The sequence below is a fragment of the Stenotrophomonas sp. YJH_SMC_6 genome, assembly GCF_059371335.1.
On sequence record NZ_JCAFUM010000001.1, the window covers coordinates 164990 to 276693 of the forward strand.

Sequence of the window (111704 nt, forward strand, 5' to 3'; positions counted from 1 at the left end):
ACCAGGAAGCGTGATGGGAGATGCTGCTTGAGGAACTCTCGCAGACTCGCTTCCCGATATGCTCCCAGCGTGCCCGGGTGGCTGGTGAAGAGGCTGATCCTCTTCCCGTCAGCAAGGAGTTTCTGGGCTTCCAGGCGGTAGGACGTTGAGACGCTCATTGTTCCGATGACTCCAAATGGGGCGTCCTCTCTGCCGGGGCGGGTTGAGGAGCTTGATGGACTACTGCAAAGGACGGCTTGCTCCCGCTTCCTCTCCATTGGAAGGAGAGGGGGCTGGCTCTCCAAGCTCCTTCAGCGAGGCCTGAAACGCCGCTATCGGCGTGAACAGCTTGAACTTTAGCCTCGGAGTTCAGAGAACGCGATCAGGATGCCCATGCCTGCCGCATCTTGGCCTCGGTGGCCGGCTCAGGTTTCGCATGATATGCGTTGGTTATCGGGCTGCATGCTTTTTATGAAGGCCTGCTTGCTCGTAACTTGATTTCTCGACCGTCTCGGACAATTCAAACTCGCCATTTATCGGGTACACCGCTGTTCTCAAGGGCTCTCAACTTGGAGAACTCGCAAGTAGCGAAGGATGAGTCAGGAGCTGCCGGATTCCCAGGTCAAAAAAAAGGAATGCGCACTGTTGTTCCACGGTATTTGCCATTGCTCCGGCGAGTTGGAGTCCTCCAGTATCTGGTGGCATCAAAGCTGGGTTGCTCGGATCGCCTGATAGTCCTCGAGCGGACATGTCGATATGACCTATGCGCAGAAGCAACTGATGCTTGAGATGAGAGGGCGCTGGGTCTGTGCGAATCCTTGGACCACCGTGGCGACTATTGATCGATGGCCCTAGAATTGGTTCCTAAAAGCCACTTTCAGGATGAGGACAAGGGATGTCTGCCATGCTTCAGTCGGATGAGTTCCCGTGGGAAGAGCTGATCGCGGACCAAGGACTGGCTCCGACGAACATCGTACTGACGGCTAACACTGGCCGCGCGGAGCGGGTGGCCAAACTGGTCAACCTGATGCTGATCTCCACGGTCGACTCGGGGGAGGCTGCATTCAGTCAGGTCTGTGTTCTATTGCCCCCTGATGTTCCGGATACGATCCATCAAGACGTGATGAATGACATGGCTCGGCGCCATGGTGGATCCGATGAGGTTCACGCACAAGCTGTGTCAGGGCGCCTCCATGTTCACCGCGTTACGTCCCTGAATGCCGCTGAGCTGGTCGCGTTAATTACAGACCTTCCTGATGGAAGCTTTGCCATTGTCCTCGACGCGTCAAGGTATCGTGCGCCAGACGCGGCCAGCATAAGCTCATCATTTGGGCTGCCGGAGGACCGCTGGATTCCATCCTTGATCTGGCTGGCGGATGCGTGTATCGAGCGTTCATCAGCTCCCAGATGTGTCCTGATCGATGCGGGTGCGTCACCGCCACAGTTGGAGCGTAACATTGATGCCTTCCGGGATCTTGACTGCCTGGTGTGGGCGGTTGGCGGTCAGGCCGCGGTAGCTGATGACGAGATCCTCAGATTCAAGCGATGGGTTGCCCGAGTCAAGCGAGGGGATGTCCTGACTGTCCTGGATGAAGTTGACGTTCTTGAAGCCACGTCCAACCAGTCAAAACTCATAATGAAGGCTGACCTTCTGCATAAGGGCGGAAGGTCGTCTCGTGCCGCGGAGCTTCTTCAACCCCTTTGGGCCTCTGCGGAACGTCTTGCTCCGTTTGTAGGAATTCGATTAGCTGCCATCGCAGTTGCTGGTGGGGACAGGGTAGGCGCAGCGGTGTTTCTAAACGGGTGCGCCGCCAAACTTGACGATCCTCAGATGATGGAGGATGCCCTTGACCTGGCACAAACGCTACAGTCCGAAACGGTGACGCGTCATTGTTTGTCCTGGTTGGCCCGGTACCAGCCTGATTCGGCGGCGCTACAAGAGCATCAGCTGCAGGCCATGCTTGTCGCCTGTCGTGACGGGGGCACGATCCAGTGCAATGACATTGCAGGTCTCCCCCTCACGGCCTATGTCGATCTCATTCTTGCCAGCGTTCATCGCCAAGAGGTTCCGGACTACTCTGCAACTATTTCAGGTCTTGGGACAGAGTGGGAGCATCTTCACAGTGAGACCGTACTTGCGTGCGCACTTGATGCGATGCGACGAGACCTGCCCGTTCAGGCGGCAATGCTTGTGGTCGGCCTGTCTCCGGTGGCGGGGCGCGTCAGTGCCTCGAGCCAGCTTCTACTCTGGACAATTGAGCGCTTGCTGATCGCTGGACAAGGGGATCATCGTGAACTCATCAGCGATGCCGTCCTGTGGGCGCTCAGGTACTTGGCTGCTCACCCTGCTGATACGCAGGTTCGTGAGCGGCTTGACGAGCTTCTTTCCATTGATAGTGCTGGCGTGAATGGCATCGCACTGCTGGCTCACGCGGTTCTCCGACTCATTGATATCCAGCAGGTGTCCGAAACCTCCCTCCACCGGCCTTCAGTGCCGGCGGGGGCGTGGCAGGATGAGGAGTGGCTGGGCTTCTACCGTTCGGCCACGGAATGGATCACCCAAGATGGGGTCGTGGACCTGGCGACGGTGCGCCTTCCGATAGAATTACTTACGCTGAGTGCTGATGAGGTACTGGCAAAGCTCAAGGTGCTGGCACAATATGTCGTCGAGCAAGAGCAGCCTGACGATTACGCCGTTCTGAATCAGATGTTGATGATCGCGTTCGCGGTAGTGCCGCATGCGGACAACTCGAGCGCGGATCTTGAGCTGCTCAGGTTGGTGGCTACACGGCTGGTCATTACCGGTCAGGCCCAGCTTGCCCGCGACCTGGTCGAGTCGGGTTTGTCTGCCACGCATGATGATCCTCATCGACTTCGTCTTGCGTGGCATGCCTATGGCGATGTGTTCCATCGGATGCAGGACCATCCAAGGGCACTGCTTTCCTTCGGTTGCGCGGTCGCGAGCGGTGGAGATATCGGGCTGGAGCAGGCGTACTATGAGAGCGTTGCCTTGGCAAGAGCCCTGCGCGACATCGGGCTGTTTGACGTCGCTCACGCGCTCTTGGCGCGCTGTGAGGGGCTGATTTCCCGAATGGGGGCTGGGGAGGACATGGCCCATCGATTGCAGACACTGCGGCTCGGTGTTCGCCTTGGCGAACTGCATTCTCTGAGAGCAGAGCTGGGGCATTGGATACCGCTACTGAGTGAACTATCAGCCAATCTTCGCGAGGTCATGCGCAGGGATGATGAGATCACCACGGTACTTCTACTTCTCGTCCAATCACGCGATCGCGTTCTGCTGCTTGGCGGGGAAGTGCCCTCGTCAGTTGATGAAATCATACAGCAGGCCAGCGCAATGGCCGGCGCGATCACTCAGGATCTATTGCTTCTGGCTGAGAACGCAGCCCCGGGGAGGGACCGACTCGTTTCCTATGCGCAGCTTGCTCAACGTGCACGGTATTCGGGCGATGTCGGCTTCGATGTGCAGCGTTTGGTTCGCGCGGCCCGAGCTCAACTTGCCCAGGAAGAGACGCTCGCCGACGCAGAGCTGGCTGCGTTCGCGGTGGAGGCTACCTCCGATCATGCCATTCTAGTGCCTGGCGCAGTTGGCCAGCGCTGGCTTCCGTCCACCCTCGACGAACCGGCTGAGACGATCAATCTCTTGTCCCAGCAGGGGCTTCAGGTGGAGTTGCTCGCCCTCGATAGCGCTGACCGCCTCATCCGCGTCAGCGGTGTGGACGGACGGATTCTGGTGAATCGTGAGGATGGGGTGTTCTCCGCCCGCGGACTCGATGCATGGTCCATCGTATATCCATATGCCTTTGGCATAGACAGTGATGATCCCAATCTGTTCCATACCAGTATGCGCGAGTTGGGCCTGTCCAGTAGCATCGGGGCTCGCACCGTTTTTGTAATGGACACCCGGCTGCAGAGCATTCCCCCGCAGCTATTGGTCGTTGAAGGAGAGTTCGTCGGTAATCAGGCCTCTATTGCGGTGGCCCCTTCCTTGGCGTGGCTGCGAGGTGCAACGACCTCAAGCCCGCTTCAGTACGGACCACCGGCAGCTTGGATATCAACCGCCGTATCCGACGGTGAGGACGGTACGCTGTGTAGGGTGGCTGATCGCCTGAACGAGACTTTTGTCCAGCATCAGATTCAGCTGGATACCGGCGCCGAGCCACCTCCCAGCCTGCGAGCTGCCCAATTGGCGATCGTCGCCGCTCACGGCGGGCTGGATCCCGGTGCACGCTTCTTCCAGGTTGTGTCGGACGAGTCGGCGCTGAGAATCAGCTCATTGGACCTTGCTCGAGCGCTTGAGAGGGTCGGGGTGGCGATTCTTTTTGTATGCAGCGGTGGGCGGCAGAACGCTCATCCGGCAGCGAACACCACCGTGGGACTACCGAAGCAGCTTCTCAGTCACGGAACACGTGCGGTCATCGCATCGCCTTGGCCTTTGGACTCTCGTGTGCCGTCGCACTGGCTCCCGGCGTTTCTTCATGCATGGAATGAGGGCGCCCGACTGATCGATGCAAACGCGGATGCAAACCGGGCGGTCGCCCGGCAAATGGGTCATGAGCCACGCGATGCGCTGGCAATGACGCTTTACGGCAACCCTCTTCTGTGCAAGGGTGACCTGCCGCTTTCTGAATAAAGGTGACGGCAAGTGCGGGGTAACTCCCTGGCTCGATGGGTAGGGCATGGACCGCAGTATTCTTGAACGTCTAGGGGGCAAAGAGACTTTGGCGATTGCCTCGACGTGCAAACGCACACCTGGACACTCGCTTAGCTCGACTCACGGCCTGAAGCGACCACTTGCATGCTCACTGCTGCAAACCTGCAGCAGATACGTTCTGGCCATTTCGGCAGGGTCGATAGTCAACGTTGGCTGACGGGGCCTTTGCTCCTGTCCAGAGCTCGCTCTCTTCAGGAGAGTCGCTTGGTCCATCTCTTGGTCAGTGACAGGATGCCCACTCCGACCGGATGCGCATTGAGTTAGGCCCAAGTGATGACAGATGCGATCATTGAGTCGGAGAGGACATAGTTTAGAGAGGCCCTGCGGCTTACCAATGGACGACGCTCACGCCGCCTTTGAGGCTCTTGAGAAATTGGATGGGGCACTATCGCCGGCCCTCGCCGCAGCAGTGGTTCGCTTGGTCCAGTCCAAGCATGCATACGACGCTTTGGCAAGAAGGGGCGACCCTTTGGCTGCGATTGCTGGGAGTCGCCTGGGGTTCTGGCAGAACGAGCACTCTGTACCTGGTGCTGTCAACTTCTTCCACGGAGTGGCGCTAGTGCCTGCGGTCCACATCATTTAGGGCATTTTTCCCTTTTATTTCATATAGATAGAAAAATTACTGCTCATTTAGAGTGGCCATGCAGCATGAGATGTCTGCCAGCATCGCTGATCAACTACCGCACAACAGATGCATCACCTCTACAGCTAACGTCATGTTGATCACGACGAACCAGCCATCTATCCAACGTTGCAGGCTAATGCCCAGCGTGGCGGTGCGGAGCTGCTCGGATCATTTGTGATGGATTTCCCCTTCCAAGCCCAATGGTGCCGTGAAATCCATCGCCGGCGCCTTCCCTATAAGGCCTATTGCGGCAGGGCATAGAGGCCCAGTAGTCACTGTTGTCCCCTTCAGTGTTTATAGGTCCTGAAGGGGTCACACCACGTTGTTCACTACCAGCCACCACGTGTCGTTGAAATAGAATGCAGACGTGCGGCCGGCAGGCAGTCGGCTGCCAGACCGTCGACCGAAGCGGGGCTGTTAGGCCTCCCTCGCACCGAACGGTCGAGATGACATGAGCATCGCCCGCCTATGTAGGCCAACTATTTATTCAATCGGCGCATCGCTGAGGGTGCGGTGAGTGAAACGGGAGTAGCATGACTCATCTGCTCCCCCAGGCCAGAGGGATGATCTACCCAATCGCCAGTGACGCCACCAGCCTGGAAGGACCTGCTCTGCGCGCGTTTACCAAGATGGCAGAAGTTTGGAAACTAAGCGCTCATGAGCAGTCGGCAATCCTGGGTAGGCCCATCGACGTTGCTTGTGCACAGCTAGAGGCGGGAGTGACTGACGGCCTTTGGCCAGAAACACTCGAGCGAATCAGCTATGCGCTCGGCATATACCAGGCACTGCACATCCTCTTCCCTGATCAGCAGCAAGCTGACAGCTGGCTACGACGCCCCAACAGCGCAGCACCATTCAAGGGGACCCCGGCCTTGGCCTTCATGTGCTCTGGTCAACTCAACGACCTTGCCACTGTTCGTGACTATCTAGAGGCCCAGGGAATCGCCGCCTCCCTGACAGCTCCGACGACGTCCAGCAGTCTGTGACCGAGCACCGCTAAGAAAGTCGGGACTATAACCACCACCTCGTCACAACCACCAAACCGCATAGCCGATACGTGAGACGAACGAAGACGATGGATCCTGTTCATTTAGCAGTCTTTGATGGCTTACCTTCTGTGCCCGCCAGGCCTGTCCAGAACAAATTCTTTCCAAATCCAGTCCAGTTGGCATCGTTCTTAAGAGCCGCGTAAAGTTCTGTAGAGACAGGATAGTCCACTGGGGGATGGAGCATGCCGATCGAACGTATTGTTATCGATAACTTCAAGTCTTTTCGTCACCTCAATCTGCAGCTCAATGCGCACATGAACCTTGTGGTTGGTGACAACGAGGTGGGAAAGTCCACCTTGCTGGAAGCGATCCACGCAGTAATAACTGGGCAGCTGTATGGTCGCAACCTCACCTACGAGCTCACACCCTATCTTTTTCACCAGCCAACGGTGAGGGAGTACTTAGCGGCTCTGCGCGCAGGAACGCCTGCGTCACCGCCCAGGATCTCCATTGAAGCCTATTTGGGGAACGATCCCGCGCTGGCGTCCTTGCGCGGCACCAACAACTCATTAGGTCTAGACAGTGCAGGCGTCCGATTGCTGGTCGAGCTTAGCGACGACTATCGCGAGGAATTCAACGCCTACCTGCAGCAACACCAGGGCGCGACCAGCCTCCCAGTGGAATACTACACGGTGCGCTGGTACTCCTTTGCCAACAACGGCGTCACCGCTCGTACCATCCCGTTCGATTCAACTATCATCGACACCCACGGTATCAAGACACTGTCCGGAGCCGATCGCTATATCGCCAGCATCATCGAACAGGCGCTTACCCCAGCGCAGCGCGTTTCGCTATCTTTGAGTTTTCGCCGCATGCGGCAAAGCTTCTCGGAAGAGGACGACGTGGCCGCCATTAATGCTTATCTCACTCAGCACACAGGAGACATCAGTCACAAAGCACTGACGGTTGGCGTGGACTCTTCACCGCGCTCAACGTGGGAAACAAGCTTGTCACCGTACCTGGATGAGCTTCCTTTCACCCAAGCTGGAAAGGGTGAGCAAAGCGCAGTAAAGATGAAGCTGGCTATGCATGCTGCAGGGTCGGCGCATGTACTGCTAATCGAAGAGCCGGAGAACCACCTCTCCTTCTCTGGCATGAGCCAGCTGATTGACAAGATTTCAGCGCTCTCCACGACGCAGCAGGTGGTCATCGCAACCCACAGCAGCTTCGTTCTGAACAAGCTGGGCGTGGACAACGTGATCCTGTTCAGCGCCCAAGGCCAGATGAAACTGGATCAGTTGCCGCATGATACGCACGATTACTTCATGAAGCTTCCTGGTCATGACACGTTGCGACTGATTCTGGCCAAGCAGGCAATTCTGGTGGAGGGCCCGTCCGACGAGCTGATCGTGCAACGTGCCTACTTTGATCACCACGGCGTAGCGCCATTGGCGCGCGGCGTGGACATCATCTCGGTCAAATCACTGGCGTTTAAACGCTTCTTGCAGATTGCGGAGCGCCTGCGTATTCAGGCCAGAGTCGTCACCGACAACGATGGTGATATCGCGCTGGTGCAAGAGCGATATGCCGACTTCCCCAATGCCATCTACTACGATTCTGACGAGAGCGCCCCATCGTTGGAAGAGCAACTCATTAAAGCCAACTCATTGGACGAGCTGAACACCGTGCTGGTCAAGTCATTCGCCGACGAGGTGGCGTTGCTCAAGTACATGAAAGGTCACAAGACCGATACGGCCCTAGCCATTTTCAACAGCCCCCATTCGATCACTTTCCCGGACTATGTCCAGCGTGCTATCGCCTAACCGAGTACTGCTTTCGGCAGCCGGCTCTGGCAAGACTACCTTGCTGGTTCGCCAGGCATTGGAGCGGCCACAGCGCCGCGTCGCTATGCTCACCTATACCTTGGAGAATCTCGAAGAGATCCGACGCTCATTCGAGGCCCAAGCCGGCGCGGTGCCTGCGAATGTCACGTTGTATAGCTGGTACGGATTTCTGTTACGCGAGTGCATTCGACCCTATCAGGCGGCATTGTGCCGCGAGCCAAGGGTCGAATCGATTCTGTTTGTTGAAGGACGGACGAACAACCGGGCACCCCGCTCGCATGTAGCCCGCCACTACCTGTCAGGCGACCGGATGTATTCGGATCGGGCTTCCGATTTCGCCGTTCGGTGCGATGAGCTCACTCAAGGTCAGGTCATCTCGCGCTTGGCGAACATGTACGACGAAGTGTACGTTGATGAAGTGCAGGACTTGGCTGGCTACGACCTAGATCTTATTGAGCGCCTGTTGAAGAGCCCGATCGGCGTTACGCTAGTGGGCGACACGCGCCAAGCGACCTACGCCACCAACTACGCGCCTCGGTACAGCCAGTTCCGCGGACCGAACTTGGCGACGTTATTCCAGCTTTGGGAGTCGCAAGGCCTGTGCCAGATCGATCACCGCCTCACGAGTTTGCGATGCGTGCAGGCCCTGTGTGATCTGGCCGACGCGCTCTATCCGCAGATGCCCCGGACCCAATCAGGCAATGATCAGTTGACCGGTCACGATGGCATCTACCTTGTCGCGCCCGGGCATGTCACTGCGTACATGCAGGAATTTGCCCCGACCGTGCTGCGGCATGACCGACGGCAGGCGTGCGACGGCCTACCAGCGATGAACTTCGGTCAGTCCAAGGGACGCACCTACAGCCGGGTCCTCATCTTCCCTAATGGGCCTTTGACGCAGTACCTGCGCACTGCAGATGCGTCACGCATAACGGCGCCACCTAAGTATTACGTGGCCTTTACCCGGGCGAGGCAGAGTGTGGCGTTTGTGTATAACGGCACGTGCGCGCTTCTGGGCCACCAGCTCTATACGCCTCAATCCTAAACGCCTTAGCGGAGCGGTAGCTCGCAGGACACGCAGCAGACCTCGATTCCGGACAGGTACGTCCGGAGATGGGATCGCCGGCCAGACACTTGCATCCTACAAGAATAGTTGTAGGATTTAGACATGAAAGATGATTCCGCCGTCCTCGCACTCTCTGCGCTCGCCCAGTCTGATCGCCTAGCTGCATTCAGGATGCTGGTTCGTGCTGGCCCGGATGGCATGCCCTCCGGCGAAATTGCGGAAGCTCTCGCGATCGCGCCACCACGCATGAGCTTTCACCTCTCGACCTTGGAGCGAGCTGGCCTGCTGCGCTCGTGGCGAGACGGGCGGCGCGTGCTGTACGCCGCTAGCTATGAGCACATGCGCCAACTGCTCGCGTTTCTGACTGAGGACTGCTGCTCCGGGACTCCCGAGATTTGCGGTGACCTCTTCAAACTCGCCCGCCCATGTACCTCGGAGACCTGCGGATGAGCCTTATTCAGCCCTTCAACGTCCTGTTCCTATGCACGGGCAATTCTGCGCGATCGATACTGGCGGAAAGCGCCCTGCGGAGTATTGGCGATGGCCGTTTCAACGCGTTCTCTGCCGGCAGTCACCCCAAGGGCGAGGTCCACCCGCTGGCGATTGAGACGCTGCACGAGGCCAACTACCCGGTCGAAGGCCTGCGGTCCAAAGCATGGGAGGAGTTTGCCGCGGCAAGTGCCCCCCGCATGGATTTTGTCTTCACTGTCTGCGACCACGCTGCTGGCGAGGCGTGCCCACTGTGGCCCGGGCGACCATTGACGGGGCATTGGGGTATCGAGGATCCCATCCGCGAAGCTCACGGGGAAATGTGGCAACGCGCCGCCTTCCGAAAGGCGCTGATGTACCTGGAAAACCGCATCCGAGCCTTCGTCGCGCTGCCACTCCATACGCTGTCTCGAGCAGCATTGACAGCGCAAATCTGCGCAATTGGCCAGCTCGAAGGCACTTCGTTCTCCCGACCAGACATTGCTTGAGGGATCCATCATGACACTAACGATCTATCATAATCCGGCCTGCGGCACGTCCAGAAACGTTCTGGAAATGATGCGCCAGTCGGGCGAAGACCCGCAGGTCATCGAGTACCTGCAGTCACCGCCGACGCGCGAGAGACTTGTCGAACTAATTGCCGCAATGGGCATCACGCCTCGCGACCTCCTGCGCAAGAAGGGAACGCCATACGAGGAGTTGGGCCTGGACAACCCTGGCCTCACCGACGACCAGCTGGTGGACGCGATGATGGCCCATCCCATTCTCATCAACCGTCCAATCGTGGTCTCCGACCGTGGCGTTGCATTGTGCCGACCGTCTGAGAAAGTGCTCGCACTGCTGGCGAACCCCGTGTCTTCCTTTACCAAGGAAGATGGCGAGATCGTTACAACCGGGACGTCACCGTGATTGATCGCATTGCGGCAGATCTGCCAAACATCGACCCCACACAACTTGCGCCGATCGACGTAGACGCCCTCATCGGGCTTGGCGACCCGATCCATCCACCGCGGATGCTCATCCTCTACGGCTCACTGCGTGAACGCTCCTTTTCCCGCCTGCTCGCAGAGGAGGTCGGTCGGCTTCTACGCTGGTACGGCTGCGATGTGCGTATCTTCGATCCGCACGACTTGCCATTGCCCGACGGCGCGTCTCCCGATCATCCTAAGGTGAGCGAACTTCGCGAGCTCGCGTACTGGTCCGAGGGCATGGTCTGGGTCAGCCCTGAGCGTCACGGCGCCATGACCGCCATTATGAAGGCTCAGATCGATTGGATACCTCTGGCCGACGGTGCCAAGCGACCGACACAGGGCAAGACTCTGGCCGTCATGCAGGTTTCCGGCGGCTCGCAGAGCTTCAATGCAGTAAACCAGCTACGTGTACTTGGCCGATGGATGCGAATGGTCACCATCCCGAACCAGTCATCCGTGGCCAAAGCCTTCCAGGAGTTCGATGAGGCCGGGCGCATGAAGCCATCGGCCTACTACCAGCGTGTCGTTGACGTATGCGAGGAGCTAGTGAAGTTCACCTGGCTCGTACGAGGACGCGCAGCCTACCTCGTTGATCGCTATTCCGAGCGCGTTGAGAGCGCCGATGAGCTTTCCAAGCGCGTCAATCAGCGCTCTATCTGACTTCCAACGGTGGGTTACGTGCTTGCTCTCGCGATTTTTATCGTCACTCTTGTTTTCGTGATCTGGCAACCTCGCGGGCTTGGCATAGGCTGGTCGGCACTCGCCGGTGCCGCCGTTGCTTTAGCCACTGGGGTTGTCGGGTGGAACGATATTGGAACGGTGTGGGGAATTGTCTGGGATGCAACGTTCACCTTCGTCGCTCTTATCATCATCTCTCTCATTCTCGACGCAGCCGGTTTCTTCGCGTGGGCCGCCCTGCATGTGGCCCGTTGGGGCGGCGGCAATGGTCGGAAGCTTTTTCCGCTCATTGTCCTGCTGGGAGCTGCAATTGCTGCAGTGTTTGCCAACGACGGCGCGGCTCTTCTGCTGACTCCGATTGTTCTTGCGATCCTGTTGCGCTTGAATTTCCCGCCTGCCGGCGCGCTGGCATTTACGGTCGCCTGCGGATTTATCGCCGATACCGCCAGCCTTCCGCTCATTGTCTCCAACTTGGTCAACATCGTTACAGCGAACTTCTTTGACGTGTCCTTTGGGCGCTACGCCGCGATCATGGTGCCGGTGAACCTGGTATCGGTCGGAGCTACTTTGATCGTCCTATGGCTCTGGTTCCGGCGCGACATCCCCAGTAGGTATCCAGTCCAGGATCTAGAAGCGCCCCGCGACGCGATACGCGACGTGGCAGTTTTTCGCGCAGCGCTGCCTCTTCTAGTACTGCTACTGATTGCGTACTTCGTAACCGGGCCGCTCGGCGTTCCTATTGCTTTGGTGACGGGTGCAGCTGCACTAGTGCTGATGGGTATTGCAGGCCGCTGGGCGACTGGAGGCCGGGGCGCCACAATGGCTGTGACCAAGATCCTGTGTGACGCACCCTGGCAGATCGTGCTGTTCTCGATCGGCATGTATCTAGTCGTCTACGGACTGGGTAATGCCTGGCTGACTGACGCGGCGAGTGCAATCCTAGAGTGGTTGGCAACGCAGGGTAGCTTCGTGGCAACGATTGGTACGGGCTTTGCGGTCGCTGCTCTCGCTTCCATTATGAACAATATGCCTGCGACACTGGTCGGTGCGCTTGCTATCGATGGGGCGAACGTATCGACGGCCACTCGCGAGCTGATGATCTACGCCAACGTCGTGGGCAACGACCTTGGTCCCAAGCTGACCCCAATTGGGTCGCTAGCGACCCTGCTGTGGTTGCATGTCCTTGCCGGAAAAGGCCAACGGATTACGTGGGGGCAGTACATGAAGGTAGGGCTCATCCTGACGCCCCCCGTCCTGCTGACCACGCTCATCGCGCTTTGGATTTGGCTGCCGTTTACACGATAACTGCGTAGGCACTCAGGAGAGTCGCAGCGATCACAATTTCTTCAATGGCGCCGTCGTGGGTGGCGGCGGCGCCGGCCCAGGGTCGTTGAAAGAAAGCACTGCCTGCTCGATGCCGAATTGATCGAAAAGTACCCGGGCGATCACAGCGTGGACCACGTCAAGGTCCGCCGAGGGGGCAGCGACAGTGATCGTGGCCACAATCGCGCGGCAAGTTGCCGGGCCTGGGACCAGCCGCAGGCCGTCTACTGCTTTCACGCTCGGGTCCGTGAACATCGCTGCCCGGACCTCTTCCAAATTGATCTCGTTCATGAGGTTGAGGGATCTTGGATGGCGCCATCGCCACGGCTGCCGCGGTCGCGATGTAGCCAGCGGTACAGCACCGGCAGGACCAACAGCGTCAGCGCGGTCGAGGACACGATACCGCCGATTACGACCGTGGCCAGCGGCCGCTGTACTTCAGAACCAGCGCCTACGTTCAAAGCCATCGGCAGGAAACCAAGGGAAGCCACCAGGGCAGTCATCAAGACCGGTCGTAGTCGCCCCAGGGCGCCATCCCGGACAGCATCTTCGAGGGCGTCGCCTTGCTCACGCAGTCGGCGGATGAAGGCAATCATGACCAAGCCATTGAGTACTGCCACGCCCGAAAGCGCAATGAAGCCTACGCCCGCAGAGATTGACAGCGGAATTCCGCGTAGAGCCAAGGCGATTACGCCACCAGTCAATGCCAAGGGAACGCCACTGAACACGATGGCGGCATCCTTGGCCGAGCCGAAGGCCATGAACAGCAGGGCGAAGATCAGCGCCAATGTGACCGGGACAACTACCGCCAAGCGCTGGCTGGCCGAGATCAGCTGCTCGAACGTGCCGCCATAATCGATCCAGTACCCCTCTGGAAGCGGTACATCCTGGCCGATGCGGGTACGCAGATCGCCAACGAATCCGCCAAGATCACGCTCACGCACGTTGGCGGTGATCACCACTCGACGCTTGCCGTTCTCACGATTGATCTGGTTGGGCCCGCGCTCTACCTGTATCTTCGCCACTTCTCGTAGTGGAACAGTGCGAGGCCCACCGTTGGCACCAGCGGCTACACGGCTGGACTCATCGATACTGGTGCTCTCTGGCAGTGGAATGGGCAGGTCCGCAAGCACAGCCGGGTCTTGCCGCAGCGATTCGGGCAAACGCACCACCAGGTCGAATCGGCGGTCGCCCTCGATCAGCTGGCCAGCGACGCTACCGCCGATGGCGGTTGCCACCGTGTCCTGCACGTCACCCGGATTCAATCCATACCGCGCCAATGCCGCTGGATCTGGCGTGATGGTGAGCAGCGGTAGGCCAGTAACCTGCTCGGCCTTGACGTCTTCGGCGCCGGGGACCCCGCGCAGGACGCGCTCGACCCGGCTGGCCAGGCGGGTCAGCTGGTCAAGATTGTCGCCGTAGACCTTGACCGCAACGTCCGAGCGAACGCCGGAGATCAATTCGTTGGTGCGCATCTGGATGGGCTGAGTGAACTCGTAGTTGCTACCCGGGATCTCCTTGGCCGCCGCCTCCAGCTCTTCCACCAGCTCGGCCTTGGGTTTGCGCGGGTCGGGCCATTGGTCGCGGGGCTTGAGCATCAGAAAGGTATCGGCCATGGAGGGGGGCATCGGGTCGGTGGCCACTTCGGCGGTGCCGATCTTGGAGAAGATGTTGGCCACCTCCGGGAACTGGGCCAAGCGCTTCTCCAGCGTTTCCTGCATGGCCACCGACTGCTCCAGACTGGTGCCGGGGATACGCATGGGCTGCAAGGTGATGTCGCCTTCATCCAAGCTCGGCACGAACTCCGAGCCCAAACGGGTGGCCAGCACGCCACACCCCACCACCAGCACGGCCGCGCCTGTCAGCACTACGACCCGCCGCCGCAGCGCCCACTCCAGCAGCGGCGTGTAGCGGGCACGTGACCAGCGCATCAAGCGGTTGTCGTGCTCGGCCACACGGCCGCGCAGGAAGGTGGCAATTGCCGCCGGTACGAAGGTCAGCGACAGCACCATGGCACCGGTCAGGGCCAAGACCACCGTGATCGCCATCGGGTGGAACATTTTTCCTTCCACCCCGGACAGCGAGAAGATCGGCAGGTAGACCGCCGCGATGATGCCTAGACCAAACAGACTGGGGCGAATCACCTCAGCCGTGGCCGAGGCGGTCAGATCAAAGCGCTCTTCGTCGTTGAGCTGGCGGCCCAGTGCATGCTGCGCCTCCCCAAACCGGCGCAGACAGTTCTCGATGATGATCACCGCCCCATCCACGATCAGGCCAAAGTCCAAGGCGCCCAAGCTCATCAGGTTACCCGACACGCCGCCACGCACCATGCCGATAATGGTGAACAGCATTGCCAACGGGATCACTGCCGCGGTGATCAACGAAGCGCGCACACTGCCCAGCAGCAGGAACAGCACCACCACCACCAGCAGCGCGCCTTCGATCAGGTTCTTGGACACCGTGCCAATGGTGCGATCCACCAGCGCGGTGCGGTCATAGACGGCCTTTGCATGCACGCCAGCGGGCAAGCTGGCGTTGGCGGTGTCCAGCTTGGCCGCGGCTGCCTGGGAGACTTCCCGGCTGTTTGCGCCGAACAGCATGAAGGCGGTACCGACCACGACCTCATGGCCATTCTGGGTCGCCGCACCCGTGCGCAGTTCCTTGCCTTCGCCTACGCTAGCGACGTCGCGGACGCGAATGGGCACGCCATCGCGCCGGTCCAGCACGATGTTCCCAATCGCGTCCAGATTGGCCAGCTGGCCGGGCACGCGGACCAGAAATTGCTGGCCGTTGCGCTCGATGTAGCCGGCACCGATGTTCTGGTTATTGCGCATGACCGCTGCGACCACATCGTTCAGCGTAAAGCCCAGTGCCACTAACTGGGCCGGATCCGGGGTGATGTGGATCTGCCGCTCAAAGCCACCGATTGTGTTGACCTCGGTCACTCCAGGCGTGGTGCGCAGCTGCGGCCGGATCACCCAGTCCTGCAGGGTGCGCAGGTCCGTGGCGGTATACGGGGTGCCGTCGGGCTTGCGGGCATTGGGCTCAGCCTCCACGGTGTACATGAAGATCTCGCCCAGGCCGGTAGAGATGGGACCCATCTCTGGGTCCAACCCTTCGGGCAACTGAGATGCGATCTGCTGTAGCCTTTCGGCGACCTGCTGGCGGGCAAAGTACAGGTCGGTGCCGTCTTTGAAGACGACAGTGACCTGGGAGAGTCCGTAGCGCGACAGCGAGCGGCTGTAGTCCAGCTTTGGTAGCCCGGCCATGGCCGTTTCAATGGCGAAGGTCACTCGCTGCTCGGCCTCCAGCGGCGAGTAACCCGGGGCCTGGGTGTTGATCTGGACCTGGACGTTGGTGATGTCGGGCGTGGCGTCAATGGACAGGTGACGGTAGCTCCACACGCCCAGCGCGACTAGCGCAGCGGTGAGCACCAGCGTCAGCCAGCGGTGGCGGATGGACAGACCAATGAGGCGTTCGAGCATGGCGGGCCTCATTCCTCTTCCACAGTGGATTTTTCGATGTCGGCCTTGATCAGGAAGCTTTGGGCCACCACCACTCGTTCACCCGCCTTGAGCCCTTCCAGCACTTCGGCGCGTTCGGCGTCACGGCGCCCCAGCTTGATCGGCCGGGTGTGGTACGTCTCGCCCTGCTGCACGTAGACAACGTCCTGGTCCTGTGCGGTCTGCAGGGCGGTGATCGGAACCACCAGCGACGCCGATTGGCGATCCACGGTGACCCGCGCCTTGACCGCTGAACCCGGCCGCCACAGCCCATCGGTGTTAGCCACGGTGGCGCGGGCAATAGTGCTTTGGCTGGCAGTAGCGGTGCCGGGCAGGACGCGCTCCAATGTGGTCTGCGCCCTGACGCCATCGCTCAAGCGGGTGACCGTCACTGGCACGCCGGCACCGATGTGCTGGGCGTCGGCGCCGAAGATGTGCAGGTCCACCCACAGCGTGGACAGGTCGGCTACCTCGAACAGCGGGGCGCCCTCAGGCGCCGACATGCCCACGGCGGCCGTACGCGCCATGACCACGCCATTGATCGGCGCGGTAACGGTGTAGGTGGTCAGGCTGAGGTTGCTCTCCACTGTCGCGAGCACCTGGCCGGTGCGTACCTGGTCACCCACGCCCACTCGCACGGAACGGACCGGTCCGGGGAAGCGTGCAGTGACCTGCGCGATGCGCCCATCGATTGGGGTCAACAGCCCTTGCACCTCATGCTCATCGGCAATCTCACCGGGTCCAGCCGGCGCGACCTGGATTCCCGCCGCCTGCGCAGCTTTGGCCGCGATCTCGGTTTCCAGCGGCGCTTCCTCGTGCTCGCCGTGCTCTTCGCCCTCAGCGGCTTGGCCTCCTTCGGATGCTTCGTTGGGGGTCGACGCGTTGCAGGCCGCCAGCATCAGGGCCATGCCCAGTGCGGTCCAGGAAAAGCGATTCATGGGCTCTCTCCAGTGGAAGCGGCAGCCGGCGGCGTGACAAGCGCCTGGCCGGTCAGTCGTTGAATTTCGATCAGGGCGCGCTGCGCATCCAAGGCGACGTCCAGCTGTTGCTGGGCCATGGCGGTGCGTTCGGACTGCAACTGTGCCCATTCCAGGTAACTTATCGCCCCAGCACGATAGGCACGCTCAGCGGCCTGCTCGGCTCGGGCCAGCTTCGGCAACACGTCGTCGTGCAGGCGCGCTACCTCGGCCTGTGCCACGGTGTAGCGGCCATGGGCTTCGACCAGCGTGGAGTACAACGACAGGCCCTTGGCCTCGCGCTCGATCGTCAGGACCTGCAGCTCGGCTTCGCCGGCTCGAATCTCTGGCTGTGCGCGGCTGCGGCTGCCCAGAGGCATGGATAAGCTGGCGACCAGCGCGGTGTCATCGGTCTCCTGTAGTCGGCGCACTCCGAGCTGCCAGGACAGGTCCGGTGAGGCCGCTGAACGCGCCAGCTGCAGTCGTGCCTGCGCGATCCGGCGGGCGTCGGCAAACTGCGCCAATTCCGGAGTCCGTTCCAACTCATCGGCCAGCGTCTGCATGGAGGCGATCGCCGGCAGGGCCATCGGATCGGCCGGGACCACTTCGAAGGTGGGAGTACGTTCGCCCCACAAAGCAGCCAGATGCTGACGAGCAGCGAGTCGCTGTTGCTCGGCCCGATCACGCTTCAGCTCGGCCCGCGCAAGCGCTGCCTGCGCGGTGAGCAGCACCGACTCGGGTGAGGCGCCGGCCTGCAGGCGCTGCCTGGCGGCGACCATGGTTCGCTGGCGCTGGCCAACATCGATGTCCGCTAGGCTTCGTTGCCGGCCGGCACCAACGACAGCCAAATAGCGCTGCGCCGTCTCGGCTAGCAAGTCCAGGCGCCCGGTCTCGCGCTGCACGGCCAGCGCATCAATCCGGCTTTGTGCCAAGGTACGGCGGGCTTCGAGCTTGCCGCCGCGCTCCAGCACCGAACTCAGGCTCAAGGTCAACTCGGCGCTGTCCAAGCCACCGGCCGCGCCGGTGCCCAGCGCGTTTTCGACCTCGGCACCGAGCGTCCACGGTGGACGCTGCATCGCCTTATCTCGCTCGGCAGCGAGGACAGTGGCTCGCGCATCGACCAGACGCAGCTCCGGATGGGTTTGGGCTACGCGTGCAAAGGCATCGTCCAAGGTCATCAATTCGGCCGCCACCGCAGGCACCGCTACTGCGCCCGTTAACAGCAACGCGGCCAAGGCCGCCCATCGCACAGACATGGAAGTACTCCGAAGGTTCTTGAGATCACAGGGATCGGCCTGCGCCTACATGCGTCACCCGGCAATTGGCGGTCGAAAGGGCGCGACCTGATGCTCATACGCATCTGCACGCGTTTCGGCCTCGACTTCAGGCAGATCCCGGCCTACAGCCAATTGCGCCAGCAGCAATCAGCGCAGGGAGAATCCCAGCTGGCCGCCCGCGGTCATGCAGGGGTCTTACGCGCGTCGGCGCGTGCCCGGCGCGCGTCGCCCAATATTTCAAAGGCTTCCTTCATCACGTAGAGGCCGATAAGGGCACCGATTACGAAATCTGGATATGGACTGGCTAGCCACCACACCAGTAGGCCAGCCAGGATCACGCCGACGTTGGCTACCACATCGGCTCGGGTGAAAAGCCACGTTGCCCGCAGATGTACTTCGCCAGCCTTCAGTGGCGCCAGCATGCGAAGGACCGCGAGATTGACCACTAGCGACAACAGGGCCGTACCGATCATCCACCCGCTCACCGGTTCAGCCCCGTGGAGTACGCGGCGGCCGACCTCGACCAGCACGCCAACGCCCAGAATCAGCAGCACGCTACCGCTGACCCAAGCAGCGTTGGCCTTGAAGCGCGCCGTCCGACCGATAGCGACCAACCCAATGGAGTAGGCCGTGGCGTCGGAGAGCATGTCCAGTGCGTCGGCAAGCAAGCCGGTGGAATGGGCGATCCAGCCGGCGATGCCGCCAATCACAGCCATTGCAGCGTTCAGGGCCAGAGCGATCCACAGCACGCGCCGTTCCTGCGCGTTCCTTGCCTCGTGGTGGCAGCCACAATCACTCATCGGATCTTCTCCATCGCAGGGGAGCCGGGCCGGCGCGGTCCGCTGGCATGGCAGGGTCCACGAGGGTAAAGTCCGTAGCTACTACGGAGTCAAGCCTACTAAGAATGAAAATCAGTGACGCCGCCGCCGCCAGTGGGTGCCATCTGGAGACGATTCGCTACTACGAGCGCATCGGCTTGCTCCCGAGGCCGGGACGATCAGGCAATGGTTACCGGGTCTACGGATTGCCGGACATTGAGCGCCTGCGCTTCATTGCCCGCGGTCGGGACTTGGGTTTCAGCCTGGAAGAGGTCCGTAGCCTGCTGCAGCTAGCCGGCGACGAGGGCCTGTCGTGCGTGGATGTGGATCGTCTGGCCCGCAGCCACTTGTCCGACATTCGCGCCCGAATGGCAGACTTGCAACGTATGGCCAACGAGCTGGAGCGGGTAATCGCCAGTTGTCACGGCGGACAGCGAGCTGAGTGCACCATCCTGTCGACGCTGCGCCGGCCGGCTTCCGAGGACTCCCTGCGTAAGGAATCGAGCAAGAGCGCTACCTAGGCGCCCGCGGTCCCAAACCTATGCCTCTCGCAGTCCGACCGGTCGACGGTGTCAGTTGCCTGTAGCTTGGTTGCCCGGACCTGGACTCCAGGCGCGTATGAAGTCCTCCTGCTCACGCGTCTCGATCGCACCCGTCCTGACCTGACGAACCATGCTCATGGCCTGCTCACCAGTGGCAGCCGTGCCTGTTTCTAAAAGCAACAAGCACGCTACGGTGCCAGCTCGTCCTAGCCCGCCCTTACAATGCACAACTGCGCGGCTTCCGCGCAGCAATTCACGACTGAGTGCTGGACCCAGCTCGCGCCATGCCTCCAAGAAAGAACTGTTCGGCGCTGCGCCGTCTACGATTGGAAGTCCGTACCATTTGATTCCCTGCGCCATCGCCCGCTTTGGCAGCGCGGCAATCCTAAGCTCATCGAACTCCCATGGCTCAATCAGGGAGATCAAGTACCCCGCACCCCACTGGCGAATCGCGCAAAGGTCCAAGTCAATGTCACGACTCCATGGCCCCGTCATCGCGGCCTTCTGAAACTTCCCTGGCGCGAAAGTTACACCTACTGCGCCGCCACTGACTCCGACAGCGATCGTGGCGATATGCAGAGGATGTGTGTGACTAGTTCTGAACATTGTCGATCCCTCATCGCGGCAACAAAGAGAGCCGCAGCGCAGCGGCGACCACCCATGGCTCCTATGCCGATCCTTGAGCTAAACATTCCAGCCGACCAAGTGGTGCCGCCCTGCCGAGCAGCACAGCAAAGGTGATCCTTTTGTCAGTTGCAGGCAACAAGTACCAGTAGGCTCACGCTGCATGCGTACCAGTAGGCTCACGCTGCATGTGCACCAGTAGGCTCACGTATTGGACAGCGAGAGTGTCCAGGAGCAAGGTGTACACACGCTCCTCGCTAGAGACAACACGTGAAGCCGAGCATTCTGGCATTGGACCTCGAAGGGACACTCATTTCCAATGCGATAAGCCAGATTCCAAGACCCGGCCTCTGTCGGTTCTTGGAGGACGTCCGATCGCACTTCAGTCAGCTCATGATGTTTACGACTGTGCCGGAAGAGCGCTTTCGCAGCATTGCCGATCTGTTGGTTCGTGAAGGAAGCGCGCCTCCGTGGTTCGCGAGCATTGAGTACATCCATTGGACGGGCAGCACGAAGGATCTACGGCTAGCCACACCAAAATTAGGCGCGGCCTTGCTGCTTGATGATCATCGCCCCTATGTACACCCAGGACAGGAGCATCTGTGGGTTCAGATACCTCTATTTGCGTCTCCCTACCCGTCAGAGGACGAGGGATTAGCGATCGCACTTCGACTCCTGCTTGATCGCATCCACGCAACGGGCAATTTCACTGAAGCACCTCTCCAAGAACAGCTAAAACCACAGGCAGAAGCAACGGGCGCACCACGGCGTTCCGACGCCTGCTCATCGGCCCAGAAGATCCTGTCCGACGCCGCCGTCAGGAGAGATGAACTTGCCGCACAGTGGCATAGCGCCGCCGAAGTCAGTTCACAGCTCGGTCCGTCATTGACCAGTGGTAGCGGCCTAGCAGGTCAGCTGCGAAGAGCCGGCCAGCTACTTGGGGTCTATGTAACGAAGCCTGTGCCCTGCTATCGCTACCCAGACTGGCAATTTGGTGAAAATGGCGAACCCGTTGAATATTTGGCAGAAATCCTGTCAGTACTGCGTGCACTCGATCATTTCGAGATCGAGCCGGACGGGCTATTTCGCAGCACCGGATGGAGTGAGGCAGAGTGGTTTCTCTCACCGCACGCTCTGCTCAACGGCATGCCACCTGCCGAAGCCCTGACCTCTGATCCAGCTCGCGTGCTGCGGGCAGCCCGTACCGAGTTCGGGCAAGAGGACTCATAGCGTCCCCGTCAATCGACTTCGCTCAATGCACCCAAATCGCAGCTTGGAGACCGATCAATGGCAAGCGTTACGCCGGAATCGTAATAGTGATCAACTGACCACCAGCAACAGAAGGAGCAGTTCGCCCCTGATAACCGGGCGTTGGCCATCGCGCCTTAGCGAATTGGAGGGACGCGCATCGCCCTCCACTCTGACATCAAAAGCGAGCTTGCCTCTGCAGCACTCATGCCAAGGGCCGAGGTGAGCCTGAGGTACTCGAGCAAGTCCAATCTCCGGGCACCGGCCTCAATGGAAGAGATAGTTTGCTGCGGCCAATCCAAGTGCGAGGCAAGCGATACTTGGCTAATTCCCATAGCCTCCCGTCTCGCCCGAAGCTGCTCTACGAGACGCCGGTATGCTTCTTGGTAGATCGTCTTGGTTGCCATTCCGCCCGCTCGAGGAAGCGGACAGCAATCTATGGCCCAGTGCCGCGTTACATGAAAAAGCATGTAGACAGTGCAACTGGCTGGTGGGTAAGATCGCTCACTGGTGGGAGCCCTTGGAACTGAGTGCGCCATGGACTTGATCAACTGACCCTATCGACTGCAAGGCCAGACTTGGCCTCACTGGTCGCGTCCCTTGGACCGTACTACTCGTGCCTGTGGTGTGCACTCGAAGACTCTGTTACAAGAAATGCCCCGGTCGCCTCAGATGACGGGCCTGTGTGGAGTTTGCTGCGAAACCTCCAGGCGGCGGGAGTACTGCTGACCGAGACCAGCGATTCACCATCCACTCGAAGGTCCCTTTACCACCCTTTCGCCTGGACATACTCTCCGGCGTGGGAGGCTCTCCCAAACCTTCGCAATGCGCTGGCAGTTGCACTAAATGGCTGGCAAGGGCCGGCGCATACAGAAGCTCGCGTCGCTCTGTGGGGGCGGCTTGTCAACGACGAGATATCCGCATACTTGGCGAACCTTCTTCGACGGCACCGAATAAGTCCTGAGCGAGCAAACGGAGTCATCGCAATGCAGGAGAGCCCGTGGTTCAACCTCAGCTCGGGCAGACGGCGATATGTCGCATGGTCGGGGATGCGTGTGGCAGCTAGTGTCATGTTGCAGACTGAGATGAACGAAGAGGCCGCCATGCAAGCACTTTGTAAAGAGATGCAGATCAGATCGCGATGGCTTCAGCGACGGGAGCAAGAAGCAAGACTCGGCCCGAGGGAGTTCTCCTTCTTGCCCAACGCCGACAGGCGCAGACCTATAGCTATTGAGGTCGCGCTAGGGAGCCTCTTGGGATCGGACAGTGACTACTGGACGCTTTGCCCTTCCGCGATACGTCTTACACATGCCGCAAGTTCTCGTCGCTAAAACGTTCCAGCATGCACCTGCTGGCTTGGCCTAGCGCACAGCCGAAGGCGGAGGCGGGTCGCGCGGCACCGAAGACCGCACACGTCGTGGGTCAGAGCTCCCGCCAGCCGATCAGCGCCTGGTTGAGAAGCAGCGATCTACCTCAGACGCTGAAGGGTAGAGACATCCTCGGATGAGAGCAGTTCCTCCCCAGTGGCGCTGTTGAAGACAGAGCGATCTAACCGAAGACCGAACCGACTGACATGGCGCTCGTTCAGTAACTTCTGTATCAACTCGGATACTTCGGTGTCGGATGGCCTCTCCTGCGCTCCAGCGACCAAGCCAAGGGAATCTCCTTCTCGCGTCCCGGAGATGAGCGCCTGCTGGAGCGAGACTGGCCTAAGGCCACGCAGTGTCTGTGAAAGACCAATCACCATCTGCTCGATCACGCTGAGCCTTTGCTCCAGCGACCGTACGTATGCGGCAACTCCCGTGTCGTCTGAACGCCAGGGATCAGCAGTAGCTGGCATCCGCAGATCTTGCCTAAGCTCCTCGGACCTTAGCTCAATGTAGATGGCTGAGCGGCTCCTTGGAACGGTTGCGAACGATCGACGCAACCCGATGCGGTCACCACCATTGGCCAGGTGGCATTGGCCTTCGAGCGCTACAGCGAGCACCATCGACATAGCGCTCTGCGCTTCCGCTCACCCCGGGAGTTTCGGCGCGCTATGCTAACCGGCGCGCAAGTAAGGAAACCTGTCCGCAGATACGGGGAGCATTCCACGGGATGAGTTAAAAAAATTATCCAAATTGTGCTGTGGCTCAATGCTATTTTCTTCGCTGCAATCTGGCTGTTCAGAATGTGGGTGGGGACAGCCCCGTGGCCGGCCGCAGCTCAGTCAATTTCCATAGCCATTGTCCTTTCTACGTTGACGCTGAGGCCTTCACGCCCTAGGTGTATTGGGACGACGCAGCTCTGCTACTAGGGTGCCTGCCTCGGCTTGCTTGAGCATGGCAATGATCTGGCTATCAAAAAATAGGGGCTTTCTCATGGAACCTCCTCGGGTCAGATTTCGAGGGAATTCCGATTTGAGGTCATCTGATTTGCGGGGATTGCCGGGACGCCGGTGAGTTGGAGCCTCTGCAGTGTTGAGAAAAATATAGGATTGAGGTCAGCGGGCACTCTTTCTCACCCAAATTTTCCATTTGGTAGAATAACTGGTGCTATCAATGGTGAATGAATTCCTAGAATGGCAGTGTTTTAGAGAGATTTCTAGTAATGAGGTATGCACAACATGTGTGCACAACCGTTCTGATCGAACGCTCCTTTGCAGCAGAAAAGAAAGCCCCGCTCATGCGGGGCTTTTCTTTTTGCGCGATGCCATCTGCGTTGTGCCTCGCACCATCAGTTTTTCGTGCACCGCGACTTGCAAACAGACAATTTCCTCCCCTATGGTGCAATCGATTGCATCGCTGTGAATCGTTGCGTTTGATACCGGTTGGGAGGCCGGAAGGTGGATGTCCATCCATTCGATCAGACCGGCTCCTGCGAGGGGGCTCACGCGGCGCGATGCGCTGCGCATCGCAGTTGCCGGCAGCATTGGCCTGGGGGCCGCGACAACCGCGGGCGCATTGCCCGCATTCGCCGCCACGGCGCCACTCAAGGGCAAACTGAAGCATTCCGTCGCACGCTGGACCTTCCCGCAGCTGTCCGTTGCCCAGCTCTGCACGACGGTGAAGGACATCGGCTTTGCCGCGATCGACCTGGTCGGCCCGGAGGACTGGCCCACGCTGCAGGCGCATGGCGTGTACAGCTCGATGTGCAACGGCGCAGAACTGGGCCTGACCAAGGGCTTTGCCGGCCGTGAGTTCCACGACCAGCTGGTGGAACGCTACACGCGGCACATCGATCTGGTCGCCGATGCCGGCTATCGAAACCTCATCTGCTTTTCCGGCAACCGCAACGGTATGGACCCGCAGGACGGCATGGCCAATGCCGAGGCCGGGCTCAAGCGCATCCTCGGGCATGCCGAGAAGCGCGGCGTGGTGCTGGTGATGGAGCTGCTCAACTCCAAGGTCGATCATCGCGACTACCTGTGCGACCACTCCGCGTGGGGTGTGGAGCTGTGCCAGCGGCTCGGCTCGGACAATTTCGGCCTGCTCTACGACATCTACCACATGCAGATCATGGAGGGCGACATCATCGCCACCATCGGCAAGCATCACGCCTGCTTCAAGCACTACCACACCGCAGGCGTGCCCGGCCGGAACGAGATCGGAGACCAGCAGGAGCTCCACTATCCAGCCATCTGTCGCGCGATCCGCGACACCGGTTTCAAGGGGTATCTGGCGCAGGAGTTCACGCCTGCAGCGCCCGATCCCGTTGCCTCATTGCGCGAGGCGATCCGCCTCTGCGACGTCTGAAACGATATCCACCCAGGTGAGAAACCCATGGCAGATAATCACTACGACGCCATTGTTGTTGGCTCGGGAATCAGTGGCGGTTGGGCGGCGAAGGAGCTGACCGAGAAGGGCCTGAAGGTCCTGATGCTGGAACGCGGGCGCAACATCGAGCACGTCAAGGACTACGTCAATGCGATGAAGGAGGCGTGGGATTTCCCGCACCGCAACCGGCCAACGCAGGCAATGAAGGCCGAGTTCCCGGTGCTGATGCGCGACTACGGCCTGGCCGAGAACCTGGAAGGGATGTGGGCCAACGAACAGGAATCGCCCTACATCGAGACCAAGCGCTTCGACTGGTTCCGTGGCTACCACGTCGGTGGTCGTTCCTTGATGTGGGGCCGGCAGAGCTATCGCTTCTCCGATCTGGATTTCGAGGCCAACCTCAAGGACGGCATCGCCACCGACTGGCCGATCCGCTACGCCGATATCGCGCCATGGTACGACCATGTAGAGAAGTTCGCCGGCATCGCCGGCACGCGTGAAGGACTGGACGTGCTGCCGGACGGCGAGTTCCTGCCGCCGATTCCCTTGAACATCGTCGAGAAGGATGTGGCCGCGCGCATCAAGAAGGCCTTCGGCGGAACGCGCCATATGATCCACTCGCGCACTGCCAACATCACCCAGCCGATGCCCGAGCAGGGGCGCGTGAACTGCCAGTACCGCAACAAGTGCATCCTGGGCTGTCCCTTCGGTGCCTACTTCTCGACCCAGGCGGCGACGCTGCCAGCGGCGATGAAGACCGGGAACCTGACCTTGCGGCCGTTCTCGATCGTCAAGGAAGTGCTCTACGACAAGGACCGCAAGCGCGCGCGCGGCGTGGAGGTCATCGATGCCGAGACCGGGCAGACCTACCAGTACACGGCCAAGGTCATTTTCCTCAACGCGTCGTCGTTCAACTCGACGTGGCTGCTGATGAATTCGGCCACCGATGTCTGGGAAGGGGGGCTGGGCTCTTCGTCCGGCGAGTTGGGGCACAACGTGATGGACCATCATTTCGGGGCCGGCGCCTCGGGCCGGGTCGAGGGTTACGAAGACAAGTACTACTTCGGCCGCCGTCCCTGCGGCTTCTACATTCCGCGGTTCCGCAACGTCGCGGCCGACAAGCGCGGCTACCTGCGCGGGTTCGGCTACCAGGGCGGTGCCAGCCGCACCGGATGGTCGCGCGAGATCGCCGAGCTCAATATCGGTGCCGATCTGAAGGAGGCACTGACCGTGCCGGGTGACTGGCGCATCGGCATGACCGGGTTCGGTGAAATGCTGCCGCACCACGACAACACGATCCGCCTGGACCACGACCGCAAGGACAAATGGGGACTGCCGGTGCTGGCGATGGACGTGTCCATGCGCGCCAATGAACTGGCGATGCGCAAGGACATGGCCGCCGATGCCGCCGAGATGCTGGAGGCGGCCGGGGTCAAGGAGGTGAAGATGCACGACAACGACTATGCCCCGGGCAAGGGCATCCACGAGATGGGGACCGCACGCATGGGACGTGATCGGAAAAGCTCGGTATTGAATGCGCACAATCAGGTCTGGGATGCCCCCAACGTCTATGTGACCGATGGTGCCTGCATGACCTCCAGCGCCTGCGTGAATCCCTCGCTGACCTATATGGCGCTGACCGCGCGCGCGGCCGACCATGCGGTACGCGAACTGAAAGCGGGGAACCTCTGATGGATCGCCGCGAACTGTTGAAGATGATCGTTGCCGCTACCGGTGCGGCCATGGTTGGCCTGCCTGCGCTGGTGCATGGCAAGGTGCCGGCTGCCGGGGCGATGCCCGCGTTCTCCGATGCCGACATCGGCATGCTGGACGAGATCGCCGAAACCATCCTGCCGCGGACAAGGACGCCCGGGGCCAAGGACGCGGGTGCCGGTGCGTTCATGGCGACGTTCGTCAGCGACTGTTACACCGCCCGGCAGCAGGCGACGTTCCGCGCCGGCCTGGCCGACATCGACACGCGCGCCGGTGGCCGTTTCGTATCGCTCACGCCGGAAGCCCGCACCGGGTTGCTGCGAACGCTGGACGCCGAAGCCAAGGCACGCAATGCCGACGTGACCGAGACCGGCACTCCCGAGGAAGGCGAGGCCATGCCGCATTACTTCACGATGATCAAGCAGCTGGCCATCTTCGGCTTCTTCACTTCAAAGGTCGGGGCGACCGGTGTGCTGCAGTACGTCGCCGTGCCGGGCCGCTACGACGGTGACCTGGCCTATGTCCCCGGTACGCCCGCGTGGGGGACCAGCTGATGGACACCATCCTGATGATCCGCCCTGCGTTGATCACGGCCGGCCTGCTGGCCGCTGCATCTGCATTCGCTCAGGACGGTACCGACGCTGCGCGTGACCCGAAGAAGACCGAAGTGTGGACGCCCGTGCCCGCAGTCGTGGCCACGCCGCCAGGCAAGGCCCCCTCCGATGCCATCGTGCTGTTCGATGGCAAGGATGTCTCGGCGTGGGAGGCAGAGCAGGGCGGGCGCGTGCCCTGGACGGTTGCCGATGGCGCCATGACCGTCGTTCCGGGCAGCAAGGGCATCCGCACCCGGCAACGCTTCTGCGATGTCCAGCTGCATGTCGAATGGCGTACCCCCACCGAGACGAAGGGCTTCGACGGCCAGAACCGGGGCAACAGCGGCATCTTCCTGCAGGAACTGTATGAGCTGCAGGTGCTGGACAGTTACAACAACCCGACGTATGCCAACGGCCAGGCGGGTTCGATCTACAAGCAGGCCATGCCACGGGTGAACGCCTCGCGCGCACCGGGCCAGTGGCAGGTCTACGACATCATCTGGAAGGCACCGCGCTTCTCGCAGGGCGGCGGCCTGACGTCGCCCGCGCGCATCACCGTGCTGCACAACGGCGTACTCGTGCAGGACGACACCGTGCTGGCAGGCAGGACCGAGTACATCGGTGCGCCTTCGTACGCACCCCATGCGTGCGCGCCGCTCTATCTGCAGGAGCATGACTCCAGGGTCAGCTACCGCAACATCTGGGTGCGCGAACTGTAGCGGCACGCGGCCGGCGTGGTCGCCGGCCGCCTACTTCGCCAGATAGCTGGCGAGGTCGTCGATCTCCTGCTGCGACAGCTGGGCAAAGGGCGGCATCAATCCTCCGCCCTTCCTGATCTTGTCCTTGACCTGGGCGGGCTGAAGCCGCTTGCCGACGTCGGTGAGCGCCGGGAAGGTAGGCGGTACGCCGGCGCGTTCAGCACCGTGGCAGGCAGTGCAGTGCTGGGCATAGAGTTTCGCGCCGGCGGCAGGATCGTCCTTGGCCCGGGCTGCCGTTGAAGTGCTCATGCCGCCCAGAGCCAGGGCCACTGCCAGGATCATCTTCATGTGGGGCTCCTTGATGCGTCAGCGCCGTGCACGGGTGGGCACGTTGGCGGGCAGGTGTTCACGCAGGTAGTCCGCGCCGGTCTGAATGACCTTGGCCGGGTCGCGTGGCTGGTCGTGCTCGACGATGTACCACTGCACCTTGGCCGCCGCAGCGGCGGGCAGGATCGCGTTCCAGTCCAGCACGCCCTGGCCCACGGCGGCGAATCCGTCTTCGTCCTGGGCCTGGCCCTTGGGCGCATTGTCCTTGGCGTGCACCGCGAACACGCGACCGCGGAATTTTCCCAGCATCACCGCCGGGTCCAGGCCCGCACGTGCGACCCAGGCCAGGTCCAGCTCGGTCTGCAGGTCGGGGCCGGCCGCTGCGAACAGCAGCTCCAGCCCGGTCTGGCCGTCGAAGTCGGCCAGCTCGAAGTCGTGGTTGTGATAGGCCAGGCGCATGCCCTTGCCGCGCACCTGCTTGGCGATGCGGCCCAGCTCCTTGCCCAATGCGGTCCAACCCGCGGCATCGGTTGGGCGGTCCTTCTGGTCCAGGTAAGGCACCACCAGCGTGCTGTTGCCGATCGACCGGTTGAACGTCACCACACCATCCAGGTTGCCCCGCAGCTCGGCCAGTGGCACGTGCGACGAAACCGCCTTGATCGAATACTGGTCCAGCAGCTGCTTGAGTTCGGTGGCGCTGGTGTTCTGCGTACCGACCGTTTCCACCGCACGGACGCCCGCGTTGTGGACGATCTTCAACTGCTGATCGAGCGAGCCTGCATTGCGCAGGGTGTACATCTGCACCGCGATCGGCTTCTGCGTGGTGGCGGCTTCGCTCGCGAAGGCGGGCAGGGCAGCGAGCAGCAGGACGAGACTTGCACTTCTACGGAAAAGAGCTTTCATCAACAGATCCTCCCGGAATTCAACCGATGGTGGTCCAGGTACGTGACCTGGCTGATGCAATGACGCGATCGACGATCCGTGCCGAGCGCAGGCCGTCTTCGAAGGTGGGCAAGCCCTGCGGCCGCTCGCCTTCAATGGCGCGATAGGTGTCGGCCACAAACGCCTCGAAACACTGGGCGTAGCCCTGTGCATGCCCGGCCGGCAGCATGGAAAGGCGGCGTTGTTCGGCGCTGCCGGCACCGGGGCCGCGCATGAAGGTTTCCTCGCGCTGATCGGGCAGGCCGATCCAGAGTCGTTCGGCATCCTCCTGGTTGAAGGCCACGCTGGCCTTGGCGCCATCGATCTCGAACCAGAGGCGGTTGTGGCGTCCGGCCGAGACCTGGCTGACCGTCAATGACGCCAGCGTGCCGGCGCCGGTCCTGAACATCGCTGCGGCCACGTCTTCGCTGGTGACAGCCTGCATCGCACTGGCGGCCGTTGGCGTGCTGAAGCTCTGCCCGCTGACGGCGCCACGCTCGGCGATTACCGTGGAGAACGCCGCGTTCACTTCGGCGAAGCCCTCGCCACTGACCCATTCGACCAGGTCGCACCAGTGCGAACCGATGTCGGCGAACACGCGCGACGTGCCTCCCAGCGCGGGGTCCACGCGCCAGTTGTTGCTGGCCGGATCCAGCAGCCAGTCCTGCAGGTAGCTGCCGTGGATCAGGTGCAACGGCCCCAGATCGCCCTGGGCGATGCGTGCGCGCGCCTCCCGGACCACTGGGTGGTAGCGGTAGACGAAGGGCACCGTGGCAACCAATCCGGTCGATGCGGCCAGCGCCGCTAGCGCCTGTGCATCGTTCAGCGTCGTCGCCAGCGGTTTCTCGCAGATCACGTGCTTGCCTGCTTCCAGCGCAGCCTGTGCCATGGCGCGGTGCAGATGGTTGGGCGTGCACACGTGCACGACCTGTACCTGCGGATCGGCGATCACCTCCTCGATATCGCGGTAGGCGCGTGGGACATTCCAGGACTGCGCGGCCTCATGCGCGCGCTGCGGTGACGAGGCGGCTACGCCGCGCACGTCGGCACCGGCCAGCAGTGCCGCACGACGATGCACTGCACCGATCATGCCGGCGCCGACGATGGCGATTCCAAGCTTGGGCATCGACGGGGATCCTCAGGGTGTGGAGGGCGCGGCCGTGACCGCCGGCCGGTCGCGGAACAGCAGCAGGAAGGCGATCAACACCACCAGTGCAACGCCGGCCGGGAACAGCCAGATCTGCTGCCAGTCGGGGCCGGCCTCGGTGGTGAAGTGCTCCACCACCGCGCCGGACAGGAAGGTGCCGATCAGCATTCCGACGCCGTAGGTAGCCAGGGTGATGAAGCCCTGCGCGCTGCTGCGCGCGGCGGGGCCGGCATGCGCATCGGTGTAGATCTGGCCGGTGACGAAGAAGAAGTCGTAGCAGATGCCATGCAGCACGATGCCGATCACCAGCAGCGAGAAGCCGCTGCCCGCATCGCCGAAGGCGAACATGGCGTAGCGCACCACCCAGGCGGCCATGCCGACCGCCAGCATGGTCTTCACTCCCAGCCGCACGAACAGGAACGGCATGGCCAGCATGAGCAGCACTTCGGAGACCTGGCCCAGCGACTGCAGGCCTGCTGCGCCGCGCACGCCCAGGTCGTTGAGATACGGATTGGTGAAGTTGTAGTAGAACGACAGCGGGATGCAGATGGCGATGGACGCCAGGAAAAACACCAGGTAGGCGCGCGACTTCAGCAGTCGCAACGAATCCAGCCCCAGGATCTGCCCCAGTCCGGCATCGCGCTGCTGCGCCAGCGGTGGCGTGTGCGGCAGGGTGAATGCATACAGGCCCAGCACCAGCGATGCCAGCGCGGCCATGCGGAAGGTGAGTTCAAGCCGGTGCGCCTGTTCCCAGCCCAGCCAGCCGATCAGCACGCCTGCGACGATCCAGCCGATGCTGCCGGCCACGCGTACCAGCGGGAACTGTTTCTCGGGCGACTGCATGTGCCGCATCGCCACGCTGTTGGCCAGTGCCAATGTCGGCATGAACAGCAGCATGTAGCCCATCACGCAGGCCGAGAACACGCTGAAGCTGGTGGCGGTGGACGCCAGCCACATCAGCACCGCGCCGGCCAGGTGCAGCACCGCGAGAATGCGCTGCGCCGCGAAGTAGCGGTCGGCGATCAGCCCGACCAGGAACGGCGCCACGATGGCGCCGATGGACTGGCTGAGGAAGGCGGTGGCCACCTGGCTCGCGCTGGCCTGCAGCGGGCCCTGCACCAGGTAGGTTCCGAGGGTGACGAACCACGCCCCCCAGATGAAGAACTGCAGAAACATCATCGCGCCCAGGCGCGACATGGCGTGCGTCATGGCTTGCCCTCCCGGGGCGGTCTTGGCTCAGATTCCCAGCATGCGGTGCAGTGATGCGGCGTCCGTGCCACTGTCGGCAAAGTCGTCGAAGGCGCGGTCGGTCACGCGGATGATGTGGTCGCGGATGAAGGCGGCACCCTCGCGTGCGCCGTCCTCGGGGTGCTTCAGGCAGCATTCCCATTCCAGTACCGCCCAGCCGGGGAAGTCGTACTGGGCGAACTTCGAGAAGATCGCCTTGAAGTCGATCTGGCCATCACCGAGCGAACGGAAGCGGCCCGGACGCTCGATCCAGTCCTGGTAGCCGCCATACACGCCGCTGCTTGCGCTGGGGCGATACTCCGCGTCCTTGACGTGGAAGATGCCGATGCGCGCGTGGTAGCGGTCGATGAAACCCAGGTAGTCCATCTGCTGCAGCAGCAGGTGGCTGGGGTCGTACAGGATCTTGGCGCGGGGGTGATGATCCACCACATCGAGGAAGCGTTCGAAGGTCGCGCCATCGTGCAGGTCCTCGCCCGGGTGGATCTCGAAGCAGAGATCCACGCCGCAGGCATCGAAGGCATCGAGGATCGGGCGCCAGCGGCGGCCGAGTTCGGCGAAGGCTTCTTCCACCAGTCCCGGTGGGCGCTGCGGCCAGGGATAGAAATAGGGCCAGGCCAATGCGCCGGAGAACGTGGCATGCGCGGTCAGCCCCAGCCGCTGGCTGGCTTTGGCGGCCAACAGAAGCTGCTCCACCGCCCAGGCCTGGCGGGCCGTGGGATCGCCACGTTTGTCCGCGGGTGCGAATCCGTCGAACAGGCTGTCGTAGGCCGGATGGACCGCGACCAGCTGCCCCTGCAGATGGGTGGACAGCTCGGTGATCTGCACGCCATGACCTGCCAGCATGCCGGCGAGGTCGTCGCAGTACGCCTGGCTGCGCGCGGCCTCGGCCAGATCGAACAGGTGGGGCGCCGTGGTGGGGACTTGTACGCCAGAATAGCCCAGACCCGCGGCCCATCCGGCCAGCGTGTCCAGCCGATCAGAAGGAGCCGTGTCGCCGATGAACTGCGCCAGGAACAGCGCTGGACCCTTGAGCGTCTTCAACGTGATTCGCCCTCGATGCAATCGATTGCATTATCCTAGCAGGGGCTTACGCAGGACCTGTTGTGCAGTGCACAGCGGGCGGGAGAACTAACGCCATGGCCACCATCTACGACATCGCAAAGCACGTCGGCGTCTCCGCCGGCACCGTGTCGCGTGCACTTTCGCGGCCGGACAAAGTGCTGCCGGCCACGCGCACGCGCATCGAGCAGGCCGCCGCGGCGTTGGGCTACGTGCCCAACACGGTCGCCCGCACGCTCAAGACCCAGCGCAGCGGCAAGATCCTGGTCACGGTGCCGGATATCGCCAACCCGTTCTTCGCGCAAATCCTGCAAGGGGCGGAAGACGCCGCGCAGGCTGTCGGCTATGCGGTGCTGCTGGGCGATACGCAGGACCAGCCCGACCGCGAGGAGCGCTACGCGCAGATGCTCCGGCGCAACGAGGCCGACGGCATGATCGTGCTTGGCCATCGCCTGCCACCGACGGCGCGCGAGATTGTCCAGCAGAGGGGGGCTGCCGCGCCGGTGGTCAACGGCTGCGAGTTCGATCCCGCGCTGGGCCTGCCCAGTGTTCACATCGACAATGCCGCCGCCGCACGTGCCGTCATGGAGCACTTGTACGCACTGGGCCATGAACGGATCGCTGTGGTCGGTGGGCCGCCGGACAATCCCCTGCACCAGCAGCGCCTGGAAGGGGTGCGGGCGGCCGGAAAGGCGCGCGGCCGCCTGCGCCAGCTGAGCATCGTGCCCGGGGATTTTTCAGTGGAATCCGGCCATGCGGCTGCCATGGCGCTGCTGGACGGCACGTCCGCACCAACCGCGATCTTCTGCTTCAGCGACCAGATGGCGCTGGGCACCCTGGCGGCCTGCCGGGAGCTGGGCATCCGCGTGCCGGAAGACCTGTCCATCGTCGGCTTTGATGACCTGGCGTCTTCCCGCTACCTCACGCCGCCATTGACGACCATCCGGCAGCCGATGCGGGAAATCGGCGCGCGCGCGGTCAACCTGCTGCTCGCCATCATCGAACAGGTGGATGTTCCGCTTCAACAGACGCTGGATTTCAGCCTGATGGTGCGGGGATCGACGGCTGCGCCCCGACGCAGGTGACCACGGGGTGGGGCCGCGGAGCGTGGCAGCCGGCCCGCGCGATATCGTGCAACCTTGATCCCGAATTGACGCAAAGCTGTCAGACTCATCGCAGGCAGCCCGGCAAGGGCCTTAGCAGCAGGTGCGATCGCGCAAGGGGGCGGCAACGCCATTCTTCACCGATTCGGCGGAAGGCGCGGTCGAAGGCATTGGCGCGGCACGTCGCATCGGCTGGATGCGTTTCGTCGGCAATGGACTGGGAGCGATCCCCATCGCCTCGATCATGCTTGAACGCCAGGATGGCGGGCTGGCGTGGGTCCTGCTGCTGCTCAACGCGCTGGCGTGGCCGGCACTGGCATTGCTGCTGACCCAGCGCTCCCGCCAGCCGGCGGTCGTCCAGTTCCGCTGCATGGTGGCCGACTCCTTCTTCGGCGGTGGCTGGATCGCCTTCATGGCGTTGAGCGCGGTGCCCAGCGCACTGTTCGCCGCGCTGCTGGTGGCCGACAAGATCGCCGCCGGTGGCGTGCGCCTGGCGATGCGCGCCACGCTGGCCCTGCTGCTGGGCTTCGCACTCACCTGGTGGCTGCTCGGCTTCCCTTACCAGCCGGTCACCTCGCAGCGCACGATCGTGCTGAGTGTCCCGTTCCTGTTCGTGTATGGCATCGGCCTCAGCATTCTCAGCTGGCAGCTGGCGCGCCGGGTCAAATCGCAGAACCGTCAGCTGCAGCGGCTCAGCCGGATGGACCCGCTGGTCGAGCTGGCCAACCGTGGCTTCCTTATCCTGCGTGCGCAGCAGGCGCTGGACAAGGCACAAGGGCAGGGCAGCTTTGCCTGCCTGCTGATGCTCGATGTGGATGATTTCAAGCGCATCAATGACTCGCATGGCCACCGCGCCGGTGATGAGGTGCTGCGGCATATCGCGGCGACATTGCGCACCTTTGCCCGGCCCGGTGATACGCCCGCGCGGCTGGGGGGCGATGAGTTCGTGGTGCTGCTGCGCGACTGCGCGCCCGTCGATGCGATGCACGTGGCCGAGCGGGTGCGCCTGCACCTGCTGGAGGCCGCGCGGCAGGCCACGCCGGGCGTGGAGTTCAGCGTGAGTATCGGCATTGCCGCGACGCCGCGTGGCGGTAGTGTCGAGGACTGGTTGGCACTGGCCGACCGCGCGCTCTACCACGCCAAGCGGCAGGGCAAGAACACAGCCAGCTACGGCGAGTGAGTGCGGCACGGCTGCCGCCGAACGAGGCCGAAACGCCCGTTCATCCTGCACGCGGAATCGGCACGCCAATCCTCTACCATGGGCCACCCCGCCCGGACGCGCCGCCCATGCAAGACGCCCTCGTTGCCCAGCCCAAGCCCCCCGTTGCGAGGATCGCGGCCTGGCTGATGATGCTGTTGGGCATGTGGCTGGCGCTGAAGCTCGGCCTGGTGGTAACGCTGCTGTCGGGCCTGCTGGTGTTCCAGCTGACCCATGTGCTGGCGTCCACCGTGGAAGGCAAGCTGCCGCCGGGACGGGCGCGGGCGATCGCGGTGATCGTGCTGTCGGCGATCATCATCAGCGCGCTGGTGCTGGCCGGGATCGGTGTGGCGTCGTTCTTCCGCAACGAGACCGGTGGGCCGGACGCGCTGCTGGCACGGCTGATGGATATCCTCAATTCGTCGCGCCACCAGGTACCGGCGCTGCTGCAGCCGTATATCCCCGAGGACATGCCGGCGCTGCGTGCGGCGCTGAATGACTGGGCCGCCGAGCACCAGCGCCAGCTGGGCGTGGCCGGTACCTCGGTGGTGCAGGTGGGTGTACGCGTACTGATCGGCATGGTGCTGGGCGCGATGATTGCGCTGTACGACGAACTGCCGCTGCCGACGATGGGGCCGCTGGCGCAGGAGCTGATCGGGCGCACCAGCCGCCTGGCCACCGCGTTCCGCCAGGTGGTGTTCGCGCAGGTGAAGATCTCCCTGCTCAACACTATTTTCACCGCCATCTTCCTGCTGGGCGTGCTGCCGTTGTTCGGCGTGCACCTGCCCCTTTCCAAGACGCTGGTGCTGATCACCTTCATCGCCGGCCTGCTGCCGGTGGTGGGCAACATCATCTCCAACACCATCATCAGCATCGTCGCGTTGTCGGTCTCGTTCTATGTGGCTGTGGCCGCGCTGTTGTACCTGATCGTGATCCACAAGCTGGAGTACTTCCTCAATGCGCGCATCGTCGGTGGCGAGATCCAGGCGCGTGCCTGGGAGCTGCTGCTGGCCATGCTGGTGATGGAGGCGGCCTTCGGCCTGCCGGGCCTGGTCGCCGCGCCGGTGTTCTATGCCTACGTGAAGCGCGAACTGGTCGACCAGCGCTGGATCTGACGCGGCTGGGCATGACGTATTTGTCCCGGTTCGAATGTTCGCGCGGCCTTGTCGGTGCGTTCGCGGTCGGCAGGGTATACCCACCGCCACGGTTGGCCCGCGAGTGGCTTGGCGCCTGTGTAGCCGGCCGTTACAGTGTTCGGCACTACAGGGGAAATGTGCATGGCCCGCAAGGCGTCGCCCATCGGATTGCGGACCTGGGTCTGGATCCTGGCTGGGCTGTTCGTAGTCTGTACGCTGCCGCTGATGGCCATCGCACTGGTGCAGGGCACGCTGCGCTTCACGGCCGCCGAGGACAACCTGGCCAGCCTGCGCCAGCTGCGGCAGACCTTCGACCTGGCCAACCTGGTGTCGGCCGAACGCGGCCCCGCCATCAGCCTGCTGGGGGCCGACCCGGCCGATGCGGCCGAGCAGGCACGGCTGGCCGCGCAGCTGGCGGCCGCGCGCAAGCGGATCGATGCTGCCCTGCTGCAGCTGGACACCGTGTTCAAGGCTGATCCGGGAGTGGTCGACGAGCATGGGCTGCTGGCCGACGCGCAACGTCGCCTGCAATCGGCGCGAGCTGCGGTCGACCGGGTCGTGGCGCAACCCCATGACGCACGCCGCGTGGAGGAGGTGGAGCGTGCGATCAGTGGCATGTTCGCCGTGGTCGATCGCCTGCACCTGCTGACCTCGGCACAGATCAACGTGCTGGTCAGCGCCGACCGTGAAGCAGCGATTCCGGCGATGCAGGGCCAGGTGCTGATCGATCTTCGCGAGCATGGTGGCCGTCTGGCCTCGAATGTGATGGCGCCGGTGGCGGTGCCAGGGGCATGGCGGGAGGAACAGGTACGCGCTGCACTGCAGACCGAGGGTCGCCTGTTGGAGCTGTGGCGGTTGGCGGGCAGCCACGAGTCGGTGTTCCGCAGTGACCCGGAATTGTCATGGCACTGGGACATGGCGCGTCGGCAGTTCTTCGGCGAATCGCTGCCGATGATCGAGCAGTTGATCGAAGATGGCCGCCGAGGCCTGCCGCCGCCATGGACCGCCGCCGAATTCACCACGCGCTACGTGCCGACCCTGCAGTCGCTTGAGGCGCTGCGTGATGGCTACCTGAGCGTGTCCATCGCCCGCTTTGAACGCACCCGCAATCGCGAGGCCATGCGCCTAGCCGTGCTGGTGGCGACCGCGCTGGGCACACTGGTGGTGCTGGGCGTGGCATTGCGCATTGCCCACCGGCAGATCCTGCAGCCGTTGCTGCAGGCGCAGGCGCGGGTGATCCAGCTTGCCTCGGATGCACCCGGTCCGGAGCAGCATATCACCCACCCGCTGGCCGAGATGCAGCGCTTGTTCGACGCCATCGAAGTACTGCGTGAGAAATCGCGCGAGCGCTCGGCACTGACCAGCGAGCTGCGCCAGCTCGCTGGCACCGACGAGCTGACCGGATTGTTGAACCGGCGCGCGCTGGATGAGGTGGTGCAGCAGAGACACGCCGGGGGCGATGCAAGCGCCGTGGTGATCCTGCTGGACGTGGATCGCTTCAAGGCGATCAACGATGGCCATGGCCATGATGCCGGCGACGAAGTGCTGGTGCGGGTGGCGCAGTTGTTGCGGCATCAGCTGCGCCGCAGCGACAGCATCGCCCGTTATGGCGGCGAGGAATTCCTGGTGCTGCTGGCCGACGGTGATCTGGCCGGTGGCCGCCAGCTGGCCGAGTCATTGCGATTGGCCCTGCAGCAGATGGACATCGCGCTGGCCGGCGGCACCGTGCTGCGGGTGACCGCCAGTTTCGGCGTGGCCGAGGGCGGCACCGACGCGCTGGGCTGGCGCACCCTGCTACGAGCCGCCGATGCGGCCATGTACCGGGCCAAGGCGCAGGGGCGTGATCGGGTACGGGTGGCGGGTGGCGGTCGCATCACGCGTTGAGGGCATGCGTCAGCCGATGCGTGCATGCACCCGCCGCAGCGTCCGCGCGATCATCCGGCGCGCGATCGGACGTGGTACCGATAATCCACGCCAGCGCAGCGCACCCACCCGGAAGGTGGCGGTGGCGGTGGCCAGTACGTTGCCTGCCGGGTCAGTCAGCCAGCCACGCGTGAAGGCGATGCTCCCCTTGCTGTGCTCGACTTCGCCCCAACCGATGATGCGCCCTGGTCGTGCCGGACTGACGAAACTGGTCTTGGATTCCACCGTGACCGCGATGCGGTTGGCGGGCAGTGTGGCGTAGATCGCCGGCCCCATGCAGTCATCCAGCATCGCCGACAGGAAGCCTCCCTGCACGTTGCCCATCGGGTTGGTCAGCATCGGCCCGGCGTCGAACTCGACATGGATGCGGCGCAGTGCGTCGTCGTAGTCGACGAATCGCCAGCCGAGCAGGGTGCCCGCCTGGGAGGGCGGCAGATCACCGTTGACCACGCTGTAGAAGATCGATTCGGGATTCATGGGAGCCTCGATGGAGGGAGAGGAGGGAGCACGCATCAGGACAGTGCCAACAGGGCCAGCACGAATCCGATGACCGACAGCAGCACCACCGCGGCGCCGGCGGGCACCGGTGTACGCGCACCGGTGCGTCGCCGCACGCCGGAAGCGACCAGTACCGGCGGTACGGTGGCGACCAGGCAGAACAACTGGAAGGCCAGCAGTTGCGGCAGCGCGAAGTGTCCGCCGAAGAAGATCAGCCCGGCCAGCATCACGCCGGCGCCGGCCAGTGCGATCCAACCGGCGCCGACCACGCGGATGAGTGCAATCAGCAGCAACTGCATGCGCGGTTCGACCTCCTTCCATGGCAGGCCCACGGCCTGGCCGTGGTAGGGCATGAAGTCCGAGCGTTTCAGGTAGGCCGCAGCAAACAGCGAGACAATGAAGAACGTCAACAGGTAGCAGCCGAACGCGAGCCAGGCGAACAGGTCCATGTGGGGGCCATGCGGTTGCGGAGGGGAGCCCCGGTGATGCCGGCGGCCATGCCGGATGCATCGCGAGGTTGCGCGATTCTCGGGCAATGCCCTGTTAGAGGCGTGTCGCGGCGTGGAGGACCGTTCCTCCATCCGCTGTTAACGCGGGTGTGGTGGTGAGGAATGCGTCACACACGTGCCATGCGCCCTATCGCGTTTTCTGTGAAGAGGTCGCAACTGCCCATCCACGCTTCGGTCACCGCTCTGCGCAGACGCTGGGATTCCATCCGACGAGGGACGACGACATGACCCAGCTCACCCTGCCTGAACTGTCCAGGAAAATGGCCGGCATCGATTTCACGATGCTGCAGACCCACGCCGGCGGAGAGATTGCCGGTCGTCCGATGAGCAACAACGGCGACGTGGACTATGACGGTGACAGCTGGTTCTTCACCACCGAAGACACCGACATGGTGCGCGAGATTGAAGCTGACCCCGCCGTCGCGTTGGGTTTTTCCGGCAGCAAGTCGCTGCTGGGCAAGCCACCGTTGTTCGTGCACGTGCAGGGAAGGGCAGCGCTGGTGCGCGACCGGGCCACGATGAGCCAGCACTGGGTGAAGGACCTGGAGCGATGGTTCGAACAGGGCGTGGATACACCGGGACTGGTGCTGATTCACGTGCGCGCCAGCCGCATCCACTACTGGGATGGCGAGGACGAGGGCGAAATCGTGATCTGAGCGTAACCGTGCAGCGCCCGGCGCATCGCGTTCCAGGGTCAGCAGTGCGCAGGATGTGCTGCCGGATCCCCAACATTGGCCAGCTCCGGTGCCAAGGCGTGTTCCACCGCACGCCGCAGCAGTGCCGGCGCGACATAGTGCCGGTGCCCGGCGTCGATCAGTGCCATGTACATGCTGCCGAACGCATTGAGGGTCTGCACGCGAGAGCCCAGGCTGATCTCGACATGTCCATCGCTACGCCGCTGCACGCGCACGCTGCTGCGGAAACGCAGGTGCCGATCGTCGGCGCCGAGCAGGACTTCGGCGTCGCTGTCCTGCGTATCGATGTGCGAATCCAGCACCGGAAATCGACCAGCGAACAACCGGCTGCGATCGGTGGACAGCAGTGACGACACCGGGCATCCCAGCGGCGACGTACGCAACCGCAACGGCGCCACCAGTCGGTTTCGCAGCGCCATCAGATGGCCTACGCCGCTGGGCGGATTGCGCAGGAAGCCGTCCAGTACATCGGCCAGCAGTGCCGACGCGGAACGGTGGACCACCTGCGAGGGTTCCAGGCACAGGGTGGTCAGGTCCTGGTAGTGGCTGTGCGGCAGCACTGTGGGCAGCAGGCCTTCGGTGGCGGCGGGCCGCGAACGGATGGGATAGGCCGGTGTGGCACGTTCGACGAACCCGCGCAGCGGCCGCATGGGGATGCGGCGCAGCGGGCCGAGCAGGGCACGGGTACGCGCGCACAGGTGTGCGCACAGGCTGGGAGGCGCCGCCTGCAGCGAAAGTTGTAACAGCGGTGCCGCCGCAAGCGAAGTGCCCGAAGGCCAGTGCGATTCCGGAAGCACCTCGGTCAGGCTGGGGATATCGGCGGCATTGCGTTGCACCTGTGCACGCGCATGCTCGCTCATCGCGCCGGCCAGTTCATTGCTGTGGCAGGACAACGCGAACAGCGCGGGATGTGCAGGATGGTTCGACGCGAACTGGTGCCAGGTGCCGCCGCCGAAGCGCACGGTAAACAGGCAGTCCGGTGGGATGCGGATGCGCCGAAGCGTGCGCGCGAAGGCACCGGGATCTGCCGCCAGCTGCGTGTCGGAGGCGGTGGCGAAACGCAGCTCGGATCCCGCGCTGCCGGCGATGGCGGTGAACATGCGCGGGCCTGCATGGCGATGAAACGGGTGGCCACCGGCACCGACGGTGAAGCTGTACAGCGAGGAGGCATCCCCGTGCTGCAGGTGCATGCCACCCAGTCGCGCCGAAGGTTCATCCAACGCATCGATGAACGCCGGGTGGTGGCGCTGACGCTGGCCGGCGTCACTCACCAGCGCGTCACCGGCACCGATGCCGAGCTGCGCGATCAGGGTGACTTCGGTCGGACTGCCGCCGTCCTGTGCCGGAAGCTGCACTGCTGGAAACGAACGGCGATCGCGGGTCGAACCAGGCATCGTCATGCTCCTTGGCGGGGCGGATCAGCGGGCGGGGGCCTTGCGACGGGCGCGGGCTTCACGCTTGAGCGGGCCGCCTACCGGGCAGACTTCGGCCGCCCACGAGAACAACGTGTTGGCCAAACGGTCGGGTACCTGCCTGAAGTACACGAACTGGCCGCGTTTTTCGCGTTCGATCAGTCCGGCTTCCTCGAGGATGCGCAGGTGGCTGGACAACGCCGGCTTGCTGAAGTCGAAGCGCTCGGCCAGCTCGCCCGCGCTGAGTTCGCCGGCGCTGAGATAGGCCAGGATCTGCCGGCGGGCGGTGGAGGCAAGGGCTTCGAAGATGCGGTCCATGGCGAGCTAATTAACTAATTCATTAACTGATACTCCTCCCGCCGGTGGCGGCTGTCAAGCCATGACCCATTGCGCGGCACGCCCGGGCTTTGCCATCCTCCCTGCTGTTTTCCGTAGCGTGGAATCCCGATGCGTCCTGCGTTCTGGCTGGCTTTGGCCCTGCTGCCCACCCTGGCGGCGGCGCAACCCGCGCGCACGCCCAAAGCCAAGGCTCCGGCGCAGGATCCCTTCAGCGAGTTGTTCGATACCGCCTGCATGCAGCACATCGGGGCCCCGGCGCGGTTGCAGTCGCTGATGGAATCCAACGGGCTGTCACCGCTGCAGCCTGCCGAAGCTGCAACGTTGCTGCAGGGGCAATCGGGTGTGGCCTGGATGGTGCCCCTGGCCAGTGGCCGTTATGCGGTGAGCTGGGCTGACGATGGCACGTGCACGGTCTACGCCGAGAAGGCCGACGCGGCGGTCGTGCAGAAGGGATTCGCCCGGTTGGTGCAGGCCGCGCCGATGCCGTTGCAGGTGCGCTCGCTGCCGGGACGTGGGCCGCTGTCGGCCGATCAGGTGGCCATCCAGTACGGCTGGGCCACCCCGGGGCAGGGCAAGCTGCAGGTGCGCTTCCGCCTGGTCACGCGGCAGGCCGCCGATGCCGGCGTGCAGGCGACGGCCTCTGCGACGCCGGGTGAGGCAATGCTGGAGCGGGGCGCGCCCGGGCCCTGACAGGAGCCACGCCTGCGGTTCAGCCTTTCACGCAGCGTGTGATATATCGTTTATCGATAAATCCATCCCGGGGGCGGCGCGTCCACCCCAACACCGGAGGCCGCTTGACCGCTCGTCCCGCCCGCGCCAGACCCGCGCGAGGCCTGTTTGCCCTGGCCCAGGCCGCCGTACAGGCCGTCCGGGCGATGTGCTGGCTGGGCATCCTGGCCGCACTGCTGGCGGTGCCGCTGGTCGCCCACGACCGCCGCTGGCTGCTCGACAGCGTGCATGACGCCGAGGCCGCTGCCGCGCACGGCAATGATCTGTTCCTGCACTTCTGCCTGGGCCTGGGCGCGATCATCGCGCTGCTGGTGCTGTGCCTGCTGTTCCTGCGCCATCTGCTGAGGCTGCTGAAGTCGGCGGCGCGCGAGCGGCCGTTCACCCACGCCAATGCACGGCGCCTGCAGCGCATGGCCTGGCTGATGCTGGCAATGGAACTGCTGTCGATCCTGATCGGTGCCTATTCGGCCTGGATGGGCCCGGATTTCACCTGGATGGAGGTCGGCGGTGGCATGTCGATCACTGGCCTGGTGGCCGTGCTGATGCTGTTCGTGCTGGCGCGCGTCTTCGCCGTGGGCGCAGCGATGCGCGACGACCTCGACGGTGTCATCTGATGGCGATCGTCATCACCCTGGACCGCATGCTGCAGGAACGCGGCATGACCCTGTCCGAGCTGGCCGGGCGCATCGACATCACCCTGGCCAATCTGTCGATCCTGAAGACCGGCAAGGCGCGCGCCATCCGCTTTTCCACCCTTGATGCGATCTGCCGCGAGCTGCAGTGCACGCCCGGCGACCTGCTCGGGCACGACCCGGCGCAGGCACAGGACGCTGACTGAGCGGTCGCTCTTTTCCCTTACCTACTGACGAAACGGACCTGAAATGGAATGGTTGGCTGACCCCTCGATCTGGATGGGCCTTGCAACCCTGGTCGTGCTGGAGATCGTTCTCGGCATCGACAACCTGGTGTTCATCGCGATCCTTGCCGACAAGCTACCGCCGCACCAGCGTGACCGCGCGCGGGTAATCGGCCTGGCGCTGGCCTTGCTGATGCGGCTGGTGCTGCTGGCGGCGTTGGCGTGGATCATGAAACTGACCGAGCCGCTGCTGACGCTGTTCGACCACAGCTTCTCCGGGCGTGACCTGATCCTGTTGGGCGGTGGCCTGTTCCTGCTGTTCAAGGGCACCATGGAGCTGCACGAACGGCTGGAAGGCCGCGAACACCACGAGGATGGCAAGAAGGTCTACGCCAGCTTCGCAATGGTGGTGGCACAGATCGTGGTGCTCGACGCGGTGTTCTCGCTGGACTCGGTGATCACCGCGGTGGGCATGGTCGACAACCTGGGCGTGATGTATGCCGCCGTGACCATCGCGATGGCGCTGATGCTGTTGGCCAGCAGGCCGCTGACGCGCTTCGTCAACAAGCATCCTACGGTGGTGGTGCTGTGCCTGGGCTTCCTGCTGATGATCGGTTTCAGCCTGGTGGCCGAGGGCCTGGGCTACAAGATTCCGAAGGGGTACCTGTACGCGGCGATTGCCTTCTCGATCCTGGTCGAGGCGTTCAACCAGTGGGTGCGTTTCAACCGTGAGCGCAACGAGCGCCGCCAGCCGTTCCGCCAGCGCACCGCCGACGCCGTGCTGCGCATGCTGGGCGCGCGCCCGGCCAATGGCCACGACGACGAAAGCGCGGACGAACACGTCGATGCCGAAGAGCGCCTGCAGCCGGCGGAGCACGAGATGATCCGCAGCGTGCTGGGGCTGGCCGATCGCCCGGTGTCGAGCGTGATGACGGTGCGTGCCGACGTGCAGTGGATCGACCTGGCCCGTGGGCAGGAGGATGTGGTGGCACGCCTGGTGGCGTCGCCGCACACCCGCCTGCTGGTGGGTGATGGCGACCTGGACAGCCTGCGTGGCGTGGTGCAGAGCCGCGACATGCTGGCCGACCTGCTGCAGGGCAGGCCGCTGCAGCTGGAAGGCAACCTGCGCGAGCCGCAGTACGTGCTGTCCAGTGCCAGCGCGCTGCAGGCGCTGGAACTGATCCGCCAGCACCCGGTGCCGTTGGCGGTGGCGGTGGACGAGTACGGCAGCGTGGAAGGCCTGGTGACCGCCAACGACCTGCTGGCGGCCATTGCCGGTGACCTGGCCGATACCCAGGACGCGCGCTATGGCGTGGTCGCGCAGGGCGAGGACCAGTGGGAGGCCGATGGTGCGCTGACTCTGGACGACCTGCAGCGGCTGGCCGGCGTATCGCTGCCGCGCAGTGCCGACTACATGACCATCTCCGGCCTGGTGCTGGAGCGTCTGGGGCGCCTGCCGGACATCGGTGACGCGGTGGAGATTGCGGATGTTCGCATCACCGTACTGGCGATGGAGAAGCGTCGCATCGCCCGCCTGCGGGTGGAGCGCCTGGGGCATCCGTAGCGTCGAGCCATGCGCGATCGGGGTTCTGTAGCGTCGAGCCATGCTCGACGGCTTCCTGAGCAGCCGAGCATGGGCCCGGCTCTACACAACACGACCCGCAGCCGTCACCATGGCGGGCCCGCTTTCTGTCATGGATGGTTGCAGTGCTGAGTACGATCGGTTTGTTGATGGGCCTGTATGTGGCCTGGCGCCTGTTCTGGCCACTGCGCATGCCCATCTGGATGAAGGTCGTGCTGTCGTTGCTGCTGGTGGGCGTGGCCGTGCAGCTGCGCATCGTCGCCACCTTCTGGGGCACGATGGCCTCGCCGGAGATCCCGAAGCTGGCCATCGCCGTTCTGGCCACCGGCTCCACGGCGGTACTGCTGCTGGCCTTGATGATGCTGGTACTGGATGCCGGCCTGCTGCTTTCGCGCCTGCTGCGTTGGCCGCGCATCGTATCGGCCCTGCGCGCCTCGAAGCTGCGGCCGTTGGCCGGCCTGCTGGCGCTGCTTGTGAGTGGCTATGGCATCAGCCAGGGCATGGCCGTGCCCCAGCCTCGGCAGATCGACGTGGCGATCAAGGATCTGCCTGCTGCGTTCGACGGCTATCGCGTGCTGCAGCTGACCGACATCCACGCCAGCCGCTTGCTGACTGGCGACTGGGTGCGCAGGGTTGTGGACAAGAGCAACGCACTGACACCGGACCTGATCGTGATCACTGGCGATCTGATCGACGGCAGTGTCGAGGCCCGCCGTGACGACGCGCGCCCGCTCGCGGACCTGCGGGCGCCGGACGGCGTCGTCGCCATCACCGGCAACCACGAGTACTACGCGCAGTACCAGGCGTGGATGCAGGCGTTCCGCGCGCTGCACATGCAGGTGCTGGAGAACAGCCATCTGCAGGTACGCCGTGATGACGCGGCGCTGACCATCGCCGGCGTCACCGATCCGGTGGCGGCACGCTATGGCCTGCCGCTGCCGGATCTGGAAACCGCGCTGGCCGGCGCCGATCCCTCTGCACCGGTGATCCTGCTCGATCACCGCCCGCGCAATGCGCGTGAAGCTGCCGCGCGCGGTGTGAAGCTGCAATTGTCCGGGCATACCCACGGCGGGCAGATCTTTGGTATGGACCAGCTGGTGAAACGAGCCAACGGCGGCTATGTCTCCGGCCGCTACGACGTGGACGGGATGACACTGTACGTGAGCAACGGTGCGGGCCTCTGGGCAGGTTTCCCGGCGCGCATCGGTGTGCCGTCGGAGATCACCCTGATCACGCTGCGCCGCGCGCCTTGACCTTAGGGGGTCAGATCCCTTTCCCTGCGGCAAAGGCATCTGACCCCGGCCCGTCAGGCCGCCCGCAGCGGCGGCCGCACATGCGCACTTCGGCGCAGCGCCTGCGCCCGCTTGGCAATCCAGCGCACCACGAAGGCGGTGAACAGCAGCGCCGACGGCACCGCATACCAGAAGTTGCCCGGAACGCGCTTGAAGTACGAGTAGGTAAACACCGCCGCGATGATCCACATGCCGGTGACGTGCAGGCGACGCCAGGCGGTCGGTCCCATGCGCCTGGCGAGCCCCCGGTGCGAGGTGATGGCCAGCGCCAGGATGGCAATGTAGCCCACCGTGCCCGGGAGGTTGGCCAGCGCGGATCGTGCTGGCCAGAACGCCGGGTTGAGGACGCCGAAACTGGTGATCGCGACTGCATGCAACAGGTGCGAGAACGCGAAGGACAGGCCGATGATGCGCCGTTCGCGCAGCAGGAAGCGGGTGAACGGGCCGGGCAGAAGGCTGGCGAACGACGATGCCGTGAACGCTGCCAGGAACAGCAGGAACGATGTGCGGGCAGTGACCCGGATCGCGGCTCGGCTGCCTTCGGCTGCATCGGGATACGGGGCGAAGGCCGCCAGCGCGAAGGCGATCAGGACCACCGCTACGGCCACGAACAGGCGCCAGCCATGCAGGAAGGACGTGTTGGAAGGAGCCATGATGAGACCTCGAAGTAGGGGGACGGTAGTGCCGGCCGCTGGCCGGCAACCTCAGAAAGCAGGCAATGCAACCAGCACGCCCGCCGCGCACAGCTCGCCCAGAACAGGCACGCAGGCCATGCGCAATGCGTCCGCTGCCACGCCATGTGTTTCGGACAGCAGCTGCAGTGCTTCATCCACCGACGCGCTGTCGTCACCGAACACCGACAGCAGCGCGTAGGCCAGCGGTGACAGTTCCTCGGTCTGCAGGCTGAAATCGGCGAGGCGCTGGATCACCAGCAGCGTGGGAGCCGTGCTCAACACCGGCTCCAGCGCCCCGTCCTCATGTACTGGCCACTGGTAGCCAAGCACCCGCACCAATGGCGAAACCGCCAGCACATCATTGCCTGCGGGAGCGCGCTGCAGCGGCCGCCCGCCGTCACGCGCTTCAATGTGCAGCGACTGCTGCGTGCTCTCGTAGTGCGCCAGTTCCGCTGCCCAGCCCGGCAGCGCCAGCGTGTCCTGCACCGCCAGCCAGGCCGCGAACTCGCCCGCGATCCGTGGGAACAACGGCGTGCGGCAGGCGTGCCTCGCGTAGTAGTGCTCGACGGTGTTGCGCCAGCAGGCATCGCCCAGCTGCGACTTCAGCCGCGGCAGGCTGCCCGCCAACAGGCTGTCCAAGCTGTCGATGCACAGGCGGCAGTAGACCGCCATCCGCCGCGCCTCGATGCCATCGGGTGCGGTCTTTGCAGGGGCGCGCACATGATCGGCCCAGCGCCGTTGCAGGGTAGCCAGCGACTCAGCCATGGGCCACCTCGGGCCAACGTGCCTCGGCCTGCGCCTGGCGGATCTGCCCGACCTCGGCCAGCAATTCGGCAAGCGGGGGGAAGTTGAAGTCGCGTTCGAGCAGCGTGGGGCGCACGCCCACCCGCGCATAGGCCTCGCGCAACAGTGCCCAGACCACGCCTTTCACCGGCGCACCATGGGTATCGATCTTGAAGCCATCGTCTTCATCGAAGTGGCCCGCTACGTGCAGCGAGGCGACGCGGTGGGCCGGCACGCGGGCCAGGAATTCGAAGGCGTCGTAGCCGTTGTTGCAGGCGTTGACGAAAACGTTGTTGACGTCCAGAAGCAGGTCGCAGTCGGCTTCGGCGAGCACGGCGTTGATGAAGTCGATCTCGCTCATGTCCGCGCCGGCAACGGCGTAGTAGGAGATGTTCTCCACGGCGATGCGTCGGCCCAGCATGTCCTGCACCTGGGCGATGCGACCGGCGACATGGTGAACGGCCTCGGCGGTGAACGGCAGCGGCAGCAGGTCGTAGACATGGCCGCCGGCGGCGCAGTAGCTCAGGTGTTCGCTGTACAGCTGCACCTGGTGCAGGTCGAGGAAGGCACGGGTCTGTGCCAGCAGGGTGCGGTCCAGCGGATCAGGACCTCCCAGCGACAGCGACAGGCCGTGGCAGGTCAGGGGATGGCGCTCGCTGAGCTGGCGCAGCGCGGCGCCGTGTGCACCGCCGACGCCGATCCAGTTGTCAGGGGAGACTTCGAGGAAGTCGATGGCACCGGCCGGCATTGCCAGCAGTTCGTCGATCAGCCCACGGCGCAGGCCAAGACCGGCGGCATGGGCGGGCAGGGGCAGGGACATGGTGGATGCTCCAGGGAGAGGGCGCCGCCTTGAAGGCGGCGCCGGGTGAACGTCGATCAATCGGCAACGCGGGAGAACAGGCCCTTCGGCATCGGCTTGCCGTTGGCGGTGTAGACGCTGCGCAGGTAGTCGTGCGCTTCCTGCTCGCTGATGTAACCGTCGTGGTCGGTGTCGATGCGGTCGAACTCGGCGGCGCGCTTGGCGGCCACAGCGTTGAACTCGGCACGCGAGACCTTGCCGTCGTGGTCGCGGTCAGTGCGGGCAAACGAGGCGTCGCCGCACTTGCCTTCGCCACACTGGCCCTCGGCCACCTTGGCCTTGCCGGCGGGCTTGCCGGTGGTGGCCTTGTTGGCCCCGCACTTGCCTTCACCGCACTTGCCTTCGGCGGTGGCGCTCATGGCCACCGCGCTGATCGCCAGCGGTTGGATCGCGGCGGCCTGGCCGGCCAGCAGCAGGCCACCGGCCAGGGCAATGCCGATGGCACCGATGCGCGGCAGGCGGGAGGAGGGGGTGTTCCTGGTCGAGATGGACATGGTGATGACTCCTTGGGAAAGCACGCGGGGCGTGCGGGATGGACGCCGCCGAGGAGGCGACGGAAAGCGAAAGGCGCGGGAACAGGGGATTCAGCTCAGGCGGCGTGGCGACGGCGCAGCAGATAGCCCAGCAGCAGCACGCCGCCGAGCAGGGCACCGCCGAAGCCGATGCCGGGCAGCAGCGCGGCAACCGGCAGCAGCAGGGCGATCAGGCTGACGCCCCAGCCCAGGCCGTCATTGCCGACAGCGGCATGCTGTGAGCCGGCCAACAGCCGGTCCACGCTGAGCGCGCCACCGCCGTTGAGGATCAGCGGCAGCAGCATGGCCAGGAACAGCAGCGGCAGCTTGAAGTTGCCGTAGCCCTGGTCGGTGATCGCATAGCCCTGCCAGAGCTCACCCAGGCCGTTCCATTGGTCGGGCCAGTGCACGGTGGCGATGGCAACGATGGTGAGGACCCAGAAGACGTAGGCCACCGAGCGCGTGGCCAGGCCGAGCAGCAGCATCACCGCGCCCACCAGTTCCAGCCAGGTCGCCAGCTGCCAGTTCAGCGACGCGGGCAGGGCGGAGAACGGGAACGGGAAGCGGCCTTCCAGGTCGGCGAACCAGTTCTGGCCGCCCAGCTTCTCGCGGCCGGATTCAAAGAACTCCCAGGCCAGCAGGGTGCGCAGCGCCAATGGCGAGAGCCAGCGGCCGACGGCGTCCAAGCGGGGGGTATACACGGAAGAGGCGGTGCTGATCATGGTGGTGTCCTGCGGGCCAGTGGTCGATGGAGGCCATTCCAGGCGGCGCAGGTATCGGCAACGTGTGCCGTTGCCCGGGGTTTTGTCAGCGACTGTGGTCGCGGCCGGGGTTTCGTACAGTCAGATACAAAGACGATGCGTTGACGCACATCGGGGCGTTGCGCGCCCGCGTGCGGGGAGCGATATTCACCCGAAAGCGCCCAGCCAGGACCGGCGCGCGAATGTATCCCACTGTAGAAACCCGCCTGCGCCCTACAGTCCGGTACAACTCCGCGCAGCGGAGAAACAGCGGTGATACACCGGCAGGCGGAAATGGCCACTCCCAACACCGGAGTGCCACCCATGATCCGTACCTCGTTGCTTGCCGCTGCTCTCGCCCTTGCCGGCGCAGCCGCCCCCGCCTTCGCCAGCCAGGTCGATACCGCTGCACCGCCCACCGTCATCCTGGTGCACGGCGCCTTCGCCGATGGCTCCAGCTGGAGCAAGGTCATCAGTACCCTGCATGACTGGAAGCTGCCGGCGGTGGCCGTACAGAATCCGCTCACCTCGTTGGCCGACGACGTCGCCGCCACCCGTCGTGCGATTGCCGCTGCGCCTGGCAAGGTGGTGCTGGTCGGCCACAGCTGGGGTGGCACGGTCATCACCGAAGCGGGCAATGACCCGAAGGTGCAGGCGCTGGTGTACGTGGCGGCGTTCGCACCGGATGCAGGGCAATCTTCGGCGCAACAGGGCGAAGGTTTCCCGGTCGGTCCGGGTCTGGCCCGACTGCAGGAAAGGGACGGCTACCTGACCTTGCCGGCTGATGCCATCGCCCAGGACTTCGCGCCGGACGTGATGAAAAAATCGGCCGCACTGCTGTACAGCACGCAGGTCCCGTTGAAGGCCAGCGCGCTGGGCGAAGTAGTGAACATTGCGGCGTGGCGCAGCAAGCCGAGCTGGTACGTGCTCAGCCGTGACGATCGCATGCTGTCGCCGCAGCTGCAGGCCGCCACCGCAAAGCGCATTGGCGCGCAGCTGCAATCGATCGGCAGCAGCCATGTGTCGCTGCTTTCGCATCCGGCGCAGGTGGCCGACAGCATCCTGGAAGCGGCGGGGGTGAAGCCGGCGGAACTGCCGCTGGCCGAGCAGGGGGGCTGAGCGATGGCCGCACTGCGAGGGTACGCATTGCCGCTGTTGCTGGCCCTGCTGGGCGGAGCGGCGTTGTTGCTGGCATGGCCCGGCGCGGATGCCGGCGCGCAACCGCTCGATGCAGAACCGATGGCGGGGTTCGACGGTGGCGGGCCCTGGCACAACAGCCCACCGCTCACACTGAAGCAGTTGCGGGGGCAGGTGGTGCTGGTCGAGTTCTGGACCTACACCTGCCGCAACTGCCTCAACGTGGCGCCGCATGTCCACCAGTGGCATGCACGCTACGCGTCGCAGGGCCTGAGGGTGATCGGCGTGCATACGCCGGAGTTCGCCTATGAAGGGTTGCCCGGCAACGTGCGCAAGGCCATCGCACGGTTGGACATCACCTGGCCGGTGGTGCAGGACAACCAGTACCGGATCTGGAACGCCTGGCGCAACCGCTTCTGGCCCGCGCTGTACCTGCTCGACCGTCAGGGGCGGGTGGTCTACCGCCATTACGGCGAGGGCGACTACGCACGTACCGAAAGCGAGATCCAGCGCCTGCTGGCCAACCCCTGAGCCGCGCTACCATGGCCGCGCAGCGCGGCCCTGACCTCCGTCTTCATCGAGAACGCAATGAACCACGTACCGCATATTCTGGTCGTCGACGATGACAGCGAGATCCGCCAGATGCTGGCCGATTACCTGCAGCGCAACGGCCTGCGCGTGAGCCAGGCCGACGGTGGCCGGGCCATGCGCGCGCTGATGGATACCCATGCCGTGGATCTGGTGGTGCTGGACGTGATGATGCCGGGCGAGGACGGCCTGAGCCTGTGCCGCAACCTGCGCGCCGGCAAGCATCGTGCGGTGCCGGTGGTGCTGCTGACCGCCCGCGACGACGAGACCGACCGCATCATCGGCCTGGAAATGGGCGCTGATGACTATGTGACCAAGCCCTTCTCTTCGCGCGAACTGCTGGCACGCATCAATGCGGTGATCCGCCGCACGCAGATGCTGCCGCCAAATCTGCAGGTGAGCGAAGCAGGTCGCCAGCTGGCCTTCGGCGAGTGGCGCCTGGACACCACCGCACGCCATCTGCTGGATGCGCAGGACACCGCGCATCCGCTCAGTGGCGCCGAGTTCCGCCTGTTGCGCGTGTTCCTCGATCACGCCAATCGGGTGCTTAGCCGTGACCAGCTGCTCAGCCTCACCCAGGGCCGCGATGCCGAACTGTTCGACCGCTCGATCGATCTGCTGGTCAGCCGCGTGCGGCAGCGCCTGGGTGACGACGCACGCGAGCCGACCTACATCAAGACCGTGCGCAGCGAAGGCTATGTGTTCAGCGTGCCGGTGCAGTTGCTGGGGCCGGACGAATGAACACCACCGCACACCGCCCACGCTGGCCGCGCACGCTGTCGGCGCGGCTGCTGCTGGTGCTGCTGGGCGGACTGACCCTGGCCCACGCACTGTCCTTCGGCCTGCTGTTCTTCGAACGCTACCAGTCCACCCGCAGCATGATGCTGCGCAACCTGGACGAAGACGTGGCCGTGAGTGTCGCGCTGCTGGAACACCTGCCCGCAGGCCAGCGCGCAGCCTGGGTGCCGCGGCTGGAGCGGCGCACCTACCGTTACCTGTTGCGCCCGGTCGCCGCAGGACCCGGGCTGCAGACCGATCGTGCACGCCAGGTCACGGCGATCATCGACGACAGCCTGCAGCACCGCTATCCGTTGCAGGCACGCCAGGTGGCTCGCCTGCCGGAGCGGTTCGAGGTGGAACTGCGCCTGCACGACGGCACCCCCTTGACCATCGAAGTCACCCCGTCGGGCCTGCCGCTGGCGCGCTGGCTGCCCGCCGTGTTGCTGGTGCAGCTGGCGCTGCTACTGGTGTGCGCGTGGCTGGCGGTGCGCCTGGCCATGCGCCCGCTGCAGCAGCTGTCGCATGCGGTGGAGCATCTGCAGCCGGGCAAGGACGGGCCCGAACTGCCTGAAGATGGCCCGGCGGAAGTGGGCGGCGCGGCGGCTGCGCTCAACGCACTGCAGGCACGCATTCGTGGCCATGTCAGTGAGCGCCTGCAGATCCTGGCCGCGATCTCGCATGACCTGCAGACCCCCATCACGCGCATGAAGCTTCGGGTGGAGACCCTGCCTGAAGACAGCATCCAGCAGCGGTTGCTGGACGACCTCGACCACCTGGGTCAACTGGTGCGTGAGGGCGTGGCCTATGCGCGCAGCAGCCACGTCGCCAGTGGCGCGCCGGTGTCGATGGACCTGGGCGCGTTCCTGGCCAGTGTGGTCGGCGATTACGAGGACATGGGCAAGCCGGTCAGTGGCGGCGCGCCCGCTGGACTGGTCGTGCAGACCTGGCCGCAGCCGCTGCGCCGGGTGGTCGGCAATCTGGTCGACAACGCGTTGCGTTACGCGGGTGCCGCCGAGGTCGAGGCGGGCCGTGATGACGCCGGCAGAGTGTGGATCAGCATTTCCGACCGTGGCCCTGGCATTCCCGAGGGCCAGCTGCAGGCAGTGCTGGCGCCGTTCCATCGGCTGGAAAGCTCGCGCAACCGCGATACAGGCGGCACTGGCCTGGGCCTGGCCATCGCGGTGCAGCTGGCACAGTCGCTGGGCGGCTCGCTGAGGTTGCACAACCGCGAGGGCGGCGGCCTGCGGGCGGAACTGCAGCTGCCGGGGTAACGGGCGGGGTCGGATCCCTTTGCGGGAGCGAAGGGCGCTGACCCCGATGTGGGATCTGCGACGTTCCTGCACGGCCTCGGGATCGGCGATCATCTGCAGGGAGTGTCGAAACCAGGAAACACGCAATGCAGGGAACGCAGCATTCAATCCGGCGCCCGCGCCACGTCGCGCTGCTGGTCGGTCTACTCGCGCTGGCGGCCTGCCAGCGCACAACGGATGCGCCGACCGGGGCACCCGCAGCGGGCGCACCACTTGCCGCCCCGGCCACCGCAACAGACCTCTCTCCGCTGCTCGATGCCCTGCCGACCTGCGCGCTGGACGGCTGGTACATCGATCAGCAGACCAGGCGCCCGGCCCATCCCTGGTTGGCGACGAACGCGCCGAAGCCCTGCAAGGAGGACGGGGAGAACGAGATCGCCACGTTCTGCGTGCAGGGGCAATGGAAGGGGCTGCCGGTGGAGGAGGTGATCCTGCCGACGATGACCTTCGTCTCGTTCCGTGGCGCGAAGATCGGCCTGCCGCTGGAGAAGGCACGTCCCATCGTCCGCCAGCGCTTCGGGCAGGAATTCCCGGGTGGCGCGGCGTACGAGGCAGGCCGTGAGCCGAAGCTGCTGGCCGATCCCGAGGATGCGCAGCGCTCATGGCTGCTGTGCAGCACGCCGGAACCGGGAGACGATCTGGGCAGCCAGGCAGGCGTCAGCTACTCGGGCATGAACCTGCCCTACGACCACGACGGTTGCAGCTACCGCTACAGCCCGGTCGACTTCTGCGATGCGCGGCACCGCGGAGCCATCGAAGATGCCCTCCAGCATCAGAAACCCAATTTCAACAAGCACTACCTGCTGGTGCAGGTCGATGATCGACCCGAGTACTTCCAGCGCACGCTGGTGCTGGTCGATACCCGCACGGGCAGGGCGACGCCACTGCCGTTCGATGCCTTCACCGGCCCGGCGGGGAAGGGCGGAGAGGCCACCGGCTACGGGACACTGGAGACGAGCGTGGACCAGCAGCAGTTCTGCCTCGATGGTGCGCTGCTGGTCTACCGCGTGTTCGAGGAAGGCCGCTTCTGCTTCGGCTTTGACGGTGAGCGCTTCACCGGCCATGAAACCCAGTACATGCAGGCAGCGGACAGCCGATGACCGGTATTTCACCCCGTCCATGCCACGCTGCGCGGAACCTGCGCAACCGGGATCGAGGCTGTTGAAGGCGAATACGCAATGACCGCGGCGCGGCAGCGCTCGATGTGGGTGGCGGGCCTGTCCACGGTAGTGGAGTGGTACGACTTCACCCTGTACCTCTATTTCGCCACGGTGCTGTCGCGGGTGTTCTTCGGCGGCGGCGAACAGGCGCTGCTGGTCACGCTGGCCGGCTTCGCGGTGTCCTACCTGATGCGCCCGCTCGGCGCGCTGTGCTTCGGCCACCTTGGCGACCGCCTGGGCCGGCGCTGGATGCTGCTGGCTTCGATGGCGTTGATGGCGGCGGCAATGCTGGCCACCGCGCTGCTGCCAACCGCGGCCACCGCAGGCACCACGGCGGGCGTACTGCTGCTGTTACTGCGCTGCGTGATGGCGTTTTCGGTGGGCGGCGAGTACACCGGCGTGGTGGCGTACCTGCTGGAAAGCGCACCGGCGCGGCGACGCGGCCTGGTGACCTCGTTGGCTTCGGCCGCCAGCGAGGTGGGTGCGCTGCTGGCGGTGGCGATCTCTGCGGTTACCGTGGCGCTGCTCGCGCCCGCGCAGCTGGACAGCTGGGGCTGGCGTATTCCGTTCTTCGTCGGCGCGGCGCTGGCACTGGTGATCCTGGTCGCACGCTCGGGCATGCACGAGTCGCCGGAGTTCGAGCGGCAGCGCCGCGAGGGCAGCATTCCCGCGACGCCGCTGAAGCATGTGCTGCGCAACCATCCGCTGGCGGTGGCGCGCACGTTCGCGATCTCGGCGCTGGGCTCGATTACTTACTACGTCGGCATCACCTATGTGCCCGCATTCCTGCATGCGCGGGGCCACGATGAGGGCGATGCGCTGTGGCTGTCGACGATTGCGGCAGTGGCGGTGATCGCGATCACGCCCCTGTGCGGCGCATTGTCCGACCGTGTCGGACGACGGCCGGTGCTGTTGGGCCTGACCGTGCTGGCAGCGCTGCTGCCGCTGTCCTTGTTCGCGTGGATGGCGCAGGCGACGCCGCTGGGCATCGCGCTGGCCGCGGTGTTGCTGGCCTGCGTGGCCGGTGGTGTAAGCGCGGTGGCGGCCCCGGCCACGGCCGAGCAGTTCCCCGGCGAAGGCCGGGTCAGCGGGCTGGCACTGGGGGTGACCATGGCCACGGCCGTGTTCGGCGGTGCAACGCCCTGGCTGGCGCAATGGTGGGTGGAACGCAGCGGCTGGGCAGCAGCGCCAGGCGCGATGATCGCGCTGGTGGCGGTGCTGGTGCTGCCGGTGCTGTGGACCCTGCCCGAGACGGTCCCGGGCAGGGCCAAGCGCTAGCGGGTCAGACCTTCAGGGTCTGCTCGATGTCGGCCAGCACGGCGGCCGCATCGACGCCGATGGCAATCGACTGCACCACGTGGCCGTCCCACACGCTGGGGCCGAACGCCAGGCCTTCCGGCTTGGGAATGGTCATGCCGCGGGCGACGCCGTCGGTGGCCACGCGCACGCTGGCGCGCTCGAACCGGAACAGCTCCGGACGGGTCAGCGCGATGCAGGCGCAGCAGTCGTGCACGACCATGCCCTTGTGGCCGGCCTGCAGGTAGAAGTCCACGTAATCCTGCGACAGCGCACGCACCAGTTCGGCATCGGCACCGCCGATGGCGGCCAGCTTGTCCAGACCGTCACGGTCCATTTCCACGCGGGTGGTCACGTCCAGGCCGATGGCGGTGACCGGCCAGCTGGCGGTGAACACCACGTCGGCCGCTTCGGCGTCGCCCCAGATGTTGGCCTCGGCGGCCGGGGTGATGTTGCCGTTGACGTGGAAGGCGCCGCCCATGATCACCACGCCGCGCACCAGGCCGGCGATGTCCGGCGCCTGCTGTAGGGCAAGGGCCAGGTTGGTCATGCGGCCGACCGCGACCAGGGTCACCTCGCCCGGATGGGCGCGGACCAGGTCGATGATCAGCTGGTGGGCGGGACGCGCGTCGGCGGCCACGTCCAGTTCGTCCGGCACCGGGTGATTGCCCAGGCCGTTGTCGCCATGGATGTGCACCGGCCAGGCTTCCGGGGTGGCTTCCGGCTGCAGCGGGCCACCGGCACCGCGCGCGACCGGGGCAGCAAAGCCCCAGGCCTGCTTCAGGTACAGCGCGTTGTGCGTGGTCGACTCCACCGAGGCATTGCCGAAGGTGGTGGTGACGCCGATCAGGTCGATCTGGGCGTGCTTGTGCAGGTACAGCAGGGCCAGGGCGTCGTCGACGCCCGGGTCGGTATCGAAAATGACTTTCAGCATGTTGTTGTTCTTCTTCTTCCGTGTGGTGCGGGGGGCGCCGGCGGCCCGGAAGCAGGCCGGCGCGCCCTACATTGTCCCATCTTCATGACAGGCAGGGCCATTGCCGGGGAGGCAGGCCATAATGCCCCCAGTCCAGGCACGGAACCGCCGAATGCTGATCGTTGCCCTTCTGCTGGTCCTGCTGGTGCTGGGCCTGAACGTGGTGGCTACCGTGGTGATCGTCAGGCGCGATGGCCTCTCGGCAGGCGGCCGGACGGTGCAGCTGCTGCTGGTCTGGCTGCTGCCGCTGGTCGGCGCCATCCTGTGCATGGCGGTGGCCACGGCCGATGGCTCGGGCAGCCGGGGGGATGGCGGCGGAAGCCATGACACCTCCGTTGGCTATTCCAGTGACAACCACAGCCATCACAGCTACAGCAGCTCCGACTGCGGTAGCGGCGACAGCGGTGGGGGTGGTGACGGTGGCAGCTGCGGTGGTGGCGATTGACGAGATGTTCCAGGATGCCGGCCAAGGTCACGTCCTGGTAGTGCCGGTCGCTGGCCGGCAACCTCATCCGCTCAACCGCCGCCTTCGGTCGGCAACGGCGCCGGCACGTTCAACAGCCCACCTGCCGCCACATAGGCGGCCAGTGCCTGGCCCTGGCTGAGCAGATGGCGCTCCATGGTGCGTTCGGCAGCCTGCGCGTCGCGGCGGCGGAAGCACTCCATCAATTCGCGGTGTTCGGCCAGCGACTGCGCGGTGCGGCCCGGGGTCAGCAACTGGCGGCCGCGATGCATCTTCAGGATGCGGTGCAGGTCGTGGGTGATGCGGATCAGCCACGGGTTGCCGGCGTAATGCTGCACGGTTTCGTGAATGAGGTAGTTGTTGCGGTAATACTCGGCGATGTTGCCCTCGGCCGCCGCGGTTTCCATCGCCGCATGCAGGTCTTCCAGCTGCTGCACGCCGGCATCGTCGATGTGCCTGACCGCCTCGTGCGCACAGCGGCCTTCCAGCATGGCCATCACCGGGAACAGTTGGTTGAGGTCTTCCAGCGTCAACCGGGTGACCCGGCAGCCACGACCGGCATCGATCTGCACCAGGCCTTCGGCAGCCAGCAGCTTCAGCGCCTCGCGCAGCGGCGTACGGCTGATGCCCAGTTCTTCGCACAGTGCGGGCTCGTCGATCCACTCACCCGGCGGCAGGCGGTAGTCGTAGATGCGCTCGCGCACGTGTTCGGCCACCTCTTCGTACAGAGGTGCGCGCTTCTTCGGTGACCGCGGGGCAGGGGCAATGGCCATGGAGGAAGTGTACCGCCAGGTAGTGCCTGCCGCTGGCCGGCAACCCATGATCGCTGGATGGCTTCATGGGATTGCCGGGCAGCGGCCGGCCCTACCGCTGGGTGGTTACATCCAGCCCGGTACCACGAATACCAGCCAGGCCAGCAGCGGCCCCAGGGCCACCACCAGTCCGCTGTAGACCAGGAAGCGGCGGAACAGGGTCTCGCGTTCCTCTTTGGCTGCCGAGGCCACCACCAGTGCGCCATTGGTGGAGAACGGGCTGACATCGACGATGGTGGACGACACCGCCAGCGCGCAGATCACGCCGGCGGCGCTGAGGTGACCCTGCATCAGGAACGGTACCGCCAGCGGAATCGTGGCGCCCAGCACCGCAGCCGACGAGGCGAATGCGGAGACAATGCCGCCGACGTAGCAGACCAGCAGCGCGCCGAGCAGCGGAATGCCGATGTCGGACACGCCATTGCCGATGAAGTCCACCGCGCCGGCATGTTCCAACACGCCGATGTAGGTCACCACACCGCAGATCAGCAGCACGGTGGACCAGCTGATGCCATCGACCGCGCCCTTCTGGCTTTGTGGCGACAGCAGTGCCAGCGCGACAGCCACGGTGATCGAGACCAGGCCGACGTTGAGGTTGTAGATCAGCGCGGCCACGCCCAAGCCGAGCAGGCCGATCAGGGTGAACAGGCGCTCGCGGGTCAGGCTCACCGCATCCAGTGCTGCCGGATCATTGCTGAGCGTGCCGCCGCCGGCTGCGACCAGCGCGCCATGGCCTTCGATGGCGAACTGGCGCGACGAGGCCTGCGGGCCACCGGCCATCGCCAGCTCGGCATTGCCGAGCGTTCCGGCCGCGGTGATCGAGCCACGCCGCAGCAGGGCGATGCCGCCGAACGCGAAGAAGCAGATCGTCGCCATCATGAAGTTGAAGCCCAGGCTGGTCAGGAACACCGCCATCTCGGTCACTTCCAGCCCGGCTTTCTGCACCACGCCGTTGGTGATGCTGCCGTACACGCTGATCGGAGAGAAGCCACCGGCCTGCGCGCCATGGATGACCAGCAGGCCCATCATCAGTGGATTGATGTTGTACTGCTTGGCAAAGCGCAGCGCGACCGGACCGATGATCGCGACCGCCGCCGGGCCCAGCGCGCCGAAGGCGGTCAGCACCGCGGTGATCACGAACATCACCCACGGAATGGCCACGATATGGCCGCGCACGGCTTTTACTGCCCAGTGCACCAGCAGGTCGATGGTGCCGTTCTTCTGCGCGATGGCGAACAGGTAGGTGATGCCGACCAGGGTCAGGAACAGATCGCCGGGAAAGCCGGCCAGGACCTCCTTGCCGCCCATGTCGACCCACAGCCCGCCGATGATGAAGGCCAGCGCGAAGGCGACGGCACCCATGTTGATCGGCATCGCCGTGGCGACGATGAACATGATCACCAGACCGATGATCGTTGCGATTTGTGGACTCATGCGCCCTCCCAGACACGTGACTCACGTACAGCGCGGATGGAGACCCGCCATCCCGGGGTAAGGCGACGTACGGCGTGTTGCGTGATACGTACTGCTCGAACCCGTTACTGCAGCCGTTCCAGCGCGCTGCGGACCCATGCCGCCGCGCCTTCAAGGCTCTGGAACTCTTCCACCGCGCGCACCTCGCAGCACGGATAGGCCGGCGCGACCATGCGCGCCAGCGCGTTGCCCGGGCCCAACTGCAGGAATACCCGCGCGCCGCGCTCGAAGGCCTGGCGCATCACCTGCGCCCATTCGATGGTCTGCGCCAGTTGCAACGACAGCGTGTTGACTGCCGTTGCGCGGTCCCGCACCGGTCGCGCATCGATGCCGGCCAGCAGCGGCAGGCGTGGGGCCTGCAGTGGCGATGCATCGAGTGCGGCAGCGAACGGTGCGACCGCCGCCGCCAGCAATGGTGTGTGTGCGGGCACGCGCACCGGCAGCAGACGGATGTCCGCGCCCTGCGCCCGCGCTGCATCGGCCAGCCGCTGCAACGAGGCGTGCGTGCCGCCCACGATGAAATGGTCCTGCCCGTTGGCGATGGCCACGTAGGTGCCCTGCGCATCGCACAGCGACTGCAGGCTGCGGCGGTCCAGCCCGAGCACTGCCTGCAGGCCTGCATCGGCGGGGCTGGCGCTGTCCATCAACTGCGCACGTTGCACAGCCAGCGCCAGGCAGGTGGTGGCATCGAAGCTGCCGGCGATGGCGTGCGCGGCGAGCTCGCCGATGCTGTAGCCGGCCACCAGCACCGGTGCAGGCACCGCTTCGCGAAGGCCCTGCCAATGCGCGAGGCTGGCTGCACACAGCAAGGGCTGCGCCAGAGCATTGTCGAAGCGCGATTCGTCAGCAGCTGCCGCGAACACGTCGCGTCCAAGCACTGCGCTCGCGGTCTCCAGTACGTCGCGCACGGCGGGCAGATCGCGCACGCGGCCGAACATCGCCGCATGCTGCGCACCTTGGCCGGGGCAGAGCAGGGCAAGGCTCATGCGACCTCCTGCTGCAGCAGGAACCAGGCACAGGCCAGCAGGTCGGCACTGCCGCCGGGGCTCAGCCGGCGTGCGACGAATCCATCACCGATGCTGTGCAGGCGTGCCTGCCAGCCGGGTACGAAGACGCCGCCGGCATCGAGGAAGCCTCGCGCCTGTTGCTGGGCCCAGCGCAGGCCGTTGGCGCCGCCACGGTGCAGCAGGTTGAGGTCATCCACGCACGCGATCAGCTGCATCAGCGTCTGGCACATCGCGGCCTCGCGTGGCAGGTCGCTGGCCAGCGCGTGGCGCAGGGTAGGCAGTGCCACCTCGCGCAGCAGCGGGTAGCCGGCGGCCGCTTGTTCGCGCACACCCTGCACGCCGTGCCGTGCGCGCGCGCGCTGGCCAGGGCTGTTCGCATCAAGTGGTGCGCCGGCGAGCTCGGCAGCCCAGCGGCGCACTTCCTGGCAGACCTGCTCGGCTGCGATGGCACCGCCCGCGCGGCCCCGACAGGCAGCGGAAGCCGCCACCAGCAGGCCAAGGCTGAAGATCGCGCCGCGATGAGTGTTGATGCCCGCAGTGGCGTGCAGCATCGATATCTCCGCAGCGATGCCGTGCCGGCGCAACGTCTGGAACGGTGCCGCGCTGGCACCGGCGTGGGCCACGGCGATGAAGTAGTGGCGCAGCGTGAACAGGCTGCGCAGGAACGTGCCGGCGTCCATGTCGTGGTGGCTGCCGCTGTCGAAGGGGGTGACCAACCCTGGCTTGGGTGCAAGGGCCAGTTCGGCGTGCAGGCTGGCGATGGCGAGGCGCCCCAGACGCGCGCTGTCCACGGCAGCTGGCCTGACCGCCGGTTGCACGAGGGCGTTCACGCGCTCATCCCGGTGGAGGCGAACAACGCATCACGTAGTTCCAGTGCGGCACCATCGAGGCGCTTGACCAGTACCTCGCGGCTGCGCCCGGCGTATTCGCGCCAGTTCACGGCGGCGTCGCCGGCCAGGCACAGCTCGCCATCGACGCGATGCCCGTAGGCGCTTTCCCAGTGCTGCAGGCGCTCGACCAGCAGGTCGGCCTGCCGCGCGTCATCCACCTGCCACAGCAGGTCGATGTCCGAGCGTGCGTGCACATAGGGCAGGCCGCTGAGGTGCTGCCAGGCGAAGGCACCGAACACGCGGGCCGGTGCAAGCCGCAGCATTGCCTGCAGTGCCGCCTGCCAATCAGCCGGAACGCCGCCGGCGAGAATCTCATCCAGGGCAGGGGGAGGCTGCAGGTGCTGGATGTCCTGCAGGGCCACGCGCAGCGCCAGCCGTTGCTTGCCTTCGCCTGGCGGCAGCGGCACCCCCAGGCGCAGCCGCGGGTCGGGATCATCCGCCGCACTGCGTGCCACCATGGCTGGCAGGCCCTGTGCGAACCATGCTGCCAGGCGCGGTTCGTGTGCAGTCACGTCAGCCCGCCAGTCGGCATCGGCCGACAGCCAGGCCAGCGTGTGGCGGGCGGGCCGCTCAGGCATCGCCGTGGGCCACCGCAGTCGAAACCCCTGCCGCCAGGGCGCGACCGCCGCGCTGTGCGCCGCGTGCGGCACGCAGGTCGCCTTCGGCGGGTGTGCGCAGGGCCTGCAGCAGGTGCTGGGAAAGATCGCCTTCCCACAACGAGTCCACCGCACCCATCGCCACGTAGTTGGCGACGCCCGGCGCGAATACCGGCGAGCTCTGGCTCAGCGCCTGCAGCTTCTCCAGCGGTTGCTTGGTCACCCGCGCCATTGCGCGCAGGTCCATCACCCGCACCTGTGCATCGGGCAGGGCGTGGATGTGGTCGGCCATCAGGCCGAATGAGAGGAAGCCGCCACTGACGGATTCGCCGTAGACCAGGGTGATCAGGCGCGCACCACGGCGGCGTGCCAGATCGAGCGTCTGCGCGAGATGCGCAAAGTAACCATTGATGCCCAACAGTTCGTCGCGCCGCGCCAGGCGCTGTCCGGCGGTATCCACCAGCATCACGATCGGTTGCTGCGGATGCGCGGCGGTGCTGGCCAGCACCGTTTCGGCCAGTACCAGTACGTGGTCCACGCCCACCTCGAGCCTGTCGGCGGTGCCGATCAAGGTCACGTCGCCGTCGTCGGTGGTGGCGCTGCCGGTCAGCACCGAAGCGTTCACCGCAACGGCGTGCCCATGCGGGAACAACGCATCGAGCAGGGTCTGCAACGGCATGCTCATGGCAGGCTCCGGTCGGCGGTGGCGATGAGGAATTCATCGGTGTCGAGCAGTGGCAGGCGTTCGGGGTGGGCAATGCCCAGCCGCGCCCAGATCTCCAGGCCATCGCGACAATCGCTCCAGGCCTGCACGCGCGCCTTCAATGCCAGATGGCGTTCCTGCAGCGCGGCCAGTGCAGTATCCGGATCGGTGCTGCTGGTATCAGGCTGCAGCGCGTTGCTGGCCGCCTGCGCGAAGGCCTCGATGGCATCGGGCACCAGCACCTGTGCCTGGTCGATCAGGTAGCGGTGCTTGCCTCCCGTTACGCGCCAGACCAGCGCGCGATCGCGGGAATCGAACTCTTCCACGCCGCGCACGGTCTCGATCACTTCCGGGCCGGACAGCGACAGGCGACCCTCTTCGGACATGATGACCGTAGTGCAGCAGCGGGCGACGATGCCCATGCCGCCGAAGGCGCCGTTGCCGCTGCCGATCAGCGCGATCACCGGCACACCCGCTGCACGCGCGTCCAGGGTGGCGCGCATGATCTCGGAAATGGCGATGAGCCCCGCATTGGCTTCGTGCAGGCGCACACCACCGGTGTCCAGCAGCAGAAGCACGCCTTCGGGATGTGTTTCGGCTGCACGACGCAGCAGCCCGGTCAGCTTGGCGCCGTGCACCTCGCCCACCCCGCCGCCCATGAATTCACCCTGCTGCGCGGCCAGCAGCACGCGTCGGCCACGCAGCGTGGCTTCGCCGACAACGATGCCGTCGTCGAACGCCGCGGGCTGGTCGAGCTGTGCCAGGTGCGGGCTCATCATCCGCCGCGCCGGGCCGAGGAATTCCCTGAAGGAACCGGCATCGACCAAGCTGGCGATACGCTCGCGCGCATCGGCTTCGTAGTAGCTGTAGCGCTGCGTCCGGTTCATCGTGGATCTCCAGCACGCAGGGTTTCCACGGCCTGGTCCAGGCGCAGGCTGACTACCGCCGGGGTCGCACCGGCATCGTTGATCGAGATGCGTACATCGCGCAGCGGATGACGCTGTGCGAAGTCGCTGATCACCGCTTGCCACACGCTGCCGAAGCCCTTCGCGGCGGTGATGATGCGCACCGTCATCGCGCCGTCCAGTGCGGCCGGCTCCAGCAGGATTTCCAGGTTGCCCGAGGCCAGCACGCCGACCAGCACCGCATCGCGCGGAAACTGCACCGCAGTGTGCCCTTCGAATCGATAGTCGAGGGTTTCCATGCTCAGCCCCTTACCAGTTGCGGAAGCGCTTGGGCGGGTCGTACAGACCGCCGGACCAGCGCACCAGGTCCTTCACCGAACGCGCCGCCAGCAGGTCACGGCTGGCATCGCGCACGGAGATGCCGAGGTCATCGGGACGGCGGATCACGCCGCGGTCGCGCAGGTTCTCCACCATCGCGCGGTCGCGCCCCATGCCCACGGCGGTATAGCCGGCCACGCCACGGATCGCCTGTTCGCGCTCCTCAGGGGTGCGGCACAGCAGCAGGTTGGCAATGCCTTCCTCGGTCAGCACATGGCTGACGTCGTGGCCGTAGATCATCACCGGCGGCAGCGGCATGTTCGCGCGTTCGGCCAGGTCCCAGGCATCGAGGTGCTCGACGAAGGCCGGCGCCATGTGTTCGCGGAAGGTTTCCACCATCTGCACCACCAGCTTGCGCCCGCGCGGCATCTCACCCGGGCGTGCGGCCTGCTGGCCGGCCTTGATCCAGGCCTCGCTGGCATGGCGCCGGCCGCGTGCGTCCGAGCCCATGTTCGGTGCGCCACCGAAGCCGGCAATGCGGTCGCGGGTGGCGGTGGAGCTGTTGCCCTGCAGGTCGATCTGCAGTGTGGAACCGATGAACATGTCGCAGGCATACAGGCCGGCGGTCTGCGAGAACGCGCGGTTGGAACGCATCGAGCCATCGGCGCCGGTGAAGAACACATCGCCTCGCGCGGCGATGTACTTCTCCATGCCCAGTTCCGACCCGAACGAATGCACCGATTTGACGAAGCCCGATTCGATCGCCGGAATCAGTGCCGGGTGGGGGTTCAGCGCCCAGTGCTGGCAGATTTTTCCCTTCAGGCCGAGCGATTCGGCGTAGGTGGGGAGCAGCAGTTCGATGGCCGCCGTATCGAAGCCGATGCCATGGTTGAGGCGGTTCACGCCGTACTCGGCGTAGATGCCCTTGATCGCCATCATCGCCATCAACACCTGGATCTCGGAGATCTGCGCCGGGTCACGGGTGAACAGCGGTTCGATATGGTTCGGCTTCGGCGCCTGCACCACGAAGTTGACCCAGTCAGCGGGAATGTCGACGCGGGGGAGGGTGTCGACGATCTCGTTGACCTGGGCGATGACGATGCCGCCACCGAAGGCGGTGGCTTCGACGATCACCGGCGTGTCTTCGGTGTTCGGCCCGGTGTACAGGTTGCCGTGCCGATCTGCGGCCTGCGCGGTGACCAGGGCCACGCGCGGGGTCAGGTCGATGAAGTAGCGGCCGAACAGTTCCAGGTAGGTGTGGATGGCACCGATCTGGATGCGCCCTTCAGCCACCAGGTTGGCCAACCGCACCGACTGCGGGCCGGAGAACGAGAAGTCCAGTTTCGACGCGATGCCACGCTCGAATACATCCAGATGCGAGGGCAGCGACAGCACCGATTGCACCATGTGCAGGTCGTGCACGCGGGCCGGATCAAGATCGGCCAGGGCCTGGGCGAGGAAATCGGCCTGCTTCTGGTTGTTGCCCTCCAGGCAGACCTTGTCGCCTGGCTCCAGCAGTGCGTGCAGCAGCTCGCCTACGTCGCCGGCGGCGACCTCGCGTCCCCGGGCCCACGGCGCGGCACGTTCCAGGCGGGCCTGGCGGCTGCGTTCCAACGTATCCCAGCTCGGGTTCATCGACCGGCTTCCGATTGGTGTCGATGTAATTACGACATAATTACGAAGGAAGCCGCAACCTGCAGTGCAGCAAAAGGAAGGGCCCGCGCGGAGGCGGGCCCATTCAGGTAGGCCACGACCGTGGGTCGTGGCGGAGGGCGTGCCGACCAACGGTCGGCACCCACCAGGCACCCACCGGTTCGCGGGTTGCTCAGAACTTCCAGCGCAGGCTGGCCGACACGAAGCGCGGTTCGCCGTAGTTGTTGTAGTCCAGATTCGCCCAGTAGGTCTTGTCCAGTGCGTTGCGCACGCTCAGCGTTGCGGTCCAGCTGTCGCTGATGCGGTAGTTGGCATTGAACTGCACCAGCATGTAGGCCGGCTGGTTCACCGTCACCGTGCCGCCCAGCGGGTAGGCGATGTTGTAGCCCTGCACTTTGCTCTGCCACTGCACGCCACCGCCAACGCTCAGGCGTTCCAGCGCACCGCGCAGCTGCAGCTGGGTGTTGAGCTGCAACAGATCCTTTGGCGGGTTGGCGTACAGCAGGTCGGTAGCCGCGCGGGTGACCTTGACGTGGGTGTAGCCGGCATTGACCGTCCAGCCCGGCAGGATCTCGCCGTTGACGTCTACTTCCCAGCCGCGTGCCTTGGTGCCGTTGACGCCGATGTAGGCGGAGGTGCCATCGCTCAGCGAACCTTCCGGCACGCCCATGTCGCGCACGGCGTAGTTGTCCTGCTTGGCCTCGAACACGGCGGCGTTGGCGGTCAGGCGGCCATCCAGCCACTGGGTCTTGATGCCCGCTTCCAGGTTCGAACCCTGCACCGGTGCCAGCAGGTTCTCGTTGCGGTCCTTGAAGTTCTGCGGGTTGAAGATCTCGGTGTAGCTGGCATAGGCCGACACGTTCGGGGTGATGTCGTAGACCAGGCCCACGTAGGGAGTGACTTCATCGCTCACCTTGTACGCGCCGCTGGTGCCGGTGTAGGCGCCAGCGGCGTTGTAGGAGCGGGTGAGGGTTTCCCAGCGGCTCAGGCGTGCGCCGGCAATCAGCGACAGCGGATCGGCCAGGCGCAGGCGGGTGGCCAGGTAGACGCCACTCTGCGTGGTCTTGGTCACGCGGCGCGAGCCGGTGCGGCGGTAGGTCACCTCGGAGATGTCGCCGTTCCAGTTGTACACGTTGGGAATGTAGTAGCAGCGCTCGCGTGCACCCGTGGCGCTGACACACGTTGCCCAGTCGCTCGGGAAGTTCAGTGCCAGGGTATTCGTCGTGCCTTCCAGGTCCGACCACTGTGCGCCGAGGGTCACGTCGTGGTCGCGGCCGAACAGATCGAAACTGCCGGTCAGGTAGGCATCGACGTTGCGCCGGGTGTCCTTCGAATCACCGGCGGCCGCGCGCAGGTAGATGCCCGCGCCGGTCACCGGGTCCGGGTTGCCGGTGCCGTACAGGCGCACGTTCTGCACGTTGCCACGGGTATAGGCGGTGTTGATCTTCAACAGCCAGTTGTCGCCGAAACGCTGTTCCAGGTTGGCGAAGGCGGTGTTGCTCTCGCGCTTCCAGTAGCTCCATTTCGGCGACAGGTTGGTCGAGCGCGGCAAGTGCGCGAAATGGCCCTGGTTGTCGAAGAACGGCACGGTGCCCCAGGTCGAGCCGGTGGGGTTGTTGTCCTGGCTCTGGTAGCCGAGGGTGATCGTGGTGCTGTCGGTGACGTCGCCTTCCAGCACCGCCATGCCGGCCATCTTGTTCTCGTCGTAGCGGTCGTAATACAGGCCACGATCGGTGTAGGCGGCGACCACGCGGCTGCGGAAGCGGCCGTCGGCGGTCAGTGGCGCGGTCACGTCGGCCTCCATGCGACGGTAGTCCCAGCTGCCGGCGCTGACCGCGAACGACGCATCGAATTCCTTGCCCGGGCGCTTGCGCAGCAGGTTGACCGTGGCCGACGGCACGCCGGCGCCGCTGAGCAGGCCGTTGGCGCCGCGGATCACTTCGATACGGTCGTAGAAGGCGGTGTCGTACTCCTGGTTGGTGGAGCCGCTGTAGGTGGGAATGCCATCGACCTGGAAGTCGGTGATGGCGAAGCCGCGCGCGTAGTACAGCGGGCGCTGCGTGTCATAGAAGGACACGCTCACGCCGGTTACATTGCGCATCACATCGTTGATGCTGAACAGTGATTCGTCCTGCAGGCGCTGCAGGCTGATGGCGGTGGCGGACTGCGGGGTCTCCTGCAGGGTGATCGGCAGGCGCGTGGTGCTTGACGGTGGTGCGGACTGTTCGGCGCGGACGCTGACCCTGTCCAGGGTCTTGGCATCGGCAGTGCCATCGGCGGCGGCGAACGCGCTGGGCGCGGCCAGCAGGGTCAGCGACGAAAGCAGGGCAGCCGGCAGCAACGCGCGGCGGGGCAGGCGGTTACGGAGGATCAGGGACATGGTGGGCTCGAGGCTCGGAAGCGGGGAAGGGCGGCAACAGTCGTCCAGCACCCGGGGCGGCGGCTTCGGGCACGGTCAGGTCCATCTGGGGAGGTGCGATCACTGCACAGGACGCAAATGTAAATAATTCTTAACAACATTACAATTCGCGTCATTCGCAGGGGCTTTCCGGCGCAGAGCAGTGGCGGGCCGGGGTCGGAGCCCGTTGCCGCAGGCAATGGGCTCTGACCCCATCATCGGCGCCCAGGTGCAGGTCAGAGCCCTCCCGTGCGGGAGGAATCCGACCCATTTCGCACAAAAACAAACGGCCACCCGAAGGTGGCCGTCCGTCTCCATCGAAAGCAAACTGCGGGCTTACAGCGCCTGCAGTTCCTCGTTGGCGTTGCGCTTTTCCTTGGCCGCTGCCGGCACTGCAGCCGCAGCGGGCGATGCCGCGTTCGCATCCACCGGCACCTCCAGATACGGCAGATGCAGTGTCTGGCTGGTCAGCGAGCGGATCTCGTTGACCAGCGCTGCACTGTCGTTGAGCTTGCGCCCGTACGACGGCACGATCTCGCGCAGGCGGGTTTCCCAGCCGGCCTTCATCTGGTCCGGGAAGGCCTTGGCCATCAGGTCCAGCATGATCGGCGGCGAGGTCGACGCACCCGGCGAGGCACCGAGCAGGGCGGCAATGGTGTGGTCCTTGTCGGTCACGATCTCGGTACCGAACTGCAGCACCGGGCCCTTCAGCGGATCACGCTTGATGATCTGCACGCGCTGGCCGGCGGTGACGAGCTTCCAGTCACCCGGCTTGGCATTGGGGAAGTACTTGACCAGCTCGGCCTGGCGGTCGGCATCGTTCAGGCGCGCCTGGCCCATCAGGTACTGCACCAGGTCCAGGTTGTCCTTGCCCACTTCCAGCATCGGGCCGACGTTGTTGTGGTTCACCGACGAGTACAGGTCCCACCACGAGCCGTGCTTGAGGAACTTGGTGCTGTACAGCGCGAACGGCCCGAACAGGACCACCGGCTTGCCGTCCAGCTTGCGCGCATCCAGGTGCGGCACCGACATCGGCGGCGAGCCGGTCTCGGCCATGCCGTAGGCCTTCACGCCGTGGCGCGAGGTCACGTCCTGGCCCTGGAAGGCGAGGAACTGGCCACCGACCGGGAAGCCGGCGTAGTCCTTCGATTCCGGAATGCCGGACATCTGCAGCAGCTTCAGTGCAGCGCCACCGGCACCGATGAACACGAAGCGGGCGTGGGTGGTGGACTCGGTGCCGGCCTTGAGGTCCTTCACCGTCACGTTCCAGCTCTTGTCGGCGTTCTGCCGCAGCGCGCTCACTTCGTGGTTGAGGTGCAGGCTGAAGTTCGGGCTGCGCTGCAGGCCGGCGGTCAGCTGGCGGGTGATCACGCCGAAGTTGACGTCGGTGCCCAGCGGCATCCAGGTCGCGGCAACCTTCTGCTTCGGGTCACGGCCTTCCATCAGCAGCGGGGCCCACTGCTTGATCTGGGCCGGATCCTCGGAGTACTGCATGCCGTAGAACAGCGGATTCTTCACCAGGGCCTGCTGGCGCTTGTGCAGGTAGGCGATGTTGTCATCGCCCCAGACGAAGCTCATGTGCGGAGTCGGGTTGATGAAGTCGCTGGGCTGGCTCAGCCGGCCTTCCTTCACCTGGTGCGACCAGAACTGGCGCGAGACCTCGAACGATTCGGCGATGCCGACCGCGCGCTTGGTCTCGATGCTGCCGTCGGGCAGTTCCGGTGTGTAGTTCAGTTCGGCGAAGGCCGAGTGGCCGGTGCCGGCGTTGTTCCAGCCGTCGGAGCTTTCACCGGCGACGCCGTCGAGGCGTTCGTAGACCTGGATGTTCCAGTCCGGCTGCAGTTCCTGCAGGTAGGTGGCCAGGGTGATGCTCATGATGCCGGCGCCGACCAGCACAACGTCGACGGGCTTGTCGTTGCTGGCGGCGGGCACCGAGCGCTGGGTCAGCGGCCAGTACAGGAACAGCGCGGCGGCCAGCAACAGCAGCACGAGCAGGGCGAGAAGAGCCTTGCCAAATTTCTTCATGGGGGCGGGATCGTTGGCGGAGGGGAAGGGGTCAGGATGCGCGTGGGGCAGGGAAAGGGCGTGAAGAAACAACGCCTTGCAGCATCCATATGCGATTCTAACCGGATCCGGTCTGTTTTTGATGCAACGCAGCATCCGGCGTTTCGCGCCATCCTCACCCGCTAGCGCCGGGTGATGCCCGGCGAACGAAGCCTTGCCAGCGTCAGGCCATCCCTGGCGACAGCTTCACTCAGACCAGCTCAAGAATCTCGTCGCCGGCCTCATCAATCTCGCCGGTCGGGCGCCAGCCCAGGCGCCGGTAGAAGCCATGCGAGCGCGAGCGTGGGTCGGCCGAACAGGCCAGGAACAGGCGTTGGTGGCCGGCATCGCGGGTCAGGCTGACCACGTCCTGCAGCAGCTGGCGACCGATGCCGCGGCCTTCATACTCGGGCAGCAGGGCCAGCACCAGCACCTCGCCGCTGTCGCGGTCGGCGAAGCAGTAGCCGGCCATGCGCTCGCCCTCCCAGGCGACGCGGCCGATCGAATCGCCCTGGGCGATGCCGGCCGCCCAGCTGTCCTCGGTGATGCCCAGCTCTGCCAACTGCGCGGCGCTGAAGGCGTTTTCGCGGGTGCGCCCGCGCAGGTCGATGCAGGCGGCGGCATCTTCGGGGCGCGCATCGCGCACGGCTATCGGCATACCGGACACTCTTGTAGTGATTGGCCCGCCAGTATCCGCATCACGCATGGACCCGGTGTGGAGGGTTGATGGAGATTGGATGGAGCAAAAAGGGGACGGAGGGGATTAAGTCGTCTTTGCCCGATGTGTCGCTTGGGCCTTATACGACTTAATCCCCTCCGTCCCCTTTTCAGCGCTTGCGCCGGATCAGTGCCGAGGAGGCATCCAGCACCGCGCGGGTCAGCAAGGCCATGGTCTGCACGTCGCCCTTCCAATGCTGCCAGTACAGCGGCACGTCTTCCCACGCGCGCTGGCGCACGTAGACCAGGCGGCCCGCGTCCAGGTGCCGCTTGACCAGCGGCAACGGATTCATCGTCCAGCCCATGCCGCCAAGGTTGGCCTGCACGAAGGCGCGCGTGGACGGAATCCACCAGGTCGGCGCGGTGCTGGGCAGGTCGTCGCCGGCCATGCGCCGGGCGAAGCGCGACTGCATGTCGTCCTTGCGGTTGAACACCAGCACCGGGGCCTGCGCCAGCGCCTGCGCGGTCACGCCCTTGGCAAAATGACGCTCGCGGAACTCGGGGGTACAGGTGGCGGCGTAGCGGATGCTGCCCAGTGCATGGATCTGGCAGCCCTGCACCGGCTCGTCCAGGGTGGTCACCGCACCCAGCACCGTGCCCTGGCGCAGCAGTTCGACGGTGTGGTCCTGGTCTTCCATGCGCAGGTCCAGCGTAGTGCCGGTGGTCTGTGCGAACTGGTAGGCCGCCTGCGGGAACCAGGTTTCCAGGCTGTCGTGGTTCACCGCCACCGGAATACTGGCTTGCGGCAGGTCCTCATCGGCCAGGCCCATCCGGTGCAGCGCATCGTGCTCGAGCAGGGCGGTCTGCTCGGCCAGCTGCACCAGCAACTGCCCCTCGGCGGTGGCGGTGGCCGGGGTGCCGCGCTTGACCAGCAGCCGGCCGATCCGGTCCTCCAGCGCCTTGACCCGCTGCGAGATGGCGGACGGGGTGACATTCAGCGACTGCGCGGCGCGGTCGAAGCTGCCTTCGCGGATCACTGCGGCCAGGGCGCGCAGCTGGGCATGGTCGATACGCATCGAATTAAGTTCCGCTAATGTTGGTTTAGGAAGTTTAGCTCGTCTTTTTCATGTTGCGGCGCGACAATGGCGCTCGTTCCGGTGCTGTCCGCCTTCGCGAGGCACCGTCCCCCCAAGCAAGTAAAGGCAGTGAATCCCATGTTCTCGGTCATCTCCGCCAGCACCGGCCTCGGTGCCTGGTTCTCTGGTGCAGCTACCGGCATCGGCCTGTTCGCCGTGGTCGGCGCCCAGAGCGCCTTCATCCTGCGCCAGGGCATCCTGCGCAAGCACATTGTGCCGGTGGTCGCCACCTGTGCGGCCATCGATGCGATCTTCATCTTTGCCAGCGTGGCCGGCCTGCGCACGCTCACTTCGGCGCTGCCGTGGCTGACCACCGCCGTGCTGTGGACGGGCGTGGCGTTCCTGGCCTGGTACGCGATGAAGTCGGCGCGCCGCGCGATCGCCGGTGGCGGCGGCATGGGCGAGGCTGACAGCGACGACGGCAGCCGCCGCGCAGTGCTGATGGCGGCGGTCGGTTTCTCGCTGATCAACCCGCACTTCTGGCTGGACATGATGGTGATCGGTTCGATCGCCGAGAACTTCGGCAACGCCCGCATGGCCTTCGCTGCCGGTGTGGTCACCGCCAGTTGCCTGTGGCTGACCGCGCAGGGCCTGGGCGCGCGCCTGCTGGCGCCGCTGTTCACCAAGCCCAGCACCTGGCGCGTGCTCGACGGCACCATCGCGGTGATCCTCAGCATCCTGGCCCTCACGTTGGCGGTGCGCGGGGTCCACTGACCCGGCGCACGCCCCCCGAACCCACGTCCTGACTCTCTCTCCAAGGTAGTGGTAACGACGGCACCGGCAACGGTGCCGTCGTTTTTTGTACGCCACTGGCGGGCCGGGCACTGGCCTGCCTAGAATCGGCCAGCCGGGACAAGGGGTCCAGGCAGGGGGAGAGAAGGATGCACAAGCGCTGGCTGGCCGCCATCATCGTGGCGGGATTGTGGTGTGGAACCGCTGCTGCGATCGATCTGGGCGCCTATGTGCGAGCGGACAAGTTCGGCGATGTCATGCTGTCTCCCGGGGGCGATTATCTGGCCGCGACCGTGCCTGCGGACGGCTTCACCGCTGTGATCATCCTTCGTACGGACGACAACACGCCGGTGGGCAACCTGCGCCCACCACTCAATTCGCATGTCTTCGGCCTGCACTGGGTCAACAACGATCAGGTGATGTTCGGTCTGGCGCAGAAGTTCGGTACCCGCGACGCGCCGTGGGCCACCGGCGAGCTGCTGACACTGGATGCACGCACCGGACGACCGGAACTACTGGTGGGCTACCGCGACCTTGGCCTGCGCGTGCGGCCCAAGTACCGGACGTCGGCCGCGGCGTTCCTCAGTGACGCCCTGCCTGGCGATGATGCGCACGTGGTCATCGCGGTAGGCGGATCGCGGCTGGATGCCAACGGTTATGCGGCCCAGCTGGAAATGGCAAGCGGCAAGCAGCGGCTGCTGGCCCGCGCGCCGATGCCGGGTGCCTCCTATGTGGTGGATGCCCGCGGCGACGTACGTTTTGTACAGGGCGCCGGTATTGACAACGTCCATCGGCTCTACCACCGCAACGGTGGCGACTGGGCGCTGGTCAACGATGAGAAACGGAGTGGTCGCAGCGAGGCGGCGCTGGGCTTTTCCGCCGACGGCCAGCTGGCCTACCTGCTCAGCGAGCAGCCCAGCGGCCCCGATGCCATCGTCAGCTGGAACCCGGCCACGCAGGAGCGCAAGGTCGTGCTGCGCGATGAGGTTGTCGATCCGGCACGACTGATCCGCAGCCCGGGCAGCACCGTGCCGGTCGGTGCGCTGTTCCTGGGAAACACGCCGCATACCCGGTTCTTCGACGAAAGCTCGGACGAGGCACGGTTGTACCGCAGCCTGGAGGCGGCCTTCCCCGGGCGTGCAGTATTCATCACCTCCAGTACCCGCGACGGTCGCCGGCTGCTGGTGGAAACCGGGTCCGGTTCCAATCCGGGCGAGTTCTACCTCTACGACCGCGACCGCAACCAGGCGCGCTTCCTGATGGCGCGCAGCGAATGGATTGATCCGGAGACCACTGCGTCGGTGCGGCCGGTCCTGCTGAAGGCGCGTGACGGGCTGGAGCTCCATGGATTCCTGACAGTCCCGCATGGCAGCACTGGCCGTGACCTGCCGATGGTGGTGGTGCCGCATGGTGGGCCGATCGGGATATTCGACAACGGCGGTTTCGACCACGAGAACCAGTTGCTGGCCGCTGCCGGCTACGCCGTGCTGCAGATCAATTTCCGCGGCTCGGGCAACTACGGCCGTGCCCACAGCCGGGCAGCACTGAAACAGTGGGGGCGCGCGATGCAGGACGACGTGACCGACGCCACGCGCTGGGCGATCAGCGAAGGCATCGCCGATGCCCGGCGCATCTGCATCTACGGTGCCAGCTACGGTGCCTACTCGGCGATGATGGGCGCCGCGCGCGAACCGGGGCTGTACCAGTGCGCGGCCGGCTATGTGGGCGTCTACGACCTGCGGCTGATGTTTACTGGCGGCGATATCCAGGACCGCGATTCCGGAATGAGCTACCTGCGCGAGTGGCTGGGTGATCCGGCCACGCTGGGCGCGGTCTCGCCGGTCAACCTGGCCGAGCGGATCAGGGTGCCGGTGTTCCTGGCGGCCGGTGGTCAGGACAAGCGCGCCCCGATCCAGCACACCGAGCGCATGGAAGCGGCGCTCAAGCGTGCCGGTACGCCGGTGGAAAGCCTGTACTACAAGACCGAAGGGCACGGCTTCTATACCCAGGCCCATCGCAGCGAGTACTACGGCAAGCTGCTGGCCTTCCTGTCGCGCAGCCTGGGTGGCAAGACCGCCACGACTGCGGCTGCGGACGGCAAGGGCAGGGCGCCGTAACGCAAAGGGCGGCGAATGATCCAACCGCCGCCCCGGTTCCTGCCTGTGCGTGGGCTTACTTCACCCCGTGCATCATCTTCTTCAACAGTGGCGCGGCAATGAAAGCGGCCAGCGCACAGCCCAGGCCGATCCACATCAGCAGCCAGAACAGGTGCGCATAGGCACCGGCGGCGGCCACCATGTCCAGCGATTCGCCTTCCGGCACCTCGATCGCGGCCAGCTTGCCGAACAGCGCGGCCAGCGTCTCCGAGAAGGCGGTGGCCAGGAACCAGGTGCCCATCATCAGGCTCATCACCCGCGGCACGGCCAACTGGGTCACCGCCGACAGGCCGACCGGCGACAGGCACATCTCGCCACTGGCCAGCAGGAAGTAGGCCAGCACCAGCCACCACACGCTGGCCATCTCGCCGGTGGCGCCAACCTGCTGCGCGGCCAGTGCCAGCGGCACGAACGACAGTGCGCCGATCACCAGGCCCCAGGCTGATTTGACCGGCTTGCCCGGTTCCCAGCCGCGGCGGTCCATCCACGTCCACAGCGCGGCGAAGGCCGGTGCCAGCAGCACCAGGAACAGGCCGCCGAGATAGGTGAGCGAGCCGGCGGTCTGCGGAATCACCAGGCAGTCGCGCACCAGCAGCACCAGCATCAGCACGACGATGGCGGCGAAGAACGTGCGCGGCGCAGCCGAACCCGGACGACGCTCGGACAACCGCGCGCTGACCACGAAGCCCAGCGGTGCCAGCAGCAGTGAGAGGATCGACCACGGCAGCGGCGTACCGCCGGTGATCACCAGCGAGGGCACGATGTCCTTGGTCAGCAGCCGGTCGGTGAAGGTCACCCACGAGCCGTAGGACTGCTCGTACATGGTGAAGAACACCAGCGCCATGAAGATCAGCACCATCAGCGCGATCATCTGCTGGCGCTGTACCGGCGTGCACTTGCTGCCGGTGAACCAGGCGAACCAGACCAGCACGCCGCCCAGCACCACCACCATCAACATCAGTGCCAGGCTGATTTCACCGCCCAGCGCGAACGCGCCGTTGCCGGCCGCCCACATCAGCCACGCCACCGGCAACACACCGAGCACCGCGCACGGATAGATGAGCCATTCGCGCGGCAGGCCCAGCACCTTCTGCTTCAACGCCGCCGGTTGCGGCGGCTCGGCGTGGCCCTGCAGGTACTTCTGGCCCCACAGGAACATGGCCAGGCCGGCCAGCATGCCGATGCCGGCCGCACCGAAACCGTACTTCCAGCCGTAGGCCTCGCCGAGGAAGCCGCACACCAGCGATGAGAACAGCGCGCCGAGGTTGATGCCGGCGTAGAACAGCGAGAAACCCGAATCGCGGCGCGGATCGTCCTTGGCGTACAGCTTGCCGACAATGGTGGAGATGTTCGGTTTCAGGAAACCGACGCCCATGATGATCAGCGCCAGCGACAGGTAGGTCACCGCCAGTGCCGAGGTGTCGCGCACCACTTCGCCGTTCACCCGGTACGCAGCGTGGCCTTCGAAGGCCATGCCGAGGTGGCCGAGTACCAGCAGGACGCCGCCGAACAGCACGGCCCGGCGCATGCCCAGCCAGCGGTCGGCCAGCATGCCGCCGAATACAGGGATGCAGTACACCAGGCCACCGTAGGCGCCGAGCAGGTCCAGGCCGGCCTTGTCGCCGAACAGGTGGTACTTGGTGAGGTACAGCAGCAATAGCGCCTTCATGCCGTAGAAGGAGAAGCGCTCCCACATTTCGGTGAAGAAGCAGACGTAGACGCCCTTGGGGTGACCCAGGAAGTCGTCGGAAGCGATAGCGGTGGAATTCATCGCGGAATTATAGGCCTGTGGCCCGATCCGCTTTCAGTAGATCCACGCCATGCGTGGATTGCCGGACTGGCCTGGGCGATCACAGGTACCGCAACCACGCCAGGTCACGCCTTCGCGCCTTGAACCGCGCGAATGCCCGGGTCGGCGGGTACAGCACCACCGCCAGCGCACAGGCCACCAGCAGCAGGCCGCTGACCGAATCCAGGGCATACAACTCGCCATGGGTCGGCCCCCAGGCCGCCAGCGCGCCCAGGTACAGCGCCTTCAGCACATACAGGTGCAGCAGGTAGAAGAACATCGGCGCGGCGCCGATATCGGCCAGCGGGCGCAGCGCACGCGCCAGTGGCGGCCATTCGTACAGGCGCAGCAGCAACAGCCCTACGCCCAGGGTCAACAGCAGGAACTGCAGCGACGGCGGGTACTTGGTGATGTTGAGCACGCTCATCCAGGTGCGCAACGCGCTGGTCTGGTACTGCCACGGTGCATCTCCATACTGGTTGGCGAACCGCAGCAGCGCGAACATGGCCAGCGCACCGACGCCTGCCCCCAGCAGCCAGTGCTGGCGCTGCGTCGGGTCGCGCTCGCGGGCGAACCACGGTCCCAACAGATAACCCAGGGCGATCACCCCGATCCACGGCAGCACCGGATAGGAGGTGCGCAGGCGCAGCGCGCCGGCCTCGATCCAGTCGCGCTGGTGCAGCACTTTCCACAACAGCGCCAGCAGGCCATTGCCTTGCACCCGTAAGCCGTCGAACAGGTTGTGCCCGGCCAACACCGCGATTGCCAGCACCAGCAGGGCCGGGCGCGGCAGCCAAAGCAGCCCGGCCAGCGCGATCATGCTCAGCCCGATGGCCCAGATCACCTGCAGGTACAGGGTTTCCGGCGGCAGCTGGAAGGTCCAGGCGAAATTCACCAGGGTCAGTTCCAGCAAGACCAGGAACAGCCCGCGCTTGAGCAGGAACGCGGCCGTGGCCCGGCGCGGATCCGCCTGCCGCTGGCCGTACAGCCAGGCCGACAGGCCGGTCAACAGGACGAACACGGGTGCGCACAGGTGGGCCAGCAGACGGCAGGCGAACAGCGCGGGGGAGGCTGTCGCCGCGTCCATCGGGTCGCTCACCTGGTGCTGCAGGAAGAAGGTCTCGCGCACGTGGTCGAGCAACATCAACAGCATCACGGTGCCGCGCAGCTGGTCGATGGAGGCCAGGCGGGTAGCGGGAGAAGGGGCCACGTACGAGGTTCGGTCGGCGTGACAGGATATAACATAACAACTGCGTCTTTCCAGCGCGTGCTGGGCGGTTCCGACGAGCGCGCGCGTCGGCTCAGGGCAGGCAAACCGAGGGGCTCCAGCCCAGCGCCTCGTCGTAGTGGACCTGGATCGCTCGCAGGCTCCCGTCGGGGTTGGCCTTCAAGCAGAATCGGGCGCTGTGGTGTTGCGTGGCGCCGGTCCTGGTGGCCGACAGCGAAACGTCGTACAGGCGTCCGGGCTGCAGCGGCATCGCCGTCTGTCTTGAAATGGCGTTGGCTGGCACTTCTCCGTAGACCACGCAGGCTCCGGGTGGAAGTGGGATGGATGCGGGATGGGCAAAGTAGAACGACCATTGCCGCCGCAGCGGTGGAGTAATTGCGTCATGCACCTCCACACCAAACACCTCCGGAGTTTTACCGATACGCTTGCGCTCCTTCCTGGGTAGTCCGAAACAAGGTTTGCCGGCGTGGTCGGTGATCTCGACTGCGCCAATGCGGCTCCAGGCAGATGCGTAATCGCAAAGCGGCATCAGGCAGGTCAGGGTCACGACAGCCACGACCGGTGATTTGATCGGGCGGATCTGCAGTGGGTTGTTCATCGGGCGGCTCAGCGTCATCGGTTCAGATCATGAACACGATGCACGGGGCGTTGAGGCACTTCAAACGATGATGGCTGGAATGCTGCGGTACTGGTTGGCCTGGCCCCTGCAGGACATGAGACAGCGAGGCCCGGCAGCCGTCCGGGATGTGCCCCATGCGCTTGATGCGTTGGCCGAGTTTGGCCGGAAGCGACTATCTCACTGCCGACCTGGCCGCAACCCTCCCGAACCGCACTGGACTTGCTGCCTCCTGAACGCTAGCGTGCAAGGGATTTTTTGCCAGCAGGGGCTTCCATGAACCACGACGCTGCGCCCAAGCAGCTCACCTTCCGCGCAGTGGCCCTGGCCATCGTGCTGGCGGTGGTGCTGTCGGCCGCAAACGCCTACCTCGGTCTGTTCGCAGGCCTGACCATCGCCACCGCCATTCCCGCCGCGGTGATTTCCATGGGCGTGCTGCGCCTGCTGGGCGGTGGCTCCATCCTTGAAAACAACATCGTGCAGACCGGCGCTTCGGCCGGTTCGTCGATCGCCGCCGGTGTGATCTTCACCATCCCGGCGCTGGTGATCATGGGCTACTGGCCGGACTTCAAGTACTGGTGGGTGCTCGGCATCGCCGGCCTCGGCGGCCTGCTGGGCGTGTTGTTCTCGGTGCCGCTGCGTCGTTCGATGATCGTCGAAGACCCGCTCCCGTTCCCCGAAGGCAAGGCTGCGGCCGAAGTGCTCAAGGCCGGTGAGAATCCGGGCCCGGGCCTGAAGATCCTCGGCCTGTCGGCGGTGATCGGTGCCTTCGTCAAGCTGGCCGCGGAAAGCGGCATGCGCCTGATCCCGGATGCCTGGGCCACCTCGGCCTACGTCGGCAGCTCCAAGGTCACCGCCTTCATCGGTACCAACCTGTCGCCGGCACTGCTGGGCGTGGGCTACATCGTCGGCCTCAACGTCGGCATCGTGGTGGTGTCCGGTTCGATCCTGACCTGGCACATCGCCATTCCGATCTACCAGGCGTTCTTCATGAACACCGATCCGGCACTGGCCGCGTCGGTTGCCGCGGCTTCGTCCACCGAGGCGGCCTTCGCCATCTGGGGCGCGAAGATGCGCTACCTGGGTGTCGGCGCGATGCTGATCGGTGGCATCTGGACCCTGATCTCGCTGCGCAAGTCGCTGCTCAACGGCGTCAAGAGCGGCTTTGCCGCCGCCCGCAAGAGCGGTGGCCCGGTGCTGGCGCACACCGAGCGCGACCTGCCGATGAAGTGGATGCTGGTGGCCCTGGTGGTCTTCGTGCTGCCGCTGCTGGCCCTGTACCAGGCCATCGTCGGCCAGTGGCACGTGTCGATCCCGATGACCCTCATCATGATCGTCGCCGGCTTCCTGTTCGTTTCGGTCTCGGCCTACCTGGCCGGCCTGATCGGTTCGTCCAACAACCCGGTCTCGGGCATCACCATCTCCACCATACTGTTCGCCTCGGCCGTGCTGGTCGTGCTGCTGGGCGCCGACGGCCTGAAGCCGGTCGGTGCCGGCGGCGCGCCGCTGGGCGCCGTGGCCGCCATCATGATCGGCGCGGTGGTGTGCTGCGCCGCTGCGGTTGGTGGTGACAACCTGCAGGACCTCAAGGCCGGCTACATCGTCGGCGCCACCCCGTGGAAGCAGCAGCTGATGCTGGGCATCGGTGCCTTCTCGTGTGCGCTGATCATGGCCCCGGTGCTGAACCTGCTGGCCACCGCCTACGGCATCGGCGTGAAGTCCGAGCTGCACCCGAACGCGCTGGCCGCACCGCAGGCCAACCTGATGGCCTCGGTGGCCAAGGGCCTGTTCGGTGGTGAACTGCCGTGGACCTTCATCGGCATCGGTGCCGTGGTCGGTGCCGCCATCATCGCCTTCGACAGCTGGCTGAAGGCGCGCAACGCCCGCTTCCGCGTGCCGGTGCTGGCCGCCGCCATCGGCATCTACCTGCCGCTGGAGCTGATGGTGCCGATCTTCCTCGGCGGCCTGATCGCCCACCTGGTCGAGCGCTTCCACAAGGTGCGTGCCGATGACGAAGAAGGCCGCGACCGCGTGCACAAGCCGGGCGTGCTGTTCGCCGCGGGCCTGATCACCGGCGAAGCGCTGATGGGCATCGCCATCGCGATTCCGATCGTGGTCAGCAGCCGCGCCGACGTGCTGGCCGTGCCGTTCCACCTGCCGGGCGCGCAGTGGATCGGCCTGGCCGTGCTGTTCCTGGTCGGCTGGCTGATTTACCGCACCGGCAAGTACGCCAAGGCGTAAGGGGGCTCTGCCCCTGGGTTCAATGGGTAGTGCCGGCCGCTGGCCGGCAATCCCGGAATCCCGTGATACCCCTGGTTGCCGGCCAGCGGCCGGCACTACAGCAAACCCCGCTTCGGCGGGGTTTGCTGTTTCTGGCGATTGTCCGTCTGCAGCCATGACCGATGGCCTTGGCAGCCCCGGCCGCACGGGCCTACCATCGGTTTTTTGCCGTCCTGCGGAGACCCCGATGAAACTGCGTCATGCCCTGCTGCCACTGAGCCTGCTGGCCGCCCTGCCCAGCGTCGCCGCTGCCCGTGGCCTGGAAGTCCGCGACATGGTGGCCATGGACCGCGTCTCCGCGCCGGTGCTGACCGCTGACGGTGGCACCGTGGTGTTCGCCAAGCGCAGCGTCGATGCCAACCTGAAGGCCTCCACCGCGCTGTTCGCGCGCAACCTGCGTACCCGCGATGCAGCGCCGCCGAAGCAGATCACCCCGGCCGGCTGGAACGTCAATTCCGCTTCGCTGTCGGCCGATGGCCAGACCGTGTATTTCCTCAGTGCCAGGAACGGCAGCCAGCAGCTGTACGCGCAGCCGATCAGCGGCGGTGCTCCGCGCCAGCTGACCGATTTCCCGGTCGACGTGGACAGCTACCACGTGTCGCCGCAGGACGACCGCGTGCTGTTCAGCGCCGGCGTGTTCCAGGCCTGTGCCTCGGACCTGGCCTGCACCGAGAAGAAGCTGAAGGAAAAGAAGGACGCCAAGGCCAGCGGCCAGGTGTGGGATTCGCTGTTCGTGCGCCACTGGGACACCTGGAACGACGGTCGCCGCAACACCCTGTTCGTCGCTCCGCTGCCGACGGCCAAGGCCGGTGCGGTCAAGGGCGCGTCGGCGCTGAGCGCGACCATCGATGGTGATGCGCCGTCCAAGCCGTTCGGCGGCAATGATGACTTCGCGTGGTCGCCGGACGGCGCCAGCGTGGTGGCCAGCATCCGCGTGGCCGGCAAGCAGGAGCCGTGGTCGACCAACTTCGACCTGTACCGCTTCGACGCCGCCGGCAAGCAGGCACCGGTCAACCTGACCGCCTCCAACCCGGCCTGGGATGCCGGCCCTGTGTTCAGTGCGGACGGCAAGACCCTGTTCTACCGTGCGATGAAGCGCCCGGGCTTCGAGGCCGACCGCTTCGGTCTGATGGCGATGGACCTGGCCAGCGGCAAGACCCGCGAAATCGCGCCGCAGTGGGATCGCTCGGCGGGCGGCATCACCCTGTCCGCCGATGGTGCCAGCATCTACACCACGGCCGATGACCTTGGCGAACACCCGCTGTTCCAGATCGACGTGGCCAGCGGCAAGGCCACCAAGCTGATCGGCGACGGCAGCGTGACCTCGGTGGATGTGGCCGGCAACAGCGTGGCGATCACCCGCAACAGCCTGAAGAGCAACGACCAGGTGCTGGTCGGCCTGCTGCCGGCTGCGGGCGAGGCCATCAGCGAACTGCGCGCGCTGACCCCGGCCGCTGGTGAGGTGCTGAAGGACGTCAGCTTCGGCGACTACGAGCAGTTCGAGTTCAAGGGCTGGAACAACGACACCGTGCATGGCTATGTGGTCAAGCCGCACAACTACCAGGAAGGCAAGTCCTACCCGGTCGCGTTCCTGATCCACGGTGGCCCGCAGGGCAGCTTCGGCAATGGCTGGAGCTACCGTTGGAATCCGCAGACCTACGCGGGCCAGGGCTACGCCGTGGTGATGATCGACTTCCACGGTTCCACAGGCTACGGACAGGCCTTCACCGATGCGATCAGCCAGCACTGGGGCGACCGCCCGCTGGAAGACCTGCAGAAGGGCTGGGACGCGGCGCTGAAGAAGTACTCCTTCCTCAACGGTGACAAGGCCTGTGCGCTGGGCGCCAGCTACGGCGGCTTCATGGTCAACTGGATCGCCGGCAACTGGAACAGCCCGTTCAAGTGCCTGGTCAACCACGACGGCGTGTTCGACCAGCGCATGATGGGCTACGCCACCGAAGAGCTGTGGTTCACCGAGTGGGAGCAGGGCGGCACGCCGTACCAGAAGGCCGCGAACTACGAGAAGTTCAACCCGGTCAACCACGTGGCGGACTGGAAGAAGCCGATCCTGGTCATCCACGGCCAGCAGGACTTCCGCATTCCGGTCGAGCAGGGCCTGGCCGCGTTCACCGCTGCCCAGCGTCAGGGCATCGAATCGAAGTTCCTGTACTTCCCGGATGAAAACCACTGGGTGCTGAAGCCGAACAACAGCATCCTGTGGCATGACACCGTCAATGCCTGGCTGAAGCAGCACATCGGCAACTGATGACTGCAGCGCCGCCCTTCGGGGCGGCGCTTTTGTTTCGCCATCTGCTTTACCGGTGGGGGCCGACCGTTGGTCGGCACACCCTCATGATCCGCCGCCAACAGCAGCCGGCCAGCGGCCGGCTCTACCCAGAGCACCTGCATGATCCAGAACGACATCGTCGTCTTCGGTTTGATCGCCGCCACCCTTGGCGCCGTGTTCTGGACCGCCTCGCGCGAGCAGGGCCTGTGGAAGCGCTTCTACACGTTCGTGCCGGCGCTGCTGCTGTGCTACCTGATTCCCGGCATCTACAACACCGTCGGCCTGATCGATGGGCAGAACACCAAGCTCTACAACCCGATCGCACGCGACATCCTGCTGCCGGCAGCGCTGATCCTGCTGACCCTGGCGGTGGACATCAAGGGCATCCTGCGGCTGGGCCCGAAGCTGGTGCTGATGTACCTGGGCGCCTCGGCCAGCATCATGCTCGGTGCGGTGGTGGCGTTCCTGGCGATGCGCGCGCTGCATCCGGAAACCGTGGCCGGTGACACCTGGGCCGGCATGGCCGCATTGGCAGGCAGCTGGATCGGTGGCGGTGCCAACATGCTGGCAATGCGCGAAGTATTCGACGTCAATGCGACCACGTTCGGCCAGTTCGCGGTGGTCGATGTCGGTGTCGGCTACGTGTGGATGGCGGCACTGATCTTCCTGGCGGGGCGGGCAGCGAAGATCGACGCGCGCAGTGGCGCCGATACTTCGGCCATCGATGAACTGAAGGAGCGCATCGCGCGCTTCCAGGCCGAACATGAGCGCATTCCCAGCCTCACCGACCTGATGCTGATCGTGGCGGTGGCCTTCGGCGGCGTGGGCCTCTCGCACGCCATCGGCGCGCCGCTCGCAGCATGGTTCAAGGCCAACGTCAGCTGGGCCTCGCAGTTCAGCCTGGACGCGCCGTTCGTGTGGGTGGTGGTGCTGTCGACCACGCTGGGCCTGAGCCTGAGCTTCACCCGTGCGCGCACGCTGGAAGGCGCGGGCGCATCGCGCCTGGGCTCGCTGCTGCTGTACTTCCTGATCGCCTGCATCGGCATGCAGATGGATCTGCTGGCGCTGCTGGATCGCCCGTGGCTGTTCCTGCTCGGCCTGATCTGGATTGCCGTGCACATCGTGCTGCTGTGGTGCCTGGGCAAGCTGCTGAAGGTGCCGTTCTTCTATTTCGCCATCGGTTCGCAGTCGAACATCGGTGGACCGGCCTCGGCGCCGGTGGTGGCCGCGGCGTTCCATCCGGCACTGGCGCCGGTGGGCGTGCTGCTGGGCACGATGGGCTACGCCACCGGCACGTACCTGGCTTACATCGTCGGCATCACCCTGCGCGCGCTGGCAGGGCAGGGCTGATGGGGCAGTGCCGGCCGCTGGCCGGCAACCAGATAATGCTTCACGGGTTCATGAGGTTGCCGGCCAGCGGCCGGCACTACCGATGCGTTACGCCACCGGCAACCCGCGTTCGACCAGCCACGCCTTCGCGTCTTCGGCGTCCTGCTCGAACCGCGCCGAGTGAAAAGAGGGGCGCCGCAAGGTCCGACGCGTCGCCACGCGCCCGTGGCCAACCGCGCCCGCGGCTTTACGCAACCGGCAAGCCGCGTTCGACCAGCCACGCCTTCGCGTCTTCGGCGTCCTGCTCGAACCGCGCCGAGTGAAAAGAGGGGCGCCGCAAGGTCCGACGCGTCGCCACGCGCCCGTGGCCAACCGCGCCCGCGGCCTTACGCCACCGGCAACCCGCGTTCGATCAACCACGCCTTCGCGTCTTCGGCGTCCTGCTCAAACCACGCCTGTGTCGACCCCAGCCGATACGTGTACCCCCAGGCATCCATGTCGGCCATCAACCGCGCACTGCCGACACCAGGCAAACGCCCAGCCAGCACGATCTGCAGGTAGCAGGTGGCATCTTCCTCGGCCACCGAATCGGTGGCGTCGGTGTGCACCTGCGCGCGCCGCTCCGGCGGCAATACGATCAGGTGGCAGGCTTCATGCAGCATCGAATGCACCGGGGTGTCATCGCGCACATAGACATTGCTGGCGATGATGCCCGCCTCGGGCTCGCCCCAGTAGCTGCCGGGAATCGGTTCGCCTGCGGCCACGTGGTGCAGGCGAAGGCCATGCGCGGCGAGCAGGCACTGCGCGTCGGCGAAGGCGATGTCGCCCACGCAGGTGATGTCCACGGCGGTTGTCGTATCGGTCATGCAGGTCACGCGGCCCCGCCCATGCAGGCACGGGCGGGGCGGGGCATCAGGGTTTGTCCGGGCCTTCAGGCAGCGCCACGGAGATGTCCAGCACATCGTGCTGGCCATCCTTCACCAGGTCGACCTTGACCGCATCGACGTCGATGTTCACGTACTTCTTGATCACTTCCAGCAGCTCGCGCTGCAGCAGCGGCAGGTAGTCCGGGCCACCGCGGTGGCTGCGTTCCTGCGCAATGATGATCTGCAGGCGGTTCTTTGCGGTTTCGGCGGTGGTCTTCTTCGCTTTGAGGAAATCGAACAGGCCCATGCTTACCCTCCGAACAGCTTGCTGAAGAAGCCCTTCTTCTCGACGCTGGTGAAGCGCATCGGGCGATCTTCGCCGAGGATGCGCGCGACGGCGTCGTCATACGCCTGGCCGGCAGCGGATTCGACATCCAGGATCACCGGTTCGCCCTTGTTGGAGGCATTGAGCACATCGCCCGATTCGGGGATCACGCCGATGGCCTTCAGCCCCAGCACTTCCTCGACGTCGGCGATGCTGAGCATCTCGCCGGTTTCCACGCGCAGCGGGGTGTAGCGGGTCAGCAGCAGGAAGGCAGGCACGTTCTGGCCGGATTCGGCCTTGTGGGTCTTCGAGTCCAGCAGGCCGATGATGCGGTCGGAGTCACGCACCGAGGACACTTCCGGGTTCACCACCACCACGGCGCGGTCGGCGAAGTACATCGCCAGGAATGCTCCCTTTTCGATGCCGGCCGGCGAGTCGCAGATGATGTAATCGAAGCCATCGGCGGCCAGGTCCTTCAGGACCTTGCCCACGCCTTCCTGGGTCAGTGCGTCCTTGTCGCGGGTCTGCGAGGCGGCCAACACATACAGGTTGTCGAAGCGCTTGTCCTTGATCAGGGCCTGCTTGAGGGTGGCTTCGCCATGCACGACGTTGACGAAGTCGTACACCACGCGGCGTTCGCACCCCATGATCAGGTCGAGGTTGCGCAGGCCGACGTCGAAGTCGATCACCGCCACCTTCTTGCCGCGCCGCGCCAGGCCACAGGCCAGGCTCGCGCTGGAAGTGGTCTTGCCCACGCCGCCCTTGCCGGAGGTGACTACGATGATTTCAGCCAAAGGACTTCTCCTGGTTCTGCATTAGTTTGGGGCTGCGTCAGTCCAGCGCAGCGATCTTGATCTGGTCCTGTTCCAGCCACACCTGCACGGCCTTGCCGCGCAGGTTGTCCGGAACATCGTCCAGTACCTTGTAGTGGCCTGCAATGGCCACCAGTTCCGCATGGAAATCACGGCAGAAGATGCGTGCCGCGGTGTTGCCCTGGGCCCCTGCCAGCGCGCGGCCGCGTAGGGTGCCGTAGATATGGATGCTGCCATCGGCGATGACCTCGGCGCCGGCGCCGACGGTGGCCATCACGGTCAGGTCGCAGTTCTCCGCGTACAGCTGCTGGCCCGAACGCACGTTGCCCAGCTGCATGCGGCCCGGCTGCGGCGCGGCTGCATCGGCGATCTTGGCTACCGGTGCGGCCGGGGCTGGCTTCGGTTCGGCGCGCGCGGCGCGGCGCGGTTCCGGCGCGGACGGCGGCGGAGCCGCTTCGGCCTCGGCACGTTCGTACTGGGCGCGGAACTTGGCCAGCAGCGGCAGGCCGAGCTGCTGCGAGAGCAGGTCGACCGCGCTGGTGCCATAAGCCAGCGCCACCGGCAGCACGCCGGCGCTGCGCAGGCCATCGACCAGCGCCTGTGCGGTGGCCACGTCCGGAACCTGGCTCAGGCCGCCGAAATCGAGGATCACCGCCGCGCGGCCGAACAGCTTCGGCGCACGGGTCACGCGCTCGCGCATTTCCTGCACGAGGCGTTCGACATCAAGGGTACGGATGCGAAGGTTGGCGATGCCCACCTGGCCGATCTTCAGTTCACCGGCCTGTTCGTAATCGAAATTCACCGCCACGCTCAGGTCCCCGTCGGCCGCTGTGCCTGCGCCGGCAGCTGCCGGGCGCGTGTCCATGCCACATCCGGCAGCTTGCCGCCGTAGGTCTCCTGGACCCACGGGTAGCTGCACAGTTCCTTGGCCAGCATGCTGGCACGCACATCGACCTGGGCCATGGTGTTCTGGCCCAGCTCGCGGAAGCCGAAGCTGCCGTGGAAGAGCAGGGCGGCATCGGCGCCGTGGTCGAGGAAGACTTCGCAGGTCATCTGCGGGTAGCGCAGCTCGGCAAAGCTCTGCGCGTCGGCATAGAACGCACGGCCGACGCCACCGCCGCGGCGGCGGCTGGCGACCACGATGCGGTCGATGTAGAAGAAGGGGGTGTCCAGCTGCTGCTTGAACCAGGCGAAGTTGCTGCTGTCGTGCTGGCTGTCGCTGCCGAAGCCGATCAGGAAGCCGGCCAGGTTGCCGTCGCGCTCGGCGACGCGGAAATACTCAGCGGTTTCATAGAACAGGCGCAGGCGGGCCGCATCCAGGGGAAGGATGGCCAGGCCAGCGTTGTTGTTCAAAGCCAGGACGGAATCGAGCTCGTGCTCGCGCACGTCGCGGATGACAATCGACATTGTGACTCCGTGGGGTAACGCGGTTGGTCCATCAAGGGACCCTGCGCACGATTATTGCATGCCCGGGGTGGGCTGCGGCATGAACAGGCGACCGGGCAGGCATGACTTCCGTGGGGTGCGGTGTGCAGGCCGGGCCCGTAGAGTGCTGGCATGTTGGGAGTCCTCAGCCATACCCGCGTCCTTCGCCTGGCCGGCCTGTTCACCTGGGTCATGGTCGGTCTGCCCCTGGCGTACTCGCAGTTCGAGAACCTGCACAGCCGCGGTGACATGGGCGGCTGGGCGGTCCTGCTGTTCGTCGCCTACCTGTCCTTCGGCACCTCCTATTACTGGCTGACCCGCATCCTGCGCAGCGACAGCCCCACCAGCTGGCTGGACCGCGGCCTGCTGCTGCTGCTGACGATTTCGGCGCTGGGCGTCAGCTTCCTCAGCGGCTCGGGCCTGGGCAGCATCCTGATGATGGTGGCCGCCGGGGTCATCCCGTGGATGCTGTCGGTGCGGCTGGGCGTGCTGTGGCTGCTGGTCAGCCAACTGGCGGTGGCCCCGGTCTACTACTTGCTGCTGCGCTTCCCGTTGTTCGAAGCGGTGATGCAGTCGCTGCTGTACGGCGGCTTTTCCATGTTCATCTTCGTGACCAGCCTGGTTGCCCGGCAGCAGACCGAGGCGCGCGACGAACAGCGCCGGCTCAATTCAGAGCTGCGTGCCACCCGCGCCTTGCTTGCCGAGAGTGCCCGCGTCAATGAGCGCACCCGCATCTCGCGCGAGCTGCATGACCTGCTGGGCCACCAGCTGACCGCGCTGACCCTGAACCTGGAAGTGGCCGGGCACCTGGCCGAAGGGCAGGCGCTGGAGCACGTGAAGCGCTCCCATACCTTGGCCAAACTGCTGCTGGGCAACGTGCGCGAGGTGGTCAGCCAGCTGCGCGAGACCGGCGCGATCGACCTGGCCGCGGCGCTGCGCCCGCTGACCGAGAACGTGCCCTCGCTGGACATCCAGCTGGAGATCGAGGATCCGCTGAACGTGGAGGACCCCCAGCGGGCCCACGTCCTGCTGCGCTGTGCCCAGGAGATCATCACCAACGCGGTGCGCCACGCCGGTGCGCGCCACCTGTGGATCAAGGTGTACCGTGAAGCCCCGGACCGGGTGGTGGTGGAGGCCCGCGACGACGGTGTCGGCGCGGACATGGTCAATGTGGGCAATGGCTTGCGCGGCATGCGCGAGCGCCTGCAACAATGTGGTGGCCAGCTGCAGATCGAGACCCGTCCCGGTGAAGGCTTCCGCCTGCGGGCAACGGTGCCGGCAACGGTGCTGGTGGCCGCCCTTACCAAGGTTCCTGAAGGAGTACGTTGATGATTCGCGTCTGCCTGGTCGATGACCAAACCCTGGTGCGGCAGGGAATCCGCTCCCTGCTGGCGCTCGACGATGGCATCGAGGTAGTGGCCGAGGCCGGCGATGGCCGGCAGGCGGTCGAGCTGATCCCGCAGGTGCGCCCCGACGTGGTCCTGATGGACATGCGCATGCCGGTGATGTCCGGACTGGAAGCGCTGCAGGTGCTGTCGCGGCAGGAACAGCTGCCGCCGACCATCATCCTCACCACCTTCGATGACGATCAGCTGGTGCTGGCTGGCCTCAAGGCCGGTGCCAAGGGTTACCTGCTCAAGGATGTGACCCTGGCACAGCTGGTCGGTGCCATCCGTACCGTGGCCGAAGGGGGTTCGCTGGTACAGCCGGCGGTGACCCAGCGCCTGTTGTCGGGCCTGGAGCACATGCGCAACGAGTTCGTCAGCCTGGACCGCCCGGACCCGCTGACCGACCGCGAGACCGAGATCCTGCGGCTGATGGCCAGCGGCTTCTCCAACAAGGAGATCGCCAACTCGCTGGGCGTGGCCGAGGGCACCATCAAGAACCACGTGTCCAACATCCTCTCCAAGCTGGGTGTGCGCGACCGTACGCGCGCGGTACTGAAGGCGTTCGAACTCCAGCTGGTCTGAGGAAAATCGTTTCGGTACAAAGACTTGGGTGGTTGCAGGGGGTTCCGGCCAAGGTGCCCCCCTACTTGCCGGGTAGCGGTATGCGTTACCCTTCGAATTCTTTGTCCATACAAATACGCAGCCGGCAGGGAAACCGGTGCGCCAATCCCGATAAACAATGCCCGCGAAGCCTGCTAGGATTGGCGCTTCGCTTCAATCAACCCGGCCGTGGGATCGGCCCCGGAGACTCTCTGAATGACCCGTATTATCGAGTTCCTGATCGCCTTGGGGATCGTGGCTGGCCTGTTCGTCATCATTGGCGTATGTCTGCCGGGCGAGCGTCACATCACCGAAAGCATCGAGACCAACCGCAAGATGACGATCGTGTACGACACGGTCAGCAGCCTGCGCCGCTTCAAGGACTGGAACCCGCTGGTACTGCGCGATCCCGCCGTTGAACTGAAGCTGTCCGGCCCGGCCTCCGGCAAGGGTGCCACCCTGGACTTCACCTCCAAGGACCTGGGCACCGGCTCCTGGAAGATCACCGACGCCGAAGAGAACAAGCGCGTTGCGATCGCCATCGAAGACGCCACCAAGGGTCACGACAAGGTCACCACCTTCACCCTGGAGCCGACCGGCAAGGGTGGCCGCAACGTGAAGATCACCCAGGACTACTCGGTGAAGTACGGCTTCGACCTGTTCGGCCGTTATGCAGGCCTGTATGTCAGCCGCCAGATCGGCGACGACATCAAGATGGGCCTGTCGCGCATGGCCAACATGCTGGCTACCGTCCCGAACGTCGACTACCGCACGCCGGAAGCCCCGCTGACCGATCTGGCCATCGTCGATGTGCCGGCTGAGGATCTGCTGGTCGTCAACGCCGGTAACGTGGACCGCGGTCAGGACACGATCACCAAGTCCATCAAGGACAACCAGGAGTGGATCAAGCGCGTGATGGAGGCCAATGGCCTTGAAGCCGCCGGTCCGTTCCGCATCATCACCACCGACTTCGGCCAGGAGAAGTACGCCTTCGACATCGCCCAGCCGGTGAAGAAGAAGGGTGCTGAAGGTGCCACCGCTGAAGCCCTGACCGTCAAGATCGACGGTGGCGCTCCGGTGAAGTATGTGCACGTGGCTCCGCACCGCTCGGCACATGCGGCCTACACCGGCCACATGGCGGGTCTGGACGTTGCCCGCAACGGCCTGCGCGCCTGGGCTGTGACCTCCGGCAACGAAGTGATCGACCGTCCGTACGAAACCTGGAAGGATGGCATCGACAAGTCGTTCACCCCGGAAGGTACCTACGACATTTACTGGGCCGTCAAGTAAGCCTCGGCTGACCCATGTAGTGTTGGACACGAAAACGCGCCGCTCATTGCGGCGCGTTTTTTTTCATCTGGCGCCCGGAAAGGGCGCTGTGCAAGGAGCCCCCATGTTCAACCTGGAACGTCGCGCACGTAAGCCTTCCCTGCTGGCCTGCCTTGGTGCGCTGCTGGCGGCGGCCTCGATCGGCCTGTCCGCCTACGCATCGCACGGTGTGGCCGACCCGCTGGCGCAGCAGCACCTGAACATGGCGGCACTGTATGCGTTCGCGCATGGCGCGGTGCTGGTGGCGCTTGGCCCGCGTGCGCAGGGGGCGACCGCGCACCTGGCGCTGTACGTGCTGCTGCTGGGCGTGTTGCTGTTTTCCGGCAGCCTGGTGGGCGGCGCCTTGTGGCAGTGGCCGACGCGGATGGCGCCGATCGGGGGCACCAGCATGATGGCCGGGTGGGTGTTGCTGGCGATCAATGCGTTGAGGCGGTGACTGAGTCGAGGTTGTTTCTTCGATCCATGCTGATGCGATCTGCACCGTCCATGGGCGTTACTTTTCTTTTCGCGCGAAAAGAAAAGTAACCAAAAGAAACGCGCCGCCGGCCGCGAGCCGGTGCTGCGCACCGGTCCCCTGCGCTCCTCGGCCCGTCGAGGGGCGGTGCGGGAACTCGCTGCGCTCAGACACCCGCACCTCTTCGCCCTCGCCGGACCTGCGGTGCTCGGCTCGCTTGAAGGCGGACCCAACAGCCGCGCGCTGATCCGTTGTAGAGGCTTCGAGCGAAGCGACCGGCTTTTGTCTTTGCTCTCTTGTTCCATCCCGCAGCCATGCGCTGACCGCTCCAGGCTTTCGCCACGAGGGGCTCAGCCGTTGGCCGGTCTCCAGCACCAGTGCCACGGTTCGTAGACGATGCCGTGCGGGTTGTCGCGCGGGTAACTCAGATGGAAGCCGTGCCCGCCGGCATGCGCCTGCAGCCACGCGAACGCGTCAGTGGTTTCGAATGATTCTTCGGCCGGGGCGTCGCCCGGTGTGCCGATGTCCAGCGCGTGGCCGCTGTGGTGTTCGCTGAAACCCGGTGCGGCATTCACCTTCAGGATCTCGGCCACGCTCAAGCCGCGCGCCAGCTTCCGTTCGAAGATGCCCAACTGGTAGGCATGGCTGCGGAAGCCGGAGATGGCGTCCAGCGCAATTCCATCCTGTGCCGCGTGCAGTCGCATCCGCCGCCAACCCTGCGCGGCGCCACGGCGCAGCCACAACGGGCGTGCGAAGCGGTCGCGACTGGCGAAGTGCAGCAGGCACGGCTCGGATTCCAGCGGCAGGCCGCTGTCGTCGGCGTAATGCTGTGGATCCAATCCCAACTGCTGAAGGCGCTGCTGTAGCCCCGCCAGCGGCAGCCACTGATCTTCCAGTCCGGCGCCGAAGGGCCGTGCAGCCGCGGCATCCAGCAGTGCCAATGCTTCCTCGACCCCGGGTTCGCGCGGCAGGCGCGGTATCAGCGAATGGACGCCGCTCGCCAGCACCGCGGCCAGATAGCGGCCATCACGCTTGCGCCGCAGCACCCAACGCGCCTGTGACAGCAGGCGTGCGTCCAGGTTGCTGCGCGCGCGCAGCAAGTCGGCGGGCCACAGCTCGATGGCCTCGGTATTGATCAGCAGGGGGGCGCGTCGTTGCATCGCCGCAGCTTACTGCCGTGGCGCCGACGCGGCCACCTTGCGCAGCGCATCGAGCAGCGCCTGCGGCCGGTCCACACTGAGCAGCAGCGTGCTGCCATCACTGACCGGCAGGGCGAGCACCCGCGCACGGTCGGTGACCAGGGCGAAGCCCTTGCCGCCTCCCTGCAGGCGAAAGTGGCCCGAGTAGAAGCCCGGCATTGAATAGCCATTGGTTTTGACACGGATGCCGTAGCGGCGGTCACGCTGCAGGTCGACCACCTCGGCCTGGTCCAGCCGCAACTGCGCCACCGGCACCCGCCGCCGGTACATCGTTGAACGGACGTCCAGCACATCGCCGGCCAGTTCCACCCGGCGGCGGAAGAAGGCCGTGCCCAGTCCAATGCCCAGCAGGGCAATCACCAGCAGGCTCCATGCCGCACTGCCGCCCATCCGGAACCAGGGCGGCGACAGCGTTACTTCGATCCAGGGTGCGCTCGCCGGTGCCTTGTACAGCTGCGCATACAGGCAGGCCACGAAGGCAGCCAGCAGCGGCAGCACGATCCAGAGCACGCGCAGCGGCGAGCTCTCGGCCACGTCAAAGGGTTTCGGGTCGCTGCCGCCCATGGTTCAGGCCTCCTTCTTGAACACCAGCATCGCCGGGCGCATCGGCGCCGGGATGATGATGTTGACCAGTTCCCAGCCCAGTTGGCCCTGGCGGCTGAGTTCGGCCTGGATGTCCTCGGGCTTGAGTACACCCATCATGGACGTCTTGACCTCGATGGTCTGGTAGCTCCAGCGCTTGCTCATTCCTTGTCCTCCGGCGATGGCTTGGGTTTCGGCAGGCGTCCTGCCTTGCGCAGGGCGTCGCGCAGTACGTATTCGATCTGCGCGTTGAGGCTGCGCAGCTCGTCGTCAGCCCAGCGCTGTGCCGCGGCCAGGACCTCGGCATTGATGCGCAGCGGATAGGCTTTCTTCTCACTCATGAAAACTCCTGGCGGGGCGGTGGGGCGCCTCGTTGCGGGGATGGCTCAGTAAAGCGAACCGGCATTGACGATCGGTTGGGTGCCGCGGTCCGAGCACAGCACGGTCAGCAGGTTGCTGACCATGTGCGCCTTGCGTTCCTCGTCCAGTTCAACCACGCCGTTCTTCTGCAGTTCGGCCAGGGCCATTTCGACCATGCCGACTGCACCGGCCACGATGCGCGTGCGAGCGGCGATCACCGCGTTGGCCTGCTGACGCTGCAGCATGGCCTGGGCAATTTCAGCGGCGTAGGCCAGGTGGCTGATGCGTGCGTCGATCACCTGCACGCCGGCGTCGGCCAGACGCTCGGCCAGCTCGTTCTTCAGGTGCTGGGAGATCTCGCTGGCGTGGCTGCGCAGGGCCAGCTGGCCATCCTCGTGCTGGTCGTAGGGATAGCTGGTGGCCATCGCGCGCAGCGCGGATTCGGACTGGATGTGCACGAAGCTCTCGTAGTCGTCCACGTTGTAGACCGCTTCGGAGGCGTCGACCACCTGCCAGACGATCACTGCGGCGATCTCGATGGGGCTGCCGTCCAGCTCGTTGACCTTCAGCTTGCCGCTCTCGAAGTTGCGCACGCGCTGGCTGACCCGGCGCTTGGCATAGAAGGGGTTGTTCCAGCGCAGGCCGTTGTCCTTCACGGTGCCCACGTACTTGCCGAACAGGCTCAGCACCGCCGCCTGGTTGGGCTGGATGGTGTACAGGCCGGCCAGGATGAACACGCCCAGCACCACCAGCAGGGCGCCCAGCAGCATCAGCAACAGATTGGGCGAGCCGGCACTGGCCTTGGCTGCCACTCCCAGTACGAACAGGGCGGCGCCAGCGAGGGCGACGAGCAGGGCGCCGACCAGCGTGCCGAGGCCGTTGAGGGAAGACAGTGACTTCTCTTTCATGGCAGTACGTCCTTGAGGGTTCGAGTTGAAGATATCAAAGTGATATCACTTGTCGACTACCGTTCGTCGGATGCCGTGGCCGGGGCGGTCGGCCAGCTAGAATGCCCACCCGCCTTCACATCGCTGCTGGAACCGCCATGGCCAAGCTTGGAACTCCGTTGTCCCCCTCCGCCACCCGCGTGCTGCTGCTGGGCTCGGGCGAACTCGGCAAGGAGGTGGCCATCGAGCTGCAGCGGCTGGGCGTGGAGGTGATCGCCGCCGATCGCTATGCCGATGCGCCGGCCATGCAGGTCGCGCACCGCTCGCACGTGATCGACATGCTCGACGCGATGGCCCTGCGTGCGCTGATCGCCCAGGAGCAGCCGCACCTGGTGGTGCCGGAGATCGAGGCCATCCACACCGAAACCCTGGTCCAGCTGGAACAGGAACAGGGCCTGCGGGTGATCCCGACCGCGCGCGCTGCGCGCCTGACCATGGACCGCGAAGGCATCCGCCGCCTCGCCGCCGAGACCCTGGGCCTGCCGACCTCGCCGTACCGCTTCGTCGATACCGAGGCCGAATACCGTGCTGCCGTGGCCGCCATCGGCCTGCCGTGCGTGGTCAAGCCGGTGATGTCGTCCTCGGGCAAGGGCCAGAGCACCCTGCGCAGCGAGGCGGACATCGCCCCGGCGTGGGAGTACGCGCAGACCGGTGGCCGTGCCGGTGCCGGCCGCTGCATCGTCGAAGGCTTCATCGATTTCGATTACGAGATCACCCTGCTGACCGTGCGCCATGCCGGCGGCACCTCGTTCTGCGCGCCGATCGGCCATCTGCAGAAGGATGGTGATTACCGCGAAAGCTGGCAGCCGCAGCCGATGTCGAGCGCCGCGCTGGCGCGTGCCGAAGAGATTTCGCGCGCGATCACCGACGACCTTGGCGGCTGGGGCCTGTTCGGCGTCGAGCTGTTCGTGAAGGGTGATGAGGTGTGGTTCAGCGAAGTGTCGCCGCGCCCGCACGACACCGGCCTGGTGACGCTGGTATCGCAGGAACTGAGCGAATTCGCGCTGCATGCGCGCGCCATCCTTGGCCTGCCGATTCCGGTGATCCGCCAGAGCGGCCCGTCGGCATCGTGCGCATTGCTGGCACACGGCGAGGGCGTGCCGTACTTCAACAACGTCGCCGCCGCGCTGCAGGTGCCGGACACCGTCGTGCGCCTGTTCGGCAAGCCGAGCGTGCACGGTCATCGTCGCGTGGGCGTGACCCTGGCGCGCGCGGAAACCATCGACGAAGCACGCGCCATCGCGCGTGATGCCGCCGAAGCCATCGGCGTCGAACTGCGCCCCTGAAAAAGGAGCGACGACCAACGGTCGTCGCCTACCGAAACCCGGTGGGTACCGACCGTTGGTCGGTACGCTGCTCTACCGCACGTCCACCCACACCAGATGATGGTCGCTGCCGTCGGCGATCTTCGCTTCCGGGCTTTCATTGGCCGGCCAGAAGATACCGCTGCCGACGTATTCGAAACCGGTCGAGGGCAGCACGTAGTCCAGGCGCATGGTGCCGGACTTCGGGCCGAAATCGCCGGTGGCGTGGAACGGTGCGCCCTTGCGCTCGATGCCCTTGGCCGCATAGGCCAGGCTGGTCTGCTCGCCGCCGACGCTGCGCGGGGTGGGGTAGCGCAGCACGCGGGCGTTCTCGATCAGCTCGACGATCGCCTCATGGCGACCGTCGCCGTCGACCGGGTCGTTGTTGAGGTCGCCGAGGATCACGAAGCGCGCGTCCTGCGCCAGGCCGCCGCACTGGCCCTTGTCGTCGCACAGCCACGGCTTGTCACCCTTGGACAGGTATTCCTGCCACAGGCGCAGTTCGTCGTGGTTGCGCGCCGCGTTGCGCTTCTCCGGACCGTCGAACACCGGCGGGGTCGGATGCGAGACCAGCGCATGCACCACGCCGGCCGGGGTCTTCACCGGCACGTCCCAATGCGACTTCGACGACAGGCGCAGCTGCGACCACACGTGGTCGTTGTAGAAGCTCTTGCCGGTACGCGGATCGACCGGGCGGATCGCACCGGGCATCGCGCTCCACTTCAGCAGCTGGAAGCTGCGCACCTTGGCTTCATCGATCGGGTAGCGCGACAGCACCAGCATGCCGTACTGGCCCGGGTGCAGGCCGTAGCCCCATGCATCGTTGCCGCGGCTGCGGCCTTCGCCACCGACCACGCCGTTGTTGTCCAGGTCCAGCCCGCTGGGCACGCCGGTGTTGACCGGTGCCAGGTAGCGGTAGGCGAAGTGCAGCGGCTTGCCGCCGCCAGGCTGGGCCACTTCCAGGTAGCGCTTCTGGAACAGGTCGGCGGCGCGATGGGCGTCGTCGAAGTCGAACTCATTCAGCAGTACCAGGTCCGGGCGCACCTGCTGCAGCACCGCGGCGATCTTGCGCGCGTGTTCGCTGTCACCTTCCAGTTCCTTGATCAGGCCACCGGCGTCATCGGAGTACAGCGAGGTGTTGTAGGTGGCCAGGCGCAGCGCAGCGGACGGCTTTTCGGTCATCGCGGGGGACGTGGCGAAGGCAGGGGCGGTGGCGCCGCAGAGCAGGGCCAGGGCGAGGATCAGGGGGGGGCGGCGGGTCATGTTCATGGGCCGTATTGTGCACCCGGCCCGGTGTCAGCGGTTTGTCAGCGCCCGTCCAGATCATTGTCGAAATCGTGCCAGCGGCGGCCATCGTAGGCTTCCAGCGGATGGAAGCGACGCTTGTAGTCCATCTTCTGGTGGCCGCGGATCCAGTAGCCCAGATACACGTGTGGCAGCCCCTCGCGGCGCGCCCATTCGATCTGTTGCAGGATCGCGAAGGTGCCCAGCCCGCGCGCGGCATGGTCCGGGTCGAAGAAGGTGTAGACCGCCGACAGCCCGTGCTCGGTGACGTCGGTCACCGCCACCCCCAGCAGCTGGCTGGGCTGGCCGTCGTGGCCGGGCAGGCGCATTTCCATGAAGCGGGTGTGCGACCAGCTGCCGATCAGGAACTGCTCGAACTCGTGCGGTCCATGGTCGTCCATGCCGCCGTTGGCGTGGCGGTGGGTGAGGTAGCGGTGATACAGCGCGAACAGGTCGTCGCGGGCGGTGGCGGCGGTGATCCGCACCTCCAGGTCGGCATTGCGGGCGGCGCAGCGGCGCTGGCTGCGGTCCGGAGCGAAGCGCGCCACCGGGATGCGCACCGCCACGCAGGCCTGGCAGTGCGCGCAATGCGGCCGGTAGACCAAGTCGCCGCTGCGGCGGAAGCCCCAGCTCAGTGCCAGCGGATAGAGCGCACCGAGGCGGCGGTCGTTCGGGTCCAGCACCAGGTCGCGTGCCACCCGGTCCGACCAGTACCCGCAGGGGTGCTCGCCGGTCTGGAAAAGTCGCAGTTCGTCGTCTCTGTCGCCATGTATCGCCATGGGCACAGCATAGCCCCAGGTTGTCGCAGTGGCGGCGACTGTCCGGCGGATGAATGGAATCGGCAGTAGCGTCAACCGACGTCGCGCCCGGGCGTTGTTGTCCCCCGAGGGTGAAGTGATCACCCCGACGCTGTTCCCATCCCCAGGAGTGACCTCATGATCCGTACCCCCCTGCTGCTGGCCCTGCTGCTGGGCACCTCCGCTTCCGGTATCGCGCTGGCCGCCGACACCCCGACCACGCCCGCGCCGCGCCCGGCCAGGCTGGACACCAACGGCGACGGCGTCATCGACCGCAGCGAGGCCGCCGCCAACCCGCGCCTGGCCGCGAAGTTCGACGAGCTGGACAAGAACAAGGACGGCAAGCTCTCGCGCGATGAGCTGCCGCGCTGGCAGCATGGGCGACGTGGCCACGGCGGTGAGCGCTGGGCCAAGCTGGACGTCAACAAGGACGGCCGCATCAGCCGCGAGGAAGCCAAGGCCGATCCGCGCCTGGCCGCGCGCTTCGACCAGCTTGATCTGAACAAGGACGGCTACCTGGACAAGGCCGACCGCGAGCTGCGCATGAAGCAGCATCGTGATGCCTGGTTCGCTGCCGCCGACACCAACAAGGATGGCCAGCTGAGCAAGGCCGAGTTCGACGCTGCCAAGGGCCCGATGCACGGTGGCCCGCGCCATGGCGGTCCGCGTGATGGCGCTGCGCCGAAGCCGCAGCGCTGAGGTTCAATGCAGTGATTGATGACAACGCCGGCGTACTGCCGGCGTTGTCCGTTACACGTTTCCGTTGCGCATCAGCGCATATACCACCAGGCCGATCACGAATACGTTCGCCCCGATGATGCCGGTGCGCCCGTACACGGATTCATATTTCCAGTTGGTTCCGCTGCGGCCGCGCCGCGCTGAATCGCGCGCGATCATGGGTGCCATCACGCGCTGCAGCGGCACCAGGCACTGGTAGTTCACCGTACCCAGGCCGATGACGAGAATCGCAAGTTGCAGCCAGATTGGCACCTGCAGCATCTGCGAGATCAGCAGGCTGGTGCAGACGACCATCGCGGTGAACGTATTGAGGTGCACGAAGCGCCGCACTGCTGTTCGTTCCTGCTGGGTGTCTGCGAAGCGCAGCAGGAAGCGGCCACCCAGATAGCTGCCGATGATGCCGCCGACGACGCCACCGGCAACGGTGGCCCAGTCGCTGGCGGGAATCAGGTGCAGCTGGCTGGCGGCGGCCGTCAGTGAACCCATGGCAGCCCCGCCTGCGGCACTGACGCCGCCCAGGCCCAGCTTGCTGCCGCCCACGCCGACACCGGTGCCGAGCAGGATCGCTGCGCTGGCCGTGCCGGGCGCGGCCACCAGTACCATCGAAGCCACCGCCGTGGCGAATGCGGCGCTCGGCGCGCTGCTGCGCGCGAACTCACCGAAGCGCTGCAGCAGGCCGTCGCGCACCAGGGCACGTGCACGTGACAGGCGCTTGCGCACGGCCGCATCGCTGAGCCCGAGCAGATCGGCGACCTGTTGCGAGCGCTGCCCTTCGCGGTAGTACAGCAGCAGGACTTCGCGGCTGTCGGCCGGCAACGCTGAAATGATGTCCTCGGCGGCGATCTCTTCTTCCACCCGCTGCAGGCGGTCGGCCGCGCCCGGTGAAGGGTCGGCGGCCATGCCCATCGCCACCTCGGCGGCCTCGCCGGTCAGCGGCCGGCCACGTTGTGCACGCAGCCAATCGCGGGCCAGGTTGCGGGTGATCTGCCGAAGCCAGGGCAGGAAGCTGGTCGAACTGCGCAGCTGGTGCAGCTGCTGCCAGCCCTTGACGAAGGCTTCCTGGGCGATGTCCTCGCTGGCCTGGCGGTCGCGGGTGATGGCCAGCGCGATGGCGGTGACCGTGTTCTGGCAAGCCAGCACGATGCGGCCATAGGCGTGCTGGCAACCGCTGGCGGCGGCCGGCAGTTCGCGTTCCAGGGTCTGGTCGATCGATGCGGCGAACGTCGTCATGGCGGCGGCTCTCCTGCTGGGATTGTGTCCCATGACGGAGCCGCGCGCCCAATGTGACCGACTTTCTGTGCGGTAGTGCCGGCCGCTGGCCGGCATCCTCATGACAAAAAAGGGGACGGAGGGGATTAAGTCGTTTGTGCCTCAAACGACTTAATCCCCTCCGTCCCCTTTTTGTGGCTGCCGGACGGCGGCCGGCACTACCCGTGCGTCATTTTGAGGGCTGGATGCGGACCCGGACTTCTTCTTCCTCTTCCGGCGCGGCCTGCGGTGCCGGCTGTACCTGCTGCGGCTGGGCCTGCGGCGCAGGGGCCGGTGCGACCGGTGCCGGGGCACCGCGATGGCGCAGGCCGATCACCAACGCCACGCCGGCGATCACCACCAGCAGGGCGATGCGGATGCGCCAGGCCCAGCTGCGGCCGCCGCTGCCCGGTTCCGGCGCGTCGCGGAAGGCGAACTCGGCGGTCGGGTGGTCGCGACGGGTGGTGTCGAGCAGGCGCGCCTCGCGCAGGATTTCACGCGCGCGCGGCTGGTCGTCGGCGCGTACGATCCACACCGCCGGATAGGCGTTGGCGTTGCCCAGGTCGGTATAGCTGAACTGACCGCGGCGGCGGGTCTTGTACGAGCGCCCGTTGGTCACCTTGACGTCGATGCCATGCTCGCGCAGGAGCTCGGCCACGCCTTCGACGGTTTCCACGCGCTGGCTGCTGAAGATCTGGCGCATGGGGTTACTCCTTGGCTGGCACGGCAGCGGCCGCGGCCTGGTCGGGAACGACGCGGATCAGGCCTTCCTGCGCGGTGCTGGCCACCAGCACGCCATTGCGGGTGAAGAACTGGCCGCGGGCCAGGCCGCGCGAATCCTGCGCGCTGGGGCTGTCCAGCGAATACAGCAGCCAGTCGTCGGCGCGGAACGGGCGGTGGAACCAGATCGCGTGGTCGAGCGAGGCCATCTGCACGTGCGGGTGGTAGTAGCTGATACCGTGCGGGAAGGTCGCCGTGCCCAGCAGGTGGAAGTCGGAGGCGTAAGCCAGCAGCGCCTGGTGCAGCTCCGGCGCATCGCCCACCGGTTCGCTCAGGCGCAGCCACACCTGGTGGTAGGGCGGGCGCTTGGGTGGGTTCAGTTCGTCGCGCGGGTACACGTGGCGGAACTCGAACGGGCCACCGCGCGACAGCCAGCGCTGCACCTTGATCGGCAGGCGTTCGAGCACTTCCGCCGGCAGCGGACGATTCGGCTCGATGTCTTCCGGCTGTGGCACTTCGGGCATCTTGTGCTGGTGCTCGGCGCCGGTCTCGGCCTGCTGGAACGAGGCCGCGCAGAAGAAGATCACCTTGCCGTGCTGGATCGCGGTGACCCGGCGCACCGAGAAGCTGCCGCCGTCGCGGGTACGGTCCACGTCGTAGACGATCGGGTGGTCGATGTTGCCGGCGCGCAGGAAATAGGCGTGCAGTGAGTGCACGTGGCGGCCATTGTCGACCGTGGCCTGCGCTGCGGCCAGCGCCTGGCCCAGCACTTGCCCGCCGAACACGTACTTGGTGCCGATGTCGCGGCTCTGCCCGCGGAACAGGTTGTCCTCCAGACGCTCCAGCGTGAGCAGGTCGATCAGCTCGGAGACGACGGGTTCGGGCGTGTCGTTCAAGGGGGGGCGGCCACAGCAGTGAAGAGGCCCCGATTATACCGGTGCAGGCCGGCTGCCCCATCTTCGGTAGTGCCGGCCGCTGGCCGGCAACCAGGCAATCCTTCCCGGACGCCTGTGGTTGCCGGCCAGCGGCCGGCACTACCGTTTACTTGCCCAGCCGGGCTACCAGTGCCTGCAGGGCGTTCTGTGCGTCCGGGGCGAACCAGGCCTCGACGAAGCGGTCCAGCTGGATCAGGTCCGGGTGCAGCGCCTCATGCAGGTCGGCACGGGCAATCGCGCGGGTCAGCAGCATCGGCTGGCGCGGCTGCTTGAGCAGGTTCTGCAGCCAAGCGATGGCGCGTGCCACCACCAGGTCTCCCTCGGCCAGCTCATCCACCAGGCCGATCTGCAGCGCCTGTTCGGCCGGCACCAGCGAACCGGTGGTCAGCAGCACACCGGCGCGGTGCACGCCCACCGCACGGCGCAGCAGGCGCTGGATGCCCTCCGGCGCAATCAGGCCGACCTGCACCTCGTTCAGGCCGATGGCATACGGCCGCGACGGATCGGCGCTGCGCGCCATCACCCGGTAGTCGCAGCACAGGGCCAGCACGCAGCCACCCGCCGGGGCGTGGCCGGTGATCGCCGCGACCACCGGAATGCGGCTCTCGGCCAACGTGCGCACGGCGCCAAAGAAGGCGTTCCAGGTGTCCAACAACTTGTGCTTGTCATCGCCATGCGAGAGCAGGTGCGGCACGTCCATGCCGCCGGTGAAGACGCGCTCGCTGCCCGACAGCACGATGCCATGCGCGTCTTCGGCCATGGCCAGCTCGATGGCATGGATCAACTGCCGGCACAGTTCGGTGTCCAGTGCGTTGACCGGCGGCCGTGCCAGGCGCAGTTCGCGGATGGGGCCATGGTTGATCACCTCGATGAGCGTCGTCATGCTGCGGTCTCGTTGCGAAGAAGGAACCTGGGCGATGATAACCAAACCATTCGTTGGCGTACTGTGGGTCCTGTGTGCGACCGCAGCATCGGCCTCGGCCGCCGAACCGGCGTGCGTCACGGTGGAGCAGGGCTGGGCGCGGTTGCCTCCGAATCCGGCAATGCCGATGACCGCCGGCTACGGCGTCATCCACAATCGCTGCAGTATGGCGGTGGCGATCACCGGCGCGACCAGCAGCAGCTTCGGTGATGTGTCGCTGCACGAGACCACGATTGTCGACGGGGTCAGCCGGATGCGCGCGATCGAGCGCCTGCCGCTGGCAGCCGGCGCGCGTGCCGAGCTCAAGCCCGGCGGCCTGCACCTGATGCTGATGCAGGGCAAGGGCGCGCTGAAGGAAGGGCAGGTGCTGCCGCTGCGGCTGCAGCTGGAAGGGGGGGGTGAAGCGAGCGCGACGCTGACCGTGCGCAAGGCTGCGAAATGACGGTCGGGTAGTGCCGGCCGCTGGCCGGCAGCACGGGCAATGCCGGCCAGCGGCCGGCACTACCAAACAGGCTTACGACCAGTCGTAAGAGAACAGCACCGTGCGGCTGACCGGCTCGTACAGCATCACGATCGCGTCGGCACCGGTGGCGCACCAGTTGTAGCCGGCTACGTCGGCCACGGCGAAGAATTTGTTGCCATCGCGGGTGATGATCACCGTTTCGGCATCGTCCGCAGCATTGGGGTCATCGGCCGCCTCGGTGAAGCCCAGTTCGAAGGCTGCGGGAATCTCCGCGGTCTCGGTCCAGTTGCCGAAACCAATGGGGCCACCCAGCGTATCCAGATAATCGCGCTCGCTGGCCTCACCCTTGCCGTAGCGCGAGTAGCAGGCGAGACGGCCGTGCGTGGCATGGTAGTCGCGGGCCTTGGCGTAGCTCTCGCGCATCTGCGCGATGTGTTCCTGTGCGTCCTTGTCCTGTACCGCATCGCCGATGAAATAGCCCTCGTTGCCGAGGAAGCGCATCTGGTTGCCGGCGGTCAGTTCGAAGGCGATCCAGTTGGTGCCGGTGAAATCGTTGTGGTGTTCTTCGGTGGTCTCGCCGATGCAGCCGTCGTACGGCTCGATCGGGCACAGCATCGTTGCCACCTGGCCAGCCAGTTCCGGGCGCAGCACGCCCAGGTCGATCTTCAGCAGCGGCAGCAGGTGCTGGCCGAGCCAGGCCTGGTCGGCGGGAAAGACGTCGGTGGGGAAGGGGACCATGCCGGGCAGCAGGTCGCGCAGTTCGGTCTTGTGGATCATGTCAGTCCTTTGATCAGTGTCGGTCGTGCCGGCCGCTGGCCGGCAACCTCATTGCAGCCAATGCGTGCCGACCAAGGTCGGCACCCACCAGGGCGCGTCAGGTAGAGGCGCTGCGGATCGCCTCCGGCAGCGGTGCGCTCTTGCCGGTCTGGGTATCCATCCAGACCACCACCACGTTGCCATCGGAATACAGCTTCGAATCGTCCTGCTGATCGACGATGCGGTGGCCGATGGTCACGCTGCTGTTGCCCAGGCGCTCGACGAACAGTTCGACCACGATGTCGTTGGGCCACACGATCGGCAGCCGGTAATTGACGTTGGTCGCGGCCACCACCGGTGCGATGCGGTCGGTCATCGATACGCCGTCCACGCCCAGCATCCAGCGCACGCGCGCTTCCTCCAGGTAGGAAATGTACTTGGCGTTGTTGACGTGGCCCATGCTGTCCATGTCACGCCAGCGTACGCTGATCGGGATGCGGGCCAGGATCTTGTGTTCGCTGCTCATCAGGCGTCCTTCTTCTTGGTCGTGCTCTTGCTGGCCTTGCCGGTGCTCTTGGCAGCCACCGCCTTCTTCGCCACCTTGGCCGGCTTCTCAGGCTTCACCTTGCGCGGCGGGCGGGCATCGGGCTTGTTGGCCACGGCGGCCGGCTGTTCCGGGCGCGCGCTGGTGGACGGCAGCATGCGGGCCAGGAACTGGCCGGTGTACGACTGCGGGCAGGCCGCCACGTCTTCCGGCGTGCCGGTGACCAGGATGGTGCCACCGCGATGCCCGCCTTCCGGGCCCAGATCGACGATCCAGTCGGCGGTCTTGATCACGTCCAGGTTGTGCTCGATCACCACCACCGTGTTGCCCTCGTCGCGCAGCTTGTGCAGCACGCCCAGCAGCGCTTCGATGTCGTGGAAGTGCAGGCCGGTGGTCGGCTCGTCGAGGATGTACAGGGTGCGGCCGGTATCGCGGCGCGACAGTTCCTTGGACAGCTTCACGCGCTGCGCTTCACCACCAGACAGCGTGGTCGCGCTCTGGCCCAGCTTGATGTAGCTCAGGCCGACGTCGACCAGCGTTTCCAGCTTGCGCGCGATCGACGGCACCGGCTCGAACAGCTTCAGCGCATCCTCGACGGTCATTTCCAGCACGTCGTTGATGTTGAAGCCCTTGTACAGGATCTCCAGCGTTTCGCGGTTGTAGCGCTTGCCATGGCAGACATCGCACGGCACGTACACATCCGGCAGGAAGTGCATCTCGACCTTGATCAGGCCGTCGCCCTGGCAGGCTTCGCAGCGGCCGCCGCGCACGTTGAAGCTGAAGCGGCCCGGCGAATAGCCACGCGCGCGCGCTTCAGGCACCTGTGCGAACAGTTCGCGCAGTGGAGTGAACAGGCCGGTGTAAGTGGCCGGGTTGGAACGCGGGGTGCGGCCGATCGGCGACTGGTCGATGTCCACCACCTTGTCGAACAGGTCCAGGCCATCGATCTCCTTGTACGGGGCGATCGGGTGCGAGGAACCGTTGATCTCGTTGGCGGCCAGCGAGAACAGGGTGTCGTTGATCAGGGTCGACTTGCCCGAGCCGGACACGCCGGTCACGCAGGTCAGCAGGCCCGACGGAATCGCCAGGTCCACGCCCTTCAGGTTGTTGCCGCTGGCCCCGCGCAGGTGCAGGGTCATCTTCGGGTTCGGTTTGTGCCGGCGCGCCGGAATCTCGATCGCGCGCTTGCCGGACAGGTACTGGCCGGTCAGCGAGCGCGGGGCTTCCAGGATGTCCTGCAGGGTGCCCTGGCCGACGATCTCGCCGCCATGAACGCCCGCGCCCGGGCCGATGTCCAGCACATAGTCGGCCAGACGGATCGCATCCTCGTCATGCTCCACCACGATCACCGTGTTGCCCAGGTCGCGCAGGCGGGTGAGGGTGCCGAGCAGGCGTTCGTTGTCGCGCTGGTGCAGGCCGATGGACGGCTCGTCGAGCACGTACATCACGCCGACCAGGCCGGCGCCGATCTGGCTGGCCAGGCGGATGCGCTGTGCCTCACCACCGGACAGGGTGTCGGCCTTGCGCTCCAGGGTCAGGTAATCCAGGCCCACATCGACCAGGAAGCCGAGGCGTTCGCCGATTTCCTTGACGATCTTCGCGGCGATTTCGCCACGCCAGCCCGGCAGGCTCAGTTCGCTGAAGAACTTCAGCGCCTCGTCGATCGGCAGCACCACCAGGTCCGGCAGCGGGCGGTCGGCCACGAACACGTTGCGAGCCGCCTTGTTCAGGCGCGCGCCGTGGCATTCCGGGCACGGCTGCTCGCTGATGTACTTGGACAGTTCTTCGCGCACCGCCGGCGACTCGGTTTCCTTGTAGCGGCGTTCGAGGTTGGGAATGATGCCCTCGAAGCGGTGCTTGCGCTGGGTGCGGCCACCGGCTTCGGTGAAGTAGGTGAAGGTGATCGCTTCGTCGCCGCTGCCGTACAGCACGGCCTGCTGCACCTTGGCCGGCAGCGAGTTCCACGCCGCGTCGACGTCGAACCGGTAGTGCTTGGCCAGCGAAGCGATCAGCTGGAAGTAGTAGGCGTTGCGGCGGTCCCAGCCGCGCACCGCACCGGCGGCCAGCGACAGTTCGGGATGCACCACCACGCGCGAGGGGTCGAAGAACTCGGCCATGCCCAGGCCATCGCAGCCGGGGCAGGCGCCCAACGGTGCGTTGAACGAGAACAGGCGCGGTTCCAGCTCCGGCAGCGAGTAATCGCAGACCGGGCAGGAATACTTGGAGGAGAACAGCGTCGGCGCGGTTTCGGTGTTGTCCAGGCTCTGCACCGAGGCCATGCCGTCGCCCAGCTTCAGCGCGGTCTCGAAGCTCTCGGCCAGGCGCTGCTTGATGTCCTCGCGCGGGCGGAAGCGGTCGATCACCGCCTCGATGGTGTGCTTCTGGCGCAGTGCCAGCGGCGGCACCGCGTCGATTTCATGCAGCTCGCCGTCCACGCGCACACGGACGAAGCCCTGCGCACGCAGCTGGTCGAACACCTGCGCATGCTCGCCCTTGCGGTCGCGGATGACCGGCGCCAGCAGCATGTAGCGCTGTTCCGGGTCCAGCGTCAGCACCTGGTCGACCATCTGGCTGACCGTCTGCGCTTCCAGCGGATAGCCGTGGTCCGGGCAGCGCGGGGTGCCGACGCGGGCGTACAGCAGGCGCAGGTAGTCGTAGATCTCGGTGATCGTGCCGACGGTCGAACGCGGGTTGTGCGAGGTCGACTTCTGCTCGATCGAGATGGCCGGGGACAGGCCTTCGATGTGGTCCAGGTCCGGCTTTTCCATCACGCTCAGGAACTGGCGCGCATAGGCCGACAACGACTCGACATAGCGGCGCTGGCCTTCTGCATAGATGGTGTCGAACGCCAGCGAGGACTTGCCCGAGCCGGACAGGCCGGTGATCACGATCAGCTTGTCGCGGGGCAGGTCGAGGTCGAGGTTCTTCAGGTTGTGCGTCCGCGCGCCGCGGATGCGGATGAAATCCATCGCCATGGGGGATCCGGTTGTGGGGGCGTTGGCTGGGTGCCGGGCCAGCAGGGAACGGCAATCGGTCAGCCTACCGAGGTGACCAGATGGGGGCAATGGGCGACAATGCCAGCCCGGTGTCTCACCTTGTGAGACAGGCCGTCAGCCAGGGGTCAGAACACTTTTCACGGCGTGAAAAGGGTTCTGACCCCTTTCCGGTGCCGTCTCCTTCGACGTTCAGGGGTTGACTTGACCAGCGCCCGCTGATCTGCGTACAATTCCGCTCCTGTCCGCCCTCGATGGCGGCAGCTCAGACCACAATAACTACAGAGGAAGGCCTGGTCATGTACGCAGTACTGGTCACCGGCGGTAAGCAATACCGCGTGGCGCAGGGCGAAAAGCTCCGCATTGAAAAGCTCGAAGTCGAAGTCGGCAGCGAGATCAAGTTTGACAACATCCTGATGCTGGGTGACAGCGACGGCGTGAAGCTGGGCGATGCGCTGAAGGGCGCTGCCGTCACCGCCAAGGTCCTGTCCCAGGGTCGTGCTGACAAGGTCCGGATCATCAAGTTCCGTCGCCGCAAGCACCACATGAAGCGTCAGGGTCACCGTCAGTACTACACCGAAATCGAGATCACCGGCATCGCCGGCTAAGCATCAGGAGAAGCAGTCATGGCACATAAAAAGGGCGTAGGCTCCTCGCGCAACGGTCGCGACTCCAACCCGAAGTACCTGGGCGTCAAGATCTTCGGCGGCCAGGCCATCGAAGCCGGCAACATCATCGTGCGTCAGCGCGGCACCCAGTTCCACCCGGGCACCGGCGTTGGCCTGGGCCGTGACCACACCCTGTTCGCCCTCGTGGACGGCAAGGTGGAGTTCTCGGTCAAGGGCGCCAAGAAGCGTCGCACCGTCAGCATCGTCTCGGCCGACGCCTGATCCAGGCATCGCCGGCGCCCGTGCCTCGGCATGGGGGTGCTGCATGAAGAGCCCCGCTTCGGCGGGGCTTTTCGTTAGAGTTGAAGCAAGACCGGCCAGGCCGGGCTGCCGGCCATCGGCAGGCATAACATTCAAGGTGACGGCCGGCAGGCCGCGCCCATCGCAGGCATCGAAACAATGAAACTGGTAGACGAAGCAGAAATCGAAGTGTTCGCCGGCAACGGCGGCAACGGCTGCATTGGCTTCCGTCGCGAGAAGTTCATTCCGCTCGGCGGCCCGGACGGCGGCGACGGCGGTGCGGGCGGCAGCGTGTACATCCGCGCCGACGAAAACCTGAATACCCTGGTCGACTTCCGCCATGACCGCATCTTCAAGGCGCAGCGTGGCGAGAACGGCATGGGCCGCCAGGCCTACGGCAAGGGCGGCGAAGACCTGACCATCACCGTGCCGGTCGGCACCGTGGTGATCAACGTTGCCACCGATGAAGTCATCGGCGACCTGACCCAGCACGGCGACCGCCTGCTGGTGGCCAAGGGTGGCCGCGGTGGCCTGGGCAACATGCACTTCAAGAGCTCGACCAACCGCTCGCCGCGCCAGGCGCTGCCGGGCGAGCCGGGTGAGGAGCGCACGCTGAAGCTGGAGCTGAAGCTGCTGGCCGACGTCGGCCTGCTGGGCTTCCCCAACGCCGGCAAGAGCACCCTGATCCGTGCCGTTTCGGCGGCGACGCCGAAGGTGGCCGATTACCCGTTCACCACGCTGTACCCGAACCTGGGTGTGGTGAAGGTGGAAAACTACCGCAGCTTCGTGATTGCCGACATCCCGGGCCTGATCGAAGGCGCGGCCGACGGTGCCGGCCTGGGTGCGCAGTTCCTGCGCCACCTGCAGCGCACCCGCCTGCTGCTGCACCTGGTGGACATCTCGCCGATGGAGGGTGGGGTGGAAGGCATTTCCCCGGTCGAGCAGGTGCGCGCCATCGAGCGCGAGCTGGAAAAGCACGATCCGGAACTGCTGCAGAAGCCGCGCTGGCTGGTGCTGAACAAGGCTGACCTGATGTTCGAGGATGAAGCGAAGGCTGCGGCCGAGCAGATCGTCGCCGAGCTGGGCTGGAAGGAGCCGTGGTTCCTGGTCTCCGCGCTGGGCCGCGAAGGTACCTTCCCGATCATGAGCCGGATCATGGCCTTTTTCGATCGCCAGAAGGAAGAAGAGCAGGAAGCCCGTAACGCGCAGTAGAGTCGACTGTCAGTCGACTGGCGTTGGCAAAAACCCGGCTTCGGCCGGGTTTTTCATTTTCCGGTAGTGCCGGCCGCTGGCCGGCATTCCTCGGGGTTGCCGACCAGCGGCCGGCACTACCGGATCGCTGGCAACAAAAAACCCGGCCGGGGCCGGGTTCTTGTCTGCTGCCCGGCCCCGGAGGGCAGGACGGCAACGCCGGATCAGGCGGCCTTGAGGGCCTTGATGCGGTCGTTCAGGCGGCTCTTGTGGCGAGCAGCCTTGTTCTTGTGGATCAGGCCACGCGCGCTGAAGCGATCCAGGATCGGCTGGGCAACGGCGAAGGCGGCTTCGGCGCCGGCGGCATCGTTGGCGTCCAGCGCCTTGATCACTTTCTTGACAGCGGTGCGCAGCATCGAGCGCTGAGCCACGTTGCGCGCGTTGCGCACGACGGTCTGCTTGGCGCGCTTCTTGGCGGACTTGATATTGGCCACGGTGGTGGTTTCCTGAAAAAATCGGTGTTATGGGAACAGCAAGCTAGCTAGTATGATGGCGTAAGAAATGCACGTCAAGTCGATTGTCAAGAGGGACGCTGAGTGAGTTCACCCAAGTTGTTGCGGGGCCTGCTGTCGTTCAGCAGCATGACCATGGTCTCGCGCGTTCTCGGACTTGTCCGGGACTTCGTGGTGACCACCACGTTCGGCACCAACGCCATCACTGATGCTTTCTGGGTCGCCTTCAGGGTACCCAATTTCCTGCGACGTTTGTTCGCCGAAGGCTCTTTCGCCACCGCTTTCGTGCCCGTGTTCACGGAAGTGAAGGAGACCCGCAGCCACGCCGAGCTGCGTGAACTGATGGCCCGCACCGCCGGCACCCTGGGCGGGGTGCTGATGCTGGTCACTGCGCTGGCGCTGATCTTCGCGCCGCAGCTGGCCTCGGTCTTCTCCAGTGGCGTTGATACCGATCCGGTCAAGCAGGGCCTGCTGGTCGACCTGTTCCGCCTGACCTTCCCGTTCCTGTTGTTCGTGTCGCTGACCGCCCTGGCCGGCGGCGCGCTGAACAGCTTCCAGCGCTTCGCCATGCCGGCGCTGACCCCGGTCATCCTCAACCTGTGCATGATCGCCGGTGCACTGTGGCTGGCCCCGCGGCTGGGCGGCACCCCGGAGAAACAGATCCTGGCGCTGGGCTGGGCGGTACTGGCTGCCGGCATCCTGCAGCTGCTGTTCCAGCTGCCCTCGCTGAAGGGCATCAACCTGCTGACCCTGCCGCGCTGGGGCTGGAGCCATCCGGGCGTGCGCAAGGTGATGACGCTGATGGTGCCGACCCTGTTCGGCTCCTCGGTGGCGCAGATCAACCTGCTGCTGGACACCGTCATCGCGGCCAAGCTGACCGATGGCTCGCAGTCCTGGCTGTCGCTGGCCGACCGCTTCCTGGAGCTGCCGCTGGGCGTGTTCGGCGTGGCGCTGGGCACGGTGATCCTGCCGGCGCTGGCCCGTCACCACGTCAGCACCGACCGCGAAGGCTTCTCGCGCTCGCTGGACTGGGGCCTGCGGATGACCCTGCTGATCTCGGTGCCGGCCATGCTGGGCCTGCTGCTGCTGGCCGAACCGCTGATCGCGACCATCTTCCAGCACGGCCAGTTCAGTGCCTTCGATACCCGCATGACCGCGCTGTCGGTGTACGGCCTGAGTTTCGGCCTGCCGGCGTTCGCCCTGCTGAAGGTGGTGTTGCCAGCGTTCTACGCACGCCAGGACACCAAGACCCCGGTGCGCGCGGGTGTGGCCGCGCTGGTGGCCAACATGGTGTTCAACTTCGCCCTGCTGGCGGTGCTGTACCAGGTCATGGTGCCGGACGAGCTGAAGGCGCAGGGCGTGATGGCGGCCATCGGCAAGCAGCCGGGCCTGCATCTGGCACTGGGCATTGCCAGCGCGCTG

General features: G+C 65.3%; 106 protein-coding genes and 1 pseudogene (2 of these 107 running past the window's edge). 48 read left to right on the forward strand and 59 right to left on the reverse strand.

The features are described from left to right. Positions 1-158, reverse strand: the beginning of a protein-coding gene (locus AC5P9N_RS00850) for a DUF6602 domain-containing protein (protein ID WP_099484968.1). Its footprint begins 751 nt before the window's first position; 158 of the gene's 909 nt are visible here — the first part of the coding sequence; the start codon lies at positions 156-158; the stop codon falls past the left edge of the window. 716 nt (positions 159-874) lie between these two features. Here AC5P9N_RS00850 and AC5P9N_RS00855 point away from each other — a divergent pair. From AC5P9N_RS00855 to AC5P9N_RS00895, 9 genes are all read left to right on the forward strand, one after another. Continuing rightward, on the forward strand, positions 875-4630 hold the full coding sequence (locus AC5P9N_RS00855) for a CHAT domain-containing protein (RefSeq protein ID WP_099484969.1): 3756 nt from the start codon (positions 875-877) through the stop codon (positions 4628-4630). 1239 nt (positions 4631-5869) lie between these two features. Then, positions 5870-6322 (forward strand): antitoxin Xre/MbcA/ParS toxin-binding domain-containing protein, encoded by a 453-nt coding sequence (locus AC5P9N_RS00860; protein ID WP_235648920.1) that lies wholly within the window; start codon positions 5870-5872, stop codon positions 6320-6322. A 245-nt stretch (positions 6323-6567) separates the two neighbouring features. Beyond that, complete coding sequence (locus AC5P9N_RS00865; protein ID WP_099484972.1) at positions 6568-8148, forward strand: ATP-dependent nuclease; 1581 nt, start codon at positions 6568-6570, stop codon at positions 8146-8148. Continuing rightward, positions 8126-9214: a UvrD-helicase domain-containing protein gene (locus AC5P9N_RS00870; RefSeq protein WP_164212554.1), complete on the forward strand. Its 1089-nt coding sequence runs from the start codon at positions 8126-8128 to the stop codon at positions 9212-9214. The genes AC5P9N_RS00865 and AC5P9N_RS00870 overlap by 23 nt, the downstream gene beginning before the upstream one ends. 123 nt (positions 9215-9337) lie before the next feature. After that, entirely contained in the window at positions 9338-9685 is a 348-nt protein-coding gene (locus AC5P9N_RS00875) for an ArsR/SmtB family transcription factor (RefSeq protein WP_099484974.1), read from the forward strand. Continuing rightward, positions 9682-10212, forward strand: coding sequence for an arsenate reductase ArsC (locus AC5P9N_RS00880; protein WP_099485009.1), 531 nt, complete (start codon positions 9682-9684; stop codon positions 10210-10212). The genes AC5P9N_RS00875 and AC5P9N_RS00880 overlap by 4 nt, the downstream gene beginning before the upstream one ends. Positions 10213-10222: 10 nt before the next feature. Next, positions 10223-10633, forward strand: a complete 411-nt coding sequence (gene arsC / locus AC5P9N_RS00885; protein ID WP_005411449.1) for an arsenate reductase (glutaredoxin) — start codon at positions 10223-10225, stop codon at positions 10631-10633. Next, on the forward strand, positions 10630-11355 hold the full coding sequence (gene arsH / locus AC5P9N_RS00890) for an arsenical resistance protein ArsH (RefSeq protein WP_005411450.1): 726 nt from the start codon (positions 10630-10632) through the stop codon (positions 11353-11355). The genes arsC and arsH overlap by 4 nt, the downstream gene beginning before the upstream one ends. 18 nt (positions 11356-11373) lie before the next feature. After that, on the forward strand, positions 11374-12678 hold the full coding sequence (locus tag AC5P9N_RS00895; protein ID WP_099485010.1) for an arsenic transporter: 1305 nt from the start codon (positions 11374-11376) through the stop codon (positions 12676-12678). 30 nt (positions 12679-12708) lie between these two features. On the opposite strand, the gene AC5P9N_RS00900 is transcribed toward AC5P9N_RS00895, so the two are convergent. The 5 genes and pseudogenes from AC5P9N_RS00900 to AC5P9N_RS00920 all read right to left on the reverse strand — a co-directional run bounded on the left by AC5P9N_RS00900 (position 12709) and on the right by AC5P9N_RS00920 (position 19232). Next, positions 12709-12987, reverse strand: coding sequence for a hypothetical protein (locus AC5P9N_RS00900; protein ID WP_099484975.1), 279 nt, complete (start codon positions 12985-12987; stop codon positions 12709-12711). Beyond that, positions 12984-16181 carry an efflux RND transporter permease subunit gene (locus AC5P9N_RS00905; RefSeq protein WP_099484976.1) on the reverse strand — a complete coding sequence of 1066 codons (3198 nt, stop codon included), beginning with the start codon at positions 16179-16181 and terminating at the stop codon, positions 12984-12986. Before AC5P9N_RS00905 ends, AC5P9N_RS00900 begins: the two co-directional genes overlap by 4 nt. An 8-nt stretch (positions 16182-16189) precedes the next feature. Then, positions 16190-16996, reverse strand: a pseudogene (locus tag AC5P9N_RS00910) (efflux RND transporter periplasmic adaptor subunit); the annotation flags it as partial. Positions 16997-17133: 137 nt separating this feature from the next. Continuing rightward, positions 17134-18411, reverse strand: coding sequence for a TolC family protein (locus AC5P9N_RS00915; RefSeq protein ID WP_099484978.1), 1278 nt, complete (start codon positions 18409-18411; stop codon positions 17134-17136). Between the two features lie 203 nt (positions 18412-18614). Beyond that, the gene (locus AC5P9N_RS00920; protein WP_099484979.1) at positions 18615-19232 is read right to left on the reverse strand and encodes a cation diffusion facilitator family transporter; all 618 of its coding nucleotides are present in this window, start codon (positions 19230-19232) and stop codon (positions 18615-18617) included. 104 nt (positions 19233-19336) lie between these two features. Between AC5P9N_RS00920 and AC5P9N_RS00925 the strand changes: the two genes are divergently transcribed. Next, a complete protein-coding gene (locus AC5P9N_RS00925; protein WP_099484980.1) occupies positions 19337-19771 on the forward strand; it encodes a MerR family transcriptional regulator in 435 nt (144 codons plus the stop codon). A 51-nt stretch (positions 19772-19822) separates the two neighbouring features. Here AC5P9N_RS00925 and AC5P9N_RS00930 read toward each other — a convergent pair whose 3' ends face one another. Beyond that, a complete protein-coding gene (locus AC5P9N_RS00930; RefSeq protein WP_099484981.1) occupies positions 19823-20398 on the reverse strand; it encodes a phosphatase domain-containing protein in 576 nt (191 codons plus the stop codon). Between the two features lie 288 nt (positions 20399-20686). Here AC5P9N_RS00930 and AC5P9N_RS00935 point away from each other — a divergent pair, with 288 nt between their 5' ends. Next, on the forward strand, positions 20687-21646 hold the full coding sequence (locus AC5P9N_RS00935) for an NIF family HAD-type phosphatase (RefSeq protein ID WP_239498876.1): 960 nt from the start codon (positions 20687-20689) through the stop codon (positions 21644-21646). Between the two features lie 155 nt (positions 21647-21801). Here the strand turns inward: AC5P9N_RS00935 and AC5P9N_RS00940 are convergent, their stop codons facing one another. Then, positions 21802-22203, reverse strand: a complete 402-nt coding sequence (locus tag AC5P9N_RS00940) for a helix-turn-helix domain-containing protein (protein ID WP_315974219.1) — start codon at positions 22201-22203, stop codon at positions 21802-21804. 2289 nt (positions 22204-24492) lie between these two features. On the opposite strand from AC5P9N_RS00940, the gene AC5P9N_RS00945 reads away from it, so the two are divergent. From AC5P9N_RS00945 to AC5P9N_RS00960, 4 genes are read left to right on the forward strand one after another with little or no spacing between them, the layout of a single operon-like run. After that, the gene (locus AC5P9N_RS00945; RefSeq protein WP_099484984.1) at positions 24493-25398 is read left to right on the forward strand and encodes a hydroxypyruvate isomerase family protein; all 906 of its coding nucleotides are present in this window, start codon (positions 24493-24495) and stop codon (positions 25396-25398) included. 27 nt (positions 25399-25425) lie between these two features. Then, the gene (locus tag AC5P9N_RS00950) at positions 25426-27111 is read left to right on the forward strand and encodes a GMC oxidoreductase (protein WP_099484985.1); all 1686 of its coding nucleotides are present in this window, start codon (positions 25426-25428) and stop codon (positions 27109-27111) included. Next, on the forward strand, positions 27111-27686 hold the full coding sequence (locus AC5P9N_RS00955) for a gluconate 2-dehydrogenase subunit 3 family protein (RefSeq protein ID WP_005412559.1): 576 nt from the start codon (positions 27111-27113) through the stop codon (positions 27684-27686). Before AC5P9N_RS00950 ends, AC5P9N_RS00955 begins: the two co-directional genes overlap by 1 nt. Continuing rightward, positions 27686-28444 carry a 3-keto-disaccharide hydrolase gene (locus AC5P9N_RS00960; RefSeq protein WP_032967124.1) on the forward strand — a complete coding sequence of 253 codons (759 nt, stop codon included), beginning with the start codon at positions 27686-27688 and terminating at the stop codon, positions 28442-28444. The genes AC5P9N_RS00955 and AC5P9N_RS00960 overlap by 1 nt, the downstream gene beginning before the upstream one ends. A gap of 30 nt (positions 28445-28474) precedes the next feature. Here AC5P9N_RS00960 and AC5P9N_RS00965 read toward each other — a convergent pair whose 3' ends face one another. The 5 genes from AC5P9N_RS00965 to AC5P9N_RS00985 are packed head-to-tail and all read right to left on the reverse strand — an operon-like array spanning position 28475 to position 33107. Next, the gene (locus AC5P9N_RS00965; protein ID WP_005412561.1) at positions 28475-28771 is read right to left on the reverse strand and encodes a c-type cytochrome; all 297 of its coding nucleotides are present in this window, start codon (positions 28769-28771) and stop codon (positions 28475-28477) included. 18 nt (positions 28772-28789) lie between these two features. Beyond that, positions 28790-29653 carry a sugar phosphate isomerase/epimerase family protein gene (locus AC5P9N_RS00970; protein ID WP_099484986.1) on the reverse strand — a complete coding sequence of 288 codons (864 nt, stop codon included), beginning with the start codon at positions 29651-29653 and terminating at the stop codon, positions 28790-28792. A 19-nt stretch (positions 29654-29672) separates the two neighbouring features. Then, on the reverse strand, positions 29673-30797 hold the full coding sequence (locus AC5P9N_RS00975; RefSeq protein ID WP_099484987.1) for a Gfo/Idh/MocA family protein: 1125 nt from the start codon (positions 30795-30797) through the stop codon (positions 29673-29675). A gap of 12 nt (positions 30798-30809) precedes the next feature. Next, positions 30810-32027 carry a nucleoside permease gene (locus AC5P9N_RS00980; RefSeq protein ID WP_099484988.1) on the reverse strand — a complete coding sequence of 406 codons (1218 nt, stop codon included), beginning with the start codon at positions 32025-32027 and terminating at the stop codon, positions 30810-30812. Between the two features lie 27 nt (positions 32028-32054). Beyond that, positions 32055-33107, reverse strand: a complete 1053-nt coding sequence (locus AC5P9N_RS00985) for a sugar phosphate isomerase/epimerase family protein (protein ID WP_043034160.1) — start codon at positions 33105-33107, stop codon at positions 32055-32057. Between the two features lie 95 nt (positions 33108-33202). On the opposite strand from AC5P9N_RS00985, the gene AC5P9N_RS00990 reads away from it, so the two are divergent. The 4 genes from AC5P9N_RS00990 (at position 33203) to AC5P9N_RS01005 (ending at position 38446) form a co-directional block, all read left to right on the forward strand. Further along, positions 33203-34210 carry a LacI family DNA-binding transcriptional regulator gene (locus tag AC5P9N_RS00990; protein ID WP_043034159.1) on the forward strand — a complete coding sequence of 336 codons (1008 nt, stop codon included), beginning with the start codon at positions 33203-33205 and terminating at the stop codon, positions 34208-34210. 121 nt (positions 34211-34331) lie between these two features. Then, positions 34332-35408 carry a sensor domain-containing diguanylate cyclase gene (locus AC5P9N_RS00995; protein WP_099484989.1) on the forward strand — a complete coding sequence of 359 codons (1077 nt, stop codon included), beginning with the start codon at positions 34332-34334 and terminating at the stop codon, positions 35406-35408. A gap of 107 nt (positions 35409-35515) precedes the next feature. Then, positions 35516-36541: an AI-2E family transporter gene (locus AC5P9N_RS01000; protein ID WP_049448666.1), complete on the forward strand. Its 1026-nt coding sequence runs from the start codon at positions 35516-35518 to the stop codon at positions 36539-36541. Between the two features lie 162 nt (positions 36542-36703). Beyond that, positions 36704-38446 carry a GGDEF domain-containing protein gene (locus AC5P9N_RS01005; protein ID WP_099484990.1) on the forward strand — a complete coding sequence of 581 codons (1743 nt, stop codon included), beginning with the start codon at positions 36704-36706 and terminating at the stop codon, positions 38444-38446. Between the two features lie 9 nt (positions 38447-38455). Here AC5P9N_RS01005 and AC5P9N_RS01010 read toward each other — a convergent pair whose 3' ends face one another. Further along, positions 38456-38962 carry a PaaI family thioesterase gene (locus AC5P9N_RS01010; protein ID WP_024956981.1) on the reverse strand — a complete coding sequence of 169 codons (507 nt, stop codon included), beginning with the start codon at positions 38960-38962 and terminating at the stop codon, positions 38456-38458. 35 nt (positions 38963-38997) lie between these two features. After that, positions 38998-39432, reverse strand: coding sequence for a hypothetical protein (locus AC5P9N_RS01015; protein WP_099484991.1), 435 nt, complete (start codon positions 39430-39432; stop codon positions 38998-39000). A 284-nt stretch (positions 39433-39716) separates the two neighbouring features. Here AC5P9N_RS01015 and AC5P9N_RS01020 point away from each other — a divergent pair, with 284 nt between their 5' ends. Then, entirely contained in the window at positions 39717-40148 is a 432-nt protein-coding gene (locus tag AC5P9N_RS01020; protein ID WP_005412573.1) for a pyridoxamine 5'-phosphate oxidase family protein, read from the forward strand. A gap of 38 nt (positions 40149-40186) precedes the next feature. On the opposite strand, the gene AC5P9N_RS01025 is transcribed toward AC5P9N_RS01020, so the two are convergent. Next, the gene (locus AC5P9N_RS01025; protein WP_099484992.1) at positions 40187-41581 is read right to left on the reverse strand and encodes a DUF2867 domain-containing protein; all 1395 of its coding nucleotides are present in this window, start codon (positions 41579-41581) and stop codon (positions 40187-40189) included. A 24-nt stretch (positions 41582-41605) separates the two neighbouring features. After that, entirely contained in the window at positions 41606-41917 is a 312-nt protein-coding gene (locus AC5P9N_RS01030) for an ArsR/SmtB family transcription factor (RefSeq protein ID WP_005408491.1), read from the reverse strand. A gap of 129 nt (positions 41918-42046) precedes the next feature. On the opposite strand from AC5P9N_RS01030, the gene AC5P9N_RS01035 reads away from it, so the two are divergent. The 5 genes from AC5P9N_RS01035 to AC5P9N_RS01055 all read left to right on the forward strand — a co-directional run bounded on the left by AC5P9N_RS01035 (position 42047) and on the right by AC5P9N_RS01055 (position 46358). After that, a complete protein-coding gene (locus AC5P9N_RS01035) occupies positions 42047-42628 on the forward strand; it encodes an NMCC_0638 family (lipo)protein (RefSeq protein ID WP_495223801.1) in 582 nt (193 codons plus the stop codon). A 185-nt stretch (positions 42629-42813) separates the two neighbouring features. After that, the gene (locus AC5P9N_RS01040; RefSeq protein WP_005412578.1) at positions 42814-43281 is read left to right on the forward strand and encodes a DUF2975 domain-containing protein; all 468 of its coding nucleotides are present in this window, start codon (positions 42814-42816) and stop codon (positions 43279-43281) included. Further along, positions 43281-43505, forward strand: a complete 225-nt coding sequence (locus AC5P9N_RS01045) for a helix-turn-helix domain-containing protein (RefSeq protein ID WP_005408494.1) — start codon at positions 43281-43283, stop codon at positions 43503-43505. Before AC5P9N_RS01040 ends, AC5P9N_RS01045 begins: the two co-directional genes overlap by 1 nt. 43 nt (positions 43506-43548) lie before the next feature. Next, on the forward strand, positions 43549-45087 hold the full coding sequence (locus AC5P9N_RS01050; protein ID WP_099484993.1) for a TerC family protein: 1539 nt from the start codon (positions 43549-43551) through the stop codon (positions 45085-45087). 134 nt (positions 45088-45221) lie between these two features. Further along, positions 45222-46358, forward strand: coding sequence for a metallophosphoesterase (locus AC5P9N_RS01055; protein WP_099484994.1), 1137 nt, complete (start codon positions 45222-45224; stop codon positions 46356-46358). Between the two features lie 53 nt (positions 46359-46411). Here the strand turns inward: AC5P9N_RS01055 and AC5P9N_RS01060 are convergent, their stop codons facing one another. The 5 genes from AC5P9N_RS01060 to AC5P9N_RS01080 form a co-directional block, all read right to left on the reverse strand. After that, entirely contained in the window at positions 46412-47050 is a 639-nt protein-coding gene (locus tag AC5P9N_RS01060; protein ID WP_012479414.1) for a ferric reductase-like transmembrane domain-containing protein, read from the reverse strand. Positions 47051-47101: 51 nt separating this feature from the next. Beyond that, on the reverse strand, positions 47102-47836 hold the full coding sequence (locus AC5P9N_RS01065; RefSeq protein WP_099484995.1) for an HvfC family RiPP maturation protein: 735 nt from the start codon (positions 47834-47836) through the stop codon (positions 47102-47104). Then, complete coding sequence (locus tag AC5P9N_RS01070; protein ID WP_076738858.1) at positions 47829-48674, reverse strand: HvfB family MNIO-type RiPP peptide maturase; 846 nt, start codon at positions 48672-48674, stop codon at positions 47829-47831. The genes AC5P9N_RS01065 and AC5P9N_RS01070 overlap by 8 nt, the downstream gene beginning before the upstream one ends. Before the next feature lie 56 nt (positions 48675-48730). Further along, entirely contained in the window at positions 48731-49207 is a 477-nt protein-coding gene (locus AC5P9N_RS01075; RefSeq protein ID WP_062606695.1) for an HvfA family oxazolone/thioamide-modified RiPP metallophore, read from the reverse strand. A gap of 95 nt (positions 49208-49302) precedes the next feature. Continuing rightward, positions 49303-49947, reverse strand: coding sequence for an HvfX family Cu-binding RiPP maturation protein (locus tag AC5P9N_RS01080; RefSeq protein WP_062606696.1), 645 nt, complete (start codon positions 49945-49947; stop codon positions 49303-49305). 342 nt (positions 49948-50289) lie between these two features. Here AC5P9N_RS01080 and AC5P9N_RS01085 point away from each other — a divergent pair, with 342 nt between their 5' ends. The 6 genes from AC5P9N_RS01085 to AC5P9N_RS01110 all read left to right on the forward strand — a co-directional run bounded on the left by AC5P9N_RS01085 (position 50290) and on the right by AC5P9N_RS01110 (position 56218). Next, the gene (locus tag AC5P9N_RS01085; protein ID WP_062606698.1) at positions 50290-51084 is read left to right on the forward strand and encodes an alpha/beta fold hydrolase; all 795 of its coding nucleotides are present in this window, start codon (positions 50290-50292) and stop codon (positions 51082-51084) included. Between the two features lie 3 nt (positions 51085-51087). Continuing rightward, complete coding sequence (locus AC5P9N_RS01090) at positions 51088-51633, forward strand: redoxin domain-containing protein (RefSeq protein WP_049460064.1); 546 nt, start codon at positions 51088-51090, stop codon at positions 51631-51633. A 57-nt stretch (positions 51634-51690) separates the two neighbouring features. Then, positions 51691-52431: a response regulator gene (locus tag AC5P9N_RS01095; protein ID WP_005408504.1), complete on the forward strand. Its 741-nt coding sequence runs from the start codon at positions 51691-51693 to the stop codon at positions 52429-52431. After that, entirely contained in the window at positions 52428-53741 is a 1314-nt protein-coding gene (locus AC5P9N_RS01100; protein ID WP_062606700.1) for a sensor histidine kinase, read from the forward strand. The genes AC5P9N_RS01095 and AC5P9N_RS01100 overlap by 4 nt, the downstream gene beginning before the upstream one ends. A 125-nt stretch (positions 53742-53866) precedes the next feature. Then, entirely contained in the window at positions 53867-54880 is a 1014-nt protein-coding gene (locus AC5P9N_RS01105; RefSeq protein ID WP_043034146.1) for a hypothetical protein, read from the forward strand. Positions 54881-54958: 78 nt separating this feature from the next. Further along, positions 54959-56218 carry an MFS transporter gene (locus AC5P9N_RS01110; protein WP_005408507.1) on the forward strand — a complete coding sequence of 420 codons (1260 nt, stop codon included), beginning with the start codon at positions 54959-54961 and terminating at the stop codon, positions 56216-56218. A 4-nt stretch (positions 56219-56222) separates the two neighbouring features. On the opposite strand, the gene AC5P9N_RS01115 is transcribed toward AC5P9N_RS01110, so the two are convergent. Further along, positions 56223-57170 carry a nucleoside hydrolase gene (locus AC5P9N_RS01115; protein ID WP_099484996.1) on the reverse strand — a complete coding sequence of 316 codons (948 nt, stop codon included), beginning with the start codon at positions 57168-57170 and terminating at the stop codon, positions 56223-56225. Positions 57171-57321: 151 nt separating this feature from the next. Between AC5P9N_RS01115 and AC5P9N_RS01120 the strand changes: the two genes are divergently transcribed. After that, the gene (locus AC5P9N_RS01120) at positions 57322-57654 is read left to right on the forward strand and encodes a hypothetical protein (RefSeq protein WP_043034145.1); all 333 of its coding nucleotides are present in this window, start codon (positions 57322-57324) and stop codon (positions 57652-57654) included. A gap of 71 nt (positions 57655-57725) precedes the next feature. Here the strand turns inward: AC5P9N_RS01120 and AC5P9N_RS01125 are convergent, their stop codons facing one another. The 13 genes from AC5P9N_RS01125 to AC5P9N_RS01185 form a co-directional block, all read right to left on the reverse strand. After that, a complete protein-coding gene (locus tag AC5P9N_RS01125) occupies positions 57726-58445 on the reverse strand; it encodes a GntR family transcriptional regulator (protein ID WP_024957000.1) in 720 nt (239 codons plus the stop codon). A gap of 105 nt (positions 58446-58550) precedes the next feature. Beyond that, the gene (locus tag AC5P9N_RS01130) at positions 58551-59918 is read right to left on the reverse strand and encodes an SLC13 family permease (RefSeq protein WP_005408510.1); all 1368 of its coding nucleotides are present in this window, start codon (positions 59916-59918) and stop codon (positions 58551-58553) included. Positions 59919-60022: 104 nt separating this feature from the next. Beyond that, positions 60023-60943, reverse strand: a complete 921-nt coding sequence (mdcH, locus tag AC5P9N_RS01135) for a malonate decarboxylase subunit epsilon (protein WP_099484998.1) — start codon at positions 60941-60943, stop codon at positions 60023-60025. Then, positions 60940-61794, reverse strand: a complete 855-nt coding sequence (mdcB, locus tag AC5P9N_RS01140; RefSeq protein WP_180863439.1) for a triphosphoribosyl-dephospho-CoA synthase MdcB — start codon at positions 61792-61794, stop codon at positions 60940-60942. Before mdcB ends, mdcH begins: the two co-directional genes overlap by 4 nt. Beyond that, positions 61791-62432, reverse strand: coding sequence for a malonate decarboxylase holo-[acyl-carrier-protein] synthase (gene mdcG / locus AC5P9N_RS01145; protein WP_099485000.1), 642 nt, complete (start codon positions 62430-62432; stop codon positions 61791-61793). The genes mdcB and mdcG overlap by 4 nt, the downstream gene beginning before the upstream one ends. Continuing rightward, complete coding sequence (gene mdcE / locus AC5P9N_RS01150; RefSeq protein WP_099485012.1) at positions 62425-63129, reverse strand: biotin-independent malonate decarboxylase subunit gamma; 705 nt, start codon at positions 63127-63129, stop codon at positions 62425-62427. The genes mdcG and mdcE overlap by 8 nt, the downstream gene beginning before the upstream one ends. A gap of 2 nt (positions 63130-63131) precedes the next feature. Next, positions 63132-64040 carry a biotin-independent malonate decarboxylase subunit beta gene (locus AC5P9N_RS01155; RefSeq protein WP_099485001.1) on the reverse strand — a complete coding sequence of 303 codons (909 nt, stop codon included), beginning with the start codon at positions 64038-64040 and terminating at the stop codon, positions 63132-63134. Then, positions 64037-64357, reverse strand: coding sequence for a malonate decarboxylase acyl carrier protein (gene mdcC, locus AC5P9N_RS01160; RefSeq protein ID WP_014646339.1), 321 nt, complete (start codon positions 64355-64357; stop codon positions 64037-64039). Before mdcC ends, AC5P9N_RS01155 begins: the two co-directional genes overlap by 4 nt. 10 nt (positions 64358-64367) lie before the next feature. Next, positions 64368-66011: a malonate decarboxylase subunit alpha gene (mdcA, locus tag AC5P9N_RS01165; protein ID WP_099485002.1), complete on the reverse strand. Its 1644-nt coding sequence runs from the start codon at positions 66009-66011 to the stop codon at positions 64368-64370. Positions 66012-66201: 190 nt separating this feature from the next. Further along, positions 66202-68409 (reverse strand): TonB-dependent siderophore receptor, encoded by a 2208-nt coding sequence (locus AC5P9N_RS01170; protein ID WP_099485003.1) that lies wholly within the window; start codon positions 68407-68409, stop codon positions 66202-66204. Positions 68410-68763: 354 nt separating this feature from the next. Next, positions 68764-70452, reverse strand: a complete 1689-nt coding sequence (gene mqo / locus AC5P9N_RS01175) for a malate dehydrogenase (quinone) (RefSeq protein WP_099485004.1) — start codon at positions 70450-70452, stop codon at positions 68764-68766. Positions 70453-70681: 229 nt separating this feature from the next. Further along, on the reverse strand, positions 70682-71128 hold the full coding sequence (locus AC5P9N_RS01180; protein WP_005412603.1) for a GNAT family N-acetyltransferase: 447 nt from the start codon (positions 71126-71128) through the stop codon (positions 70682-70684). Between the two features lie 169 nt (positions 71129-71297). Continuing rightward, the gene (locus AC5P9N_RS01185) at positions 71298-72203 is read right to left on the reverse strand and encodes a LysR family transcriptional regulator ArgP (RefSeq protein ID WP_164212552.1); all 906 of its coding nucleotides are present in this window, start codon (positions 72201-72203) and stop codon (positions 71298-71300) included. Between the two features lie 138 nt (positions 72204-72341). Between AC5P9N_RS01185 and AC5P9N_RS01190 the strand changes: the two genes are divergently transcribed. Then, complete coding sequence (locus AC5P9N_RS01190; RefSeq protein ID WP_005408523.1) at positions 72342-72977, forward strand: LysE/ArgO family amino acid transporter; 636 nt, start codon at positions 72342-72344, stop codon at positions 72975-72977. A 167-nt stretch (positions 72978-73144) separates the two neighbouring features. Further along, complete coding sequence (locus AC5P9N_RS01195; protein ID WP_099484783.1) at positions 73145-75112, forward strand: alpha/beta hydrolase family protein; 1968 nt, start codon at positions 73145-73147, stop codon at positions 75110-75112. A gap of 55 nt (positions 75113-75167) precedes the next feature. Here AC5P9N_RS01195 and AC5P9N_RS01200 read toward each other — a convergent pair whose 3' ends face one another. The 3 genes from AC5P9N_RS01200 to AC5P9N_RS01210 all read right to left on the reverse strand — a co-directional run bounded on the left by AC5P9N_RS01200 (position 75168) and on the right by AC5P9N_RS01210 (position 78784). Next, positions 75168-76922, reverse strand: coding sequence for a peptide MFS transporter (locus AC5P9N_RS01200; protein WP_099484784.1), 1755 nt, complete (start codon positions 76920-76922; stop codon positions 75168-75170). Positions 76923-77001: 79 nt separating this feature from the next. Further along, positions 77002-78150 (reverse strand): acetyltransferase domain-containing protein, encoded by a 1149-nt coding sequence (locus tag AC5P9N_RS01205; RefSeq protein ID WP_208180547.1) that lies wholly within the window; start codon positions 78148-78150, stop codon positions 77002-77004. A 91-nt stretch (positions 78151-78241) separates the two neighbouring features. Beyond that, a complete protein-coding gene (locus tag AC5P9N_RS01210; RefSeq protein WP_239498875.1) occupies positions 78242-78784 on the reverse strand; it encodes a hypothetical protein in 543 nt (180 codons plus the stop codon). Between the two features lie 276 nt (positions 78785-79060). On the opposite strand from AC5P9N_RS01210, the gene AC5P9N_RS01215 reads away from it, so the two are divergent. From AC5P9N_RS01215 to AC5P9N_RS01225, 3 genes are all read left to right on the forward strand, one after another. Continuing rightward, positions 79061-81025 (forward strand): OPT family oligopeptide transporter, encoded by a 1965-nt coding sequence (locus tag AC5P9N_RS01215; RefSeq protein WP_005408528.1) that lies wholly within the window; start codon positions 79061-79063, stop codon positions 81023-81025. A gap of 226 nt (positions 81026-81251) precedes the next feature. After that, on the forward strand, positions 81252-83330 hold the full coding sequence (locus tag AC5P9N_RS01220; RefSeq protein ID WP_099484786.1) for an alpha/beta hydrolase family protein: 2079 nt from the start codon (positions 81252-81254) through the stop codon (positions 83328-83330). Between the two features lie 141 nt (positions 83331-83471). Beyond that, positions 83472-84701, forward strand: a complete 1230-nt coding sequence (locus tag AC5P9N_RS01225) for a DUF819 family protein (RefSeq protein WP_005408530.1) — start codon at positions 83472-83474, stop codon at positions 84699-84701. 365 nt (positions 84702-85066) lie between these two features. Here AC5P9N_RS01225 and AC5P9N_RS01230 read toward each other — a convergent pair whose 3' ends face one another. From AC5P9N_RS01230 to AC5P9N_RS01250, 5 genes are read right to left on the reverse strand one after another with little or no spacing between them, the layout of a single operon-like run. Continuing rightward, a complete protein-coding gene (locus AC5P9N_RS01230; RefSeq protein WP_049430359.1) occupies positions 85067-85546 on the reverse strand; it encodes a hypothetical protein in 480 nt (159 codons plus the stop codon). 46 nt (positions 85547-85592) lie between these two features. Then, positions 85593-85853 carry a cell division topological specificity factor MinE gene (minE, locus tag AC5P9N_RS01235; RefSeq protein WP_005408532.1) on the reverse strand — a complete coding sequence of 87 codons (261 nt, stop codon included), beginning with the start codon at positions 85851-85853 and terminating at the stop codon, positions 85593-85595. Positions 85854-85855: 2 nt separating this feature from the next. Further along, positions 85856-86665, reverse strand: coding sequence for a septum site-determining protein MinD (gene minD, locus AC5P9N_RS01240; protein ID WP_005408533.1), 810 nt, complete (start codon positions 86663-86665; stop codon positions 85856-85858). A 37-nt stretch (positions 86666-86702) separates the two neighbouring features. Then, complete coding sequence (gene minC, locus AC5P9N_RS01245; protein WP_099498120.1) at positions 86703-87548, reverse strand: septum site-determining protein MinC; 846 nt, start codon at positions 87546-87548, stop codon at positions 86703-86705. Next, complete coding sequence (locus tag AC5P9N_RS01250; RefSeq protein ID WP_005408535.1) at positions 87494-88090, reverse strand: GNAT family N-acetyltransferase; 597 nt, start codon at positions 88088-88090, stop codon at positions 87494-87496. The genes minC and AC5P9N_RS01250 overlap by 55 nt, the downstream gene beginning before the upstream one ends. 150 nt (positions 88091-88240) lie before the next feature. On the opposite strand from AC5P9N_RS01250, the gene AC5P9N_RS01255 reads away from it, so the two are divergent. The 4 genes from AC5P9N_RS01255 to AC5P9N_RS01270 all read left to right on the forward strand — a co-directional run bounded on the left by AC5P9N_RS01255 (position 88241) and on the right by AC5P9N_RS01270 (position 91861). Further along, positions 88241-89437: a sensor histidine kinase gene (locus AC5P9N_RS01255; RefSeq protein WP_099484788.1), complete on the forward strand. Its 1197-nt coding sequence runs from the start codon at positions 88241-88243 to the stop codon at positions 89435-89437. Beyond that, positions 89437-90078 (forward strand): response regulator, encoded by a 642-nt coding sequence (locus tag AC5P9N_RS01260; RefSeq protein WP_005408537.1) that lies wholly within the window; start codon positions 89437-89439, stop codon positions 90076-90078. Before AC5P9N_RS01255 ends, AC5P9N_RS01260 begins: the two co-directional genes overlap by 1 nt. 234 nt (positions 90079-90312) lie before the next feature. Further along, the gene (locus tag AC5P9N_RS01265; RefSeq protein ID WP_005408538.1) at positions 90313-91386 is read left to right on the forward strand and encodes a polyketide cyclase; all 1074 of its coding nucleotides are present in this window, start codon (positions 90313-90315) and stop codon (positions 91384-91386) included. Between the two features lie 103 nt (positions 91387-91489). Beyond that, positions 91490-91861: a DUF423 domain-containing protein gene (locus AC5P9N_RS01270; protein ID WP_005408539.1), complete on the forward strand. Its 372-nt coding sequence runs from the start codon at positions 91490-91492 to the stop codon at positions 91859-91861. A gap of 368 nt (positions 91862-92229) precedes the next feature. On the opposite strand, the gene AC5P9N_RS01275 is transcribed toward AC5P9N_RS01270, so the two are convergent. From AC5P9N_RS01275 to AC5P9N_RS01295, 5 genes are read right to left on the reverse strand one after another with little or no spacing between them, the layout of a single operon-like run. After that, positions 92230-93039: a M15 family metallopeptidase gene (locus AC5P9N_RS01275; RefSeq protein WP_099484789.1), complete on the reverse strand. Its 810-nt coding sequence runs from the start codon at positions 93037-93039 to the stop codon at positions 92230-92232. A 9-nt stretch (positions 93040-93048) separates the two neighbouring features. Then, entirely contained in the window at positions 93049-93642 is a 594-nt protein-coding gene (locus AC5P9N_RS01280) for a PH domain-containing protein (RefSeq protein WP_024956285.1), read from the reverse strand. Positions 93643-93645: 3 nt separating this feature from the next. Then, positions 93646-93825: a DUF4177 domain-containing protein gene (locus AC5P9N_RS01285; RefSeq protein ID WP_005412614.1), complete on the reverse strand. Its 180-nt coding sequence runs from the start codon at positions 93823-93825 to the stop codon at positions 93646-93648. Continuing rightward, on the reverse strand, positions 93822-94001 hold the full coding sequence (locus AC5P9N_RS01290; RefSeq protein WP_005412615.1) for a type II toxin-antitoxin system antitoxin: 180 nt from the start codon (positions 93999-94001) through the stop codon (positions 93822-93824). The genes AC5P9N_RS01285 and AC5P9N_RS01290 overlap by 4 nt, the downstream gene beginning before the upstream one ends. A 45-nt stretch (positions 94002-94046) precedes the next feature. Then, complete coding sequence (locus tag AC5P9N_RS01295; RefSeq protein ID WP_012479444.1) at positions 94047-94928, reverse strand: SPFH domain-containing protein; 882 nt, start codon at positions 94926-94928, stop codon at positions 94047-94049. A gap of 137 nt (positions 94929-95065) precedes the next feature. Here AC5P9N_RS01295 and purT point away from each other — a divergent pair, with 137 nt between their 5' ends. Next, entirely contained in the window at positions 95066-96253 is a 1188-nt protein-coding gene (gene purT / locus AC5P9N_RS01300; RefSeq protein WP_099484790.1) for a formate-dependent phosphoribosylglycinamide formyltransferase, read from the forward strand. Positions 96254-96325: 72 nt separating this feature from the next. On the opposite strand, the gene AC5P9N_RS01305 is transcribed toward purT, so the two are convergent. Next, the gene (locus AC5P9N_RS01305; RefSeq protein WP_044569657.1) at positions 96326-97540 is read right to left on the reverse strand and encodes an endonuclease/exonuclease/phosphatase family protein; all 1215 of its coding nucleotides are present in this window, start codon (positions 97538-97540) and stop codon (positions 96326-96328) included. Between the two features lie 38 nt (positions 97541-97578). Continuing rightward, positions 97579-98334, reverse strand: coding sequence for an arginyltransferase (locus AC5P9N_RS01310; protein ID WP_005408547.1), 756 nt, complete (start codon positions 98332-98334; stop codon positions 97579-97581). A 156-nt stretch (positions 98335-98490) separates the two neighbouring features. Here AC5P9N_RS01310 and AC5P9N_RS01315 point away from each other — a divergent pair, with 156 nt between their 5' ends. Beyond that, entirely contained in the window at positions 98491-99051 is a 561-nt protein-coding gene (locus tag AC5P9N_RS01315) for an EF-hand domain-containing protein (RefSeq protein WP_005412620.1), read from the forward strand. Between the two features lie 51 nt (positions 99052-99102). Here AC5P9N_RS01315 and AC5P9N_RS01320 read toward each other — a convergent pair whose 3' ends face one another. From AC5P9N_RS01320 to AC5P9N_RS01335, 4 genes are all read right to left on the reverse strand, one after another. Next, on the reverse strand, positions 99103-100320 hold the full coding sequence (locus AC5P9N_RS01320) for an RNA polymerase sigma factor (RefSeq protein WP_049395529.1): 1218 nt from the start codon (positions 100318-100320) through the stop codon (positions 99103-99105). Positions 100321-100528: 208 nt separating this feature from the next. After that, entirely contained in the window at positions 100529-101041 is a 513-nt protein-coding gene (locus AC5P9N_RS01325; RefSeq protein WP_012479448.1) for a hypothetical protein, read from the reverse strand. Positions 101042-101045: 4 nt separating this feature from the next. After that, positions 101046-101954, reverse strand: coding sequence for an acyl-CoA thioesterase II (tesB, locus tag AC5P9N_RS01330; protein ID WP_005412623.1), 909 nt, complete (start codon positions 101952-101954; stop codon positions 101046-101048). A 145-nt stretch (positions 101955-102099) separates the two neighbouring features. After that, entirely contained in the window at positions 102100-102876 is a 777-nt protein-coding gene (locus AC5P9N_RS01335; protein WP_012479449.1) for an enoyl-CoA hydratase/isomerase family protein, read from the reverse strand. A gap of 34 nt (positions 102877-102910) precedes the next feature. On the opposite strand from AC5P9N_RS01335, the gene AC5P9N_RS01340 reads away from it, so the two are divergent. Further along, positions 102911-103357, forward strand: coding sequence for a copper chaperone PCu(A)C (locus AC5P9N_RS01340; RefSeq protein WP_012479450.1), 447 nt, complete (start codon positions 102911-102913; stop codon positions 103355-103357). Positions 103358-103429: 72 nt separating this feature from the next. Here the strand turns inward: AC5P9N_RS01340 and AC5P9N_RS01345 are convergent, their stop codons facing one another. The 3 genes from AC5P9N_RS01345 to uvrA form a co-directional block, all read right to left on the reverse strand. Further along, on the reverse strand, positions 103430-104155 hold the full coding sequence (locus AC5P9N_RS01345) for an enolase (RefSeq protein WP_076738843.1): 726 nt from the start codon (positions 104153-104155) through the stop codon (positions 103430-103432). Between the two features lie 97 nt (positions 104156-104252). Beyond that, a complete protein-coding gene (locus tag AC5P9N_RS01350) occupies positions 104253-104660 on the reverse strand; it encodes an acyl-CoA thioesterase (protein WP_033833359.1) in 408 nt (135 codons plus the stop codon). Next, positions 104660-107653: an excinuclease ABC subunit UvrA gene (gene uvrA, locus AC5P9N_RS01355; protein WP_099484355.1), complete on the reverse strand. Its 2994-nt coding sequence runs from the start codon at positions 107651-107653 to the stop codon at positions 104660-104662. The genes AC5P9N_RS01350 and uvrA overlap by 1 nt, the downstream gene beginning before the upstream one ends. A 317-nt stretch (positions 107654-107970) precedes the next feature. On the opposite strand from uvrA, the gene rplU reads away from it, so the two are divergent. The 3 genes from rplU (at position 107971) to cgtA (ending at position 109791) form a co-directional block, all read left to right on the forward strand. Beyond that, on the forward strand, positions 107971-108279 hold the full coding sequence (gene rplU / locus AC5P9N_RS01360; protein WP_005408557.1) for a 50S ribosomal protein L21: 309 nt from the start codon (positions 107971-107973) through the stop codon (positions 108277-108279). A gap of 18 nt (positions 108280-108297) precedes the next feature. Beyond that, positions 108298-108561 carry a 50S ribosomal protein L27 gene (rpmA, locus tag AC5P9N_RS01365; RefSeq protein WP_005408558.1) on the forward strand — a complete coding sequence of 88 codons (264 nt, stop codon included), beginning with the start codon at positions 108298-108300 and terminating at the stop codon, positions 108559-108561. Positions 108562-108738: 177 nt separating this feature from the next. Continuing rightward, positions 108739-109791: an Obg family GTPase CgtA gene (gene cgtA / locus AC5P9N_RS01370; RefSeq protein WP_005408559.1), complete on the forward strand. Its 1053-nt coding sequence runs from the start codon at positions 108739-108741 to the stop codon at positions 109789-109791. A 203-nt stretch (positions 109792-109994) separates the two neighbouring features. On the opposite strand, the gene rpsT is transcribed toward cgtA, so the two are convergent. After that, positions 109995-110264, reverse strand: a complete 270-nt coding sequence (gene rpsT / locus AC5P9N_RS01375) for a 30S ribosomal protein S20 (RefSeq protein ID WP_005408560.1) — start codon at positions 110262-110264, stop codon at positions 109995-109997. 117 nt (positions 110265-110381) lie between these two features. Here rpsT and murJ point away from each other — a divergent pair, with 117 nt between their 5' ends. Beyond that, on the forward strand, positions 110382-111704 hold the 5' portion of the coding sequence (gene murJ, locus AC5P9N_RS01380; protein WP_032965638.1) for a murein biosynthesis integral membrane protein MurJ. Its footprint extends 282 nt past the window's final position; the window shows 1323 of its 1605 coding nt (coding positions 1-1323); its start codon is at positions 110382-110384; its stop codon lies beyond the right edge, outside the window.

What these genes read in the sequence shown, in the direction of transcription:
- AC5P9N_RS00855 (WP_099484969.1), top strand. Translation starts at nt 875, where the DNA reads ATGTCTGCCATGCTTCAGTCGGATGAGTTCCCGTGGGAAGAGCTGATC.
- AC5P9N_RS00860 (WP_235648920.1), top strand. Translation starts at nt 5,870, where the DNA reads ATGACTCATCTGCTCCCCCAGGCCAGAGGGATGATCTACCCAATCGCC.
- AC5P9N_RS00865 (WP_099484972.1), top strand. Translation starts at nt 6,568, where the DNA reads ATGCCGATCGAACGTATTGTTATCGATAACTTCAAGTCTTTTCGTCAC.
- AC5P9N_RS00870 (WP_164212554.1), top strand. Translation starts at nt 8,126, where the DNA reads ATGTCCAGCGTGCTATCGCCTAACCGAGTACTGCTTTCGGCAGCCGGC.
- AC5P9N_RS00875 (WP_099484974.1), top strand. Translation starts at nt 9,338, where the DNA reads ATGAAAGATGATTCCGCCGTCCTCGCACTCTCTGCGCTCGCCCAGTCT.
- AC5P9N_RS00880 (WP_099485009.1), top strand. Translation starts at nt 9,682, where the DNA reads ATGAGCCTTATTCAGCCCTTCAACGTCCTGTTCCTATGCACGGGCAAT.
- arsC (WP_005411449.1), top strand. Translation starts at nt 10,223, where the DNA reads ATGACACTAACGATCTATCATAATCCGGCCTGCGGCACGTCCAGAAAC.
- AC5P9N_RS00900 (WP_099484975.1), bottom strand. Translation starts at nt 12,987, where the DNA reads ATGAACGAGATCAATTTGGAAGAGGTCCGGGCAGCGATGTTCACGGAC.
- AC5P9N_RS00905 (WP_099484976.1), bottom strand. Translation starts at nt 16,181, where the DNA reads ATGCTCGAACGCCTCATTGGTCTGTCCATCCGCCACCGCTGGCTGACG.
- AC5P9N_RS00915 (WP_099484978.1), bottom strand. Translation starts at nt 18,411, where the DNA reads ATGTCTGTGCGATGGGCGGCCTTGGCCGCGTTGCTGTTAACGGGCGCA.
- AC5P9N_RS00920 (WP_099484979.1), bottom strand. Translation starts at nt 19,232, where the DNA reads ATGAGTGATTGTGGCTGCCACCACGAGGCAAGGAACGCGCAGGAACGG.
- AC5P9N_RS00925 (WP_099484980.1), top strand. Translation starts at nt 19,337, where the DNA reads ATGAAAATCAGTGACGCCGCCGCCGCCAGTGGGTGCCATCTGGAGACG.
- AC5P9N_RS00930 (WP_099484981.1), bottom strand. Translation starts at nt 20,398, where the DNA reads ATGTTCAGAACTAGTCACACACATCCTCTGCATATCGCCACGATCGCT.
- AC5P9N_RS00940 (WP_315974219.1), bottom strand. Translation starts at nt 22,203, where the DNA reads ATGGCGCACTCAGTTCCAAGGGCTCCCACCAGTGAGCGATCTTACCCA.
- AC5P9N_RS00945 (WP_099484984.1), top strand. Translation starts at nt 24,493, where the DNA reads ATGTCCATCCATTCGATCAGACCGGCTCCTGCGAGGGGGCTCACGCGG.
- AC5P9N_RS00950 (WP_099484985.1), top strand. Translation starts at nt 25,426, where the DNA reads ATGGCAGATAATCACTACGACGCCATTGTTGTTGGCTCGGGAATCAGT.
- AC5P9N_RS00955 (WP_005412559.1), top strand. Translation starts at nt 27,111, where the DNA reads ATGGATCGCCGCGAACTGTTGAAGATGATCGTTGCCGCTACCGGTGCG.
- AC5P9N_RS00960 (WP_032967124.1), top strand. Translation starts at nt 27,686, where the DNA reads ATGGACACCATCCTGATGATCCGCCCTGCGTTGATCACGGCCGGCCTG.
- AC5P9N_RS00965 (WP_005412561.1), bottom strand. Translation starts at nt 28,771, where the DNA reads ATGAAGATGATCCTGGCAGTGGCCCTGGCTCTGGGCGGCATGAGCACT.
- AC5P9N_RS00970 (WP_099484986.1), bottom strand. Translation starts at nt 29,653, where the DNA reads ATGAAAGCTCTTTTCCGTAGAAGTGCAAGTCTCGTCCTGCTGCTCGCT.
- AC5P9N_RS00975 (WP_099484987.1), bottom strand. Translation starts at nt 30,797, where the DNA reads ATGCCCAAGCTTGGAATCGCCATCGTCGGCGCCGGCATGATCGGTGCA.
- AC5P9N_RS00980 (WP_099484988.1), bottom strand. Translation starts at nt 32,027, where the DNA reads ATGACGCACGCCATGTCGCGCCTGGGCGCGATGATGTTTCTGCAGTTC.
- AC5P9N_RS00990 (WP_043034159.1), top strand. Translation starts at nt 33,203, where the DNA reads ATGGCCACCATCTACGACATCGCAAAGCACGTCGGCGTCTCCGCCGGC.
- AC5P9N_RS01000 (WP_049448666.1), top strand. Translation starts at nt 35,516, where the DNA reads ATGCAAGACGCCCTCGTTGCCCAGCCCAAGCCCCCCGTTGCGAGGATC.
- AC5P9N_RS01005 (WP_099484990.1), top strand. Translation starts at nt 36,704, where the DNA reads ATGGCCCGCAAGGCGTCGCCCATCGGATTGCGGACCTGGGTCTGGATC.
- AC5P9N_RS01010 (WP_024956981.1), bottom strand. Translation starts at nt 38,962, where the DNA reads ATGAATCCCGAATCGATCTTCTACAGCGTGGTCAACGGTGATCTGCCG.
- AC5P9N_RS01015 (WP_099484991.1), bottom strand. Translation starts at nt 39,432, where the DNA reads ATGGACCTGTTCGCCTGGCTCGCGTTCGGCTGCTACCTGTTGACGTTC.
- AC5P9N_RS01020 (WP_005412573.1), top strand. Translation starts at nt 39,717, where the DNA reads ATGACCCAGCTCACCCTGCCTGAACTGTCCAGGAAAATGGCCGGCATC.
- AC5P9N_RS01025 (WP_099484992.1), bottom strand. Translation starts at nt 41,581, where the DNA reads ATGCCTGGTTCGACCCGCGATCGCCGTTCGTTTCCAGCAGTGCAGCTT.
- AC5P9N_RS01030 (WP_005408491.1), bottom strand. Translation starts at nt 41,917, where the DNA reads ATGGACCGCATCTTCGAAGCCCTTGCCTCCACCGCCCGCCGGCAGATC.
- AC5P9N_RS01035 (WP_495223801.1), top strand. Translation starts at nt 42,047, where the DNA reads ATGCGTCCTGCGTTCTGGCTGGCTTTGGCCCTGCTGCCCACCCTGGCG.
- AC5P9N_RS01040 (WP_005412578.1), top strand. Translation starts at nt 42,814, where the DNA reads ATGTGCTGGCTGGGCATCCTGGCCGCACTGCTGGCGGTGCCGCTGGTC.
- AC5P9N_RS01045 (WP_005408494.1), top strand. Translation starts at nt 43,281, where the DNA reads ATGGCGATCGTCATCACCCTGGACCGCATGCTGCAGGAACGCGGCATG.
- AC5P9N_RS01050 (WP_099484993.1), top strand. Translation starts at nt 43,549, where the DNA reads ATGGAATGGTTGGCTGACCCCTCGATCTGGATGGGCCTTGCAACCCTG.
- AC5P9N_RS01055 (WP_099484994.1), top strand. Translation starts at nt 45,222, where the DNA reads ATGGTTGCAGTGCTGAGTACGATCGGTTTGTTGATGGGCCTGTATGTG.
- AC5P9N_RS01060 (WP_012479414.1), bottom strand. Translation starts at nt 47,050, where the DNA reads ATGGCTCCTTCCAACACGTCCTTCCTGCATGGCTGGCGCCTGTTCGTG.
- AC5P9N_RS01065 (WP_099484995.1), bottom strand. Translation starts at nt 47,836, where the DNA reads ATGGCTGAGTCGCTGGCTACCCTGCAACGGCGCTGGGCCGATCATGTG.
- AC5P9N_RS01070 (WP_076738858.1), bottom strand. Translation starts at nt 48,674, where the DNA reads ATGTCCCTGCCCCTGCCCGCCCATGCCGCCGGTCTTGGCCTGCGCCGT.
- AC5P9N_RS01075 (WP_062606695.1), bottom strand. Translation starts at nt 49,207, where the DNA reads ATGTCCATCTCGACCAGGAACACCCCCTCCTCCCGCCTGCCGCGCATC.
- AC5P9N_RS01080 (WP_062606696.1), bottom strand. Translation starts at nt 49,947, where the DNA reads ATGATCAGCACCGCCTCTTCCGTGTATACCCCCCGCTTGGACGCCGTC.
- AC5P9N_RS01085 (WP_062606698.1), top strand. Translation starts at nt 50,290, where the DNA reads ATGATCCGTACCTCGTTGCTTGCCGCTGCTCTCGCCCTTGCCGGCGCA.
- AC5P9N_RS01090 (WP_049460064.1), top strand. Translation starts at nt 51,088, where the DNA reads ATGGCCGCACTGCGAGGGTACGCATTGCCGCTGTTGCTGGCCCTGCTG.
- AC5P9N_RS01095 (WP_005408504.1), top strand. Translation starts at nt 51,691, where the DNA reads ATGAACCACGTACCGCATATTCTGGTCGTCGACGATGACAGCGAGATC.
- AC5P9N_RS01100 (WP_062606700.1), top strand. Translation starts at nt 52,428, where the DNA reads ATGAACACCACCGCACACCGCCCACGCTGGCCGCGCACGCTGTCGGCG.
- AC5P9N_RS01105 (WP_043034146.1), top strand. Translation starts at nt 53,867, where the DNA reads ATGCAGGGAACGCAGCATTCAATCCGGCGCCCGCGCCACGTCGCGCTG.
- AC5P9N_RS01110 (WP_005408507.1), top strand. Translation starts at nt 54,959, where the DNA reads ATGACCGCGGCGCGGCAGCGCTCGATGTGGGTGGCGGGCCTGTCCACG.
- AC5P9N_RS01115 (WP_099484996.1), bottom strand. Translation starts at nt 57,170, where the DNA reads ATGCTGAAAGTCATTTTCGATACCGACCCGGGCGTCGACGACGCCCTG.
- AC5P9N_RS01120 (WP_043034145.1), top strand. Translation starts at nt 57,322, where the DNA reads ATGCTGATCGTTGCCCTTCTGCTGGTCCTGCTGGTGCTGGGCCTGAAC.
- AC5P9N_RS01125 (WP_024957000.1), bottom strand. Translation starts at nt 58,445, where the DNA reads ATGGCCATTGCCCCTGCCCCGCGGTCACCGAAGAAGCGCGCACCTCTG.
- AC5P9N_RS01130 (WP_005408510.1), bottom strand. Translation starts at nt 59,918, where the DNA reads ATGAGTCCACAAATCGCAACGATCATCGGTCTGGTGATCATGTTCATC.
- mdcH (WP_099484998.1), bottom strand. Translation starts at nt 60,943, where the DNA reads ATGAGCCTTGCCCTGCTCTGCCCCGGCCAAGGTGCGCAGCATGCGGCG.
- mdcG (WP_099485000.1), bottom strand. Translation starts at nt 62,432, where the DNA reads ATGCCTGAGCGGCCCGCCCGCCACACGCTGGCCTGGCTGTCGGCCGAT.
- mdcE (WP_099485012.1), bottom strand. Translation starts at nt 63,129, where the DNA reads ATGCCGTTGCAGACCCTGCTCGATGCGTTGTTCCCGCATGGGCACGCC.
- AC5P9N_RS01155 (WP_099485001.1), bottom strand. Translation starts at nt 64,040, where the DNA reads ATGAACCGGACGCAGCGCTACAGCTACTACGAAGCCGATGCGCGCGAG.
- mdcC (WP_014646339.1), bottom strand. Translation starts at nt 64,357, where the DNA reads ATGGAAACCCTCGACTATCGATTCGAAGGGCACACTGCGGTGCAGTTT.
- mdcA (WP_099485002.1), bottom strand. Translation starts at nt 66,011, where the DNA reads ATGAACCCGAGCTGGGATACGTTGGAACGCAGCCGCCAGGCCCGCCTG.
- AC5P9N_RS01170 (WP_099485003.1), bottom strand. Translation starts at nt 68,409, where the DNA reads ATGTCCCTGATCCTCCGTAACCGCCTGCCCCGCCGCGCGTTGCTGCCG.
- mqo (WP_099485004.1), bottom strand. Translation starts at nt 70,452, where the DNA reads ATGAAGAAATTTGGCAAGGCTCTTCTCGCCCTGCTCGTGCTGCTGTTG.
- AC5P9N_RS01180 (WP_005412603.1), bottom strand. Translation starts at nt 71,128, where the DNA reads ATGCCGATAGCCGTGCGCGATGCGCGCCCCGAAGATGCCGCCGCCTGC.
- AC5P9N_RS01185 (WP_164212552.1), bottom strand. Translation starts at nt 72,203, where the DNA reads ATGCGTATCGACCATGCCCAGCTGCGCGCCCTGGCCGCAGTGATCCGC.
- AC5P9N_RS01190 (WP_005408523.1), top strand. Translation starts at nt 72,342, where the DNA reads ATGTTCTCGGTCATCTCCGCCAGCACCGGCCTCGGTGCCTGGTTCTCT.
- AC5P9N_RS01195 (WP_099484783.1), top strand. Translation starts at nt 73,145, where the DNA reads ATGCACAAGCGCTGGCTGGCCGCCATCATCGTGGCGGGATTGTGGTGT.
- AC5P9N_RS01200 (WP_099484784.1), bottom strand. Translation starts at nt 76,922, where the DNA reads ATGAATTCCACCGCTATCGCTTCCGACGACTTCCTGGGTCACCCCAAG.
- AC5P9N_RS01210 (WP_239498875.1), bottom strand. Translation starts at nt 78,784, where the DNA reads ATGACGCTGAGCCGCCCGATGAACAACCCACTGCAGATCCGCCCGATC.
- AC5P9N_RS01215 (WP_005408528.1), top strand. Translation starts at nt 79,061, where the DNA reads ATGAACCACGACGCTGCGCCCAAGCAGCTCACCTTCCGCGCAGTGGCC.
- AC5P9N_RS01220 (WP_099484786.1), top strand. Translation starts at nt 81,252, where the DNA reads ATGAAACTGCGTCATGCCCTGCTGCCACTGAGCCTGCTGGCCGCCCTG.
- AC5P9N_RS01225 (WP_005408530.1), top strand. Translation starts at nt 83,472, where the DNA reads ATGATCCAGAACGACATCGTCGTCTTCGGTTTGATCGCCGCCACCCTT.
- AC5P9N_RS01230 (WP_049430359.1), bottom strand. Translation starts at nt 85,546, where the DNA reads ATGACCGATACGACAACCGCCGTGGACATCACCTGCGTGGGCGACATC.
- minE (WP_005408532.1), bottom strand. Translation starts at nt 85,853, where the DNA reads ATGGGCCTGTTCGATTTCCTCAAAGCGAAGAAGACCACCGCCGAAACC.
- minC (WP_099498120.1), bottom strand. Translation starts at nt 87,548, where the DNA reads ATGGACACGCGCCCGGCAGCTGCCGGCGCAGGCACAGCGGCCGACGGG.
- AC5P9N_RS01250 (WP_005408535.1), bottom strand. Translation starts at nt 88,090, where the DNA reads ATGTCGATTGTCATCCGCGACGTGCGCGAGCACGAGCTCGATTCCGTC.
- AC5P9N_RS01255 (WP_099484788.1), top strand. Translation starts at nt 88,241, where the DNA reads ATGTTGGGAGTCCTCAGCCATACCCGCGTCCTTCGCCTGGCCGGCCTG.
- AC5P9N_RS01260 (WP_005408537.1), top strand. Translation starts at nt 89,437, where the DNA reads ATGATTCGCGTCTGCCTGGTCGATGACCAAACCCTGGTGCGGCAGGGA.
- AC5P9N_RS01265 (WP_005408538.1), top strand. Translation starts at nt 90,313, where the DNA reads ATGACCCGTATTATCGAGTTCCTGATCGCCTTGGGGATCGTGGCTGGC.
- AC5P9N_RS01270 (WP_005408539.1), top strand. Translation starts at nt 91,490, where the DNA reads ATGTTCAACCTGGAACGTCGCGCACGTAAGCCTTCCCTGCTGGCCTGC.
- AC5P9N_RS01275 (WP_099484789.1), bottom strand. Translation starts at nt 93,039, where the DNA reads ATGCAACGACGCGCCCCCCTGCTGATCAATACCGAGGCCATCGAGCTG.
- AC5P9N_RS01280 (WP_024956285.1), bottom strand. Translation starts at nt 93,642, where the DNA reads ATGGGCGGCAGCGACCCGAAACCCTTTGACGTGGCCGAGAGCTCGCCG.
- AC5P9N_RS01285 (WP_005412614.1), bottom strand. Translation starts at nt 93,825, where the DNA reads ATGAGCAAGCGCTGGAGCTACCAGACCATCGAGGTCAAGACGTCCATG.
- AC5P9N_RS01290 (WP_005412615.1), bottom strand. Translation starts at nt 94,001, where the DNA reads ATGAGTGAGAAGAAAGCCTATCCGCTGCGCATCAATGCCGAGGTCCTG.
- AC5P9N_RS01295 (WP_012479444.1), bottom strand. Translation starts at nt 94,928, where the DNA reads ATGAAAGAGAAGTCACTGTCTTCCCTCAACGGCCTCGGCACGCTGGTC.
- purT (WP_099484790.1), top strand. Translation starts at nt 95,066, where the DNA reads ATGGCCAAGCTTGGAACTCCGTTGTCCCCCTCCGCCACCCGCGTGCTG.
- AC5P9N_RS01305 (WP_044569657.1), bottom strand. Translation starts at nt 97,540, where the DNA reads ATGAACATGACCCGCCGCCCCCCCCTGATCCTCGCCCTGGCCCTGCTC.
- AC5P9N_RS01310 (WP_005408547.1), bottom strand. Translation starts at nt 98,334, where the DNA reads ATGGCGATACATGGCGACAGAGACGACGAACTGCGACTTTTCCAGACC.
- AC5P9N_RS01315 (WP_005412620.1), top strand. Translation starts at nt 98,491, where the DNA reads ATGATCCGTACCCCCCTGCTGCTGGCCCTGCTGCTGGGCACCTCCGCT.
- AC5P9N_RS01320 (WP_049395529.1), bottom strand. Translation starts at nt 100,320, where the DNA reads ATGACGACGTTCGCCGCATCGATCGACCAGACCCTGGAACGCGAACTG.
- AC5P9N_RS01325 (WP_012479448.1), bottom strand. Translation starts at nt 101,041, where the DNA reads ATGCGCCAGATCTTCAGCAGCCAGCGCGTGGAAACCGTCGAAGGCGTG.
- AC5P9N_RS01335 (WP_012479449.1), bottom strand. Translation starts at nt 102,876, where the DNA reads ATGACGACGCTCATCGAGGTGATCAACCATGGCCCCATCCGCGAACTG.
- AC5P9N_RS01340 (WP_012479450.1), top strand. Translation starts at nt 102,911, where the DNA reads ATGATAACCAAACCATTCGTTGGCGTACTGTGGGTCCTGTGTGCGACC.
- AC5P9N_RS01345 (WP_076738843.1), bottom strand. Translation starts at nt 104,155, where the DNA reads ATGATCCACAAGACCGAACTGCGCGACCTGCTGCCCGGCATGGTCCCC.
- AC5P9N_RS01350 (WP_033833359.1), bottom strand. Translation starts at nt 104,660, where the DNA reads ATGAGCAGCGAACACAAGATCCTGGCCCGCATCCCGATCAGCGTACGC.
- uvrA (WP_099484355.1), bottom strand. Translation starts at nt 107,653, where the DNA reads ATGGCGATGGATTTCATCCGCATCCGCGGCGCGCGGACGCACAACCTG.
- rplU (WP_005408557.1), top strand. Translation starts at nt 107,971, where the DNA reads ATGTACGCAGTACTGGTCACCGGCGGTAAGCAATACCGCGTGGCGCAG.
- rpmA (WP_005408558.1), top strand. Translation starts at nt 108,298, where the DNA reads ATGGCACATAAAAAGGGCGTAGGCTCCTCGCGCAACGGTCGCGACTCC.
- cgtA (WP_005408559.1), top strand. Translation starts at nt 108,739, where the DNA reads ATGAAACTGGTAGACGAAGCAGAAATCGAAGTGTTCGCCGGCAACGGC.